Here is a 115,343-nt window from a genome sequence, read left to right on the forward strand (position 1 = left end):
AGGTGCGCCATAGGATCTTCAGCATGGCCATCAAATCCTGCCGATATAAAGATAAGCTCGGGATGAAAATTCTCTAGCGCATTAAACCAATGGGATACTTTTTCTCGAAATACTTCGCCGGTAGAACCCGCTTCTATAGGCACAGATAAAATATTGCTTGCTGACACAGGCGCACCGCTATGAGGATAAAACGGGTGCTGAAAACTAGAACACATCATGATGCGTTGATCCCCTGCGATAATATTTTCAGTGCCATTACCGTGATGAACATCGAAATCGATAATTGCCACACGAGAAAGCTGATAGTTTTGTAGAGCATAGCGTGCAGCTATGGCTACATTATTAAATAGGCAAAAGCCCATTGAGCCATCGTAGGTAGCATGATGCCCAGGCGGACGCGCTAAACAAAAGGCCTGCCTATCATCGCCCTGCATGGCCCAATCTACGGCATTACAACCTGCCCCTGCCGATTCTAATGCGGCGGGCAAAGTATATTCCATCATGCCGGTATCATCATCTAACCAAGTGACTGGGTTGTTGTCTTTATGATTTGCATCAGGGTGTGCTTTTGCTGATGCAGACAGATGCTGCGCCCGGGCAAATACACTTTGCACGTACTCTGGGCTATGCGCCAAGGTAAGGTAAGCCTCAGCGATAGGCTTTGCATCCGCGTGTTCACACACCATTTCTAAACCCGATGCTAATAGCTGGTCGTCTATTGCATATAACCTATCTGGCGACTCAGGGTGTTCTGGGCCTAAGTCATGTTTAACGCCATGTTTAGTGCGATAAATTCGAATGGTCATGGTAACTCACTCACGTTTAATACCAATTCAACGTCACTGGGGTCACCGGTAAAAAGCCGTTTAAACTGCATTTGTTCAAAGATTGTGATCATGGGGGTATTTTCTCCCCTGACATAGGCCACCATTTGATTTATTTCACGCGCTTTCGCTATACGAATGAGTTCGTTCAACAGCCGACTTGCCATGCCTTTACCCTGCTGTGTTTCTCGGGTAACAAACGCCACTTCACAGGAGTTATTGCTGGCGTTGTAATAAAACCGGCCCACGGCATGAATGGTAATTCGAGACCCTTCTTGGCGCACTATGCACAAGGCCACGTCAGAGGTTTGATCTACACTCACCAAGTTACACGACTTCTCTCTCGACATTTGTTTGGGGTCGTAGTTGTAGCGAAGTCGCAGGGTTTCTTTGGTGTGCGAATAAAAAAACTCTTGAAGGCGGCGTTCATCAGCGGGATTCAGCGGGCGCATATAAAATTTTTCGCCTTGAATATTTAGCCGTTTAAGCTGAATAGCGCCTAGCTCGGGAATATCTGTCGGGTACTTTTCTTGGTAATGCGGTACCCAATAATGCTGCCTGACTTCTTCCAATAGCTGAGATCTGAACTTAGGGTGCGCTACTCGAATAAGCTCTAGCGCTCGCTCACGAATACTTTTACCTTTAAGAGACGCAATACCGTACTCGGTAACAACATATTGCACGTTGCCCCGCGAGGTTACTACCCCAGCCCCTTCAGCAAGACGTGGCGTAATGCGAGATATGGTTTCATTTTTTGCCGTTGATGGCAGCGCAATAATGGCTTTCCCCCCTTTGCTAATAGATGCGCCTGTTACAAAATCGACCTGCCCCCCAATACCACTATAAAAATCATATCCTAGCGAGTCGGCAACCACCTGCCCCGTTAAATCGACTTCCAACGCACTATTAATCGCCACCATATTGTCGTTCTTGGCAACATTGGTGGGTTTATTCACATAACTGCTAGGGTAAAATTCAATATGCGGGTTGTTATCGATTAAATCGTAGAGCTTACGGGTACCAATAGCGAAACTGGTTACCACCTTGCCTGGGTGGAAGGTTTTTTTCTTATTAGTAACCGCACCTGATGCTAACAACTCAATAATACTGTCGGTAAGCATTTCGCTGTGAATACCTAAATCTTTGTGATGGCACAGGTATTTAAGGGTGGCACTTGGAATTTTACCAATACCAAATTGCAAGGTAGCGCCATCATCAACCAACATGGAAACGTACTGCCCAATACGTTCGGCCACGCTATCAATAGGTGGCGGCATAACTTCAACTAAGGGTTCGTTCGCTTCAATACATGCGGTAATTTCACTGACGTGAATATAGGAATGACCAGCCGTTCGGGGAACTTGCGGGTTAATTTGTGCAATCACATATTTACTTTGACGCACTGCCGACATGGCAATATCAACCGCCGCACCTAAGGAGCAATAGCCGAATTCATCAGGAGGACTTACATTTACCAGCGCGGCGTCTAAAGACAGCGTGCCATCACTAAACAAACTTGAAATTTCAGAGAGAAAAACTGGGGTGTAATCGGCTCTGCCTTCATCAACAGCTTGCCGCATCGCTTGACCACCAATAAAGAAGGTATTGGCTTTAAATAGATTTTTGTACTCATCATTGACCCAGCGCGTATCGCCAAGTGCAAGCATGTGTACTAGTTCAATATCGCTAAAGCCATCGCTATTATCAATTAGGTGCTGAATCAGTGCGTAAGGTACTGATGCATTACCACCCACAAATAATCGACAACCCGACTTTATCAGCGCTTTCCAATCTGGTTCAGACGGTAAACCTATTGCCATACCCTCGGCCTTATTCCCGCTAATCTGTACCGCTATAATGACACATTTTTCCTGTTGTGCGTTACCAAGCTGGTAAGACAACAGGAAAAACGTTACAGCAGCAAAGCTTCCGTTAGTTCAGTGTAAACGGATGCAACCAATTGCGAAAGAAAGGCGATATCGCAAACATGCTTTTCGACAGTCTGTGACCGTCTTCTAGCAGTAACAACTGAGAATTACGCAACTTCGCATAATCTATACTGTGGCTAACAGGAATGACATCATCATTCCAGCCGTGGATTACACTCGTTTTTCCGGTGTAGTTATATTCTTGCACTTCGTAGCTTGGCATATACAGCGCCGGCGCTAGTAAAAATAAACCCCGTGCAGACACACGCTCAGCGGCCACCAAAGACACGTAACCGCCCATACTAGATCCTACCAGTATAACTTCATTGCCTTGCGCTTCTACCGTATCAACCAATCGGGTGATGCGATCTTCTGGCGAAGGTAAATCCTGATAATCCACACTAATAACATCAAAGCCAACATCGCTAGCTACGTTAGACAATGTAGTGATCTTACTGCCCCAAGGGCCACTTTCTTTTCCATGAGAAAAAATGACAGTAGTCATCGTAAAACCTCAACGTCTAAGTTATTTATCTTGTTTATGAAACAGCTTTTCAACCATCACGTAGAACATAGGTACAAAGAAAATGGCTAAGAAGGTGGCAGCAAACATGCCCCCCATCACCGCAATACCTATCGCGTTTTGGCTTGCTGAACCTGCACCGCTAGCCATTGCCAGCGGTGTTACACCGAGTATAAAGGCCATAGATGTCATTAATATGGGGCGAAAACGCTGAGAAGCCGCATTTGATACCGCCGTCATTAAATCAATGCCTTCTTCGTATTGCTCTTTCGCGAACTCAACAATAAGAATGGCATTTTTCGCCGCCAGACCCACTGTGGTCAAAAACGCAACTTGTAGGTAAACATCGTTTGGTAAATTGAATAAGAACGCAGCCGTTACCGACCCTAATATACCCAAAGGTACCACTAGCATTACTGCAAAGGGCACAGACCAACTCTCATACAATGCCGCTAGACATAAAAATACAATGAGAATAGAAATAGCATACAGCATAGGCGCTTGCGAGCCTGCTTGTTGTTCTTCAAAAGATAGGCCGGACCATTCAATGGCATAACCATCAGGCAATTGAGCGACTAGCTTCTCCATCTCCTCCATGGCTTCACCAGATGAAATACCTTCAGCGGGGCTACCTTGAATGTTGACCGATGATATACCGTTAAAACGCTCTAATTTCGGCGAGCCATACACCCACTCAGTAGACGCGAAGGTACTGAAGGCCACCATGTCTCCGTCGGCGTTACGCACAAACCACTTGTCTAAATCGTCTGGCGACATGCGATATTTTGCATCCGCTTGCATATAAACGCGTTTTATACGGCCTTTATCAATAAAGTCGTTTACGTAACTTGAGCCCCACGCAATTTGCAGTGCACTGTTTATTTCACTTAGGTTTAACCCCAACGCAGATGCTTTTTCACTGTCTATATTCACCTTAAACTGAGGCACGTCGCTTAATCCATTGGGGCGAACACCAGCTAGTTTAGGGTTTTGCGCAGCCATGCCTAACAATTGATTGCGGGCATTCATCAAGGCCACATGACCATTACTTCCACGATCCACAAGCTGCATATCAAAGCCTGTGGCGTTACCTAATTCCATAATGGGCGGTGGCACAATAGGAAATGCAGAAGCATCTTCAATTTGACTAAATGCGCCAAAGGCGCGACCTACCAGCGCAAATGCTGAGTCACTTTCATCTCGTACACTCCAGTCATTCAAGTTTACAAAACCCATACCGGCATTTTGAGCTTGGCCAGCAAAACTAAAACCGACAACCGTAAATAATCCGTTAACCGCACTTTGCTCTTGGTCTAAGAAAAAGTCTTCTGCCTTTTTAACCGACTCTAAGGTACGCCCAGCAGTTGCACCAGGAGGCGTACTTATTAGCACCATTAGGCGGCCTTGATCTTCATCGGGTAAGAATGCACCAGGTAATTGGGCAAAGATATATGCCATTCCGGCGACTAAAATACCGTATACCGCAAAGTAACGCTTAGCACGTTTCGCCATGTGGGTAGTGGTACGCTGATAGCGGTCGCGGCCTTTGTTGAATGTGCGGTTAAACCAACCAAAGAAGCCTTTGTCTTTGTCATGTTCAGGATCGTGTTGTTTTAGCAGCGTGGCACACAATGAAGGCGACAATATAATTGCCACCAAAACCGAAAAGCCCATGGCAGACACGATAGTAATTGAGAACTGGCGATAAATAGCCCCAGCAGAACCACTGAAAAAGGCCATAGGAATAAATACCGTCGATAACACCGCGGCAATACCTACTAGCGCACCGGTAATTTGTGTCATGGATTTTTTAGTGGCTTCAGCGGGCGGTAAGCCCTCTTCTTCCATAATACGTTCAACGTTTTCAACCACGACAATAGCGTCATCCACTAGCAAACCAATGGCTAGCACCATGGCAAACATAGTTAATACGTTAATGCTGTAACCAAATGCCAGTAGTACTGCAAAGGTACCTAGCAATACCACCGGAACCGCGATAGTAGGAATAAGGGTAGCGCGCCAATTCTGCAAAAATAGCAGCATGACGAAGAATACCAAAACCACAGCTTCAATCAGCGTGTGTACCACTGACTCAATCGACAATTCGATAAAGGGTGAAGCATCTACCGGATAAACCACTTTTACGCTGTCTGGTAGGTTGACTCGTAGCTCTTCAACTCGTTGCTTTACCGCATTGATAGTATCTAGCGCGTTCGCACCTGACGCTAAGCTAATCGCCATACCTGAGGCAGGGTGACGGTCGTATCGAACGATTACATCGTAGCTTTCTGCACCTAGTTCAACCCGTGCAACATCGCGAACTCGAACTTGAGAACCATCGGTATTTACCCGCAGCACGATGCTTTCAAAATCATCGACGGTTTGTAAGCGTGACTGAGCTTGAATAGTCGCATTAATTTGCTGGCCTTGAATGGCAGGTAAGCCCCCGAGTTGCCCCGCAGATACATCGGTGTTTTGCACTTCTACAGCAGCTTGTACATCTACCGGCGTTAAGTTGTAGCTGTACAGTTTGTCTGGATCTAACCAGATTCGCATTGAACGCTGGGCACCAAATACCCGCACGCTTCCCACGCCGTTAACACGGGAGACTGAATCGCGAAATTGAGATACCAATAAATCACTTAAGTCGTACTGACTCATTTGCCCCGTTTCGTCATAAAAACCAATGGCTAACGAAAACGCTGAGTTTGACTTTGCAACCGTGACACCTTGTTGCTGCACCTGTGTCGGCAGCAATGGCAGTGCCGCTTGCACTTTATTTTGAGTTTGAACTTGCGCAATATCTGGGTCAGTTCCCGGCTCAAAAGTAAGGCTAATAGACATACTGCTATTTGAGCTACTGGCAGAGAAATAACGTAAGTTATCGATGCCTGATAAGTTTTGCTCAACCACCTGCGTGACCGAGTTCTCAACAGTTTCTGCTGAAGCCCCTGGGTAAGTTGCAGTAATCGTCACCGTGGGTGGCGCAACTTTAGGGTATTGCTCAATTGGCAGGGTATAAATGGCAAGTACACCTGCCATCATCGTAATAATTGCAAGTACCCACGCAAAGACGGGTCTGTCGATAAAAAAGCGAGCCATAGTAAACTAATCCTATCTTAACGTGAGCCGCGTGACGATGACTGCCACTCGCTGGTGTTTACTTTACTGCCAGGTTTCACTTTTTGGTAACCAGAAACAATAAGTCTATCGCCCTCTTTGATACCCGAGGTGGCAATATATTGGTCTTTGTAGATGTCGCTAGTTTTTAGTGCACGCGCTTCTACCACGTCATTACTGTTCACCACATAGACTGACAATGAACCGTCTTGTTGACGCATCGTAGCGCGCTGCGGTACTAGTAGAGCCTGTTCTGTACCGGTAATAACGTGGCCTTTCACGAATAAGCCTGGTAACAACAACCCGTCTGGATTTGGCATTTCGGCGCGAAGGGCGACTGAACCGGTACTTTCATCCACGGTAACTTCCGAAAACTTCACGCTACCTATGTGTTCGTATTTCTTACCCGTGGCCTCGTCCACAGTCAATTCCACAGGCATCGAGCCTTGTTCTTGCATGGCTTGGCGAAGGGTCAGTATGGCTCGACCCGACTCCTGCATATCGATGAAGATAGGGTTTAACTGCGTAATAGTGGCAAGTTGCTGCGTTTGGTTTGTGGTCGCGAGTGTACCTTCTGTCACAAACGAGCGACTGATACGGCCGCTAATTGGCGCATACACCTTGGTATAGCCTAAGTTAACTCGTGCTAAATCTACCGCCGCTTGAGCAACACTAATCGCTGCCTGTGCTTGTTCCTTTTGCGCAATAACATCGTCGTATTCTTGGCGACTGATGGCATTTTGTTTAATTAGGTCATCGTAGCGGCGAGCTTTCGCTTCTAAGGTTTTTAAATTCGCTTGTGCACTTTTAACGTCAGCAATGGTGCTGTTTAATTGAGCACGATAACGCGCATCATCAATTTGATAAAGTTGCTGGCCTTTTTCAACCTGCGCACCTTCTTCAAATAAACGCTCTGTAATCACTCCATCAACCTGAGGGCGAACCTGAGACTGACGAGATGGCGTAACCCTTCCTGGCAGAATCATTTCATGGGTTACCGCTTGGCGTGCAATAGTAAGCACCGATACAGACTGTGGCGGCATGGCTTGCTGCCCTGCGCCCGCCTGTTCAGACTCAGACGAACACCCAATCGCACCTACCAACAAAGCTAGGGTAGTGATGACATAAAAAACGCGTTTCATAATAATTTCTCGAATTTAAAAACTAACGATTACCGGCAAACGAGAACGTTTAACCGGTAAACTTAAATTTTGGGCCTGTATTAACGTAGGTAACTTCCATGCGCCGAGTTATAAATACATTGGCATTACTCAGCCCGATCACATCAACTGGACTAATGAGATCGTATGCTTCAAATGCGGCGCGACATCGCAGTAACGCACAACGTATCAATTTACTGTGACGAAAGGGTTACTCATCGGCCAGTATGAATAATGGGACACCCTATTCATGACATATCTGACACAAGCTTTACATTGTGCGCGCTTATACTAAAGATTAAAAGTAAAGGGAGTTAAAGGTGCTGATCTTATCGGTCAGTTGCAGTATTTTTATACTGTAGCGGTACCCTAAGGTTGTAAAACACGCTTTTCATTCAACTTTTAGTATTAGAGCCCGTAATACCGCAATAAGGTTTGGTACGCCGAAATAACATTTTGCGCTGCTTCGTGGCTACCTCCTTTGTCTGGGTGCACTGTTGCCAACTGCTTCTTGTAATGCCTCTTAAGCGTCGGTAACGTGATTGACACAGACTCCTCTAAGTTGAGTAAAGTGTGACATTGCACAATACTTTCTTTTGAATCGAAAGCGGGCTCAGCCCCCATCATTCGCTGCCAAAAGCCATTCAATAAAGCCTCTACATCAGCTTCACCAGTGCTGGCCAAGTTTTGCCAGTTCAGGTAGTACTCTGCAAGCGGATCGCTTTTATCTAATGTAGTGGCGTTTCTCACAGAGGCGCTTTGACTACTCGCTTTCAAGGGCAATAGAATGATGCGTGTAGTATGAATATCTAGCTCACCCACCGAGGCATCACGCCAGAGATTTCTAAGCAAATATAGGGTATGAAACAAGATGAAGTGGGTATTAAACAATGCTAGGGAATCGCGCAGCGCGTTGTCATTGAACAACTGATAGGGTGGCGACTTAAGTTGCGAAATTAGCGCATACTCTGTCATCCCTTCTTCAAACTCTGCTTTTTTTGTGGAAAGTATGTCTAACAGCACTTCCACTTTCTGTGCATTCGTCGCATTAAAAGAAGGGATCTCTTGGGCATTCCCCATAGTAAACCTCATGTTTGTATCAGCATATAGCATAGCAGAAGTTACTCTATTCCCCTTATGTAAACGCCACTAGTGCTTCTGACTCCTTCGTCCTTTCACTGCTTGCAAAGGTTTTTGCGACGGATCAAGCGCTTTACTCGCAAATTTAGTGGAAAATTTGAACCAAAAGCGCCCAATGACTGTTAAAGTTATGTTATACAAAGCAACAATAATAATTAGGAGCTCACTTGAAAGCACTCATTGCACTGACCAGCATTATTGGATTTTTAATGGTGGTATTACCAGGCCCGCTATATCAGTACGCAGGCGTTGATTTAGGCACCGCATTTACCTCTCTGCGCTATGGCGTATATGTGGGTGGCGCAGCCATTATACTTATCATTCTACAAGTACTAATAAAACGTAAAAGCGTCAGCTGGGGCAGTACGTTTGTTTTCGCTATATTAGCGTTAATTGCTGTCGCCATGCCTGTTAGCATGATGGGCAAAGCCAGTACCGTACCGCCTATTCACGATATCACTACCGATGTGACCAACCCTCCGGCGTTTGTGGCTATTGCGCCGCTACGTGAAAATGCACCTAACCCTATTACTTACGAGGGTGGTGAGGTAACACGTCAGCAAATCGATGCTTACCCTGAAATTAGAACCCAATTATTGGCGCAAAGCATTGATGAAGTCTTTGCAGCTAGTGAACAAACTATTGACGTATTAGGCTGGGAGCGTGTGTCCGATGGCGCATTGCCCTATACATTAGAAGCGACTGACACCACCCAGTGGTTTGGATTCAAAGATGATGTGGTTATTCGCCTAAAAGCAAAAGACGATAACACCCTTGTAGATATTCGCAGTAAATCTCGGGTTGGAAAAAGCGATTTAGGTAAAAACGCCGAACGCATCGACACCTTTTTAACTGCACTTCGCGCCCAGCTAAACCCTAACTAGACGCTAACTAATCGCTACTGTTAGCCGCACACAAAAAAGCTCAGGTATTCCCTGAGCTTTTTTAAACGCCACATTCTTTTAGTGGGGTTAGTGGGCTAATTTCAATACCACTACGCCCGCCACGATAAGTGCTGCGCCAAAGTAGCGCGCGACAGAAGTCGGATCGCCATAAAATACAACCCCAACTAGAAACGTACCCGCCGCACCTATGCCAGTCCACACCGCGTAAGCAGTACCTATCGGAATATTTTTTTGCGCCATCCATAAACAAAAACCACTGGCCGCCATAAAACCTACGGCTAACAGTATCCCCAGCACGCGGGTTTCAGCTTCTTGAGATAGCTTTAACCCCACCGGCCAACCTATTTCTAATAAGCCAGCCACAATCAAATAAATCCAGCTCATATGCCTCTCCTTCTTGCGATTGGCTGCTTACCGAAAAGCTTTCACTAATATTTTTATACTACAAGCTAGCCAATTGAATGCTTACCGCCCCTAGTACCGCTGCGTTTAAGCGGTTAAACCAACGCCAAAATGACGGGCGCTGCATATGGTGCGCAAATTTAGCGGTGAGGGTACTTAGCCCAACAAACCATACGATAGATGCCCAAACTGCACCGAGGACAAACCACCATTTATTTAGCTGCCACTGGCTGGCCAAGTTACCCATTAATAGCAGCGTATCTAAGTAAAAATGAGGATTCAACCACGTCACCGCCATAGCAATCAGAAACGCACGCTTAAATGACGTTTGCTTCTTCGACATTTCAAGTACCAACGCATCATCAGCCATAGAGGCTTTGAGTTTGTTAAACGCGAACCACAAAAGAAAGATAACGCCCGCCCACTTAGTGACTGATACCAACAAAGGATATTCTTGTAACAGCAACCCGAATCCCATTGCTCCTAAGCTGATAGAAATGGCATCGCTCACTATAAACAGCAGTACGAACAACCCGGTCCATTGACGCTTCAAAGACTGTTCGATTAAAAAACTATTTTGCGCACCGACGGCGATTATTAGGGTGCCGCCCATCACAAAACCACTCAACGCTGCCGCAAACATGAACTAAACCTCAAAAATTGAATGAATAAAAAATAGGCGTTGATTTTAGCTACCCTTTCAAACTAAATTAAATTAATAATTTTTCTTTGCTATTAAATTAATTAATAATACTGGGAATACCTATTTAAATAAGAGTGCTTGCTTTCATCATGCTTGATTATGCTGCCCTACACAGTTTTCGCGAAGTGCTACGCTACGGCAGTTTTGAGCGCGGCGCTCAAGCGCTCAACCTGACTCAGTCGGCAGTTTCACAAAAGATAAAGCGATTAGAGCAACAAGTGGGCGGGCCGGTTTTAGTGCGCATGAAACCGCTTAAAGCCACGCCACTTGGCGAACAACTCTTGTCTCACGTGCAAAAAGTGAGTGTGTTAGAAGAGCAGCTAACCACACGCAGCGGGGCGGCTGACCATGCTTCGCCACTGAGTGTTGCAGTAAACAACGATGTGCTGGCGACCTGGTTTACTGAGGTGATGGCAAGATTTAGTGAAATGCGTTCTAACCCCGTACATATTTATAATGCTGATCAAACCCAAACCCGCACCTTATTGCAGCAAGGTAAAGTCATGGCCTGCATTAGCCAAACTGGCACTCCCATTACCGGCGGGCAATCAGCAAGGCTTGGTACTATGAATTATCAACTCTATGCTTCGCCTGGATTTATACAGCGTTACCTTCAAAATGACATAAACCCTGAACGAGTAATGGGCACACCGGGGTTACTTTATGACGAATTTGATGTCACCCTACTCACCGACTATCAGCGAGAATGTTTAGACTTTCCGCCGTCGCTAACCACATGTCATTGGTATCCGTCATCTCATGGGTTTGCAAAAATGGCCGTAGAAGGCGTAGCGTGGGCGTTATTGCCAACCTTACAAGTTAAACAAGAAGTGGCATCGGGTCAGCTCATCTCGCTATTTCCTAGCAAACAATTAGGTGTGCCTTTGTTTTGGCATTGGACAGAACAGGCATCACATGCCCTTGGCGATTTTAGCCAAGTGGTTAAACACATTTCAAAAGAACAGCTAACACCATGAAGTACAATAAACACATCGCGTATTACCACCAGCACGCTTCAAAGCTTGCTTCACAATACACTAGTGTTGCATTTGAGGATGTACATGGCGATTGGTTGTCACATATACCGTCGCTAACCCATACCACTATCTTAGACATAGGTGCAGGAGCAGGCAGAGACGCGAAAGCGCTGGCCGATTTGGGAAATCACGTAACCGCTATTGAGCCTGCAACCGCGCTAATGCAATCAGGCATTGCCTTTACGGGAGAGTCAGTAACGTGGATTAAAGATACCCTGCCCTTACTCACATCACAGAAAAAGCAACACTACGGGTTAATTTTGATTAGCGCGGTATGGATGCACTTAACCCACGTTCAGCAACAACAAAGCTTGCAACGATGTAGCCAATTGCTTTTAACCGAAGGGCTCCTAGTCATTACTTTGCGACACGGGAAATTTGATGACGAACGGGTGGCTAATCCGGTTAATGCAAGGGACACCATCGAGTTCGCAAAATCCTGTGGCTTAACCTTAATTCATAACACAGACTCTAGCGACAAACTGCACCGCCAAGGTGTCAGTTGGCAAACTTTAGTCTTTACAAAATAAGCAAAAATGTCGCTTCACTCCGAACACTTTTCATACTAACCTAGTGCCAGATTGCAGGTTAATTAAGCAAGTTTGTAGCCATTCGGAGGGCTTTTTTTGGCTGTAGTACATAGACGCATCTGTTTTTTGATGCTTTTCGCCATTTGGGGGGTGCTGGTTAGCCTTTCTTTTCCTGTGTCTGCAACTCTTGATACCGCACCTACAGCAGTACCTGTTTCTGACACTATGCCAGGCACAATTAGTGAAAATGCATTACACGACTTTGAAAATGCTATTTTTCTATACCCTCAGCAAACCTACCGAAAATTAGTCACACTTGCGCAGTCAAATGACTTCAGTGATGACGGCAAAGTTTGGCTGTTGTTACGAAAAGCCCAAACCGAGAGTGTATTAACCTTATACAAAGAAATGGATGCCACCCTTGCCACTGTCGCAATATTCACCAATGTGATGACCAACGAACAAAATGCACTATGGCTTTATTTAAAAGGGAGCCGGATGCATCAAACAGGCAATATTTCTGGCGCTATCGACACGCTGAAGTATGCAGTTGAAGTCGCTAAAGAAGAGCCTAACAGTACTATTTACGTGCTTGCTATTAGAGAGTTAGGTTACGGATTTGCACTTTCCGGAGACTACTACCGGGCCACCCTAATACTGCAAGATGCTTATAAAAATCTCGTCATTTTAAACAACCCCTTTTTTAATGGATTGTTAGAAGAGAGCTTAGGCGACACCTATAACTATTTAGGTAATTACACAAAAGCCATTGAGTATTACGAAGGTGCGCTTACCTTCTTCGAGTCCATTGGCTACCAACCCCATGTTGCCAGTACCTTATTGGGCCTAGCTATGGTGAACCGAAAGCTGGAGAATTGGAATGATGCACTTTCTTACTTTGACCGTTACGAAATAGCGCTGAATTTTACCAACAATCACAGCGAAAATTTCTATTTGCATTATGGCCGCGCTATGACAATGGCAGAAAGAGGAGAGTGTAACCTTGCCATTGATGCTATCGATGATGCGCTGGGCTTATCGGGCCCCATTGATTACAACGCAGAACTTTACAAAAAACGCGCCCTATGCAATTTAACCCTTGATAACTTGGCTGAGGCTAAACAAGATTTATCGAAAGCACGCACTATTTTTAACGGCATAGAAGCATTGCACAATACGCAGTGGCACTTAGAGCTTGATTACATTGCAGGCTTAGTGGCATTTAAAGATAATCGCTTTGAGCAGGCTTTTGAATTTATTCATAGGTATTACAAAGACTTCCTTGAGTTGCAGCGTTTAAACAATTCAGAATATGTCACCCAAGTACAAGCCACAATGGAAGCCGAGCGTAAAGACAAAGAAATTGCCCTCCTAAAACAACAAACACAACTTCAAGCGGCTACGGCCAGGGAGCAATCGCTGAAAGTACGGCAGAAAAATATGATGCTGGTAGGCGTAGTAGTCATCTTTGCACTGTTACTTATTTTTGTGGTTTTCCAATATAAAAACTCAAGAAAGCTATTGGCCCTTTCTATTCGAGACGATCTTACTGGCTTACACAATCGGCGTTACTTCTTTGATTATTTCGAGCACAACCTAGTTAAGCTGAACCCCAGTCACGTAGGCTTGGCACTCATCTCTTTCGACATAGATAACTTCAAACACATTAATGACAACCTTGGTCATCACGTAGGCGACGAAGTCATTAAAACCGTGGCACACACAGCGGCAAATACACTACGTACTAATGACGTTATTGCACGTATTGGGGGAGACGAATTTATAATTGCCCTTCCCCGCACCACACTGCTACAAGCTAAAGAAATAGCCAAGCGAATCCTTGAAAATATCAGGAGTCACCGGTTTACCACTAAAGAAGGCGCAGATTTTAGTGTAACCGCGAGCTTGGGCGTGGCTTATCATCATCAAAACAAGCTTATTGCCTTAGATGTGAAATCGATGATGGAGTCTGCCGACACAGCGCTATACCAGTCTAAGCGGGCTGGCAAAAATCGCTTCACGGTTGCAGCTTAGGAAAAGCACGAGTAAGGCTTTATTTCTGACAAAACTTACCTATTATTTAGGTAAGCTTCAAGAAAGGGAATTTATGATTAAAGCAACATTTTTTTGCCTAGGCTTTTGTTTAATTTCATTTTTCAGCAGTGCAAACACGGGCTCTCGCCTAACTGCAACGGGCGGCGTTACTGGATTTGAAGGCACCGCTGGTGGCGGTATCACGCCTTGGGCCTTTATTAGCGGCTATGGCAGTAAAGAAGAAATTAACGGTACCGCGAATGTTCAATACCTTCATTTAAACGACTACACCTTAACCACCTTTGGTGCCAGCCTTGGCATTTACGATCGCGTTGAATTAAGCGTACAACGACAAACTCTAGATATTTCATCTGGCATTACCAGCAATGTTTTCAGCTTACTTACCGATGGGGCAATTAGCGCCGCACAATCTACCCGTATCGACATAGATATTGTGTCTGCAAAAGTGAAAATATTGGGTGATGGCGTTTTTAACCAACGCACTTGGGTACCCCAAGTGGCTATTGGCGCACAATATAAAAAACACCGAGATTTTGATACCACGCTTCTATTGCCCGATGGCACCGGCCCGCTTCCTAATCAAGGTGTAGCGCGCATACTTGGGGCTAAAGATGATAGCGGTACTGATGTTTTTGTTTCTGCAACCAAGCTTTATTTAGGCCATATTAACGGTTTCAACCTATTGACCAATCTGACCGCCCGCTATACCAAAGCAAACACCTTTGGGTTACTTGGTTTTGCTAGTGAAAATGACGATAGTTATAAACTGGAATGGGAAGGTTCTTTGGCGCTACTAACCAGCCCGTCAACCGTGGTCGGCGTTGAGTTTAGAACGCAAACCAATCGCCTAGGCGGGCTAGCAGAAGAAGATACGGTAACCGACGCCTTCATTGCTTACTTTCCCAATAAGTCATTTTCCCTCACCGCAGCTTATGTAGATTTAGGCAACTTGCTTATGCAGCCTAGCTCGACAGGCTTCTATCTAACTGTCACTGCTAATTTTTAAGTTGGTGATGATGAGTACCTATTTACACAAAACAAGCATAACGACAGCCGTAATCACGCTACTTTTTACTCTGTTAGGCGGCATCAACGGGTGTTCTAGCACGCACACTGCCAAGCAAAACGCTACCAGCCTGTACGATGAAATTGGTGGCAGTAAAACTCTTAACACTGTGTTTGGTGTTGCCATTAATCGCATCTATAAAGACCCTGTTATAGGGCATTACTTTAATGGTGTTCCAAAAAGCCATTTACGCAAACAACTGGTATCACAAACGTGCGAGCTTATTGGCGGCCCTTGTGTCTACGAAGGCAAGGCCATGCTAGAGACCCACAAAGACTTAAATATTAAAGAGCGAGAATTTTATATTTTAGTGGAGTATGTGCAAGGCGCGATGCGTGATGTTGGCTTAACCTATCAACAAGAGAATCAAATTCTGCAAAAACTAGCACCAATCAAATACGAAACGATTTACCTGTAGTTTGTGGGGGGCATCTAGTGGTATCGATGCAGTATGTTTAAAAAAGCTAGGCATAAGTGAAAATGTCCTCTTTTTACCTGAATATTGATTAACTTAGCGTTCATTTTTCGTTCATCTCACATCCCCTATTCTTCTTATTAGTTCCCCAACCTAATAAGGATATTCAATGTATAAACTTCTTATCGCTCCAACCTGTTTTTTAGCAGCAAGTGCTGTATTTGCGGCTGACAAACCCATTATTAATGCTCCTTCATACGACTTTGCACAGGTTTCATTGGTGCAAACGGAATTCGCCGATTTAGATATGTTTACTCCGAAAGGCTTTGAGTTTAAGGCAAGTAAAGTACTTGGAATGAACGTTTTTGGTGAAGCCACATACTTTATGGCTGATGACAAAACCCAAGGGGTAAACATGGATGTCGACCGCTGGAAAGTGGCAGTTGGCTATATTCACCATTTTTCAAATCGCACAGTACTGGACGGTAAAGTCGGCTATGGTGAAATTGATATTAAAATAAACGACAGTGACAATGCCGTTTCAGCCGGAACCGAGTACTTTACCGGTGAAGCCAATATTCGACATATGATAACAAGCAATGTGGAAGTCTATGGCGGATTAGAATGGCAAAAATGGGATGAAGGTTCTGATCAAAAAGCCTATAAGTTAGGCACACAATACCGTTGGGATTCGATAGCAGTTGGCGGTGAATATACTAAATTCTCCGATTCCGAGGTGTTTGCTGCCTTTGTTCGCTACACCTTTTAAAAACGTTTAATTATCTGATTAATCAAAATAAAGTAGTGAAATCCTTGTGTATTTCGCTGCTTTATTTTCACAGCTTCATACTATTGATGAATACCTTTAATGTGGTTTATGGCCTATAACATAGCGGCTTGAAGCACCCTTACGAATCATTAAAGAATAATCAATCGTTATGAGGAATTTGAGCATGGAAGAATTTATTGCATCACTTGATGTTGATCAGTATCTCCCTGGCGCACTAGCGTGGGCCACCAATATACTACTTGCGTTACTTATATTAATTATAGGCATGTGGGTAGCAGGTAAAGCATACAAAGGCATGGTTGCACTAGCCGGTCGATACCCCCAATTAGACGACACCCTATTTAAGTTTTTTGGTAGCGTAATACGCTACACCATCTTAGCTTTCGTGGGCATAGCAGTACTTAACCGTTTTGGTGTACAAACCGCATCTATCATTGCATTGCTGGGTGCCGCAGGGCTTGCCGTAGGCTTAGCACTGCAAGGCACACTGTCTAATTTAGCCGCTGGCGTTATGCTACTTATCTTCCGCCCTTACAAAGTAGATGACTTTGTAGAAGCAGCAGGCAAGTTTGGTAAAGTCACCGAAATAGATATGTTCACTACCATTTTGCAAACCTTCGATAACCAACACATTATCATTCCAAATAGCCAAATTTGGGGCGAGCAAATTACCAACCACTCACACCATGAAATTCGCGGTGTAGATATGACCTTTGGTGTTGCTTATGGTGAAAGTATTGATGCTGCACGCGCCGTTATCGACAAAGTGCTCGCTGAACACCCCCATGTACTTAAAGAGCCTGCGCCGTTTGTTGAAGTAGAAACCTTAAACAACAGCTCGGTAGACTTCATTGTACGTCCGTTCTGTGAAGGTCAGCACTACTTCGATATTCGTTACTCAGTGCCTGAGCAAATTAAGAAAGGGCTTGATGAAGCGAACATTGAAATTCCATTCCCACATCGTAAAGTTATTTTGGTTAATGAGACCAATTAGACATTGATTCTGATATGAGAAGGGCGAACTAAGAAGCCTACAAATACATTGGATTCATGGCTAAACAACAACTAAGGCCTGATTTCGATATTTTATCGAACTCAGGCCTTTTTAGCGTCAAACTAAAATACTGCCAATTTTTTATATAAAAAATTAAGAATCACTTGCTCTACAACTATCTGATAACGCTTCTTGTATTACGTTCGTCAGTTCGGTGTTTCGAGGTTGCTCCGAAACACTAACTTGATGTGGAACCTGATGGAAGCTCGGCACTATTCGACCGGAAGTTTGGGAAATAGCTTCTCTTGGTCTTATGTGGTTCACTGTTAGGTACTCAACTTTTTGCTCACCTTCCAACTCTCGAACTAGAACATAAGCCTTCTTCCCTTTTTCAGTTAAGCTATATTCTTTTGTTTTCCCATCAGTGGCACTTAGTCGTTCTGAAATAGTCCCCATTCTTTTGAGTTCTGTTGTAATTCTAGAAACTCTCTGTTTAGGTGTTATACCTAATTGGTTGGTTATATCTTGAACTGTGCAAGGCTCATTGTAAGCTAAACGAATAATACCTCTATGCTGGCTTCGCTTTGATAAAAAAACTATCTCATCTTTAAATAATTTTTGTTTTACGAGAACATTAAAAATATGCTTATATGTCCGCCAAGCAATATTTTTATCGTATGTCAGATCGGTATCTACTGCTCTCAAAATTAACTGTGATGCTGCGAATGTTGCATCTACATTAAGAATTTGTTGAGGAGTCAGTTGATCAGTAGATGCTGATTCAATAAGCCTATCAAAAAAGCTTTCAATAAATGGAATAAATGAATCTGTAATAAATTCTGGGATCGTCTTAACAAAACCTCTTAACTTTAAAATAGCATCAGGAAGTTCTTCGATACGATCAATACCAGTATTTTTAAACGAAGATAATAGTTCTACTGCTTCCAACTCTTCTTTCGAAGATGGAGCGTTTGGCGTAACCATGATGTCACCTATGTTAGAAAGTGAAATAACTATAGTTTGGTTAGTAAACAATTACAATGTTTACTACGTAACATCTTTACCAAAAGATTCATAGCCAAGACGAGAGATTGTACTTTTTTTTCCTATTTCCCCCCTCAAGAAGCCATGATAAATAGAACTAGCCCCATTGTCGGTAGGATCACCGAGTTCTTGGTTAACTAAAGCCACTACGGGCCCAGCCATTCTGTAGATTGCCTTAACGCGCGTTTCATGGAGTTTCATAGTGCTTTCACCTCCCATTGTGGGCACGAAGAAATAATCTACCCCAGATTGATGAGCAAAATCGTGCATTCTCATGTTGTCGTCACAGAAGTCTTTGCATATTAGGGTAACTCCTCTGCCAAATGGGAGTTCAATAATTGCCAAGGAACGCCCTGTAGAAGTTTTTTCTACCCCATACTTTTCGTCACCTGTAAATCGAGTCATCTTGTCATGAGTAAAAGCGATTGAGCCGGTATGATCCAATGCAGTACACGTATTAAAATACGCATCTTTCTTACGGTTATATTTGTGGAAGCTTCCTGCGATCACTAGGCTTATCCCATGACCTTTTGAATTTTCTCTATTTCTATTGGTATTTAACCAGCAGGCTATCTCGTCAACTATATTATTGGGAATAGTTAGCTCAGGAAATATAACAATGTCACAATCATTTTCGACGGCGTAGTGCAAGACTTTCTCAGCTTCAGCAAAGCGATCTACACTTGGATGAATATCTTTAGCTAAAAAGCTTACGTCAGTCTCACCTCTGTCAATTTCAAACTCAACACCTGCACTTTCAAAACTACATACGCATATCTTGGGTGTTTCTCGATTTTTACTATGAAAATTTGTCCATGCTGACTCTGGTAACGCTTTAAAATCAAATGCAAAGCTAAAAGAGTTTGTCAGAATATGATTCCAATGCATTACCCTAATTGGGTTGTCTCGTTGTTTTCTTGTCGTTATAAAGTCGTTATGAGATATATCGCTTTGCAATAGGTGAACAGTATGACGAATATCGTCGTAAATAATGTCAATGGTCTCATGAGACTTTCTGGAGTTTTCATGCAAAAATTCATCCATCAACACGAAAACTGATAGTAGGTTCGCTGTTTCAAAGTACTTGTTTATTTCCTTGAACCCGCCTTCTTCAATTTTCCGAAAAGAGGACATAAGACCTGATTCGTTTAAAAAGTCTGAACGCTCTGTGGGGGTAAAGACTGAGTAATCTCCATATTCATCACTAGATAGCTCATTGGCATACTGACTAAAGTACCCCCCTATCTCTAAATGCAAGTACAATAAACAATAGGCGTCAGATACATGTTCATGAAATTTTTTTGCTAATAACCTTCTGAACTGCATGTCTTTCATCGCTCTTGACCGTCCCTGTTGTCTTGAGGTTAGATAATGTATCGACAGAGGAATAGTAAAATATTTTCGATATCAAAACCCTCTTCCTGAAAAACTATTGCTTTGACTCAAGCGCATAGCTAACCATTTAATCTACTTGCTCTGACTAATCATTGTCAACTACACCACCTGCCCGGCTGCCCAGCCGCTGCTCCAAGCCCACTGGAAATTAAAGCCCCCTAACCAACCGGTTACATCTACCACTTCGCCTATAAAATAAAGGCCTTCTACGTTTTTAGCCATCATGGTTTTAGACGATAGCTCATTGGTGTTTACACCACCAATAGTAACTTCGGCGGTTCTGTAACCCTCGGTGCCGTTTGGTTTTATTTGCCAGTTTTCTAGCGTGTTAGCAATAGCCTCGCATTCGCTGTGGCTCAGCTGCTTCACCGGTACATTGCGCCATTGATGATATTCAATAAAGCTTTGTACCATGCGTTTGGGGAACACTTTGTTTAAACAGGTTGCCAGTAGGGCATCTGGCGTGTCGGTGCGCGCCGTATTAATAAGCGCCTGCGCATCTTCAGTTGGGAGCGTATTAATACTTAACGCATCGCCAGCTTCCCAATAGCTTGAGATTTGTAGCATGGCTGGGCCACTTAGGCCGCGATGTGTAAACAGCATAGCTTCACGGAATGAGGTGTCGTTGCATTGTGCATTTACGTCTATGGCAATGCCGCTGAGTTCGGCTAATACGTCTTTGTCTTTATCTTGCAGGGTGAAAGGTACTAGAGCTGCGCGAGTGGGTAGCACATTTAAGCCGAACTGCTCTGCCACTTTGTAACCAAATGGTGTTGCGCCTAGCTTCGGCATGCTTAAGCCGCCGGTGGCAATAACGAGTGACTCACATTGGTATTCACCCAAAGAAGTGTTAAGCGTGTAACCTGATTCGGTTTTTTCAACGCTTACAATGTCGCAGCGTGTGGTAATAGTTACCCCCGCTTTATCACACTCTTTTAGCAGGAGCTCTACAATATCTTTCGCGCTGTCGTCGCAAAATAGCTGGCCGAGTGTTTTTTCGTGATAGGCAATACCGTGCTCTGCTACCAATCCAATAAAATCCCATTGGGTGTAGCGGCTTAATGCCGACTTACAAAAGTGTGGGTTTTGCGATAGAAAGTTTTCAGGGCCAGCGTACATATTGGTGAAGTTACAGCGTCCGCCTCCAGACATAAGGATTTTACGACCTACTTTTTTGGCGTGATCGAGCACTTCTACACTGCGCCCACGGGCACCGGCTTGCGCTGCACAAAACAGCCCTGCTGCACCAGCACCAATCACAATTACATCACGCTGTTTCACACTACTCACCTTTAATTGCTGTACCTGACTTGGAATATCGTTCTAATTACCCTAACTGTCTAATAATAAGGCATAGGGCAAAAACGAGCTGAATTATACGTAAATGCTGGGGGGCTACAATGTGTGCCAGCAGTTTAATTTTAAACCACTGGTGTAGTGTATTGGTAGATAGGGGTTTTTAGTCTTCGAGTGCGAAAGTTTATGCTCGCGAAAACACCGCTAAAGGATGCGTAGTGATGAGTGCCATGTGTGCTCGCGCACCCGGTTTCATGGCGTTTTCGTGGCTTACACGTACCTTTAACTGGCTGCCGCTGTCTAGGGTTACGGCATAAAGGCGGCTTTCCCCCTCGTAACGTACCCAATCTACAGTGCCATTGGGGCATTCATGGTCTGCACGTAAACTTAAATCGTCAGGGCGCACTAACAAGTCTACCTTGCCGTTAGCACCATCTACTGATGTGCCAGGCACAGTGCCAATGTCAGTGGTAACGATGCCGTTATCGAAGGTACCTGGAATAAAGCTAGCTTCACCCATAAATCGAGCCACAAAACGGCTGGCGGGCTCTGAGTAACATGCTTCTGGGGTTGCAAGTTGCTCTAGTACGCCTTTATTTAATATCCCTACCCTGTCACCTACGCTTAAGGCTTCTTCTTGGTCGTGAGTTACCCAAATAGCAGGCACGCCTGCAGCTTTAAGGGCATCGCGAATTTCCCAACGAAGGCTGTCTTTTAAGGCAGCGTCTAGGTTTGATAGGGGTTCATCTAATAAAACAAATGCCGGCCCGTGTGCCAAGGTACGGGCTAGTGCAACACGTTGCTTTTGACCACCCGATAAACGAGCAGGCTTAGCATCACGAAAATCTTCAAGGCCAAGAAGCTTTAGCCAATGATCGGCAAGCTTAGTATCTTTTAAACGGAAGCAAACATTTTGCTGAACGGTCAAATGAGGGAACAGTGCGAAATCTTGAAACACCATGCCTACATTGCGTTTTTCAGGAGGCACCGTTTTCTTCGGCGTGGCGGTCCAGTTGCCAAGGGTCATTTGCCCTTCTGAAATAGGGATAAGGCCTGCTAATGCCTGTAAGATAGTGGTTTTACCGCAGCCTGTTGGGCCCACCAGCATGAGAATTTCGTCTGAACCTAATTCTAGGTTGAGCTTATTCACTACACGGGTAGCACCATAATTAACTGACAACTCACTCACTTTAAGCATTAACTACGATCATCCTCGGAAACGGTAAACTGGGCCCGGCGTTCGCCAGAAAGCATTAATATTAATCCAAAGCCCGATAACAATACCAGCAATAACCCCGGTACAGCAGCACGGCCGAAGTAACCTGCTTCGTACACACGCCACATGTAGGTGGCTAAGGTTTCAAACCCCGTTGGCCCCAACATTAGGGTGGCAGGTAATTCTCGCATGGCTTCTAAAAACACCAAAGCGGCACCGGCTATCATGCCCCTTAAGGTAAGTGGCAACGTAATGCGCATAAATGCTTCGCGAGGGCTAGCCCCTAACACTCGTGCTGCTTTCACTAATCCGGTATCTAAATTCTCTGCGGTACTACGCACACTGCCTACGGCAAGGGGTATAAAGCGTAGAACATACGCCATCACCAATAAACCCAAGGTTTGATACAAATAAGGTAATTGAAGGCCAACGTAAACCAATGCAGTACCCATCACGATGCCAGGTACGCCAAAACCAAAATAAGTAATGCGTTCCATTAAACGTCCAGCTTTGCCTGCAATAGCCGCGTGGGCAACGGGTATAGCCAAAATAACAGCCACAATAGCAGCTAGGAAAGACGCATAAGCCGAATTCCACGCATAACTAAATTCAAACCCACCGGTACCTTCCCGTATTAGCCACAGAGTGAATACCGCAAGAGGCAATACAATAGCCAGCAACAATATAGGCATTGCCGCTAATAACATAAGGTTACGTTGCCAACGGGCTGGCCATAAACTTAAATGCCTGCCGGGGCGTTCTTTGGCGCCGCCAATACGACTTTCAATGAATAAGATCAACCCTACAATCACCATTAACTGCAAGCTCAGCATGGCAGCTTGGCTTAAGCCAAAGGCATTGTATTCGACAAAAATAACGCGGGTGAAGGTGTCTAATCCCATGATGGCAGGCGTACCAAAGTCAGACAGTGCATAAAGTGCGGCTAATAAAGCACCGGCTGCAATACTGGTGGCTACACGAGGTAATACCACGCGCCACAAACTTTTATACAAAGATACACCAAGGGTGCGGGCCGCATTGATTAGGCTGGCATCAAGGCTAAGTAACGACGCCCGTGTGGTCATCATCACAAAGGGGTAGGTGTACAACGACATCACCAAGGCCGAGCCCCACAAACCATCAATACTGGGGGTGGTAATTCCTAATACGTTTTCTATTTCGCCGCCACGGCCAAAAGAAAAGTACATGGCGAACGCACCGATATAGCTGGGTAAGGCTAAGGGCGCAGCTAAAAGAATTAGCCAAAATCGTTTGAACGGCATTTGCACGTAAGCAGTAAAGAGCGCTAGAGGCACACCTATAAGTACCGAGCCAATAATAGTCAGCACCATAAGTGATACGGTGTTGCCGAGTACGCGCAAGTTGTGGGTGTCGAAAATTTCTGCGCTATCTGATGCTAACGAAAATAAAACGCCTACTGGCAACAATGCCATTAACGCGATAATTAGAGCCAGCGGGTACGACTTTGGCCAGTTGCTCACAGCACCCCGACTTTTCGCATAAGGTTAAGCGTGGGGCGTAAATCTGCTAGTTTTCTGAGATCCATATCGGGTGGCGATATTTCAGATAATGCAGGTAAGCCTTGCGGCGGTGTAACACCTTGTACCAACGGAATTTCGTACGCTTCGCTTGCCAAATACCCTTGTACTTCGCGGCTCAGTAAATAGCGGATAAAGTTAACAGGTAAATCACCTTCGCTTAATGCCACAATACCCGAAGCATTGACTAAACAGCCTGCATCGTTTTGCGTATAGGCAAGGGCAACATTAGCGTTTGGCTTACCGGCTTTTAAGCGCAACGTGTAGTAATGGTTAGCAAAGCCCATATCCACTTCGCCCCGTTCAACGCCCATGACTACGCCAAGTTCGCCTGCGTATTTTTTCGCTTTGCTATTAACGCCTTTAAGCCAATCGGCCGTGGCCTTTTCACCTTCTAAAATGCGCATAGCGGTAACGAATGACTGGAATGAGGCATAAGCCGGAGCCCAACCCAACGCTAAATCACTATCAGCTAAGGCCATTACGCTATCTGGGATTTGATCGGGGGTTACCCGCTCTGTGTTATACGGCAATGTACGAATACGGCCGGTAACGGGTGTCCAGCTAGGATATTGGAAACCGTCTTTCAATTGCGTGGTTAAGTCGGTAGGTAACGGCTTCGCTAAACCTGAATCGGTTACCATGCCAATACTGCCGGTATCTACCGCCCAAAATAAATCGGCGCGCTTCACCCCTGCTTTTGCTTCTGCAGCAAGGGTATTGGCTAACGCGGCTGAAGCGCCGCGTCTAATTTTTAGGTTAAGCTGTGGATTACGTTTTTTAATGGCATCGAGCACATTTTCATACAAACCACCTTCGCCACGCCCTAAATAAAGGGTGAGATCACCTTCCAACTTAGGAAGGGATTCTACCGACACACTTGCAATGGTGTTGGCAAAGCTCAAACTGCTGATAGGTAAACTACCTAACGCACCTGCGGCGGCTAAACCTTGTAAAAATGTTCTACGTTGCATTTGAAAAAACTATTCCTTAGAAAACGTCTTTACGACTTTTTTCTGCTTCTACTAACAAGGAACGAGCGCGATCTAATTTCGTTTGCATAGTTTCCACTACACCACGAACCGCCTCTACGCCTTTACCGCCAGTAATTGCTTGTGGAAGGGTTACGTTAAAGTCTTTTTCTAAGTCTTCAACTAGGTCGGCGTCTAATTCAATTAGCGCCCCTTCTACCCCTTCAAAGCGTTGTAAGTAAGTATCGTGAACCAAGGTGGTGGCAACTTCAGTCAGTTGCTCTGCCGATTTAGCCACTACGCGATCTAAACGCTTTTTAATATCGTCAATAACTTCAGGCGCGGTGGTTGGTTCAACTTCAGTGGTTTGTACTTTGGCAACCAAACCCTGCTTTTGATATTGTGACGCAAGTTTAACTGCGCCTAACGCTTGCCACAAGGCTTGATTAAGTTTGGTTTGCTCTGCGCGAACGTCTTCTACAGATTTGCCGTTTTCGATACCCATTTTAATGCCATAGATACCCTGCCATATAGACGCATAAACAGGTACGTACTGAGTTTCAATCGCAGAATGAAAATCGACTTCTTCCCAATATTCAATTAACACGTCTGTGTCCACGTTTTTGCTGTCTTTTTCGTACGCATCAACAACACTGCCGAATTTTTCTTCTAACCAGTGCACTTCTTCTGTGTACTCACCAATATGAGCTTGAAGATTGTTTACATGTTCGCTGATTACACCATTTGCAAAGGCGCTGCTTGTGCCCAATGATAAGGTCACTGCTAATACTAATACCGAGGCACTTAGCTTCTTGATTGTTGTTGTCATCACTTTTCCTAGTACGCTTTTAATTATGCAAATGATACTTATTATCATTAATTAAGTAAAGGTAACTCGACGTATGATTATGACATACTTTCGCATTACCAAATTGACATTGAAGTCAGTAACTACGGTGTTTGCACCGAAAGTTGCGTTTAGCAATTCATCGTATAACCGCTATTCACTGGCTGTTTGCGACATAGTTATATTACATTTTAACGACACTATGCGATCAACTTTATTCAGGCTAGGCAATCGTAAAAATCTATCTATAATTTTATGACGTTTACAAACTTAGGCTTGCTAACTGGGTTTGGGTGGTAATTTTTACGATCAAAAAAAAGCCTGAGCATTACGTCACAGTATGCTCAGGCCTTTCAATAGGTTTAGTGCTTAGTATTGAATTTGCTGTTACAAGCTTTTTAGCATGCTCTCGGCATCACTGACTTCAAAGCGACCAGGATCTTCTACACTGATTTTTTTCACTACGCAGTCTTCAACTAACATGGCGTAACGCATTGAGCGCAAGCCACCAAAGTCGCTGGTATTCATGTCTAAACCAATTTGCTTAGTGAAATGACCGTTGCCGTCTGCCAGCATCATAATCTCTTCAGCGTTATTCGCTTTTCCCCATGCGTCCATCACGAACGCATCGTTAACCGATAAGCAAATAACCGTATCTACGCCTTTAGCTTTAATTTTATCTGCCAATGCTACATAGCCCGGTAGATGTGCTTGAGAACAGGTTGGCGTAAACGCGCCAGGCACTGCAAACACTACTACACGCTTGTCGTTAAAAAGCTCGGCAGTGCCGGGGTTTGTCATCTCACCGTTTACTAAAAGGCTGAAATCCACCTCGGGCAAGGTGCTACCAACTTCTATCATGCTGCTCTCCTAGGATTTTTGACGTAAATACACATCGAATCTATGTTTTTTACTTTCTATTGCCATTGATGGATTATTTCCCGCTAACACTTCTGCACTATTAGGGCGTTTTACCACTACTCTAGACGACGCTAATGCCAACGCAGGCGCGAGTAACGCGTCGGCGTCGGGGTCGTGTCCAAGCAATTGTTGAAACAATCGCATTTCCTTCTTCACCAAGGCTGATTTCTTTTTGTGCGGAAACATAGGGTCTAAGTAAATCGCATCTACGTTTTCACCATTCCAGTATTGCATTACATCGCCACTATTTCCATGTTGTAGTGCTAATCGATCTGCAAGCTCTGGGTAGGCAGTTTTTAAACGTCGAATACCATCTTCAAGCAACGCCGCTACAATTGGCGAACGCTCAATCATAGTGACCTTGCAGCCTACGCTTATCAACACAAAAGCATCTCTTCCTAAACCCGGCGTAGCGTCTACTACATGCCATGGCCCTGTACTTTTAAGATCAGTATTTTTAAAATCAGCACTTTTGAGCGTATTGCCTTTAAACCCGATGGCTTTCACGATAGGTTCTTTTCTGCCACCGCCATGGGCTTTGCGATATAAACTGGCAGGAGAAGCAAAATCTACCACAACAGGCAGGGTTTTCTTTTCATTTGCATCTGCAAGCCCAAGTACATTGTCGTTAACCTGCAAGTAAAAACCCTCAACAGGTTTTTCATCAATAGGAAAACCCCAGTTTCCACTGATAGTTAGGGCGAGGGCTTTGTCGCTTTCAAAATTCGCATCAATTTCGGTGCTAGCAATCACTAGAGGCAGAGTACTAAGCATGGCCATATTGCTCCTTATGCCCTATCCAGCGGTTGATAATCGCTTGTGCGTGGGAAGGATATTGTTCCCATAAGGTATACGCAATTTCTTGTACTTTGGGAATAAGCGCGGCGTCTCGCACTAAATCAGCAATTTTAAGCTCTGTCATGCCGGTTTGACGAGTACCCATAAACTCCCCTGGGCCACGAATTTCCAAGTCTCGCTGCGCAATATAAAACCCATCATTAGACTCACGCAGTACGCTTAATCGCTGAGTTGCCGTTTTAGATAAGGGGCTTTGGTACATGAGTACACATTGGCTTTCTACTGCGCCACGCCCTACTCGACCTCGAAGCTGATGCAATTGGGCTAACCCTAACCGTTCAGGGTTCTCAATAATCATAATACTAGCGTTAGGAACATCTACCCCTACTTCAATTACCGTGGTGGCGACTAACAAATCGAGCTCACCAGCTTTAAAATCGGCCATGACTTGTAGTTTTTCAGCAGGCTTCAAGCGTCCATGCACTAAACCTACGTTAAGTTCAGGTAATGCGGTGCGAAGAATAACCGCAGCATCTTCAGCCGCTTGGCATTCCAATACTTCCGACTCATCAATAAGGGTACAAACCCAGTAGGCTTGCCTGCCATTTGCTTTGCACGCCGTGCGAACTCGCTCAATCACATCGGCTCGACGTGAGTCAGGTAACACCACCGTGGTTACTGGAGTTCGCCCTGGGGGTAGTTCATCAATAATCGATGTGTCTAGGTCGGCATAGGCGGTCATTGCCAGCGTTCTAGGTATAGGGGTTGCTGTCATAATTAACTGGTGAGGGTATCGCCCTTGTTGTTCACCTTTATCGCGAAGCGCAAGGCGTTGATGTACACCAAATCGGTGTTGTTCATCCACAATCACCAAGGCGAGTTGTTGGTATGTCACGCTTTCTTGAAAAATCGCGTGGGTACCCACCAACATTTGCACATCGCCACTTTCAAGCCGCGCTAACACTTCGGTGCGGGCTTTGCCTTTAAGCTTACCGGCTAGCCACCCAATCTCTATCCCCAGCGGTGCAAACCATTCTCGAAAGTTGTTCGCATGCTGTTCGGCAAGTAATTCGGTGGGAGCCATAAGCGCAACCTGATGCCCAGCCCCAATAGCAGATAGCGCCGCAAGAGCGGCCACTAAGGTTTTCCCTGAGCCTACGTCGCCTTGCACTAAGCGCATCATGGGCCTGGGGTGTTGCATATCTTGCTGAATATCGGCCACTACCCGCTGCTGTGCCCCTGTGGGAGAAAACGGTAATTGGGCCAACATTTTTTCAATAAGAGGCTTGTCGACCTTAATGCTAATACCAGGCTGCGCATCTGAAAGCTTACGAACTTTTAATACACTTAAATGGTGTGACAAAAGCTCTTCTAAAATTAATCGATACTGAGCAGGATGGAGTCCTTCTTCCATTTCATGCACATCGGTATCGGGGGCTGGCCGATGTACCGCATGCAATGCTTCGTTTAGGCTTATCTGGTCGCTGTACATACCTTCAGGCAGTAAGTCGGCCAGTGCGCCTTTATCTAACATTTTAAGCGCTTGGTCGGTTAAATTTCGCAGGGTGAGTTGCTTTACCCCTTCGGTGGTGGGGTAAACCGGCGTTAAAGATTCTGCTTCTAGCGGTGCGTCTTCATCGATTAATTTGAATTCGGGGTGCATCATTTCAATGCCCCACTTACCGGTGCGAACTTCACCAAAACATCGTATTAGGTTGCCCGGTGTCATCATCGTGCGCTGCACTGCGCCAAAGTGAAAAAAGCGTAAAGTAATAGTGCCTGTACCATCGCTTAGCTTCACCACTAACATGCGTTTTTTGCCGTATTGGATGTCGGCGCTTTTCACTTCGCCCTGCACACTAACATGAGTAAACGGACGGCACTCTGCCACACTGTAAACCCGTGTTCTGTCTTCATAACGCAGCGGCAAGTGAAACAGCACGTCTTGTAAGGTAAATAAGCCAATTTTAGCCAGCTTTTCGGCCACTTTAGCGCCTACCCCTTTTAGGGCGGTGATGGGCGTGGTGGCAAGAGTTTGCATTTGACCGACATTCCTTAAAACAAGCGTATGATTTCATTAGGGTAATGAAAGCAATCATTTATTAGAAACGAAGTGTAATAGATTGCGAGAAGCTTGGCGAGTACGGTTTAAGGCCAGTATGACAGGTCTACGAGTCTGGCTGGGCTAGGCGCGCGTAGTCACTGCCTCGTCATTGTCAGATAGGGCGTGTAACGCTTCAGGCGTTAGCTGCATTTGCTTCCACCAACTTGCTGGTGCATCAATGCGGCCAATGTCGTCAATCGCAGGATATGGAACCCCTTTCGTCTTACTTAGAGCGCACAGTCTGGGGTAACCTCTTTCGAACAAGAGTTTTTGGCATTCTTCTTCGGGTAAGTGTTCAACATCGTACATGCCGGCTAGTTCCCGCTGACGCTGTGCTTCATAAAGCACTAACGCTGCCGCAACCGACACATTCAACGACTGCACCATGCCCGCCATAGGAATGATGATATCTTGATCGGCCATAGCAATGGCTTCATCGGTAGCGCCGTAGCGTTCTTGACCAAAAATAATCGCGGTAGGTTTGGTGTAATCCACCTCACGAAAGCCCACGGCAGTATCAGACAAATGAGTGACTAACACTTGCATACCCTGCTGCTTCAGTGCGCCTATAGCGTTTCCTAAACTGTCGTGATTAGTTTGGCGAACCCATTGCTGGCTGCCCATGGCGGTGTCGCCACGAAACTGATATTTCTCTTCCCACACGGTATGCACGCGGTGAATGCCAATGGCATCACAAGTACGGACTACCGCCGATACATTGTGGGGTTTGTGTACATTTTCAAGGCAAACCGTAAGGTCAGTTTGCCTTTTTGCCAACGCACTTCGAATGCGAAGGTAGCGCTCTGGCGACATGGCTTACTCCGGCAATTCCATCACGCCGTCGATTTCAATTTGTGCGCCTTTAGGCAATGCAGACACTTGCACTGCAGCACGGGCTGGATATGGTTTGGTAAAGTAACGGCTCATAATTTCATTTACCGTCGCAAAGTGACTTAAATCGATAAGAAAGATGTTCACTTTTACCAAGTCGTTGGTGGTGCCACCCGCGGCATCACACACCGCTTTTAAGTTTTCAAAAACCTGTACCGCTTGTTCAGCAAAGTCTTCTGAAACCATTTCCATGGTCTCTGCCACTAAAGGAATTTGGCCTGAAAGATATACTGTTGTGCCAGCCTTAACGGCTTGACTGTAAGTACCAATAGCGGCAGGTGCCTTATCGGTCTGAATAATAGACTTAGACATAATGGATCCTAAAAATTTTTAAAAAGTTAGTGTCTGGACTGACTATGACGTGACACTTTCTGAACCTCTGGCATGGTGCGGATTTTTTTCATCACTCTTGCCAAATGTACGCGATTTTGCGTGGTAATTTCGATGTCGATAAAGTAGATATTACTCTCTTTTTCTTCTGTTTGCAGTCCAATAATATTGGAATCGCAACCAGAAATTGTGTTCGTTAGGGTAGCAAGGGTTCCCTGATGATTAAACAGTTCAATTCGCAGCGAGGCTTTAAATTCACCTTGAGGTTCATCGTCCCAACGCATTGGTAATACGCGCTGAGGCTCTTCTTTTGAAAGCTTGCGAATGTTGTTGCAACCAATTTGGTGAATCGTCATACCACGGCCAGGGCTTAATACCGCCACAATTTCATCGTCAGGGATAGGGTGACAACAACGGGCATAATGCACCAATAATCCTTCGGTACCGCGGATAGCCACGTTACCTTTTTTCTCTGGTAAATCTGTGTTCTCACCTAACAATCGGCGGGCAACAATAGCGCTTAGCTCGTTACCTAAGCCTATATCTATAAGTAAAGAATCAAAGTCGTCATGCTTAGTTTCAGCCACTACCCGTTCAATATCGGCCTCTGGAATATCGTCCAGCTTCACTTCACCTAATGCATGGCGCAGTAAGCGATTACCCATGTTCACTGCTTCTTGCGAATGCTGTTTACGCAAATATTGGCGAATGCGGGTGCGTGCGCGAGCACTTACTACGAAGTTCAGCCAATTAGCATTGGGCTTAGCTTTAGGTGAGGTAATAATCTCTACGGTTTGGCCATTTTGTAGTGGCTTACTTAAGCTGTAGTTTCTACGCTCTACTCGAACCCCAACGCAGGTGTTACCAATATCTGAATGCACCGCGTAGGCGAAGTCTACAGCCGTAGCGCCCATGGGCAGCTCAATAATGCGGCCATCTGGGGTAAACACGTATATTTCTTCTGGGAATAAATCGGTTTTAACCGATTCAATAAATTCGAAGGATGAACTGGCTGATTGTTGAAGCTCAAGTAACGACTGCATCCACTTACGCGCTCTGAGTTGCGCAGTAGTGCCGTTGTCGCCAGGCTCTTTATAAAGCCAATGCGCGGCAACCCCTTTATCTGCCATTTGATCCATTTCTTGGGTACGAATTTGTATTTCTACCGGAATACCATGGGGGCCAATAAGCGAGGTGTGCAACGACTGATAGCCATTGGTACGGGGAATGGCAATGTAATCTTTAAAGCGATTTTCAATTGGCTTATACAAGCTATGCATAGCCCCTAACGAGCGATAACAATTATCGACTGAATCGACCACAATACGAAACGCGTAAATGTCCATCACTTCGTTGAACATGAGTTCTTTGTTACGCATTTTGCGGTAAATAGAGTACAGATGCTTTTCGCGGCCCAGCACGTCCGACTCAATTTTATAAGCCGTTAAGCGAGTGCTAAGTTCTTCACGAATATTTTCAATAATTTCTTTACGGTTACCGCGTGCTTGGCGAACCGCTGATTTCAGTGCGCGATGGCGCATAGGGTACATGGCAAGAAAACCTAAGTCTTCTAGCTCATTTTTAATATCGTGAATACCTAAGCGATGGGCAATAGGTGCATAAATTTCAAGGGTTTCAAGAGCAATACGACGGCGTTTGTCAGGGCGAAGCGAACCGAGTGTACGCATATTGTGGGTACGGTCAGCTAGCTTAATCAGAATAACCCGGATGTCTTGCACCATGGCCATCATCATTTTACGGAAGTTTTCAGCCTGTGCTTCTTGCTTACTGCTAAAAGCAATTTTATCTAGCTTACTTACCCCTTCCACCAGCTCAGCAACGGTTTCACCGAAAGCTTCAGCAAGATCTTCCTGGCTGTAATGGGTATCTTCAATCACGTCGTGTAGCAAAGCTGCCATGAGAGTTTCATGGTCTAAATGCATGTCGGCAAGAATACTGGCAACAGCAACAGGGTGCGTAATATAAGGGTCGCCACTTGAGCGCATTTGTCCATCGTGGGCTTCTTGAGCCAACACAAACGCCTCTTGTACCAGCTGAACTCGGTCAGCAGGCAAGTACTTTATTACTTTCTGTTTTAAGCCTTCAAACAAATACACGGACTAGTGCGACTCCTGATTAACGTTACAACCTTTAGAATACGTAGAATTGAGCCTTTAGCCAATACCCAAAAAGCAAAGCGCCAGTGCTTTTTTCAAAGCACTGGCGCTTAAACATACAATAGTTACCCTGCTGGTGTAACTATTGATCAGAAAGAATGTTTGCTACTGACGAAAATTCAGCGTGTTCTTGTTGTTCTTGATCACGCAAATCGTCTTGTTCTAATGTGCTAGCAGTTACCAAACCTTCTTCGATTTCACGAAGTGCAGTTACGGTAGGCTTATCGTTTTGCACATCAACCATTGGAGTTTTACCTTCGGTGGCAATTTGGCGTGCACGACGAGCCGCTACCAAAACCAAATCAAAGCGGTTACCAATTTTATCTACGGCATCTTCAACTGTTACGCGGGCCATGTATTTCTCCGAAAATTAGGTTGATCAAGTAATTCAAAAAACGGCCGCGTAGTATACACCTTTGTAGAGTGCGATCCTAGCGGTTTGTTTGAAATTAAAACAATATAAATATTAAGCAGATCCGAGCAATTCGTCCAATAAAGGCTGATAACGCATTTGTTGTTTCATTGTTCGTAAACGCTGTGAAATCACAATCGCTTCTAAATCGTTAAGCGCGGTCGCAAAATCATCGTTAACAATAACGTGGCTGAACTCACTAAAATGGGACATTTCTGCCACGGCTTCTTTCATTCTACCGGCAATCACTTCATCGCTATCTTGACCACGATTGGTTAAACGTTGCTCTAGCACCTCGATTGAAGGAGGCAAAATGAAAATACCGCAGGTATCTGGCATGAGCTTTTGCACCTGACGTGCGCCTTGCCAATCAATATCTAGAAATACATCTATACCACGGTGCAAGGTTTGTTCAATGGTTACCCGTGAAGTGCCGTAGTAATTACCGAACACTTCAGCCCATTCAAAGAAAACGCCTTGTTCAATTAACGCTTCAAATTGTTCACGGCTGACGAAATGATAATGCTGCCCATCCACTTCCCCCGGACGAGGTTTACGGGTAGTGTGGGACACTGACACTTCCATTGCATTATCGCTATTAGACGCGTACTTTTCCATTAGCGCCTTTATAAGGCTGGATTTTCCTGCGCCTGATGGCGCTGCAAGTATAAATAAGTTTCCGAGTAATGATGCCATGAAAGTATTAAATATATCTTAAAATATGGTGATTTCGTGGAGCAATGATAGCATATTGAACCGTTAAGCCGTAGTAGCAATCGTTTCGAACACATACTCACATTGCCTACGCGTGTACCTTTAACAAAGCAATGCATTTACCGTTAGCTTAAATTCGGCGCTGTTTTAGGGAAAGACAAAAAGTACGACACATAAACATGGAGCAACAACTTTGCCTTACGTTGAACACAACCCCAGCTCTACGCCAAACGCCTGTGTGATTTGGCTTCATGGTTTAGGCGACTCGGGTCATGGCTTTGCGCCTATCGTGCCTGAGTTAAAGCTACCCGATAGTATGTCGGTAAAATTTATTTTTCCTCATGCTCCAGAGCGCCCAGTTACCATTAATGGTGGTATGCGGATGCGTGCTTGGTATGACATAAAGTCACTCGATTTTAATAGCCGTGCAGACTTAAGTGGTGTGCTTGAGTCTGCCGCTCATGTAGAAACACTTATCCAAGAGCAAGTCGACAAAGGCATTCCTACCGATAGGATTGTATTAGCAGGCTTCTCACAAGGGGGGGTTATTGCACTTCACCTTGCGCCTCGCTTTAAGCATAAGTTGGCTGGTGTTATGGCACTTTCCACTTATATGTGTGAACCAAGTTTGTTGGCACAAGAAGCTACCGACGTAAATCGAGACATACCCATCATGATGGCTCATGGCGAACAAGATGAAGTCGTGCCTATTTTTATGGGTAATGCGGCTTATAAAACGTTAACCGATAACGGCTTTAACGCCACTTGGCAAACCTATACCATGCAGCACAACGTCTGTATGCAAGAAATCAGTGATATTTCAGCGTGGCTTCAAAAGGTACTTGCTTAGGCTTTTTGGGTTAGGTTCTTTTACTAAGCGCCTTAGGCTACATCGTCTCGCTAGTACAGCGCTACTAAATAGCAGGTTTATTCGCTCAGTGAGTTAGCACTACATAACACGGTTTCTGCCAGCACCTTTCGCTTCGTAAAGGTGCTCGTCGGCCAGTTTAATCGCATCATTGATGTTGATGTCAGTGAGTGCTGTCGCCACCCCAAAACTGGCTGTGATCGGATGGTGAATATTGCCTTCTATGAAAGGTGACTTTTCAATCTCCACACGAATTTTTTCAGCCAACTTCACTGCCACACTCAAGCTTGTTTTGGGGTAAAGAATTAGAAATTCCTCTCCCCCGGTTCGTGACACAACATCGGTGGATCTAATCGCTTTTTTCATTAGTGTAGCAAGCTTAATTAGTACTCTGTCTCCTACATCATGACCGTAGTTATCGTTTATTTTTTTAAAATAATCGATATCCACCACCACAACACTTAAAGGAAAGTAATCCGCTGGGTTTTTAATTGCGCGTTCAAAATAAACCGATTCCAGAAAACGCCGGTTTGGTACTTTCGTTAACGGGTCAGAGTTAGCTTGGCGAAGCTTCTCTAAATTATCGGTCATCATCTCTTTTCTGCTTTTGTGCCAAAAGTATTCAGAAATAAACGCAACCACAATGAAACAGCCAAGCGCTATTAAGAAGCGAGAGACATCCTCACCACGATAGTTCGCGGGAATGGATTCTTGGTTGTAAACGATAAAGGCTAATACGACTACTGTACCCGTGACGTAAAAAATAGCAGCTCTAAAACGCACAATAATAATTTGAATCAAAATGATCGGGTACACGAAGTGCAGCCCAGTGTTATTGTAGCCGCCGGTAATGGTGAGCACAGCCACCATTACCGCAACGACAAACCCCGCTATATAGTAAAAAATATTACTGTTTTTAAAAATATGCGACAACGCGGCATTAACAAAAACTGAAAACGAAAAAAAACCTAACCAAAACGCAAGATAGTGATCACCCCGCGCTAAATTTTGAACCGCAAGCGCGGCCATAATAAAACCGCCAATATACGAAATAAAATACAGCGTTAATCGGCGTCGTTTCGCTTCGGCATTATTTAAGTGTGTATTTTCGAGAAATTCACGTAATGAAGCACTGTCCATATAACAGAGGGCTTATCGTTATATTATGATTGCATTAGTCATAGTCACTCTACGTACAATTTCGCAACTGTAAACCTGTGCGCAAGTTAAAGATTTAAGTACAATGTATTTATAGTCGAACAAAAGCCTCAAGCAAAAGCCGTCAGGTTGCTTTAGGTTCTATGCCTTAATCAAGGCCCTAGACAGGATATTAATGATGCAAGCAGCCCCCAAGAGAACAATTCGTATCGCCACTCGCAAAAGCGCGCTGGCGCTGTGGCAAGCAGAATACGTGAAAGCGAAACTGTTAGAGCATCACGATGGGATAGCGGTTGAGTTGGTGCCTATGAGCACTCAGGGCGATAGAATACTTGATACGCCGCTGGCGAAAATTGGTGGTAAAGGCTTGTTTATAAAAGAGCTTGAAGTCGCCATGTTAGAAGGCAGAGCCGATATTGCCGTGCATTCAATGAAAGATGTACCGGTTGAATTCCCAGAAGGCTTTGGCCTTCACGCTATTTGCGAACGCGAAAACCCATTTGATGCCTTTGTTTCAAATCACTTCGATAATTTAGACGCGTTACCAGAAGGTGCTGTGGTGGGTACCTCGAGCCTTCGCCGCCAATGCCAAATTCGTAAGCATCGCCCAGATCTGAAAATTAAAGACTTACGCGGCAATGTGAATACCCGCCTCGCCAAACTAGATGCGGGCGAATACGATGCCATCATTCTTGCCTCGGCGGGCCTCATACGTTTGGGCATGGAAGAGCGCATTAAAACGGGCTTACCGGCTTCGGTATCACTTCCTGCCGTTGGGCAAGGTGCTGTAGGTATTGAGTGTCGCAATGACGATGCCGAGCTTATTGCGTTACTTCAAGCGCTGAACCATGGTGAAACTCAAACCCGAGTGAGCGCAGAGCGTGCTATGAATGAACGCTTAGAAGGCGGTTGCCAAGTACCTATTGGTAGTTTTGCTACCCTTGACGGAGACAGCATAACCTTAACCGGCATGGTGGGACAGCCAGATGGCTCAACCTTATTGTTCGCTTCTGCAACAGGCCCTACAAAAAATGCGAAGAGTATTGGCGTAGAAGTCGCCGAGGCATTGCTTGAACAAGGTGCAGGGGAAATTCTTAGCGCATTGTATGACTAATGTATGTTAACGCTAACATATGCGGTTGCTGACTTATGCTATTAATTACCCGCCCGCTTCCTAAGTTACAGGCAAGTGCAGATGCTTTCGAACAGGCGGGTATTGATACAATAGGCGTTGCTACATCAGATATTCAAAGCATCCCTAGTAAGGCAGGCAAGCTACAACAGTTTTTGTTGGGCTCGCCCAGCATTAATATTATTATTGTTACTAGCATTTATGCCGTGCCAGCAGCACTTCACGCACTTAATCAAGCCTCTTTTTTATCTGCGCCCCCTACGTTAATAGCGGTTGGCGATGCCACGGCTAACGCATTACACAGCGCTAATTTACCTTTAAAAATCGTCACCCCTTCGCTACATACGTCCGAAGGTATACTGGTCATGCAGCAACTTAATGAGGCAAACTGTACACAAGTCGTTATTATAAAGGGCGAAGGTGGTAGAGATACGCTTTCTCACGTTTTGGGCGAGAGAGGCATATCGGTTACCGAGTTTTGTGTTTATAAAAGAGAACCACTTACAAACCCAATTTACACAAAGCGCTGGAAAATTGGCGATGTTAGCGGCATTATCGCTACAAGCGAGAATTTAGCAAAGCAACTTATTTCTACTCATAGTAGACAAATATTAGCGTTGCCCTGGTTAACGGTAAGTGAACGAGTTGCAACGAGTTTACGTAATCTTGGGATAGCACGCGTTTCGGTGTGCAACCGCGCCACCGATCAGGCATTAATTGCCTGGGTAAAGGAAAATTGGGAGTATTAAATGTCTGACAAGAATGAGAAGGACCCTCAAAACGGGGAATTGGTAAGCGTGGAATCATCATCAAGTACGACATCAGAAGCGACGTCAGCGAACACGGCTTCCGCTAGCGATACCGTATCACCTAAAGCTTCATCTAAAAGCACACCACAAAAAACGAAAAAATCGTCGGGAACCAAGCTTCTATGGTTTGTGGTTATTATTATTTTCCTTTTAGTTCTAGGCATTATTGGTGCTGGTTACTGGTACTACACCCAACAACAAGGCAGCAGCGATTCCCTTGCCAAAGCCCAACAGGCAAATACAGCGCAAGTCAACGACATGCTTGCCGATCGTAAGCAGACAGCAGACGCATTGCGTACGCTAAATAGGCAAAACGATGAATTGAAAGAGACGCTTAATGCACTGCAACAACAAAACAGTGCGTTAGTGCAACAAGCAGAAGCAACCCAGCAACAACTCAATAGCATGGAAGGTCAGCGCCCTGCCGATTGGCTTATTGCCGAGGCTGATTATTTGGTTCGCATGGCAGGTAGAAAATTGTGGTTGGAAAACGATGTTCGTACAGCAACCTTGTTATTAGTGAACGCAGATAAGCGATTGAAATCACTAGCCGACCCTTCGGTGTTGCCGGTTCGCGCTAAACTTGCTGAAGACATTCAAACCCTTCAGCAAATGAACCCAGTATCACAAAGTTCAGTGGCGCTTGCCCTCACCGGCATGTTGGCGCAAATCGATAAGTTACCGTTAGATACCTTTGAAAAACCAGTAGACGCAAATGCTGATAGCAACGAACTGTCTGAATCGGCGGACGACTGGAAAGAGAACCTTGCGAAAGTATGGCACTCCATTGTCGATGGTTTCTTAACCGTGAAAAGCTTAGAGGGTCCGGTTGAACCTGTGATGTCGCTGCAAGCTCAATTTTTAGTGAAAGAGCAGCTTCGCTTACAATTAATGCACGCTCAGTCTGCTGCACTTAAAGCGGACTCAGGTCTGTATGAGCAATCTTTGCTTTACGCTAAAACCATGCTTGAAGAGCATTACGATGTAGAAAAGAGCCAAGTTACTGGTTTTATCTCAGCACTTGATAACCTTGTTGATACCGACATTTCACAACCAATCCCTAGTCAGTTGGCATCACAAAAGCCGCTTGAGCAATTATTAGAATCTCGTGTAAAACAAGCATTCAGTCAGGGAGCTAGCGCATTATGAAATGGTTAGTCATTGCCCTTGCGGTGCTGGCCGCATTTATTGTTGCGCTTATTGTTGGCCCCATGATTTTGGGCGACAAAGGCTACGTGCTGATTTCATTAGGTAATACCGCGATAGAAACCAGCCTAATTGGTTTTTGCATTATCATTATTTGCGCCATTATCAGCTGGTATATTATCTCTAAGTTGGTGTTATGGACATTAAGCTTGGTAACGGGATCTCACCGTTGGTTTGGTGCATTAGGTGAGCGTAAACGCAAGCGTGCCTTTTACCATGGTTTACAGTCATTAGCAGCTGGCGACCTAAAAAGTGCTCACAAGGCACTTAGCCAAACCACAAATGGTGATTTTGAAGGGGTAAACTACTTGGCTGCCGCACAAGTAGCACAAAGCCAAAACGACCCACAAAAAGCCCGTTACTTCTTACTGCAAGCAGCAGAGTATGACAGTGCCAAAGTAGCTGCCACTATCGTGATGGCGCGCATTGATGTTTCTGAAGGTAAGTATACCGACGCACTTGAAAAGCTAGACAGCTTAGATGAAGAAGAAGCCAACAACCCACAAGTGATACAACTTAAAGCGTCGATAATGGCAGAGCAAGGCCAATGGCAAACCTTGCAAGAAAAGCTAAGCGGTTGGCGCAAGGCGTTACCGAAAGAAGATTACACCTTATGGTCGCAGCGAATTGCCAAGGGCAAGCTAGCTGAAATTGCCAGTAAAAACGGCGCTGCTGAGCTTAAAACCCACTGGGAAGGGTTACCGCGTAAAATTAAGCAAGACGACGCATATCGCGCGGCCTATATTCAACAATTGCTTGAACAAGGCATGCATGCCGAAGCACAAACGCTGCTAGTAGAGTGGCAAAAACGTGGCCCGCACCCTGCTCTATTTCCCTATTTCACCCAGTTGAACATTCCGAATGCTGCCCCTTCACTGCGGTTGCTGGAAAGCTGGATTAAACAAGACAGCGAAAATGTTGAGTTATATTCAACGTTGGGAAGAGTCGCGTTTAACGCTGGTGACGACATTCTAGCGGAGAAAGTGTTATTAAAAGCCGTGAAGATGGAATCGAACAAAGATGACCTGTTATTGCTGTCAGCCATTAGTGAACGTAGACACGATAGCACCACGGCGTTGCAATATTATAAGGAAGGTCAACAGCTGGTGTAGCTTTACGCTGTAAGCTTTTAATTTAAAAGAAGATAAAAGAAAGGCCAGTCATTTCAAATCGACTGGCCTTTTTCTTTTTTATTGTACGCTATACGCTGAGTTTTACGCTGATGTGCGGTCTACCGCTTTAGGTTCGGCTAAGGCTTTACGCCGTTGCAGCGATTGATAAAACGGTGCGTAAGTGGGGCGCATCACGTATTTACCATCGCCCGCCTTTGCTAATAACTCGCCATTTTGCCACGCGATATTACCGTTACAAATGGTCATAACGGGCACACCTGTAATTTCCATACCTTCGAAAATATTGGTTTCAATATTCGACATATGGGTGTCGGCAGAAATCACTTTTGTGCCTTTCGGATCCCATATCACTAAATCAGCATCCGAGCCTTCCCGTACCGCGCCTTTGGCAGGATACATATTGAAGATTTTGGCAGCATTGGTAGACGTCACTGCCACAAACTCGTTAGGGGTAATTTTGCCGCCGTTAACGCCTTTTTCCCATAATACCGCCAAGCGTTCTTCTACCCCGGCAGTGCCGTTTGGAATTTGAGTGAAGTTGTCTTTACCCATGGCTTTTTGTTCATTACAAAAAGCGCAGTGGTCGGTAGCGGTGGTTTGCAACGTGCCCGATTGTAGGGCTTTCCATAGTACGTCTTGATGCTTTTTAGGCCTAAACGGTGGGCTCATAACGTGGGCCGCTGCGCGCTCCCAACTGACATCTTGATACACGCTATCATCTACCGTTAAATGCCCAGCCAGCACTTCACCATAAACGTGGTGCCCGCGCTGCTGTGCATAACGAATAGCATCAACCGACTCTTCCACCGAGCAATGCACTAAATACAAAGGTGCACCTAGGGTTTCAGCAATACTAATGGCACGGTAAGCCGCTTCACCTTCAACCATAGGCGGGCGAGATAATGGATGCGCTTCAGGCCCTGTTATGCCTTTTTCCATTAATTGCTGTTGTAAGTGATACACCAATTCACCGTTTTCAGCATGCACGGTTGCAATAGCGCCCAATTCCATACAACGGGTAAAGCTAGACACCAGAATATCATCGGTGGCCATGATGGCATTTTTATAAGCCATGAAGTGCTTAAAGCTATTAATGCCGTATTCGGTAGCCAGGGTTTCCATGTCTTTATGAACGCTGTCATCCCACCAGGTTATCGCCACGTGGAAGGTATAGTTAGACATGGATTTTTCAGACCAGTCTCGCCACTGCTGATAAGCCTCCATCAAAGGCTGTCCTGGGCTGGGGATAACAAAGTCAATAATGGTCGTGGTGCCACCTGCTAGGGCGGCAGCGGTGCCAGAGGCAAAGTCATCGGCGGCTACCGTACCCATAAATGGCAGTTGCATATGTGTGTGCGGGTCGATGCCACCCGGCATGATTAGCTTTTCAGAGACATCGACTATCTCTACATCTGATTCATTTACAGCAAGATCTTCGCCTATTTTAGTAATTTTTCCGTCTTCGCAAAGTACATCGGCTTTGTAAGTCATTTCGTGGGTAACTACGGTACCACCGCGTAATAATATGGCCATTTTTGTGTCCTGTTTCGCGTAAAATTAAGAGGCTTTTGCTAGCTCACCAACGTTTGTGTTCACGGTGTTAACTAGCTTGCCCGCCGCAAAGTAATAAATGATGGCGCCAGAAATAGAACCGGTAAACCATCCATAGTTATAAAACCATGTGAATACATCTGCAGTAATGGCTAACAATGTGATGCCAACTGGAATTAAGAAAGCAACAAAACCAGCCCAATTCACTTTCGGGTAAGCGGCACTGCTGGTGTACAGTGCGGCTACATCTAGCTCTTGTTTTCTAATCAGGAAGTAATCAACAATCATTATGCCCGCAATAGGGCCCAGTAAGCTTGAATAACCCAGCAACCAATTTGAGTACAGGCTTTCTACACTAACGTCAGACTCTATAATGCCGGCCTTCTTTAATAGCTCCCAACTCATCAATAACACACCTACTAAGCCAGTTAATAAAACGCCGCGGGTATGGTTAATATATTTTGGTGCTATGTTTTGAAAATCGTTGGTGGGAGATACTACGTTAGCGGCGGTGTTAGTAGATAAGGTAGCCACAATAATAAGTAGCATGGCGATTGCCACAAAAAACGGGCTATCAATATGACCAATAAGCGTTACCGGATCGGATACGGTTTCACCAACTAAGGTCACTGACGCAGAGGTCAGTAATACCCCTAAGGCAGCAAACATAAACATGGTGAGGGGTAAGCCTATGATTTGCCCAGTTACTTGGGCTTTTTGGCTTTTAGCATAACGACTGAAATCAGGAATATTTAACGACAGTGTTGCCCAAAAACCTACCATGGCAGTGAGTCCGGCGAAGAAATAGCTGAAAAAGCCTGCATCTTCAGGGCGACTTGCGGGTGTGGCTAAAACCTCAGTAACCGATACTTTATCACTCGCCCACCAAATAAGCCCTGCACCTACAATAAGGAGCAACGGGGCAGCTAGGGTTTCTAACCATTTAATCGACTCTGACCCTTTAATTACGATAAAGACATTTAACGCACCAAAAGCAAAAAAGCCAATGACTTCCCCCATACCGCCAAGCTGGGCCCAGCCGTCTGATACCGACGATAAAAACAAATGGATGGCAAGGCCACCAAACATGGTTTGAATACCAAACCAGCCGCAGGCTACAAAACCCCGAATTAAGCAGGGAATATTCGAGCCCACCACACCAAACGATGAACGAAGTACCACCGGAAAGGGAATACCAAACTTAGTGCCAGGAAAGGCGTTTAACGTAAGAGGAATAAGTACCACTATGTTTGCTAACAAAATAGTGAATAAGGCTTCCATCACCGATAAACCGAAGTAGCTGGTAAGCACGCCGCCAAGGGTGTAAGTAGGTACGCACACCGCCATACCTACCCATAGCGCCGCTATGTTTCCCGTACCCCACGTACGCTCAGAAAGCTTAGTAGGTGCAAGGTCTTCGTTAAAATAGTCGCTCTCGGTCACCGATTTACTAAGTGTGACCTCACTGATTTCTGAACTCATACGCTTGCTCCCTCGTCTTCAGTAACAGGGGCACCAGCGGCTTCAGCAATACGCTTGCTGGCGGTTAACATGGTATGAAGCAACACATTTGCGCCATCTTCACATTGCTCAGGGCTAGAGTATTCAATTTCGTTGTGGCTAATACCATTTTCACAAGGCGTGAAAATCATGCCCGCAGGAACTAGGTCGGCCATATAACAGGCATCGTGACCTGCGCCCGCGTAGATATCCATGTGTGAATACCCTAAGTTTTCAGTGGCGGCTTTCACATCATCCGAGGCATTAAATTCGACCGGCGCAAAGTACCAGAAGTTATCCACGGTAATCTCTAAATTACGCTCTTTGGCTACCGCGTCGCAGTAGGCCACGAACTCTTCATGCATGGTAGCCAACACGTCGGGGTTAGGATTACGTAAATCGGCGCTGAATTTCACGTTTCCAGGAATAGTATTACGTGAATTTGGATAAACCTGCATAAAACCTACGGTGCCCAAGCCGTTGTCATAACGGTTAGCTAGCGATTCGATTTCCGCTACAATTTTGCCTGTGGCAACCATGGCATCTTTGCGTAAGTGCATTGGCGTGGTGCCAGAATGAGACTCTTGGCCTTGTATTTCTACGTTGTACCAACGAATACCTTGGCCTAAACGTACTACACCAATGCGCTTTTCTTCATCTTCTAATATTGGGCCTTGCTCAATATGGGCTTCAAAAAAGGCGCCTATATTACGGCTACCTAACTCTTCTTCACCCAAGTAGCCTATGCGAGCTAATTCGTCGCCTAAACGTAAACCGTTCACGTCGGTTTTATCTAGTTCTTGTTGTAAATCAAAACGGCCTACATATACGCCAGAACCTTGCATGGCAGGCTGAAAGCGTGAGCCTTCTTCGTTGGTCCACACACTAACTTCAATGGGGGTTGGGGTAGTAATATTATTTTCATGTAGGGTGCGAAGTACTTCAACACCTGACAATACACCGAATACGCCGTCGAACTTACCACCAGTAGGTTGAGTATCTAAGTGGCTGCCGGTGGCAACAGAAGGGAGTTCGTTATTAATACCTGGGCGTTTGGCGAATATATTCCCGAATTTATCTACTTTAATCTCACATCCAGTGGCTTCACACCATGCGCAAAACAAGTCTCTAGCTTGCTTGTCTAGATCTGTGCCGGCCAAGCGGTTACATCCGCCTTTTTCAGTGCCGCCAATCTCGCCCATTTCCATCAGGCTGTCCCATAATCTTTGACCGTTAATTCTAAGCTTATCCATTGTTTTGTCCTCGCAGGTGGAAGGTTATTCCTATTAACACTTTGCCCCAAGTTAGCTCAGCGAACGTACTATAAGAGTGCAACCTTGATAAATTTATTTACCAAACGGTAAATGTAATTTCTCTTTGATTTTGTACTGATTGTTCACTCATTATTATGTATCGCTACTATTGCTGAGACGCCTAAAGCAAAGGGCGTGATTATTCTTTTGTCTAATGCGCTGTTCTATTTTTAGGCGCTTAATTAATGCCGATAACATTGTAAAAATTGACCGAATGGTAAATTCTTATATTTTGGACTTTCAACATCTATGCCAGCGGCCGTTGCACCGGTTTTTAATGGCCAACGAAGTTCGCTGATTTGCGAACTTCATCGGTTTAAACGCTAGCTTTATGACTAATTGCTTGGGAAAGAAAATTGACTGCCTTCACGCAAATTCGTTGAAGGCCAGCGTTGCGTAATGGCTTTTCTACGTGTGTAGAAACGTACGGAGTCCGGCCCGTAAGCATGTAAATCGCCAAACAATGAGCGCTTCCAACCACCAAAGCTGTGGTAAGACACTGGCACGGGTAACGGTACGTTCACACCCACCATGCCCACTTGAACCTGATCGATAAAGAAGCGCGCGGCTTCACCATCGCGGGTGAATATACAGGTACCATTTCCGTATTCATGCTCGTTAATTAGCTCAAGTGCGGTCTGCATATCAGGTACACGTAGCATCACAAGTACAGGGCCAAAAATCTCTTTTTGGTAAATTTCCATGTGAGGTTTTACCTTGTCGAACAAGGTAGCTCCTAAGAAATAGCCTTCTTCAAAACCTTCTACACTAAGCTTTCTACCATCGTTAACTAAATCGGCTTCTTGGCTAACACCTGAGTCGATGAACCCACTCACGGTATCGAAATGTTGAGCACTGATTAACGGCCCCATGTCATTACTGTTGTCGTTACCCGCACCCACTTTTAAGGTTTCGATTTGTGCAGACAAACGGTCACGCAGGGTATCACCCATTTCATCACCCACCGCTAGTACAACCGATAACGCCATACAGCGTTCGCCGCATGAGCCAAACGCAGCGCCCATGAGTGCATTAACAACGTTATCAACATCGGCATCTGGCATAACAATGGCGTGGTTTTTCGCGCCACCTAAGGCTTGGCAGCGCTTACCGTTAGCACTGGCTTTTTGATAAATAGCTTCGGCAACAGGCGTTGAACCTACAAAACTTACCGCTTGAATCGTTGGGTCTTCTAATAAGTGGTCAACGGCAGCTTTGTCGCCGTTTACTACATTTAGCACGCCCGGCGGCAAGCCTGCTTCAGCCGCAAGAGCCGCAATGTATAAAGCGCTGGAAGGATCTTTTTCAGATGGCTTTAATACGAAGGTGTTGCCACACATGATAGCGCTTGGCCACATCCATAAAGGTACCATGGCCGGAAAGTTAAACGGCGTAATACCTGTCACTACGCCTAGGGGCTGGAATTCACTCCACGCGTCAATGCCCGGGCCCACGTCTTTGCTGTGCTCACCTTTTAGCAATTGAGGCATGCCACAGGCGAACTCAACGTTTTCAATACCGCGCTGCAACTCACCTTTCGCATCGTGTAGCACTTTGCCGTGCTCTTCACTAATCAGTTCACAAATTTTGTCACTGTGTTGCTCTAGCAATACTTTTAAGCGAAACATAACCTGTGCACGCTTTGCTGGTGGCGTGGCACGCCATGCTGGATAAGCCGCTTTTGCTGAATCTATCGCCTTTTGTACTAATGCCGACGACGCCATTTCTACTTGTCCGCACACCGCGCCAGTAGAAGGGTTGTGGATATCAATCAAATTTCCATCTTGCGGCGCTACGTGTTCGCCATGAATGAAGTGTCCTACCAATGAAGTCATATCTGTATCTCTTTTTGCGTAAGTGGATATAAGACGGTAAAGGGCTACTTGCCCATTAAGGTGTCTTGCATCGCGTTAATTAAGGTGTCGATTTCCGCTTTTTCGGTGGTAAACGGAAGGCCTAACTGAATAGTGTCGCCGCCGTAGCGTACGTAAAACCCTTTCTTCCACATGGCGTCAGCGATTTCATACGGGCGCCTTGCCGGTTCGCCTGGGTAGCTTTCAATGCTAAACCCTGCAGCAAATCCGAAGTTTCGAATATCACTCACGAATGGCATGCCTTTTAAGCTATGCACGGCCTCTTCAAAATACGGACTAAGTTCGGCAACCCGGCTAACAAGCTTTTCTTGTTCTAGAATATCAAGAGCAGCCATGGCTGCAGCGCAAGCAACAGGGTGGCCGGAGTAGGTGTAACCGTGTGGCAATTCAATGTTGTAGTCGGCACCGCCTGCGTTAATCACAGTGTCGTAGATAAATTCGCGAGCCAATACCGCGCCCATAGGAACAGCGCCATTGGTGATCTGCTTGGCCACGTTAATCATATCGGGTACTACATCAAACGCATCGGCGCCAAATAAGCTACCTGTGCGGCCAAAGCCCGTAATCACTTCATCGAAAATAAGTAAAATATCGTGCTGGTTACACAGTTCACGTAAGCGGCGTAAATAGGCTTTTGGTGGAACGATAACCCCAGCAGAACCACTCATTGGCTCAACTATTACTGCCGCAATATTCGACGCATCATGTAATGCCACCATTTCGATAAGCTCATCAGCAAGCTCTTCACCATAGTTCGGTGCGCCTTTGCAGAATTGATTGTTCGGCAACAAGGTATGTGAAAGGTGATCAGACTCCATGGCTGGCCCCCACATTTTTCGGTTTGCGCCAATGCCGCCAAAGCTAATGCCGCCCCAGCTTGCACCGTGATAGCCTTTCGCGCGACCAATAATACGGGTTTTAGTAGGCTGACCTTGCTGGCGCCAATAGGCACGAGCAATCTTGGTCGATGTATCAGCGGCTTCAGAACCTGAGTTAGTGAAAAACACTTTATTGATGTCGGCCGGCGCCATGTTAGCTAGCCTGTCGGCTAGTTCAAACGCCAAATTGTGGCCATACTGAAAGGCGGGCGCGTAATCTAGCGTTGTTAACTGTTTCGCGACTGCTTCGGCAATTTCAGGGCGGTTATGCCCTGCGCCGCATGTCCATAACCCAGATAATCCATCAAAGATTTTGCGACCATTGTCATCAATGAGGTAATTGCCTTGTGCACCGGTAATCATTTTAGGCGATGCTTTAAACTGGCGATTTGCAGTGTAAGGCATCCACAACGCATCCATTTGCGATTGTGATAGCTTGGAAGCCCACTGGGTCATAATTGTTTTCCTATGATATTTGTTCACTTGGTCTACTTTACCCAGCCTCATAAGTTCGATAAATTATAAATATTCAAATCTTACTTTCATAAACATGAAACTATGCGCGCAATTCTTGGAAATCTATCAGATACAGACATTCGCTTATTAAGAGTATTTATAGTGGTGGCGCAGGCTGGCGGCCTTTCTGCTGCCGAGCTAGAACTCAATATTGGGCGTTCTACCATTAGCCGACATTTAAAAGATTTAGAAACTCGATTGGGTATGGTGCTTTGTCATCGAGGCCGTGGGGGCTTTTCGCTTACCGAAGAAGGAAAGCGAATTTATGAATCGACTCAACGCTTACTGCTGTCTCTACAAGACTTTAGAAATGAAGTTAACGACATGCACCGGCATTTGCAGGGCAATGTGGTGGTAGCCATGTTCGATAAAACCGTGTCGAACGATGCGTGCAAGGTGAATGAAGCCATTTACACCTATCAGCAACAGGCGCCTAATGTGAATGTAGAAATTCATGTGGTGCCGGTTAATACCATTGAGCAAGGCATATTGGATGGGCGCTATCATATTGGCATTATTCCTACCCATCGTTCGTCTTCAAGCCTAAATTACTTACCCTTGTTTGGTGAGCAAATGCATCTGTACTGCGGAAGAAAACACCCCTTTTACATTGAACTTGGCGACATTCCTCGAGAAGAAATATGCGAAGCTAAGTATGCGGGGCTAAGCTTTCACAGCCCAAATATGGATAAAAGTATGTCCTTAGGGCTCAACAAAATGGCGGTAGCGAACGATCAGGAAGGTATTGCCACACTGATTTCTTCGGGCTGTTATTTAGGCTTCTTGCCTGATCATTATGCGGAATCTTTCGTAAAAAAAGGCCAGATGCGCGCTATCGAACCTAATAATTTCGCCTATCATTGTGAATTCGCGGCCATCTATCGTAAGTCACCTAAGCCCACCCGTTTGGTTGAGTTATTTTTAGAAGCCCTTGCCAAGGAACATGGGAAGGAAGAAACAATGGCTATTTAGCGTAGCGATTACACTGACTTTATGACATTCAAGGTTGTGCTTTCAATGCTTAGGTAAGCAGTAAAGAGAACGAACAATAAGAACAAGTGGCAAATTTATACAAGGCCACATGGAAGCGGTAACAGGAAATAAAAATGACAAAACCTACAAAGACGCAGGCCAATCGTGCAAAAACAGAGGCCGGAATTCTACGCGCCGCAGAAGAGGTATTTGCACAAAAAGGGTTTGCTGGCTCTTCAATGGATGCAGTTGCGCAACAAGCCGGCATCTCTAAACAGCTCATTTTGTATTACTTTCCAGGCAAAGATAAGTTGTACCAAGCCGTACTAGAAAACATGATTGATTTATGGCTTGAGAAAATGCAGTTCAACGACGACCCAGAGGCTTCACCAGCCAGCACCATTCGTCAGTACATTCAGCAGAAAATCGAGTTATCTCGTGATTATCCCAATGGGTCAAAAGTATTCGCCCATGAAATTATTAACGGTGCACCTGTACTGAAAACCTATTTGATAGAAAATTTGAAGCCTGCGTTTGAACGAGACGTAAAAATTATTGAGCGCTGGATAGCCGCTGGCCATATTCGCCCTGTCGATCCTAAGCATCTGTTTTTTACCATATGGGCTGCCACGCAAACCTATGCCGACTTCTCAACGCAAATTCAATTACTGTTAGGTAAGCCGTCTTTAGAACAAGATGACTTTAACGAGGCCACTGAATTTTTATGCAATTTCGTTTTAAGTGCCCTAGATGCACAACACTAGTGCATAAAAATTAATTTATCCTTCTTTTTCTGGCGCGCCTCATCGAAAAGGCGCGCCTTTTACTTTCTACTCCCCCTACTTTAGCATCAGCAATAAACCAAATTAAGCCATTGTTATATATAAGATTTAGCAAAATTAAGCCAAGCATTAAAACCTACCCAACTCCCTACTAGCGCACCCCACTTGCTCTATTTTGAGACACACTTCGCACCAAAAAAACCTGCAAATATTTTCTTTACCATTTGGTAAAAACCATGATAAAGATTAAAAAAGCAACAGCCTATATTGAATATTTAGTGCATTAACCTTACTTGCAGGAGACGCCCATTATGCTATCGCGCCAACACGCCATTGCCCTTGAACATGCTACAGGTGCACAGCTAGATGCACTTTGCGAACAAGCTGCAGGCGTTCGCGATACGCACTGGCCTAATACCCTCACGTACTCACGAAAGATATTTATTCCACTTACAAACATGTGTAGGGATACCTGTGGTTATTGCACGTTTGTAAAACATCCAGATTCGGGGCAAGCCAATATCTTAAACCCAAGTCAGGTGTTAGCTTCCGTGCTAAAAGGTCAGGCGCAAGGGTGTAAAGAAGCCTTGTTTAGCTTGGGTGAAAAACCGGAGAAGCGTTATCGCTACGCGAAAGATTGGTTGGCAACATTGGGCCATACCAGCATGGTGGATTACCTTACCGAAGTATGTGAAATGGTGCTGGATAAAAGCTTGATGATCCCCCATGTGAATGCGGGAACGTTAACCTTTAACGAACTGAAACAGCTGAAAAACGTAAGCGGCAGCATGGGTATGATGCTCGAGTGCACCAGCGACCGTTTGATGAAAAAGGGCCAACCCCATTATGCCTGTCCAGACAAAGTGCCAGGTATTCGCTTAAAAACTTTGGAAGACGCAGGAAAGCTAGATATTCCCTTCACCACCGGCATTCTTATTGGCATTGGTGAAACGTGGGAAGAACGTGTTGATAGCTTAATGGCGATTAACACCCTGTACCAAGAATACGGCCATATTCAAGAAGTCATTGTTCAGAATTTTCGCGCAAAAGCCGGTACAGCCATGGCAAATGCACCAGAGCCTACCCTAGATGATATGCGCCGCACATTGGCCATGGCACGGTTAATATTAGACCCGGCTATTTCACTGCAGGCGCCGCCTAACCTAGCCCAAGAATACCCTCACTACATAGCCGCAGGCATTAACGATTGGGGCGGTATTTCACCGTTAACGAAAGATTTTATTAACCCTGAACGTAGCTGGCCGCAAATTACAGAATTAGCCACTGCATGCGAGCAACAAGGCTATGCATTGCAAGAGCGTTTAACGGTATATCCAAAGTACCTACAAGCTGGCGAACGTTACGTTACCAAAGCGTTGCATCAAGCTATGCCAGCTTGGCGCAACGACGGCCTTGCCGTAGAGCAATGTATAGATAACACCACTTTTCAAGGAGTTGCTCATGGGTAACATACTGCAAAATATCACCTCGGTTTCACCTTGCGACCTAACCCCAGCGGGCGACTTCACCTTACCGTACAGCGATACGCCTATTCAAAGTAAGCTAAGCCAACTTCGCCCTGCTATTGCACATATTTTACAGCGGGCTTTAGAAGGTAAAATGCTTAACCACGAAGAAGCAGAAGCCTTGTTTTACTGCCAAGGGCCAGAAACAGATGCCTTGTTGCATACCGCAGACATTGTGCGTGAACTGCGCACCGGCAATGATGCATCCTTTGTGATCACTCGTAATATTAACTTTACCAACGTATGCCATATGGGCTGTCAGTTTTGTAATTTTGGGGTGAATAAAAACGCTGGCGATGCAGAGTTTTTAGCCCCTCATCAAGTGGCCGCTAGAGCCAAAGAAGCCCACGCTCGCGGCGCAACAGAAATTTGTGTTCAAGGTGGTTTGCATCCTGACTTACCTGCCGGTTTTTACGGTGATTTACTTGATACGGTGTCATCTACCGTACCCGATATTCATATTCATGCCTATTCGCCCTTTGAAATTTGGTATGGCGCAATGAAAGGCCGCAAAACCTATACAGAATTATTAACCGACTTAAAACAACGTGGCTTGGCTTCTATGCCAGGTACGGCTGCTGAAATTCTTGATACCGAAGTAAGGCGCAAGCTAACTAAAAATAAACTCAGCACCGAAAACTGGCTTAAAATCATCGAAACTGCGCATAACGTTGGCTTACCAACCACATCCACCATTATGTATGGACATATAGATGGGCCATCGCACTGGGCCTCTCATCTTATTTTATTGCGTGACATGCAAGCGCGGACTGGCGGCTTTACCGAATTTGTTCCGTTAGGCTTTATACATAATGACAGCCCCCTTTACAAAAATAACCCTAGCGAAGTAAGAACCGGCCCAACTGCCGATGAGCATTTCAAAATGCACGCCATTGCGCGATTAGTGTTACAAGGCTATATCGATAATATTCAAGCCTCATGGGTAAAAATGGGCCCAGATATGGCGTCAAAAGTGCTACGCGCAGGCGCTAACGACTTAGGCGGTACGCTAATGAACGAGAGTATTTCTCGTGCAGCAGGGGCTAGCCATGGTCAGGAAATTGTCCCTAGGGATATGGTGAACTTTATTCAGCGTGCGGGGCTAAACGCCCATCAGCGCAATACCTTGTACCACGTAGTTACCCCCTACGGCCGAGACAAAAAGCCAGCTCACCAAGAGGCGCTTGTGGGTTCAGAAGTTGCCAAGCCAGTATCTAAAACTCCCAAGCCAGCCATTAGTCCATTTAACGCAGCATCTCACATTCCCGTGAAGGTAAGCGCATGAAGAACATAGTGTTATTCGCAGGCGGCGTAGGCGGTGCAAAAGCCGCAAAGGGCCTGTATCAATCAGACTACAAAGATAACCTAACCATTATTGGCAATGTGGGTGATGACGACGAGTTTCATAATTTATGGGTGTCGCCTGACCTAGACACGCTCACCTACACGTTGGCGAACGAAGTAAATCCAGTCACTGGCTGGGGTCTTAAAAACGACAGCTGCCGCATATTGTCGCGACTTGCTCAGTTTGGATCTAGTACGTGGATGCACTTGGGCGACATGGATATTGCCACCCATATTTTCAGAAGTGCTAAGCGAGCAGAAGGTACTAGCATGACGGCCATCACGCGCCAAATTACTACCCGATTAGGTATTACCGTACCTTTGCTGCCAGCTACCGACGATACCGTGCAAACCCGACTCAAGACCGAAAACGGCTGGGTAGACTTTCAAACTTACTTTGTACATCAACGCTGCGAAGCTGATGTAACTGATATAGCGTACAAAGGTGCAGAGTTCGCCTCTGCCACACCGGAAGTATTAGCCGCCATAGAAGCTGCAGACATCATTGTTTTTGCCCCTAGCAACCCGTTGCTCAGTATTGCACCTATGCTTGCTATACCACAAATTCGCGATGCACTAGCAGCAAGTGAATCCACGAAAATTGCGGTATCGCCACTTATAGGAGGAAAAGCAATAAAAGGCCCTGCTGAAAAGCTACTACAGCAAATGAGCTATACGCCGGGCAACAAAGGCATTGCTGAATTCTACCAAGGCCTGTGCGATGTATTAGTAATTGATAATCAAGATGATGGCGACATAGACACCATCGAAAGCTTTGGCTTACATGCGCATTGCACGTCAACCCTAATGAAATCAGACCAAGACAAAGTCACCCTTATGGAAGAGGTTATTTCGGCGGCCACCGCTTATCAACTGGAGGTGCCTTGTGCATAAACTATGCGTTGTTATTCCAATGAAAGACCCGGCGTTTAGTAAGCAGCGCTTGTCACCGCATTTACCTGCCAGTGTGCGTAAAGCCTTAGCAATCAAACTGTTTAAGAAAACCGTTATGTCGTTAAACGGTGCGTTTCCTCAATGGCAGAAACTGGTAGTAACGCCGTCACTTTATATCGCCGATTTAGCCACCAGCTTGGGTTGCAAGGTCATATTCGAGCAAAAAGGCAGTAATTTAAATACCGCGCTTGCCCAAGCTACTGAGTGGAGTATGTCTCACGGCTTTACCCACCAGCTTATTTTGCCTGCCGATATCGCTCGGTTGGATGCAACCGAACTAACGTCAATTACCTCACTAGCCTCAGGAGACACCTCTGTAGTTATTGGCAGTGCCTATGATGGCGGCACAAACGCGCTTTGCACAACACCACCAAATGCCATCGACTTTGCATTTGGTAAAGCGTCTTCTTATGAACATCATCATGCTGCTATAGAAAAAGGCTTAAAGTGCGTAACGATACAGCCCAAATACCTAAGTCAAGACATCGACCATCCAGACGATCTTCGGCACGTGAATGACGTTATCGACTCTTTGATTGCTTAAGGTAGAAAGTATGCGAGCACTTACCATCAACACAATTGAAGGCCTACCGGATATCCGCGAAGGCGACAATCTTGTGGGCTTGATAATTGAGAAGCTTACCGCACAGCGACAGGTTTTATGTGAAGGCGATGTATTGGTTATTGCCCAGAAAATCATATCGAAGGCTGAAGGCGTGGTTTGCCATGTTGACGATATTACCCCAACGCAAGAGGCCATAGACGTGGCTGAAAAGGTGAATAAAGACCCTCGCAAAGTTACGGTTATTTTATCGGAATCTACCCGCTTGGTAAAAGTGCATAAACACCCTGGCGCTAACGAAGGCGTTATTCTTACCGAACATCGTTTAGGTCATATTAGTGCTAACGCAGCGGTTGATGAGTCGAACACCGATAACCCAGGCGAGTTAATTTTACTCCCCAAAGATCCCGACGCTAGTGCGCGAGAAATTGCTGAAAGTCTATGCAAATATTATGGCGCACCAGCCCACAGTATTGGCGTGGTGATAAGTGATACCTTTGGCCGCCCTTGGCGATTAGGCCAAACCAATGTGGCCATTGGCGTAGCGAATGTGCCCGCCTTAAACCCACTTTTTGGTGAATGTGATGCTTGGGGTCGCCCCCTAAAAGTTACAGCGCCTGCCCTTGCCGATGAACTTGCTGCAGCTTCTGGCTTGCTGATGAGTAAACAAGGTAAGTGTCCCGTTATTTTATTCAAAGGGCTTGAATGGGAAAGTAACCCAGACAGTAAAGCCTCAGACCTGTTAAGACCAACCCAAGAGGATTTATTTGCATGAAGATTGCTATTTTAGGCGGCACTGGCCCGCAAGGTTCGGGGCTAGCGAAACGCTTCGCCCTAGCGGGAATAGACGTCGTTATTGGTTCACGAGATGGTGAGCGGGCAGCAGAAAAAGCCCAAGCATTACAAGAATCTATTGCAGCGGCAAGTACCGCCACAACGGGCACCATCAGTGGCACAGATACGATTGCAGCCACATCGGCAGCGGATGAGTTCGTTATTATTTCAGTACCTTGGGCTGCGCATCACGCGACCTTAGATGCAATCCGTCCATTGCTTCGCGACAAAATCGTTATCGATATTGTTGTACCGCTGGCAGAGAACAACCCCAAAGCGGTTGCCATGCCGCCAGAAGGCTCAGCCACAGAATCTGCCCAAGCATTGTTAGGCGATGACTATGCCGTGGTAGGTGCGCTACATAATGTATCTGCTGTCACCCTTAACAACCTTGAGCAAAGCATTAACTGCGACATTTTGGTCTGCGGTAATCAGCTTGAAGCCAAAAATAAAGTCATAGCATTGCTAGATAACTTAGGTGTTCAAAGTTACAACGCTGGCCTAGCAGAAAGTGCCCGCTGTATTGAAGCCATCACCCCCATTTTGATTCGCTTAAACATATCCAAAGCAGTGCCATTTAGCCATGCAGGTATTCGTATCTGCCCACCCGATCATTAAAACGGCGACGTGAAAAACAAGGTAAGCAGCTAGTGATTAGCTACTAGGTATTAGCTGCCAAATAAATTAAGCAAAGAAAATTAAGTAAAGACACGCATTAAACAAAATAGAAAAAGCAGAGGAAGAACTCATGGAATTTGGTATTACATTTAAAGGCTTTGTTAGCCCAGATCGTGCCCGTAAATTAGTAAAAATGGCCGAAGAAGCCGGTTTCGATTATTGCTGGTTTTACGATTCACACATTCTTTGGCGCGAGTCTTTCGTGGCAATGGCTATGTGTATGGAGCACACCACCAAAATGCGCTTTGGCCCCTGTGTGACTAACCCTAACGTACGTGACTGGTCGGTAGCGGCAAGCTTGTACGCCAGCTTGGCGTTGCAAAGTAATGGCCGTTTCGACATTGGTTTAGGCCGTGGCGATTCTTCCATGCGCGTAATGGGTAAAAAGCCTGCTAACCTAGCCCGCTTAACCGAATTCACTCACAAAGTGAAAGCCATGGTGCGCGGAGAAGAAGTGATGTACGGCGAATGCGAAAAGCCGGTTAAATTCCCTTGGGCTACAGGCTATGAACTGCCAGTTTGGGTGGGCGCTTATGGCCCGAAAGCCCTAGCAGTAGCTGGCGAGCATGGCGATGGTGTTATTCTTCAAATCGGCGACCCAGATTTAGTGCAATGGTTTGGCCAACAGTGCCAAGACGCAGGCAACAAGGTTGAGCGCGACATGAGCGACTTCAAAGTTCAAGCGGCTGCACCTGCATACTTTGGTGACATGGAAACCTGTATTGAAAAAACCAAATGGTTCCCTGCCATGGTAGGTAATCACGTGGCTGATATTGTAGAAAAATACGGTACAGATTCAGGCTTAGTACCAAAAAGCTTAACCGATTATATAGAACAACGTCGTGGCTACGATTATTCAAAACATGGTCAAAGCGATAACCCTTACCTAGACTTTATTACCGACGACATCGTAAAAAGCTTCTGTGTATTAGGTGAAGCTGAAGATCACATTACTAAAATTCAGGCACTTAAAAATGCCGGAACCACGCAATTTAATATCTATTTAGACAACGGTGATGAAGAAAATATTATCACCCGTTACGGCAAAGAAGTTATCCCTGCCTTCCGATAAATTTGGTGACTAGCCAAGGGTGAGTTTCACGTAAATTATTGTCATTTAATTTGCTTGAAACTTCGCCCTACGCTATCGCTTTTCCTTATAGCCATATCAATAAACCCTTTACCCTAAATCAGTTCCAACACCATAAAAAACAAACTTTACCTATATATATTAGCTATTTAAGCACCAACCACCTAATTTCGCTTAAATCACCACATTGTTAATATATTGTAAACTTAGGAAAGTAAATGCCACTTAGTTTCATAAATATGAAACATGACTTCGACACATGAATATTTACCCCTTGGTAAAACCCCTTTAGTTTCGTTAGAACAAAAGTTAATCAAATAAAAAACAAAAAAATACTTCTATGTAGTTTGTAGATGTAACAACAACAAGAAGGGAACACATGATGAAATCGAAACAGACGCTATGCGCTTTAGCAATCGGATTAGCACTTCAATCTTCATACACTGCAGCAGCAGATTCGGTGGTACTTGAAAAAATTACGGTTACTTCGCAAAAGCGTGAGCAATACATAAACGACGTAAGTATTGCGGTAACGGCATTTAGTGGCGAGCAAATGGAGTCACTAGGTTTTGAAAGCAGCACTGATCTTATTGCGTTTACGCCAGGTGTATCCCTAGCCGGTGATATTGGTGGTCAACGTGCCATCTTTAACATTCGCGGTGTTGTACAAAACGATTACGCCGACATTGCTGAAGCTCCTGTTGCGGTATACGTAGATGGCGGGTACTTAGCCAGTACACAAGCGCAAACATTCGGTTTATTCGATATAGCCCGTGTTGAAATATTAAAAGGCCCACAGGGCACCCTTTTTGGCCGTAACGCCACTGGCGGTATGGTAAATACCATTACAGCGAAACCTACTGAAGAAGTGGAAGGTTACGCTGAACTCACTTTCGCTAGCTTCGAACAAAAACGCTTTGAAGGTGCGGTATCTGGCGCATTAAGCGATAAAGTATCGGGCCGTATCTCTGTGATGGCGAACCATATGGGTAACATCCTTGAGAACGTGTACGAAGATGAAGCGGCCCCCGACACCCGTGCCGGAAGTATTGGTGGCGGCGAAGACGGTTACAACGACGATACCAAAGCATTTCGTGCACAGTTAAACTTTGACTTAAGCGCTAATTCTAACCTTTTGGTTAGTGCAAACTGGGCCGATACCACAAAAAGTGAAGGCCCTTATCAGGTAGTTAATACCACAGAAGTTAAAGACGCTGCTGGTAATGTTATTGATGTTATTTACGCCGCTGACGATCCTCTAGGCTGCGACACCATTCAAGCTGGCGCTTGTGTAGACGGTAACTTTAACGGTGATCCGTTGCGCCCAGTTCAAGGCGGTGACTTTAACGGTAATATCGACCCTGATGGTAGCGGCGAAAAAGTAAATAAAGATTTCGCCTTTGACGATCAAAACAAAATTAAGTCACGCGGCCTAGCGGCAACTTATGAATATGACTTTGACGACTTCACCTTTACCTCGGTGACCGACTGGAAAAACTTTACCCGTGTTATCGGCCTAGATTCAGATCAAACCGCCTCACCAGAATTGATTTTCCAATCAGACGGCGACATTACCCAGTTCAGTGAAGAGTTGCGCGTAAGCGGCAACACTATGAACAGCAAATGGGTGGCAGGTTTTTATTACTTAAGCATTGAAACCGACTACCTGCAAGGCTTAGCTGCAAGCCCAACGGGCGGTTATCTAGCCGGTGAAGAGCAAAACACGTTAGCCACCATTGATACCGACTCCTACTCTGTATTCGGGCAAATTGACTACGATTTAACCGACGAACTCGTGCTGGTATCGGGTTTACGTTTAGTACGTGAAAATAAGTCGATGGATGGCCAATTGCGTCAAAACGCCAACTTGGTAGACCGTGATATTGAAGTAGATTACGGCATTGATCCATTGGTAGATGTAGCCATGGATAATGATGAAACCATGTGGTCTGCAAAGCTACAGTTAGATTATAAACCAAACTCAGATACGCTTTTATATGCTGGTATTAACCGAGGCGTAAAAGCAGGTAACTTCAACGCGCCTTTAGGCGGTAGTTTTAGCACCTACGACGCCGAAGTACTTCTTGCCTATGAAGCGGGCGCAAAGCTAACCCTTATGGACGGTAAAGCACAGTTAAACAGTAGTATTTTCTACTATGATTACTCTGATTATCAGTCGTTTTCGTGGGTGAATAATGCTGGCGTAGTGTTCAACGAAGACGCGCAATTTACCGGTGCTGAAGTTGAGCTACTATTAAACCCTATTGATGCACTAGACATCATGTTCGGCGTGTCTTACACCGATGCTGTGGTAGAAGATTTAGAAGTAGCTTCAGGCGTATTTGTAGACACCACGCCCCCTTACACACCTGAGTGGCAATCATCAGGTTTAGTACGCTACACATGGGATATAGACAGCGGCAGTGTTGCAGCCCTAGTAAGCGGTTCATACCAGTCAGAAGCTTTCCACAACGCAAGAAACTTTACTGCGCATACCATCGAAAGCCACTTCAAAGCCGATGCACGCATTACCTGGACTGACAAAGAAGATTTATGGAGCGTAGCCGCTTATGTAGATAACCTTACCGATTCAGACCACGAATTAATTGGTTTCGACGTATCAGGCTTCTACGGAAACTCACAAATCTCTTACGCAAAACCACGCACTTACGGCGTTACGGTAAGACGTAATTTCTAAGAAAGACGGGGCTCATTGAAGTGACCCCTAATAGTTGGACTATCCAATTACTGGGGGTCACTTCAGAGTGCGAGGCTTTGGATTTATAATTAAGTTTTGTTTAAATTGCCTAAGACGTTTGATGTTCCTCTTTATAAGTTCTCCGGCTTTAAAATTGCTTTGCATAGGGGGCAACTGTCTGGATTTAATACAACTCCGCCCTGAGCAACTATTGTAAATGGCACAGTATCGCATTTCGGGCAAGTATAAACTTGTTAATGTGAATACAACCCAAGCTATTAAACTTAATGTGAATACAGTAATTCCTATGCTCAGCCGTTGTCCCTCAAAACTGTCCAAGGTAAATAGAAGAGGGAGAAAAACACAACTGCAAACAATGGATATTAAAATCCATTTTTTTCTTCTTCTTTGAAATTCACTAGCAATTCCATAAGGCGTCACTTTTACCTGCCTATAATATTTTTCCTCACCATTCGGATCAGTGTATTTAAAAAGGTTATTTGCGACATAAAAGTACCTGTTAAACGTATCTACCTCACCAGTATACCCAACAAGATCATTCGAATAAAACCGCCCGATAACAGGTTCATAGTATCGTGCCTGCATATAAATTAGTACAATTTATAAACCACCAAAAACTTAAGAATGTGTTTTCCCGGGCGAATATATAGCAACATGTCACACCAGTCAATCCTGACATCATTAACCTTGAAAACACCATAAATAGTAGGATACAATGGGTTCACCATAGAATAAATTTGTCAGCATTTAAATAGATATGTCCGTGTCCGCATTGGTTAATAATAGGTTATCTCGTATGCAACGAGGAACACCATTTACAATAGAGAAATTTTATTCTCTAGGCTCTGTTACGGCTGTCCAAAAGGCAATGAGTAGGCTTACAAAAGAGGGGGAAATTGTTCGAGTAGCAAAAGGGATCTACTCTCGACCGAAACCACTAGCGGCCCTCCCATCTATTAAAATTACAGCTAAAGCTGAAGATGTTGCTATAACTTGGGCTAAGGCTAATCACTACAAGATGGTTCCTCAGGGGCTAGAGTCTGCCTACCGATTAGGGCTACAAACTCAAGCTCCATTAAAAACAGTGTTTTGGAGTTCCGGCCCTTCACGTGTATTTAAAGTAGGGAACGAAGAGGTTCAGATCAAACATACTGCTAATTTCAAACTTAGATGGCAGCATCGGCCTGAAGGAGAGTTGTTACGCGGTTTAATGTTCGTATCTCCTGAACATACTTCGATGCAACAATTGAGTACAGCTCTCAAACGTCTCAATATTTCACATGAAGAAAAATTGGTAGTGATAAACAAACTGCTCAACAACAGCAGCTTAAGGACTTGGAAAAACAAGTTATCTAGCATAAAGCAGACCTTGACATCATGAACTTATTTGAACTTTATACCGATAATAAAAACTATAAAGATTTAACTGATATATTCACAATTGGCGCACAACAGCACCCAGTCGGCTTACCTGCAAACTTTTTAGAGAAAGACATTTGGGTAACGGAGATACTAAGATTACTCTATGATGAGTCATTACTAGGTAATCTATCAGTTGCATTTAAAGGTGGAACCGCTTTAAGTAAATGCTGGAGTGCAATTTCGCGTTTCTCTGAAGACATCGATCTTTCAATTCACTGGGCTGACTTATCTGGTCTCTCTGAAGAAGATGAATTAAAAGCATGGCAACAAAGCACCACATCAAAAAGCCAAGCAAAAAAATTCAGAGATAAACAACAAAGTCTATTGGAAGACTGGAGTAATGAATTTTTAGTGGGTCTAAACCAAGAATTGGATAAGTACCAGATTGAAGGTTTATACGCTGAAATTGAGCCAGGTAGCAGAGGTGAAAAAATAGATATTCACTTCCCACGAACCACTCGTGGCTCGAATGATTACCAGCTCGATCATGTTTTGTTAGAATTTGGCGGTCGTAACAGAGGAAAACCTACGGAAACTTTGAATGTCGAGACTTATTTATATCAATGTCCAGATTTGAGTAACTTGGAATTACCCAGAGCCAATGTTAAAGCTTTCCAACAGGATTACATATTATGGGAAAAACTAACGGCTCTTCATCAATTTTCTACACAAACAAAAGAGCCAAACCCTGTCAGGTTGGCTCGTCATTGGTATGATGTTGATTGTTTACTACAAAACAAATTTGCAGACCCGCTTGCAACAACTGAGGCTATGCAGGCTGTTATCGAAATGAAAAAGCACAGGTGGTCCACTCCAGGCGTCGATTTTGAAGCTATTTTAAGCGGTGGATTGCGACTAATTCCTGATGGTGAAAGATTACACGCAGTCAATCAAGATCATGTAGAAGCTATCTCTGGAAAAATGTTTTTTACAGTTCCTGATGAGTTTGAGCATATCGTTTCTCGTTTGACCAATGCACAAAACTTGTTCAACCAGCATACTAGACAATCAGAAACGACTTCAAAATAATCCACTAGCGCCCTCAGCAGAAGGGTGTGTTGCTTGATAAACTTCAAACAGCTTTTTACGGCTAACACGCTTCCCCTACCACGCTAAAACAAGGCTTGAAATTTTATTTTCTTTCGCTTTATACTGATTACAGTTACTTGTCGGAGTGCTCAACTGAATTAATCCAGTGAGCTGAGACCGCGAAAGCGGGATCCGTTGAACCTGATCAGGCTAATACCTGCGAAGGGAACAAGAAAGTACAAAGTGGTAAGTCGTAAATAGTAAAAGTTAAACTATGTGGTATGGCATGAATTTGTCCTTCAGGATTTTGCATGCAATACTGGTCATGCTTTTGCGCCCTTTGTATTCTCTCCTCCACTCCTGACAAGCATTTTATAACCTAAACTAACAGGCGAAAATGCTATGTCGACTCGACGCGAACAGCGCCAACAGGCGCAAGACTTTATTAATCAATTGGCCGGTGAGGCCTACCCTAATTCTACTCGTCACTACGAAAAAGGCAGCCGCGACGATATTAACGTTGCCATGCGACTGATTCACCAGCACGACAGCTTAATTGGCGGCACCGAAGAAAAGCCTATATTTGAAAGTAACCCACCCATTGGGGTTTACGATACTTCCGGCCCTTACGGCGACCCAGACGTTACCATTAACGTGCAAAAAGGGTTGGCGCCGCTACGAGAAAACTGGATTAAAGCCCGCGAAAACACGTACCAGCTTGAAGGGGTATCGTCGCACTTCGCGAAGCAACGTGAGCAAGATATTGTCACTGAAGATTTTCGTTTCACGCGCACGCTGAAACCACGCAAAGCCCTAGAAGGTAAAAACGTGACACAGCTGCATTACGCTCGCCAAGGCATTATCACGCCCGAGATGGAATACATTGCCATTCGCGAAAACATGGGCCGCGACGCACTAAAAGACAGCCCGCTAAGCAATCAACACAAAGGCGAGCACTTCGGGGCTAACCTGCCTTCAAACATTACCCCTGAATTTGTTCGCCAAGAAGTGGCAGCTGGTCGCGCGATTATTCCCGCGAACATAAATCACCCTGAACTAGAACCTATGATCATTGGCCGCAATTTTTTAGTCAAAATTAACGCCAATATTGGTAATTCAGCGGTCACCTCGTCTATTGAAGAGGAAGTAGAAAAGCTAGTGTGGTCTACCCGCTGGGGCGCCGATACGCTTATGGATTTATCCACCGGCCGCAACATTCACGAAACACGCGAATGGCTGCTTCGTAACAGCCCAATCCCTTTAGGTACTGTGCCCATCTACCAAGCCCTCGAGAAAGTAAATGGCGTGGCTGAAGATCTTACCTGGGAGTTGTTTAAAGACACCCTTATCGAGCAAGCCGAACAAGGGGTAGATTACTTCACCATTCACGCAGGCGTATTACTTGAATACGTGCCACTTACCGCAAATCGAGTAACGGGCATTGTGTCGCGCGGCGGCTCTATTATGGCCAAGTGGTGTTTAAGTCATCACAAACAGAGCTTTTTGTACGAACGATTCCGCGATATTTGTGAAATTTGTGCCGCTTATGATGTATCGCTTTCTTTAGGTGACGGATTACGCCCAGGCAGCGTAGCAGATGCAAACGATGAGGCACAATTTTCTGAACTTCGCACCTTGGGTGAGCTCACTAAAATAGCCTGGGAATACGATGTTCAGGTTATGATTGAAGGCCCAGGGCATGTGCCAATGCACATGATCAAAGCCAATATGGAAGAGCAGTTAACCCATTGCCATGAAGCGCCTTTTTACACATTAGGCCCCCTAACTACTGATATCGCGCCAGGTTATGACCACTTCACGTCTGGAATTGGTGCCGCTATGATAGGTTGGTACGGCTGCGCCATGCTTTGTTATGTTACCCCTAAAGAGCATTTGGGTTTGCCCAACAAAGAAGATGTTAAGCAGGGGCTAATTACCTACAAAATTGCGGCACATGCTGCCGACTTAGCGAAAGGCCACCCCGGTGCGCAAATTCGCGATAACGCCATGTCGAAAGCCCGTTTTGAGTTTCGTTGGGAAGACCAGTTCAACCTCGCATTAGACCCCCATACCGCCCGCGCTTATCACGATGAAACCCTGCCCAAGGCCTCGGGTAAAGTGGCACATTTTTGTTCTATGTGCGGCCCCAAGTTTTGCTCTATGAAAATTTCTCAAGAAGTGCGAGATGTAGCCAAAGCTAATCAGGAAGCTGCGCAACAAGACAGTGCTCTTCAAGAAAAAGCACTGCAAGAAAAAGGCATGCAAGACATGGCTACCGCCTTTAATAACTCTGGAGCTGCGCTATATCACGGTGCCGATACCAAGGTGCAGCTGCCGTGATAGAAACAACAAGAGGCTTATTTAAAGCAACACAAGCCATGAGCGAGGAACCCGTTGTATGGGCTATTGGTGGCATAGATACAAGTGGAGGCGCGGGTATTACCCGCGACGCCATCACACTTGCTGATATAAGTGTGCATGCATGCGTATTAACCACACAAGTCGCTAACCAGTCTCATTCAATAATGCGAAGTGCATCGGCATTGAGTATCGAAACGCTCAATGCACAATGGCAAGCGCTAGAAATCGAACTTCCCCCTAAGGCAATAAAAATTGGCGCAATTGCAAACACAGCACAAGCCCTATTTTTGTGTGAGCATGTAGTAAAAATAAAACAGTATAAAACCGCTAACTGTTTTGTTGTTTGGGATCCGGTGTTGGTGAGTTCTTCAGGAGGTGTATTAAGTGAACTTAGCCAACAAAGTGTTGATGCGCTTATTGCGGCTGTGGATATTGTAACCCCTAACGTGAAAGAGTTAGCACAGTTAACCGGCTGGCCTGTGCACTGTGAAAAGTCTCTATTAGCCGCGGCACAAGCGCTTATAGCCCGTGGGGCTCAAGCTGTTTACGTTAAAGGCGGCCACGCCCACTGGCAAAGTACAGCAATTGATACTTTCGTGTCAGCGCAGGCGATTCGAATTTTCCAACAACCCCGAGATAACATGGGTAACCTTAGAGGCACAGGTTGCATGTTTTCCAGTGCATTAGCCGGTTTTGTGGCAAGCGACTATGATATTCAAGATGCGCTAACGCTCGCTAATGCTTACCTGCATAAAGTGCGCAACGCATCCTTGCTTTCTACCAATTCCGTCTGTTCTGCCGATCATATACATTGCGCAGAATTGGTTGGTTTTCCATTAACACCGGTACACTACCCTTCCGTTCGCTTTGGTGAAAACGACCCAATCCGGCGTCAAACCCCAATGCATTTCCCTAGATTAACCGACACTTCGTTAGGGGTTTACCCAGTACTGAACGATATATCGCAATTGGAAGCGCTAGTAGAAGCAGGCGCCGTGATTATTCAATTACGAATAAAGTTTGGCACTCAAGATGATAAGTCTTTACAAATTGCTAAGGCTGTTGAGATGGTAAAAAACACGCCCTGTCAGTTATTTATTAATGATGACTGGGAGCTAGCCATCAAGCATGGTGCTTACGGCGTGCACTTAGGCCAAGAAGATCTCGAAACGGCGAATTTACAGGCCATTTCCCGTGCAGGGCTTAGGTTGGGTGTTTCTACCCACGGTTACTGTGAGCTTCAACGCATTAAAAGGCTAAGGCCCTCTTACATTGCACTCGGTCATATCTTTCCCACCACCACAAAAGACATGCCGTCCAAACCACAAGGGCTCGATCGCCTTTCACGTTACGTTCGGCTTTGTGCAGATATCCCTACGGTGGCCATTGGCGGTATTAATTTGTCACGAATTAACACGGTAGCCAGTACTGGCGTGTCGGGTATTGCCGTTGTGCGTGCCGTTACACAAGCAGCGGACCCCGCTGCGGCATTTCACGACTTGTTAAGGCGGATGAATGATGCCGAAGATAATGGCGAAGACAGGGGAGACAGAATTGCCGAGCCTGGCGCATCAGTTCAACACGGCCTTAGCTATGAATAGTGTGCACTTATCTGCCGATGACATCAGCCGTTACAGTCGCCAGTTGCTGCTTGATGACATTGTCGAAGAAGGGCAAGCTCGCCTGAAACAAGCATACGCTGTTGTTATCGGGCTTGGAGGGCTAGGTACATTAGTTGCGCGTTACTTGGTGGGTGCAGGTATAGGCAAAGTGTTGCTGGTAGATAACGACACTGTGGATAAGAGTAACATCCATCGGCAAGTGCTGTTTAACCAAGAACATATTGGCCAATACAAAACAAAAGCCAGCTATGCCCAGTTGCGCCCAGTAAACCCCCACACCCAGATTGAATTAGCCGAGGTTCAGGCAAATAGCAGTAACTTAGTCTCATTGATATCCGGTGCCCATTGCGTGCTTGATTGCAGCGACAACATCACTACCCGAAAAGCCATTAATGCTGCTTGCGTTAACCAGCGCACAGCACTTTTTATTGCCGCCGCCAGCCAGTACAGCTGGCAAGCGTTAAACCTGCAGTTGAATGAAAACAACCATGGTTGCTATGCATGCTTGCTTGCCCAAACCAAAGTACAAGAAGACTGTATCAGCCAAGGGATTTTAGGCCCGGTGGTAGGTATGGCCGCGTGCTATCAAGCTACCCAAGCTCTGCTGTATATGGCCAACCCCAAGGTAAACATTACGTGGGGGCAATACACCATCATGAATGTGGCCTCCGCACAGTTTCAATCTTTCTCACTTCCGCCTTACAAACACTGCGAGGTATGCCAATGTCACACATAAATATTTCATTAAATGGTGAACAGGCTAACTGTGCACCAAATACGTCGGTGTTAGCATTTCTAACAGCCCAAGGCGTAATCCAAGACATAAGCCAAGACGGCACTGCTGTGGCTAAAAACGGCAGTATTTTAGCCAAGCCTCTTTGGGGTGACAGCCACTTACAACATAACGACAAGCTTGACGTTTTCACGCTTGTAGCAGGAGGGTAAATGCTTACCTTAGCTAACCAGACATTTTCATCACGCCTATTAATGGGCACAGGTAAATTTAGCTCGCCTAGCATAATGAAACGCAGCGTAAAAAGTGCCAAAAGCACTATAGTAACCTTAGCCATGAAGCGGCTTTCTGCGCATATTGAGCATGATAATTCCTTAGCACTTTTAAGAGAATTAGACGTTACGCTATTACCGAACACCTCTGGCGCCAAAAACGCACAAGAAGCCATTTTTGCTGCTGAGTTAGCCTATGAAGTGCTCGGTTCGCCATGGATAAAGTTAGAAATACACCCTGACCAACAGCACCTTTTACCTGACCCTATCGAAACCTTACAGGCTGCCGAAGCATTGGTGAAAAAGGGGTTCAATGTACTACCGTATTGCCATGCTGACCCTGTGCTTTGTAAGCGGTTAGAAGAAGTGGGCTGCGCTGCAGTTATGCCATTAGGCGCGCCTATTGGCACCAATCAAGGGTTACAAACGGCGTCTTTTTTGCGCATTATTATTGAGCAAGCGAATGTGCCCGTTATTGTTGATGCGGGCATTGGTAAGCCTAGCGAAGCCATGGCTGCCATGGAAATGGGTGCAGATGCTGTATTGGTGAATACGGCTATTGCTACTGCAAGCAATCCTGTTGCCATGGCGAGCGCTTTTTCTAAAGCCGTTGAAATAGGCCGTAAAGCTTATGAAGCCGGCATGCCTATTACTCATCAAGAAGCCCAGCCTTCTAGCCCCTTAACGCAGTTTTTGGTGCAGGAGTAATTAGTCATGCGTATAGCAAGCACACTCATGTCGCAAGACTTATCAGATATAGCCCTTTCTATTCAAAGCAAAACCAGCAAGCACGTAGAGCAAGCGCTGAGTAAAACCAGCCGTAATTTAGATGATTTCATGGCGTTGATATCACCTGCTGCCACACCTTATGTAGAAGAGATGGCCGCGCAATCTCAAATGCTAACCCGGGCTCGATTTGGCAATACCATGGGGTTATTTGTGCCACTATACCTTGCCAACTTGTGTGCGAACGAATGCACATATTGCGGCTTCACCATGAGTAACAAAATAAAGCGCACAGTGCTGAACATAAACCAAATAGAAAGAGAAATAGCCGCCATTACCGATATGGGGTTCTCACAAGTATTGCTGGTAACAGGCGAGCACGAGCAAAAGGTAGGCATGCCTTATTTTAGTGAAGTGCTACCGGCAATAAGGGCTAAAGCGAGCAACGTCATGATGGAAGTGCAGCCGTTGCCACAAAAAGACTATGAAACCTTAAAGACCCTAGGGGTGGATGCGGTATTAGTTTACCAAGAAACCTATAACCCTCAAGCGTACGCAAAATACCATACTCGGGGCAAAAAGCAGGATTTCTTATGGCGTTTGCAGGCCAGCGATCGTATTGGCGCAGCAGGTATTGATAAAATAGGTATTGGCGCATTATTAGGGTTAGGTGACTGGCGTACCGATAGTGTGATGACTGCCCTGCACGGCCAGCTTATTCAGCAGCATTACTGGCGAAGTCGGGTGGCTATTTCTTTCCCGCGCTTACGACAGTGCGAAGGCAATACCAACGATTCAGTTAATTTATTAACCCAGCAGTTTCCTAACGAAACGCAACTGTTGCAATTGATATGCGCTCACCGTTTGTTTAACCCACAAGCCGAACTGTCCCTATCTACTCGTGAATCGGCGCGATTTCGCGATGGTGTGTTACCACTAGGTATTACCTCTATGTCAGCAGGGTCGCAAACTCAACCTGGCGGTTATAGTGCGCCTTCAGAAGCGCTTAACCAGTTTGATATAGATGACACCCGCGCTGTAAATTTGGTAGCCGCCGCCATTGAAGCAAAAGGGTTGGAGCCGGTATGGAAAGATTGGATGGCTTTTAGTTAGCCATTCAATAAATACCTTATTTTCTGTCACACCCTTTTGTTTGTTTTTGGCCGTTATATATGGCTAAGACATGGCCTCGTCGTGCTATGTAAGCGATGAGTAATACTTATTGTTTCTGAGTGTTAATCCAAAAAGCCCTCTGTAAGCTACTATTACTAAGCAGCTTTGTTTTAACCGTGTGGAAAAGGATAGCAATGAAGAATAACAAACTACGAAGACTAGCGTTGGTTATGGGTGTGTTTACCCTAAGCTCACTTGCCGCGTGCGGCGATCATTCCAACCCAGACTCCCACGAGCACCCAAAAAAAGAATCAACAAAACAAAGTACAAACGCTTCACTCCCAACCACTACCGAATACTTTACTGATGACGTGATTGTTAGTGATGGCCTTGTAGACTGTACATTGAGCGATGGCAGTGAATCTTCGTGTTATATCGTTACTATGCCGGTAAATAGCGGTATAGACGTTGGGCACGACAAAGGGCCGTGGTGCCCGCGTAATATTAACGATACCGCTGAAGACGCGGGAATTTGGTTGAGTGATAACCAAGTATACGATGCGGATGGCAACTTTATAGAAAACCTAGCCACCTTCTATAGTGATGACAATTGGCAGCTGTTTAACCCTGAAACGGGTGAAGTTAAAGTGACCGATAGCAAAGATGCCTGCCTTGCTGCTGCGCGCCCCGATGTTGCCCCCGAATATCAGAACTACTGCGTTGAATGCCAACCTGAATACGCGGAAGATGTTGAACCACAAAAATACCTTATTCCCGCCTACCCTAAAAAAGCATCACGCATTACCCAATTCGACCCTCATGGTGGAGTAGGCCTTGCTTTCAACGGTATTAAGATGGATGCGCCTGCGCCAGTTGATGCCATTTTAGGGGCTTACACTCTTGCCCCCTTTGATGACTGTGGCGGACACGTTAACCCTCATGTTGGGTACCATTACCATGCCATTACCGAATGCTCATCTATTGATACTGCGCTTTCTACCCACGGCAAAATGTTAGGCGTAGCACTAGACGGTTTTACTATTTTTGAACGTAAACTCCCTGATGGACAAGTACCTGATGATCTTGATGACTGCGGCGGGCATGCTCTAGATGGAAGTAGCGTTGATAAAGAGAAAGAGGGTGACATCGGTTACCACTACCATGCTGGCGATGCCGGAAGTAACCAAATTTTAGCCTGTTTCAGTGCACCTCAAGGTTGCGCTATACAGGGTGACAGTATGCAGTGCGATACCAAGCGAGGTGGCCCTGGTGGTCTTGTTGATCATCCTCCTGGTGGCCCTCCTGGAGGTCTTCGTGATGATGGCCCTCCTGGGGATCTTCCACAAAATAAGCGCCTTCCTAGTGACGCATCTTAGTAGAAAAAAGCATTAGTTTTTCTAACGTGAAAATTTAATAAATGTTTTTTGCGTTATGCTTATTTTGCCTCTACAATCCGCGCAAATTTTAGCCAAGCCTTTTTATACTCAAAAATTCAGGCTTGGCTTATTTCGCTACCGCACTTAGCGGTGAATGCACTTTTATTTTTATTAAAAAATAACCCCCAAGTAGGACAAGTCGTTGGACACTGTAGAATTTATTCAAATTCGGAGATTTATTGTAAAGCTTGGCAAAATGCTGCACAAATACGGCACGCCTGCTTTTCGACTAGAAGCTTACTTACTAGAAGTTGCCACCTACTTAGGCGTGCACGCTTCATTTATTTCCACACCGACTTCATTAACTTTTGTTATTTGGAGTGACAGACACGAAGATGAATACAATCATGCTTCTCGCCTACTTCCCGGCGACCTAGACATGAACGCGCTATCACTTACCGATGAGCTTGCAGGCTCACTACTAAACGGTGAGCTTACTCTAGCAGCAGCCGATAAACGCCTTGATGAAATTGATGCTATGGGTAGCCCCTATGGGAAATGGCTTACGGGTGGCGCCTTCGGTATGGCTACCAGCGCCTTTGCCATGCTAATGGGTGCAAGCTGGGCTGAAATTGGTTGGTCAGGTTTACTAGGCTTACTTGCCTATGTATGGACATTGTGGTCCGAGCGTTCTAAGCGGGTTAATTTAATGCTAGAACCGGCTACCGCTTTCATTGCTGCCCTACTCGCGTGTGCTATTGGTACTTACATCGACCCAGGTATTAACATTCCTCTTATTGTACTTTCCTCGGTAATAGTATTTGTTCCTGGGCTTGCCCTTACCATGGGGCTTGCCGAGCTTTCGTCCCGCAATATGGTATCGGGCACTGCTCGCACCATGGATGCAGTAATGCAGTTGTTTAAGCTTTATTTCGGTGCTTTTTTAGGCGTATCGGCAGGCTTTAGTTTATTTGGCGAGAACGTATACCAACCGGCTGAGTCTTTGCCTTATTGGGCAACGTGGTTATCGGTATTTCTATTATGTTTAGCGCTAGTGGCTATTTTTCGCACCCGGGTTAAACATATTCCATGGGCCATGGCGGCGGCCTTTATTGCATACAGTGCCACGGCGTGGAGCTCTGATTACATGAGCCCCGGATTAGGCGCATTCGTGGGAGCCTTCGCCCTAGGGCTTTTTGCCAATGCTTTCACCCGCATTGCAAATCAGCCTGCTACCATTGTGGCTATGCATGGGCTAATTGTATTGGTGCCGGGGTCTAAAACTTATATTGGGTTGAACTCGTTTATTTCGGGGCAAGACTTTGTACAAGCTGATCATTTAGGTCAAGAAGTGTTCTTGATTTTTATGTCGCTAGTAGCAGGGCTTATATTTGCTAACGTTGTAATGCCAACTAAAAAAGCCCTGTAGTGCGGGGGTAGTTTAGCAAGATACATCGACTTTTCGTCACGTATTCATGCTTGTAAAAGGTATCATTTGGAAAATAACAGCGTTATGAATAACGCTGTTATTCGCCCTATTTTAATAGCTTCATTAACGCCTTTCCTAAACGCACATTAAGCGCCCCTGCGGCGACGGCTTCAGCGGAATTCTCCATAAATTTTGCACTTAACGAACCGCCAATTTGATTGGCTACTTCATCGGTAGCCAAGTCGAATACCCCCTGTGCGGCAATATTTTGGGCAAGTACGCCGAGTAGTTTCCAATTGCCTATGGTGCCAGGTCGAAGGCCATAAATTTTGGCCATGCGCCTTATGGTACGAAAGCTTATCCACATGACTGCAAAAGTTTGAATTAAGTTATTTGGGCTAATAAATGCCAAGCTTCCTGCGGTAATCGATTCTTTGTTAAGTACTTTTTGCGCTTTTTGCTGCACCGCGTTTAATACCGTATCGTGATACAGCCCCAGCCGCTCTTTAGCAGACATATCATTGTGAAGCTGCTTTTGGTAAATAGCGAAACAGTGCGCAGCATAAGACGATGAGGTAAAACGGCTACCATGGCGTTTGAGTACTTTGTCGACGGTCTCAATGCTATCTTCACCGGTTAACGAAGCGATAGTTTGCCCATCATCAATGGCCTTATTGATTTGCTTATAACCTCGCCATTCTCGAAAGCTCAAATAACTGAAACAGGCCACAAAACCACTAAGTAGTGCGGCCAAAGCAGTGCTAGCAATGGGATGCTCGGCTACGCTTGCCGTAAGCGTGGTGTAGGCATCGAAAACAAAGAAGCCAATAATGGAAAGTACACCTAGCCCCAAGGTTAACCCACCAGTAGAAATACGCGCTTTTGCGCTGTCCATTTGCCATTCGTTGGTTTCAGTTTTTGCGGGCATTGCAGTATCGGGGGGCCTAATATCAAGGCGCTGCTGTACCACTTTGGGGCGATAGGCCGGCGGAGCTGCACTTGTCGGTTTCTCGGTACTTTTATCTATCGAGCTTTGTTCATCTATCGAGCTTTGTTCGCTCATCGAGTCTTGTTTATTCATTGGAAACTCCTTCGGCCAACAAGAACTGGAGTAGTCTGTCCAACCCTCTGCCGGATAGTATTCGCGCCATATAGTCTTGCGGCACTTGGGTGTTCAATACTGGAAAATGTGCATCTGCTTCCATGGCTTTAAGTGAAGCCGGTATCGGTTCAAATGCCGCTTCTACATAACCATTCTCGGCATCTTGATAACGCAGTGCATTTGGCGAGCTGCCTTCATCCGTGACTTGTATTGCCGATACTAAAAAATGCTCAAATTTAATAGGCTTATCAACAAACCGAGCTCTTGCACCTTCAGTAACCTGCTTGAGTAACGATAACAAGTTTTCGCGCTCAGACACCGGGATTAAATCAGCTTTTGTGGCTACAAAAGCCACTCGGCCAATGGCTTCTTTGCGCATAACATTGCGGGCAAACCACCCTGTTTGGCCATACACAAAGGTGTCGGCCAAATGACTAAGCGTTTCTTTTAATTGATACAAATGCTGACGGCTGTGATTTAACCCTTCGAATAAATCCACCAAAATAATTTGTTTGTCGGTTTCCCGAAATACAGACTGCTTTAACGGCGTTAACCAGTCTTTTTGAAACCTCGTAAAATGCGCATCAAATACCTTGTACCAAGGATGAGATACATCGCTGGTAATACTTGATGGTAACGGCGCAAAGCCTAACTGCTGCCAATCAAAATCACTCGAATCTAATAAGAAGCTGCCGGGTTGTAGCAAGGATATTCCATTTTTTTTCGCCACCACTAAATAATGTCGATAGGCACTCACGAGCGCGTTAATGTTCTCTTGTGTGGGCAGTTGTTCGAAGTCAAAGGCGTTAACCACCGTTTTCCACTCATTCGCAAAATGCTGCTGAGGCCCGCTACTTAATTGCGCCCATGCAGAATCAGACCACTGAGCGTAGGTTTTACCTAGCATAGGAATATCGGTTATCCACTCCCCTGGATAGTCGATAAATTCAAAAACAATATCGGTGTGGGGCAAAAGGTGGCGCTTAATACTCATGGTTTGTGTTAACCGCACAACAAGCTTAAACCCATAAGCTTCTTCGGTAGCCTCAGGCCACCGACCTGATGCCAGCGCATCCATGTTCTCTTTGAGAGGGAAAGGCTTGTACCCGTCTATGGGTTCAATCCGCATGAATTCTACCTGTGAAGGCGGAAGATATCGCAACAAAGGCATACAAGCATAACCTTCTTCGCTGCGACTTTTCAGCATGGTCATTAAGCTGGTGAACAACATAGATTTTCCGCTTCGGCTTAAGCCGGTAATGGTAAATCTATGGGTTTCTTTACTGAAAATATCAGACAGGGTTTCCCCTGATGCTGACGCGGCTAAGCGCACCTTATCAAGTAAAGAAGACAAACTGTTTTGCATGAGCCACCCGTTCCCTTTTAGTTGCACTTAACCATACGTGCCTCTACATAATGTGGTCATTAATTGATGTAAGACAAGCATATTGCACGTTTTGTTACAACTTCCGCAATTTCACCTTAATCTAAGTTGACGACTATATGATGCACTGATACATAAGCTTATATGCATATAAGAATTTTTTTACTTTGTGCTTAGTCTTTACCGTTAATAGTAAAAAGGATCATCAAATGAGCAAGTCGTACCCTGATATAACTAAACGCATTTCAGATAACATGAAGTCTCTTCGCGCTGGCATACCCGACACCATGCAAGGTTTTTCAGCTATGGCGAAAGCAGCAACTCAAGACGGCGCCCTAGATAAAAAAACCAAAGAGCTAATTGCATTAGCCATTGGTATTTCAACGCGGTGTGACGGCTGCATTGGCTTTCATGTAAAAGCATTGGTCGATTTAGACGTAACCAAAGAAGAGTTAGAAGAAACACTAGGGATGGCAATTTATATGGGCGGTGGCCCGTCACTGATGTACGCTGCTGATGCCATGTTAGCCTACGAGCAATTTACTCAGGGGTAATATGCATTAACCGAATTTAGTATGCTGGCTTTGGCTAAAGCGCCTTTAGATAAAGCCGCCTTCGCACTTTTGCAATATGCACTTTTACTGAACCCACTAGTGCTGAGCGGTTTTGCCAAACAGCTTTCGATTTATACGGTTTTTAGCTGAGTGCCAGTGATTCTTTGGCAAGGTAGGCGCGTTCTCGATAACGTGATCAAAAGGAATATCAGCCAACTGTACCGGTGCAACATGGGCGCAAAAAATAGTTTCTATAGACGACTGCGCAATACGTTGTAGCGACTTTCGATATTGATTTGGGTGGCATAAGGGATAAGGTGGTACTAACTCACCTTTTACTTTTACCAATAAATCGGCCACGTACGCTTGCCGCGTAGGTTCGTGCATAATGGTAAGATCGTGGTCAGTGTGCCCCGGAGAATAAAGTACCTTCCACTCGTTAAAAAAGGGCAGATTTTGCTCGTCTTCCAGCAAGATATCAGCCCGCAATACAGGGTTATACCAAATAGACTCACGCTGCTTACCTATGCGGTTTGCTACCCACCACGTCAGGCCCAAATCAATGGCGTGGGCTGCTCTGCCCATTAAGCCAGCATACCAGCTTTTTGCTTTTGGGTGCGCGGCAATAGACGCCCCGGTTAACGCCTTAATTCTTGCAGCGCCACCAGCATGATCAGGGTGCATGTGCGTTACCACAATCAATTTTAGGTCGCTTAAAGGCCGATGTAAGGTCTCAGTAATAAACTGGCTCACCGTTTCTACATCGGCGCGACTACACCCATCTAATAGCAGTAAGCCATGCTCGTGCTCTGCTAGATAGATGTGTTGAATGTAGCCCGAAAGGGTATGGATCTTCATTTAGATTCTCATGGCGTTGAGTTGAACGCTGTCGTTAATACTACGTGGATTGTGGGTGTGACTTATTTTTGTAGCAAAACACGCCAACAATTCGTACTGAAATACTAACAAACATTACACATAACAACCAGATCAAGCAAACAACTGTAATACCAGAGCCTTAAGCCACATTAACCCTGGCTCGCCTTCTTGATGCTGATGCCAGTACAGATGTGTTTCCAATGCGGGTAAGTTGAAGGGCAGTGCCGCGATACTTAAGTTTTCGTCAGCAAGGGCGCTGGCAATAGAGCCTGGTAAGGTTAACAGCGCGTTGGTGTTCGCGGTAACCTCTGCCGCAGCCCGATAATTTTGACAACGCCATAGCGAAGGGCGGCTGACTCCAAGTTGCTGTAGGGCAATCTCCTCTACCGAGGCCCCTTTTATTCGATTCGACACCGTAATATGCCGTGCATTTAAATAAGCCGCTGCACTTAGGCTATCACGCAAAGCATGCTGTGTATTCATTAGTACGGCGTAGTTATCACGGGTTAGCAAACAATGTTCAACTGGCGGTGAAATGGGCCGGCCAATGTCTACCACTAAATGTAAATTGCGATTACTTAGGTCGGCTACCATGGTGTCGCGATTTAATCGCGCACTCACAATTTCGACATTAGGGGCGTGAACTTCAAGCTTGGCTAGTAGTGCCGGTAAAACACTAAGCTCTAGCGACTCTTGCATAGCAATAACGAAGCGCTGATGGCTGTGAGCAGGATTAAATTCGGTAAATTCACTTAGTGCGCGGCGAATATTAGCTAACGCTTCTAGAATTTGAGGTGCTAACCGTTCGCAGGCGGCCGTAGGCAGCATATGGTTTTTTTCACGAGCAAATAGTGGGTCGCCAAGAATTTCGCGAAACCGTCGCATGGCGTGGCTAACCGCTGATGGCGTGATATGCAGCGACTCTGCGGCATGGGTCATGTTACGCTGCTGCCACAAAGCTTCAAACACTTTCAGTAAGTTTAAGTCGAGCTTTTCAAATTGCCGTTTATCTTGCATTAAGGCTTTCCCTTTAATACCTAAACCGCCCCACAACAAACTACGCTGAAAAACAGTGCTAAAGCCACCTATTGAAACCGGCTCTCAACATCACAGCGCAGTGAATAGCATTCACAATACTATCGGACTAGATTTCATTTCATTCATTCTAGTAACTAAACTACGCTATAGCTATCAAATTTATTACCCACTGCTTTTAAGCTACTAGCCATTTGTTAAGCACCCGAGGATAGTCATGGATTTTTCGCATAACGATAAAACAAACGCCCTACTCGAAAAACTTGATGCATTTATTGCTGAACATATCGAGCCCATTGAAAATGAAGTTTATGATTTTCATCATAAAGAGAACCACCACGGTGATTGGAAAAAGTGGAAGCTACACCCTAGCACCGAGGCACTAAAACAAAAAGCCCGCGAGGCAGGATTGGCTAATTTATTTTTGCCCGATGCTGAGCTTGGTAAAGGACTAACCACGCTAGAATATGCGCCTATGGCTGAGCGTATGGGCAGATTTCTTTTCGCCCCTGAGATATTCAACTGTAACGCGCCAGATACAGGCAACATGGAAGTGCTTTATCACTTTGGTAACGATGCGCAAAAAGCCAAGTGGCTTACCCCGTTGCTAGCAGGTGAAATACGTTCTGTGTTTGGTATGACAGAGCCTGACGTAGCATCGTCTGACGCCACCAATATGGCAGCAACCATTATTGAAGATGGCGATGATGTAGTGATCAACGGCAAAAAGTGGTGGTCTACCGGTTTGGGGCATCCCAACGCTGCTTTCACTATATTCATGGGCTTATCTAACCCAGAAAATGACAAACACAGCCGCCATAGCATGGTGATTGTGCCACTAGATACACCAGGAATTACCATAACCCGTATGCTAGATGCGTATGGCGATTACGATGCCCCTTATGGTCATGGTGAAATGCATTTTGATAATGTACGGGTAAGTAAAGAAAACCTAGTGATGGGTTTAGGTAAAGGCTTTGCAATTGCTCAAGGCCGTTTAGGCCCTGGCCGAATTCACCACTGTATGCGCGCCATCGGCATGGCTGAAAAATCACTAGAGCTTGCCCTTAAACGTGGCCACGAACGGGTCGCGTTTGGTAAGCCCATTATTCGCTTAGGCGGTAATTTAGAGCGTGTTGCTGAAGCACGTATGGCCATAGAGCAAGCCAGACTATTAACCCTTCATGCCGCATGGAAGATAGACAACCTTGGCGTGAAGCACGCCATGACAGAAATATCTGCCATTAAAGTGGTGGTGCCTAACATGCTGCAATCGGTAGTAGACATGGCCCTGCAAATTCATGGTGGTGCTGGCATGTGTAGCGACTTCCCATTAGCACGCTTTGCTGCAGGTGCTCGCGCACTACGATTAGCTGATGGCCCTGATGAAGTGCATAAAGGCATGGTGTCGCGCATAGAGCTTAGAAAGTATCAATAAAACAGCCTTGAGCGGATAAACAGCCCTGAGCGGATGAACAGCCCTGAGCGGATAGACAGCCCTGAGCGGATAGACAGCCTTGAGCAGATAGACAGCCCTGAGCGAATAGACAGCCTTGAGCAGGTAAACAGCCCTGAGCGGATAACCAGCCTTGAGCGTTTATAAATAACCTTGAGCATTAAACAAAAAAAGAGGCCTACTTTTCTAAGTAGGCCTCTTTTTCTTATTCACTCTTCAGTATTAGGTGCTCAAACGAATGGTGTTCACGCTACTCACTGTCTTCGTTCAAACGACTATGAATGAGCTCAAGTTTGGCAAAACTTTTGTTTAACTCTGGGTTCGTCATGACTAACGCCAACACGTGTTCATAGCTTTCTTCGCGAGTTTGTTTGGTTAAAAATTTAATCATTTGGTCGCTAGGTAATCGACTCAAATCAATCCCTGTGCCAGTAGACATGGCTTGGATATACATTTCTCGCGCAGTTTTAACATACCGAGGCTCACAGGTTTTTTTGGCAATTTTGCTGCCTATAGGCCGATGATAAGAACAGAGCACGTCAAACTTCGCCACTTCATTTAATTCATGATACATATCCAAGAAATCAAATTTGGCTTTATTGAATTCACGCTGTAATTGCGGTTTTGTTTTTTGTCCAAGTATTTCAAATTTCTCATACTGTCGAGTTTTATCATGCTGCGCAAATACTGCACTACTAAACAGAATAGAAGCTGCTGTGAATAGGCCTGCTAAGTGCTTTATGGTAGCGCCAGATATAGCGGAAGTGGTGTGTGCCTTCATCATTTGTTCCCTTTTTGATGCGTTAAATTCAACCTAGCACATGTACGATTTATAGGCAAAAAAATAGCTATTGTGCCTTCTGCTACCGCTTGGGGCTTGGGCTCGCGCCTTTCTTGGCAAAACCTTCTTTTTAAGCCATGCTACCCACGGTGCTTTTAAATCGACGTAGGGCAATATAATAAAATACCCCACCAATAAATGTTAGCGCAATAAGTTGAGGGTACACCACACTTAGCCCAGCCCCTCTGTACAGCACACCTTGTGATGCCATAACAAAATGAGTATTAGGCGCAATAAGCATAATGTTTTGAATTAAGTCAGGCATACTTTCTCTTGGTGTTACACCACCAGACAGCAACTGAAGCGGTAATAATACTAGAATCAATAAAAGCCCAAACTGTGGCATAGAGCGCGCGATGGTTGCCATGAATATACCTAAACTGCTCACCGCAAATAGGTGAATAGCCACCGCCAGCATAAATAACCACACATCGCCATTAATGGGGACACCCAACACGTATTGAATGACCAAATACACCGACATGAGTGTAGCAAGCCACACCATCAATAAGGTAGCGGCAATTTTCGATAACATTATTTCACTGCTTGATACAGGCATTGCCAATAAATGCTCTATTGTACCCCGCTCTTTTTCTCGAATAAGCGCAGCGCCCGATAAAATAATCGCAATCATCGTCACCGCATTAATGAGCTCCATCACTGAACCAAACCAGAAACTTTCTAAGGCAGGGTTAAACCGCGCGCGCATGATTAAATCTACGGTATAACTGGTTTCTGACTTGTACCCCGCCACGTAAGCGGCCACCTCTTCGCCGATAATTTCAGTAATATAGCCGTTACCGGTAAACGCCTGGCTAATGCGGGTAGCATCTACGTTAACTTGCACATCAGGTACTGAACCCTTCATTACGTCTTTTTCAAATTCAGGAGGTATCGTCACGACAAAGGTGTACTTTCCCGTATCTAAGCTGGGGGTAACGTCTTGTTCAGAAATAATGACGGGGGTTAAAAAATAGGGAGGCACAAAGCCGTCTATCACCCGATGAGAAAGCTGCGAACGGTCATGATCCACAAACGCAATCGGCGCGTTATGCAAAGACTCAGGTACTGCTGTGGCCGCCGTGTAAATGTTTAAGGTGAACACATAGAAAATGAGCACCAACATCACAGGGTCGCGCCATAAGCTCCATAATTCTTTTACACTAAGATGCAATACATTGTTAAGTTTCATTACTTAGCGTTCCTGTTTCTTAAGTAGCGCCACTGACAACCACAGGGTAATAGGAATGCTGATAGCGATGGCATACACCGCAAAATCTAATGAACCAAAGCCCAACCCTTTACTGAAAATGCCTCGACTGGCTAATAAAAAGTAACTAATGGGATGCATCTCACCAATAATTTTTCCTGCGCCCTCTAGTGCTGAAACCGGCGTGATCATGCCCGCAAATTGTACCGCAGGTACCATGGTTCCTATGGTAGTAAGTAGAATAGCGGCAATTTGGCTGTTGGTAAAAACAGACGCCAACAAGCCAAAACTGGTAGAAAAGGTCACAAACAATAACGCGATTATGGCAAACGCGAAGACATCGCCTTTAAGCGGTACTTTAAAAAAGTACACCGCCATCAGAACCAATAAAATGAAGCTTACAAACGAAGTAAGGATATAGGGCACTTGTTTGCCCAGCAGAAATTCGAGTTTCGATACTGGCGTCACATACAAGTTAATAATTGAGCCTAGCTCTTTTTCTCGCACCACGGCTAACGAGGTAAGCAACGCCGGTATCATCAATAACAGCATTGGAATAACCGCAGGTACAATGGCAACTAAGCTTTTAATATCGGGGTTATACAAGTAGCGCGATTGCACATCAATCAGCGAGGTAGAAGTGGTCGTGCTCATTTGAGAAGCTTGTTCTAACAACCAGGTTAAGTGAATGCCTTCAACATAGCCTTCAATAGTTTCGGCTCTAGAAGGCATAGAACCATCTATCCATGCGCCAATTTGTACGTTCTCACCTTTATGGAGCTTTTGGCCGAAGTCCGGCGGTATCTCAATGGCCAGTGACAACTCGCCACTTTTCATTCGCCGGTCCATGTCTTCGTAACTGGTAATATCAGGCTGGGTGACGAAATATCGTGAACCTGCAAGGCTATTGGTGTATTGCTCACTGATGGCAGACTTGTCGCGGTCGAACACCGCATATTGTAAATCTTCTACATCCATGGTTATGCCGTAGCCAATGACCAGCATCAATACGATAGAGCCTAAAAATGCCATGGTTAAGCGGATAGGGTCGCGCATTAACTCCAGCGTTTCACGGGTGGCATAACTCATTAAACGTTGTAGCGACTGTCTATAGCGGCTCTTTTGTTTTGTAGCCGCAGGCACTGCACGGGTATCTTCTTTTTCTGGGCTGGCTTCTTGTCCCGCTGAAGAAACACCTTTCTTCAAGCTAGCCTCTTCGCTTTGCACATCATCTTTACTTGGCTGCGCGGCTTCTAAGTAGTCGATAAACGCTTCTTCTAAGCTCGCAGCTTGCTTGTGGGCCACAATGGCCTTAGGTGAATCAGTTACCAGCACTTTGCCAGCGTGCATAAGCGAAATGCGATCGCATCTTGCCGCTTCGTTCATAAAGTGTGTGGAAATAAAGATAGTCACACCATCTTCTCTGGCTAAACTAATAAGTAGACGCCAGAAATTATCCCTCGCGATGGGGTCTACCCCCGATGTGGGTTCATCTAGAATCAGTACTTCAGGTTTGTGTACCATGGCCACCGCCAACGACAACCGTTGACGCAACCCTAACGGTAACGATGCGGGCAACGCATCTTTGTGATGACTTAGTGAAAAGCGCTCAAGCATCTCTTGTACGCGAGCCTCACGCTGCTTGTTATCTTGAGTATTAGCCTGTGTAAATAGCCGCGCGTGTAGTACCAAATTTTGTTCAACGGTAAGCTCGGTATACAAGGAAAAGCTTTGCGACATATAGCCCACGCGGTATCGCGTGGCAATGTCGTTCGGATCTAATACGCTGCCTAACATCCATGCTTCGCCAGAAGTTTGTGGCAGAAGGCCAGTCAGCATTTTCATGGTGGTAGATTTACCGCAACCATTCGAACCCAAAAAGCCAAATATCTCGCCTTTTCGAATAGAGAAACTGACGTTATCAACCGCAGTAAAATCACCAAACTTCATGGTGAGACTTTTCGCCTCTATGGCAATAGGCGCGTGAGCGCTTTCATCAATAGGGGTTATAACCACGGGCAAGTGGTTACGTTTTATCGATTCGGGCAATAGGGCAATAAATGCCGACTCTAGATTATCCGTTTGGGTTTTCGCCAGCAGTTCTTTCGGCGTACCTGTGGCTAACACCTTGCCATCGTTCATGGCAATAAGATGTTCAAATTGCTGCGCTTCATCCATATACGCGGTGGCAACCAGCACCGTTAGATCAACCTGCCCTTTTCGAATATCCGCAATTAAGCGCCAAAATTGACTGCGCGCTAACGGATCTACGCCGGTAGTAGGCTCATCTAAAATCAGTAATTTAGGATCGTGAATAAGGGCACAGCATAAGCCTAACTTTTGCTTCATTCCACCAGACAGCTTGCCCGCAGGGCGAGATAAAAAAGGAAACAGCCCAGTACGCTTAGTTAAATTATCGATACGTTTGCGGCGTTCGGCGCGTCCGTGCCCAAATAGCTTGGCGAAAAACTGTAAGTTTTCTTCAACCGATAAGGTGGGATATAGATTCTTGCCCAATCCCTGTGGCATGTAGGCAATATCCGCACAAATGGCTTCTCGGTGAGCCCGCTCACGCATGTCGCCATCAAGGACATTAAGCGTACCTTGCTGCAACGCCCGTTCACCAGCAATAAGCGATAAAAGCGTAGATTTCCCCACGCCATCAGGCCCAATGAAACCAACTGTTGCACCACGGGGAATTCGAAGTGATATATCTGCGATAGCGGTAGTTGATTTGTAATGAACCGTCAGACCTTCACAGGTAATGACGTCTGTCATAGCGCAACCAACTCAGGCACATCACTTGGCCACGTTGCGTTATCATCAAGCTTAACCCATACCACGCCAGGCAAGCCTGTTTTTACCTTTTCGATATGTTTTTGTAGTAAGTCTTTAGGAATTTGCGCTTTTACTCGGAACATTAACTTTTCTCGCTCACTTTCGGTTTCCACTGAACGGGGCGTAAACTGCGCGACATCAGCCACGTAAGAAATACTGGCAGGAATAGAAATATCAGATGCGGCATCTAAAACAATACGTGCTTCAGAGCCAATAGAAAGTCGCCCTACTTGAGTAGCAGGCAAGTAAAATGTCATATAAACATTGGTTAAATCTACAAGGCTTAGCACACGTCCACCCGCGGCCACTACTTCACCAGGTTGCACAACACGGTATTGAATACGCCCGTTGCGCGGCGCTTTTAATAACATATCGTCTATTTCAGATTCAATTTGCGCGATGGTAGCATCGCTTGCCGTTACCGCCGCTTGGGCTGATAAATGCTGAGATTTAGAGGCTTCAATGGTGGCGTCTGCCGCTGCAAGCCTGGCCGCCGCGGCATTTACTGCCGCCTTTGCACTTTCTACCGTAGTTTGGTTATCTTCCGCCAATTGTTTCGACACAGCACCAGTTTTTGAAAGCTCATCGGTGCGTTTAGCGTGGGCTTCTGCCGCTTTTAACTCGGCTTCGGTTTGAAGCAACGCTGCCTGTAAGGCAACCTTTTCACTCTCACGCTGCGCAATGGCCATGTGCGCTGCGGCTACTGCACTTTGCGCCTGCACGCGCTGTGCATTGGCTTGACGAAGTTGGCCTTGAATAGTCGTGGTATCAAGCTTGGCGACTAGCATTCCTGCTTCTACTTGCTCACCTTCATCCACATAAATGGCTTCCACTCTTCCCGCTACCTTAGCAGCAATACCAATTTCAATCGCTTCAATTCGACCATTACTCGACACCACATCTTCTTGCTCTGCACCACCGAAGAAGGCGTTATAACCAAGCACCAATAATACAATCAACAAAAAAACTAAAACGAAGGGGGTCTTCTTCACTGTCTTCACGGCAACGCTTCCTGTGTAATGAATCTCGCTGCCTGAGAAGCGCGAGTAGTTTCACGGTGTGGGGAACGCATAAGCTGCCCCCGTGATTTAATCAATTATTTGGCTTACTAGATGAACTACCCATTTTACCTATTGGGAAAGAAGCATCTTTGTTCTAAATCAACAAAACGTAGTGTTGAGCTATTAGTAAGCTGAAGTTTATTAAACAGATGTTGCTTAGAAGCGTAAGCGAGGATATTTGTATGGAAAGTAAAAGAATATCGAACCTGATAAAGGTGCAAAAAATGAAAGTCGCCTCTACCTTTCTTGCACCTTTTTTACACCTTGAATAATCAAGTTTTAAGCAAAGCTTTTTAGCTAAAATCCTAAAGATAGAAGCGTTGAGCTAAAGGGTTTTGATAATAGAAGAAAAATCTAGCCCACCGTTTTCTTGTGCTTGTTCACAATACGCCCGATATAACTCGGCAGCTCTTTCTCCCATCGGCACTTTTGCTCCCACAGACTCAGCGCCCTGCATGGCTAAGGTCAAATCTTTCACCATAAGCGCTGCGGCAAAACCACCGGCAAAGTCATTATCCGCGGGGCTCGCTGGGCCTACCCCCTTTACTGGGCAGTAGCTGGTCATCGACCATGTTTGCCCCGACGCATTCGACGCAATATCGAAAAATACTTGTGGATCTAAATCTAGCTTTTCAGCTAGTTGAAACGCTTCACAGGTAGCAATCATGCTGGCACCTAGCAGCATATTATTGCAAATTTTAGCGGATTGCCCTGCCCCACATTCTCCCGCATGAATAATTTTCTTACCCATGGCTGAAAGTACTTTTTCTGCCTGTTCGAAGGCAGTGTTTTCGCCCCCCACCATAAAAGTAAGGGTACCGTCGCCTGCAGCCTTGGTGCCGCCAGATACTGGCGCGTCTACCATAAGCAAGCCCTGCGTTTTTGCCATGCCGCCGACTTCCTTTGCAGTGGCCACATCTATGGTTGAACAATCTAACAGCAAGGTACCTGATTTTGCATTGGGCAATACGGTTTCTTCGTATATGCCCTTAACGTGTTTGCCAGCCGGTAACATGGTTACCACTGCATCGCAGCACTCTACGGCTTGCTTGGCAGATTCAGCTAATTCGCAGCCATTCTCTTTTGCCATGACCATAGCTTCATTGCTTAAATCAAACGCCAATACGCTGAACCCATTTTTCACTAGGTTTTTAGCCATGCCCGAGCCCATATTGCCTAGGCCAATAAACGCAATATTTTTAGTCATTATTCACTCCGATTTATGTCGATGGACACAGCTTATTCCATGGTAGGAATAACAAACGCATTGTCGTTAGTATCAGAACCATCAGGCCATCGCTGGGTAACGGTTTTCACTTTGGTCCAAAATTTAACCCCTTCCATACCGTGCTGATTGGTATCACCGAAGGCCGAACGCTTCCAACCACCGAAGGTGTGATAGGCAACAGGGACGGGAATTGGCACATTAATACCTACCATGCCCACGTTCACCCGTTGTGCAAACTCTCTGGCGGCATGGCCGTTTCGGGTGTAAATGGCCACGCCATTACCGTATTGATGATCGCTCGCCAACGATACCGCATGGTTAAAGTCTGTGGCGCGCACAATTTGTAGTACTGGCCCGAAGATTTCTTCCTGATAAGAGCGCATATCTGCCGTTACATTGTCGAACAATGTGGGCCCAATGAAATAGCCATTGGTGTGCTCTGGTATTTGCGACGTGCGGCCGTCGTAAATAAGATTCGCACCTTCCGATATGGCAAGTTCAATATATTCTTCAATACGTGACTTATGGGCAGCGGTTACCACAGGGCCGTAGTGCGCCGACTTATCTTCTGAATGGCTTACTTTAATAGCTTTAATGGCTGGAATAAGTTTGTCGATAAGCTTTTCTGCGGTGCCTTCACCTACTGGCACCACCACAGGCAATGCCATGCATCGCTCGCCCGCAGACCCATACGCTGCGCCCACCAAGTCAGCCACCACCTGATCTAAATCAGCATCTGGCATCACAATGCCGTGGTTTTTGGCGCCGCCCATGGCTTGAATACGTTTGCCGGCTCGTGCACCACGCTCATAAACATAATTGGCAATGTCAGATGAACCCACAAAGCTGGCTGCCTTTACGTCTTGATGATCAAGCAAGGCATCTACCGCCACTTTGTCACCATGTACTACGTTCAATACACCTTTAGGTAACCCTGCTTGCAACATGAGTTTGGCTAGCTCAACAGGCACCGATGGATCGCGCTCTGAAGGTTTTAAAATAAAGGCATTGCCACAGGCAATGGCTACGCCAAACATCCACATGGGTATCATTGCTGGGAAGTTAAACGGCGTAATACCCGCCACTACACCTAAGGGCTGGCGCATGGAATACACATCAATACCCGGCCCTGCGCTATCGGTGTACTCCCCTTTTTGCGCATGAGGAATGCCGCAAGCAAATTCAATAACCTCTAGCCCCCGTTGAATGTCACCTTGGGCGTCAGATAGCACTTTACCGTGTTCGCTCGATAGCAACTGGGCAAGCCTGTCTTTGTCTTGTTCAACAAGGCGTTTAAATTCAAACATAACCCGTGCACGGCGCTGAGGGTTTGTGGCTGCCCATTCCCGCTGGGCTTTTTGGGCTACTTCAACAGCATGATTTACCGTTTCCACGGTAGCCAGTGTAACGTGGGCTTGAACCTTTCCTGTGTTAGGGGCGAACACATCGGCGTGACGCTCGCCTTCAGCAGTATAACCTTTGCCTTCAATAAAATGCGTTATGGTTCTCATGGCCTACCTCAACAACTTAAAAATAAAAACAGATTATTTACAATTTTGAAACCTTGCGTTAAAAACTGCAAGTCAATATAGTTACAGCACAGTGCTGCATTTTTGCAGCAAGTTAAAAAGGTAATCACGTGAACTGGGATGACTTAAGACTGTTTCTTGGCCTTGCTAGAAATGGAAAAATTAGCATTGCTGCCAGAAACTTACACCTTGATGCCACCACGCTCATTAGGCGTGTAAAAAGGCTGGAGACTGCCCTTAATTGCAATTTGTTCGAGCTAAGTAACAAAGGCTATTTACTTACCGATCACGGTAAGCGCTTAGTGCACTATATTGAACATGCAGAAAGACACATTTTAGAAGCGAAAAATGATTTAACCGACGAGCGTCAGGAGCTTTCCGGCACAGTAAGGGTCAGTGCATCGGAAGGGTTTGGTTCTTGGGTATTGGCCCCAGCGTTGGCTGAATTTAAGCAGCGCTACCCCGCTATTTGTGTGGAGTTAGTGGCAAACAGTGGCTTTTTGAATATCAATAAACGGGAAGCCGATATTGCCATTTTGCTAGAAAAACCCACGAAAGGCCTGTTGTACACTAAAAGACTTACCGACTACCGCTTAAATTTGTACATGCACGAAGATCTAGTAGCAGAGCATGGCGCCCCTAGCTCTATCGAACAACTAAGCCCCTTCAACTTGGTCAGTTATGTGCCCGATTTAATTTATGCACCCCAACTTAACTTCATTGAAGAATCGCTACTTTCGCCGCTTCACGCCCTTAAAAGCACCAGTATTAATGCGCAATTTCAAATGCTACGAAACAAAGCAGGTGTAGGTATTCTGCCTCATTTTATTGCCAAAAATGCCCATGAACTACAACCGGTACTGCAAGATAAAATAAACATTACCCGTACCTTTTGGCTGGCAACTCACCGCGATGTAAGGCACTTAGCCAGGGTGAATGTATTTTTAGATTGGTTGAACGATACCGTGCAACAACACGCTGACATCTTTTGAACTAGCCACAGGTTTGCCATGTTACTGTTTTCGCTAAGTTACACCTACATAAAAAAAGCGCCCGAAGGCGCTTTTTAGTGTTCTTTCTATTACATTTTAGAATGCGTAAGTTAGGCTCACAGAACCATTCACTGGTGCACCATAAAAGCCTATAGTATGTAGGCTAGTAATGTATTTTTCGTCAAAAATATTGTTGATGTTTGCACGCAAGGTAAGGTCGTTGGTTACCGCGTAGGTTGCATAGGCATTTGCTAAGAAGTAGCTGCCCTGCTCTACGTTGTAATCGGTGTTGCTGATTTCAGATTGCCATCTGCCGCCTAAGCCAACGGTAAGTGCTGGTACAGCTGGTAGTTCATAACCCAATTGGAAAGTCACTACATCACGTCGAGCCCATAGGTTCGCATCATTGCCCGCTTCATCTTCCACATCAATTGCGGTATACGATACTTGAACACGCAATGCATCAGTAATTTGACCGACCACTTCCACCTCAAACCCTTCAGACTCTACCGTAACACCTTCGTAGTAGTACTGCTGGTTTTCTGGGTTAATACCCGCAAAAGCAGCAAGATTTTCTTGGTCTGCTGTGAAGTATGCGAAGGTCGTTAATAGTTCGTCGTCTAACCACTGCGCTTTCACACCTGCTTCGAAGTTTTTGCCCTTAGTGGGTGCTAAAAATTGCCCCGACAAGTCGTATTGCTCTTGAGGCTGATACACATCTGAATAGCTTACATAAGTATTGATGTTTTCAGTTACCGCATAGGTCGCCCCAACATACGGGCTAGCTTCACTTTCTTCATTGTCGATAGTGGTGCCCGCATTGTTACCACTGCGCTCAAAATCAATTGCGTTGAAGCCCGCAATAACAAACAATTCATTGGTGACGCTTATTTTGGTAGAGCCAAAATAGCGGGTAAGATCTTGTTCAATATCAGAATACAGCACCGCGTCAAACCAGTCTGGTTCGGCAATGGCATCAAATGCATATGGGAACGCTGGCGTTGCGCCATAGGCAGGCGTATTAGCATAGTCGAAACCGTATTGATACATGGTGTCGGAACTAGAGGCATGACTTACACCAACGTTCACTTCATGTTGACGGCCGAAGAGCTCGAAAGTACCAAAGGTACGCGCTTCTACTAAGTTTGAATCTATGTCTGAATCATAACGACCGGGCCAGCCTACTAAACCTAAGCCCGTGTCTTTATCGATAGTACCGTAAGCATAAAACAACTTATCTTGTTCTTCGTAGCCGCGATAGTTGTAGCTTACTTTCACTTGCCAGTCGTTATCGAAAATATAGTCGAATTCAACGAAGGCATTGGTGTTTTCTGTGTCCCACATTGCCCATTCTTGCGCTGTGGTATCACTCACATCCCACTCAGCTTGTGTACCGTCTGTGTAATTAAATACTAACCCGCCCCAATTGTTTCCATCGGTGTTGGCATCTTGGTAAGAGTAGCCCAACGTAATGGTGGCGTTATCGGTAAGTTGCCCATCTACTACGCCATATAAAAAGGTGCGATCGTTCTCTAAGCCATCTAAGTAAGATTCTTTATCTTCTATAGCACCTACAAAACGTGCAGCCCAACGGCCATCTTCGGTTAGCAAAGTAGAGTAATCCGCCTGCAAGCGTTTAAAATCAAACGACCCTGCACTCACTGTCACTTCACCGCCTTCTTCATTGGTGGGGCGTTTACGTACATAGTTTAATGTACCCGATGAATTACCTACACCGGTTAGCAGGCCATTGGCACCACGAATAACTTCAATTTTTTCATAACCGTAGGCTTCAAGCGCACCGGTGACAATTCCCCAGTCGTTAGGTAATCCTACGCCATCAATTTGCGTGTTTTTAATTTCAAAACCACGGGCTGTGTAGTTTGTACGGTTGGTTTCCCACTCTTCTACGTTAATACCCGGTGCAAGTTTAAGTGCATCGTTAACATTGTAGGCACCAAACGACTGCATTAGCGCTTCAGAGATAAGGCTAATTGACTGAGGTGTTTCGCTTAGCTCCATTGTTAAGCCAGTCGCACCGCGACTTACGCGGTTTTGACGTACACCAACAATGTGAATTTTCTCAACCTGCGACTCTTCTACAATTGCAGTATCTGTTTGAGTTTCTTGAGCGTTAATTGAGAAAGCGAGCGCTACAGGGGTAAGCGCAAAGAGTGTGGTCAGTTTCATTGTGTTCTCTACAGTGATTTTGGTTTAGTTTTTAGTCGCAGAGGATTATACGGAAGTAGAGAAGGATCACAAATGATAATTATTAGCATTTACAATAATGCTAATATTTACCTGTTAATAAAAATTGATCAGATTTTTGCTTTCTTCAGAATATAAATAGGGCAAGTTGGTTGGCCAAAGAATTTAGCGCCTTCAGCCATCACTGAAAAAAAATACTAACTATCGGGAAGTCTCGATTTTACTTGGGTAATAAGATCCTGTTTCACCACAGGTTTAACAATATGACCTTGCATACCTGCATCGATACAACGCTTTCTGTCGGCTTCCATGGCGTTAGCTGTCATGGCTAAAATAGGGATATTATCCCAGGTAGCATTTGCGCGAATGTGCTCAGCTGCTTCTACACCACCCATAATAGGCATTTGCATATCCATTAATATTAAGTGAGGTTTGAACCCACTCAGAAGAAGATCTAAACACTCTTGTCCATTTTCGGCAAATTTTACGACAGCCCCTGCACTTTTAAGCATAGCGCCCGCAACTTGTTGATTAATTGGGTTGTCTTCCACTACCAAGATTAAGGTTTTAGCCAAGAGTTTTTCGTTATCTTCAACCTCGGGCTTTTCAGCTAATTCATCGATAGATTGGCTGCACGAAATAACCGTATCGTACAATGTAGATGGTGTGAATGGCTTATATAAAAGGTCGTCGTATAGCACCAAGCTATTTTTATCAAGACTCTCTCTGTTGTGCGAGACCACAACCAAATGGGTAATTTCTTTTTGTTCTTGTTGCCAACTTTCCAGTGCTTCTTTACTGATAACAGTTAAGATTGCTTCATCAATGATAATGACCCTAGGTAGGCTATTCGACGCTTTATGAGTAGTTAAGTCTTCAACACTTTTTGCCACATAGGACGGCCACCCAAGTACAGAACATTGGCGCTGAATGCCGGTTTCTACATTTACATTTTGCGTAAGCACTATGGCCTGATAAGACATAACATCTTGCTCACTTAAGCTGTCTTCTTGCGCTACCGATGCTTTTTTAAGCAACACATTAAAATGGAATTTACTGCCTTTACCCTGCTGGCTTACTACACCAATCTTACCGTGCATCATTTCCACTAACTGCTTGGCAATGCTTAGCCCTAGGCCTGTACCACCGAACTTAGAGTTGGTGTCGCGGCTAGCCTGAGTAAACGCCCCAAATACTTGGTTGGCTTGCTTTTCAGTCATGCCAATACCCGTATCTTGAACCTCAAACCCTAGCTGAACGGTATCTTCGTTTTCGTTTAGTAATTCTACGCTTAAATTCACTTCCCCACGAGAGGTAAATTTGATGGCATTACTAATTAAGTTACTGATAACTTGATTAAGCCTAACGGCATCACCCACAACATGTTGTGGGCATTTAGGATCAACATCAATCCACAGCTCAATATGTTTACCGTAAGCCGCACGCCCCATCATCTTGCCCACTTGATTCAGCAAACTATCTAAACGGAATGGGGCTTCAACCATATCGAGCTTACCGGCTTCAATTTTAGAAAAATCGAGCACGTCATCAATAATTCGGCTTAATAAAGAAAAGCTTGTGATAGCTTGCTCTATATTATCGTTGATTTTTTTATAGTTACGCTCACCCAGTGTGATTTGCAGGAGCCCATACACACCGTTCATAGGCGTTCTGATTTCATGTGACATTCTGGCGAGAAAATCGGCTTTAGATTTTTCGGCACTGTTGGCTTTATTCTTTGCTTTTATGGCAAGCTCTTTTTCCAAGTTCAATTGATTAAGCAGACGTATTAATAGATACGCTAATCCTATTAAAAACAAAGCCGCCACCGCAAAGCCCAAAGCAATAAAATGTTTGGTTCGCTCCAAATACGCTATAACCTCTGTTGGCTTTTCCATGACTAACCAGTAGTAAGCATCTTCAATGTCAGTGTCGTCAGTATTCCTTTTACCAATAGGAATAATGCCGTGTTTAAATCGACTGGTAAATTTCCTATCTGGCACGTCATCTTCGCCACCATAAAAGCGTTTTTCAAAGCCAGGAAATTGCATACTTACTTGGTTCTTGGGCCTATCGAGCAGCCAACCCCACGCTGCGTTATTCGGTGAAGCTAAAAAGAATCCATCTGGATTAATTAACCAATGCGCACTCTCGGTTTGCAGCTCTTTTAAGCGAGAGAATACTTCACGTAAATCAAAGTTCAGTACGATTAAACCCAAAACTTCGCCATCAACGCGATATTTAGCAACACTTCTAATAGTAGGCCGATAAGGCAGTTCTATTACTCCCCGCTCTTTATTTAAATCTAAGGGCGATATGTAATAGTCTTTTGATGATTCAACAGCTTCAATAAAATAATACCGATCTGCTTTGTTTTGAAGGTCTTGGGTGTCTCGCCAGATAAGGCTTCCGGACGATTTTTCGGCCCGTAGTTGTTCATTACCATCAAGGGCAATATAACGGATTTGCTGCAAACTTGGGTACGCATCGAACAGTGCTGACCAATGTGCAGTAAGGTACCGCTTAGCATCGCCTTCAACGAGTGAATCAACAATAAGGGTACTTTTACTTTCTTGAATAGCGATTGAACGCGCATCCAATATGACGTGGTTTATTTCGCTCTGAAAATTTTGATGCAGGACATCGAATTGTTGGCTGATAGCGTCATGACTAAACCGCTTAGTTTCTATCCACAAGATATTGGCTAATACCGCCAAGATACCTATAAATAATACGCAGAAAATAGAAATAAAGAGTGCTGATTTGGAGACTTTATTGACCACAATGCATCCTTTCGGGTTACTGCAACGGCTATCGCATTATACGAAAGTATAACACCTAAGTCGTACCGTACCGCAAATAAGCTAGCTTTGGCTATTAATGGCTACGTCAATGCTGACACCAAAGTACTTAATGGCCCTAAATCTGATTCAAAATGCTTCCATTACTGCATCTTTAAAATTTTACCTGGTAGCACTGTGTTCCAGTGCGCCATAAGCTCAACATAATTATTGTAGTACTTTCCAATACCTTCAAGGTTGTAACAAAATTCCAGCCGTTCCGCAAACAACTGCTTGAAGATGCTGAACCCGCATGACATGGGATCTCGTCGCGCATCAATGATTGTAGCACTTGGGCCTATCAATGCCCCCGCCCGTTTAACCTGTGCGCCACTCCGGCAACGTAGAGCCTGCTTGAGGTAAAGTTGCGCTGTAACTCATATGCGCTAATAATTTGACTAGTTAACAAGCAACTAGCAGAGTATAGAGATGCTTACATTAAGCGAAGCCTTATCACTATGATGAATTTAGCGTTCTCTTACCTACCTCTTATTTTGCTAATTACCTTAATGGTAAAAAAGAACCCTATGCCATCTAGCAAAGCCCTACCTTTAAGCGCTTTGGTAGCTTATATTGTGGTGCTGTTGATATTCAAACAAGACGCGAGGTTAGTGAATGCCAATGTAATAAGTGGCGCATTACTGGCACTTACCCCGCTTTCTATTATCGCCGGCGCGATATTCCTTTTTAAATGCATGGAAATTACCGGCGCTTTAGCTATTTTACGTAAATCGCTAGACGGCGTAAGCGAAAACCCCGTAGCCCAGCTAATGATTGTAGGCTGGGCGTTTATGTTTCTAATTGAAGGCGCCAGTGGTTTTGGAACACCGGCCGCTATTGCCGCCCCCATACTTTACAGCCTTGGTTTTCCCGCCTTACGAGTGGCACTGTTCTGTTTAGTGCTAAATACCATTCCCGTTACTTTTGGAGCCATGGGCACACCTGTATGGTTTGGGTTATCGCTGTTGCAGCTTCCCCAAGAAAGCGTGCGGGAAATAGCACAGCAAGCAGCCCTTATTAACACCATAGCCGCACCTGTTATTGTGATATTGGCATTGCGATTAGTAGTAAGCGATGCCGCCGACATTAAAAAGAACCTGCTTTTTATTCTACTTTCCACCTGCGCATGCACCCTGCCCTATTTGGGGCTAAGCTATTTTGGTGTGGAATTCCCTTCGTTGCTGGGCGGGCTAATTGGCTTAATCATTACCCTGTTGCTAGCGAAATATAAAATAGGAATAGAGGCAGTAAATCGACCAACAGATAATCGACCAGCAGCCACCGAACAAACCACCGAACAAGCCCCAGCGAAAACAGTACCACTAAAAACACTAATAAAAGCCGCGTTCCCGCTATGGGGCACCGTGTTGCTTTTAGTCTTAACTCGCCTGCCGGAACTAGGGTTAAAAGCGCTTTTACAAGCCACCGAACCCGCCTTACACATTAGCCTAGGTTTATTAGGCACTTTCCACATAAGCACAAGCTTAGTGGCCAGCTTAACCGACATCTTAAATACCGCGGTAACCTGGAAACATAGCGTTTTGTATATTCCATCTATCATTCCTTTTGCGGTAACCGGCAGCGTAACCTTGTGGCTATTTCGCCAACAAGCAGAACCAAATACGTTAAAAATAGCAGGCCAACAAACTCTTGCCCGCATGCGCACGCCTTTTTTCGCCATGCTAGGTGCACTTATCTTTGTGAACATGATGATGCTAGGCGACAGTTCTGGTCAAAACAGCGCGGCAGTAGCACAAATCGGTCATCACTTGGCACAAATTACCGGCGAAAACTGGACCTTCTTCGCGCCGCTATTAGGTGCATTAGGTTCATTCTTTTCAGGGTCGGCCACTATCTCTAATTTAACCTTCGCTGGTATTCAAACCACCATTGCAGAGCAACTGTCATTACCCTTAACCACCATACTGGCACTACAAAGTGTAGGCGCCGCCATGGGCAACATGGTGTGCATCAATAACATAGTGGCAGTAACCGCTATTCTTGGTTTGCAAAACCGCGACGGCGACATTTTAAAAAGTACTTCGCTAATACTGGCAGTGTTCGCAGTGGTGGCTGGGGGTATGGGTGTGTTGTTGATTCGGGTTGGGCTTGGTGGGTGAGATTGGTAGTTAATTTCCAAGCTTGAGCTGTGTACTAATCCTCAATTACTGAAACTGTACTACTGGTCGGGTACGAACTAATACGATATTGTATATGCAGAATAAATAAGGATTTTTAGTCTTGAAAGCATTTACTCCGCATTATGGTGGCAACGCAGATCGTTACGATTTGTTGGCTAACTTGGAAGTTAACCAAACTGTGCCCGAAGTTAAAAAATGACAGTACAAAACTATTTAATTACTGGCAGGCAAGAAAAGCACCTTCTGCATGAAATTCGAGACGCACTTAAAACTGCGACGAATATTGAAATTGCCGTTTCCTTCATTCGCAACTCTGGCTTAAACCTTATCGTCGACGATATTGAAGCTGCGATGAGCTCTTCAACAAGAAATGTAGAGCTCACGGTTTTAACGTCTGACTATATGAATATTACAGAGCCCCAAGCTCTGAAACGCCTTATGTTGCTGAAAGAGCGTGGCGCTAATATACAAGTATTCGAAAGCCGACAAGCTACTAGCTTTCATTTGAAATCGTACATTTTTGTGACCGACAGCGAACAAGGCGTTGTATCCGCTTCAGCATTCATCGGTTCTAGTAACATCAGTAAAACGGCTTTAACCGACGGTATAGAATGGAATTACCGTATTGATTACCCGAACAACAAAGGCAGTGAAGCAGAAGCTCGAATTGATAATATTCGAGAGGAATATAACCACCTACTCACGCTTCCACAGGTAAAGTCACTCAGCTATAACTGGATTCAAGACTACGAAGTTCGTTACAACACGGCTAGAAAAGTAACGCCGTTGTATTCTTCTTCTGCGCTTCCCTCTGAAACCGAACACGAAATACCCACTCCAAAAGACCACCAAGTAGAGGCGCTTGAAGCTTTAGAAAATGCTCGTGACTCTGGTTTTAAAAAAGGCCTCGTAGTGTTAGCTACGGGTATGGGGAAAACCTACTTAGCAGCGTTCGATGCAGCGCAGTTTAATGCTAAGAAGGTCTTGTTTATAGCGCATAGAGAAGAAATTCTTTTGCAGGCTGAAGCTAGCTTTTTAAAAATTCTCCCCAGTAAAAAAGTAGGCAGATACAGCGGTAAACAAAAAGACAAAGAGTTCGATATGCTGTTTGCTTCGGTGCAGACAATTGGACGAGAAAGCCATTTAAATAAATTCGATAAAAACGACTTCGATTATATCGTAGTAGATGAATTTCACCATGCTGCTGCCAACGGCTATCAAAGACTATTAGCGCATTTTAATCCCTCTTTCATGTTGGGCCTAACCGCCACACCAAATAGAACAGATGGTAGCGACATTCTTAAGTTGTGTGATAACAAGCTAATTTACCAAAAAGACTTGTTCGATGGTGTAAACGGTGAAGTATTAAGCCCGTTTAGCTATTTTGGTATTTACGATAAAGAAGTCGATTATGAGCACTTGCCTTGGAGAAACGGACGCTTCGATCCAGAAAAGCTTTCAAATAAATTAGCCACAAAAGGCAGGGCTAAACATGCATTAAGTGAATGGAAGGAAAAAGCTCAAAGGGTATCGCTGGCATTCTGTGTGTCTCGACAACACGCTGATTACATGGCCAAGTACTTTAATGAAAACGGCGTAAGTGCGGCAAGCGTTCACTCCGATTCAGAACTCACACGTACAGAAGCATTAGAGGGATTAAGTGATGGCAAAATAAAAGTACTCTTTTCTGTAGATCTGTTTAATGAAGGCGTAGATCTACCGCAAATAGATACTGTATTGCTACTTAGACCTACAGAATCAAAAATACTATTTTTACAACAGATGGGAAGAGGCCTGCGACGCAGCGAAGGTAAAGAAAGATTAGTTATTCTGGATTTTGTTGGTAACCATCATAGCTTTTTAAACCGCCCAGAAATGCTGTTCGCTGGCATTAAAGATAAGCCTTTAAATAGACATGAAATAGTAAGTATTGCCAAGAACCCTAACCCCTTACTACCCGACGGGTGTTACGTTAACTTTGACCTAGCATTTATTGATTTTCTTGAAAGCCTCTCAGAAGATCAACTTGATACGCAATATGAAAAACTAAAGTCATCGTTAGGCCGACGGCCTTCCTACACCGAGTTTTATACCGCCGGTGCAAATATGGATAAACTTCGCAAAAACCGTGGCTCATGGTGGGAGTTTGTTGATAACAAAGGCGACCTTACACCTGCCGAACTTGAAGTTCTTGAAGAACACCTTCAATGGTTTAAAGACCTTGCCGTTACCCGCGTATCTAAGTCATACAAACTAGTATTGCTAGACACACTAGTTGCTCATCAATCTCTTCATACACAAATTGCATTTGAAGATTTGGCGGCATGGGCAAGCCAATGGTATTTCGATAACCCTGTTTGGCTTACAGATTTACCAGAGAGTAAACGAGATATTCAAAGCCTTAGTAAATCAGAATGGTTACGCCATTGGCGTGACTTCCCAATAAAGTATTGGTGTACGGAAGAACCAGAATCAAAAATAGTGTGGTTCAATAACTCTCAAAATAAGTTTAGTTTTAATCAAAGCATTTCTGCCAGTCAGCTTGAAACATTCCGCTTGATGACAAAAGAAGTAAATGAGCAACGGTTGGCAGCCTACAAGCACAAGCGGCTGTCTGTCGACATTCCTTCAACCAATAATATAGTGCGGTTTCCTGAGAAGGAGCAGTTACCATTCTTCCCTGATATTAAAATAGCCTGCGGTCATTTTAAAACTGGTGACGCGGAAGCCTCTGAAATGGTTAATATGCCGAGCGGTTTTGGTCGCCTGGATACCACCAAGCATTTCATCGCTCGCGCATCAGGCAACTCAATGAATGGTGGTAAAACACCAATTTATGACGGCGATTATTTGTTACTAGAACAAATTACCTCTAACAACGCAGGCGGCATAAGCAACACCACCGTTGCTATTGAGCGCCAAGATACCGCAGGTGATAACCAGTACCTATTGAGAAAAGTACTGAAAAATAATGACGGCAGTTACACCTTACGCGCAGCGAATCCAGACTATGAAGATATAACAGCAAGCGAAGATATGGTGACGTTTGCTAGGCTAAAGGGGAAAGTTGACCCACTCGAGCTATTTGTAGGTGAAGAGTTTATGCGGGAGGAAATACCGCCTCTTTTCAATGAAGAATTTAACCCCGGTAATTGGCAGTCGGGCCACGTTGTCTTAAAAGAGAAGAACGCCCAAATTCTTCTAGTTACACTAAATAAGCAAGGAAAGGCAGAAGATCACCAATATCACGACTACTTTATGGACGAGAAACACTTTCACTGGCAGTCGCAGAATAGTACCTCGCCTAGTAACAAACGTGGACGTGAAATCATTGAGCATCAAAAAATAGATAGTAGCGTTTACTTATTTATTCGTGAGAATAAATTAAGAGGAAAAAGAGCTTCGCCCTTCACCTTTTACGGGGAAATTAAATACGTCAAACACGAAAGCGAAAAGCCAATGAATGTGACCTGGGAGCTATTAAATCAATGAATAGGTTTGATACGTATATTTTAATTTAAATACTTTATATTGAGTTAGCTAAATTTATTCTGCATTAATTTAGAACAAGGATGTCTATATATGCCTAGAAAAAGCAACTCTATCACAGATTTATTGCTACAAGCTCCTTGGTGGGTATCTGTTGTAACAGCAGCAGCTGTTTACATTGTCATGGGCGTTATCATTCCTGCCATAGAAACCAATAATCAATTCCTAAATATGATTTTAAATGCGGTCGCCGTCCCCGCGCCTATTTTCAGTTTTTTCTTTTTACTCTTAGCTCCTTTCGCTTTTTTTAATACCCGCAGGAAAGTTAAGATGCTAGACCAGCAAACCAACTTAAATTCAATTCGACAACTTCACTGGAAAAATTTTGAAGAGCTTGTTGCGGAAGCTTATAGAAGGTTGGGATATCAAGTTACAGAAGGTGGATTTGGTCCAGACGGAGGTATCGACATAGAGCTTAGAAAGGATGGAAAGCTTCTATTCATTCAGTGCAAGCAATGGAAAGCACGAAAGGTCGGTGTAAATATCATTCGTGAAATGTATGGAGTACTAACTGCCAGTAATGCTAATGAAATAATTATTATTTGTTCAGGCAAGTTTACTCAGGATGCATATAGCTTCGCTTTAGATAAGCCGGTGACGCTTATGGACGGCTATGAGCTTTCTGCTTTGATTCAAGATGTCCAATCAAATCCAATTTTAAGCAATGAAAAACAAGCTCTCTGCCCACGATGTAGAAGCGCTTTGGTACAAAGAGTAGCAAAGCGAGGTCCCAATTCAGGAAACGGATTTTTAGGGTGTTCAAGCTTTCCTAAATGTCGTTATACAGAATAAAACTTGATTCTATGGCCTTTGGAGCATGAGCAAGCAAGCTATAGTATTCCACTAACTATAGCTTCCCCCAACCAACCCATGAAAAACCCCAATAGCCCTATCAAAGCTTTCATCATTCTCAAAGTAAAGCTGGCTTAGTCGGCTTTTCTTTATTTGGTAGGTGTCGCTGGCAAAGGCTAGCGCTTCTCTAAAGCTCTCGAATTCTTCATCGAACACCTTAAACACCTCGCGCTGAGGTTTTGCTACCCGCGTTGTGCTGCCGTTTATTTCATAGTCGAACCCAGCAAATTGAATCCGTGAAAGGGCTTCTTTACCTAAATACATACCGCCTTTAAGGCTTATTTGAAATGCGATATCCATTTCTTCTATTTCATCCATGCTCCAGTGGTTAAATACCCTAATGGCTTTTTTATACTTTGCTGCCAATAGCTTTTTTAACACTGCTATTCTGGGTTCTAGCGTGCCGTTGTTTTCATTTTTAAGCAGGTCGAAACATTCATTGCATGAGGGTATACAAACAAAATCAGCGCTTGAGTTTACGTCTCGCCAGTCGTGAATAAATTTTATGGGCGGGATAAAGTCGGGGCGCGCCGCTTCGCAGCCGCAGTAAATACAGCGGTTAAAGTCAGCCGAATGTACTGCGTTTAATGGTTCGTAGAATTTTTGATAATTCGATACTGACATAGTGCTACTTGCTTGGAAATTTCGGGGCTTTTAATGCCAATAACGGTAACACAGCTAGCTTATAGGAAAAGTTAATTGCGCTGTTTTAAAAGCAAAAAACGCCGCCAATCGGCAGCGCTTTGTTTACCGTATTCGCACTTATAAACTACAGGCGCGACGGCTTGCTGTGTGGGTCGCCTTCAATATGTTTTTTGGGTTTACGAGGTCTGGGTTTTGCCGCAATTGGCACATCCTCTTCGCTTTTATCGCCCACTTCGCTTTCTTCAATATCCCACGTACCTTCTTCGCTCCATGGGTCGTCGTCGGGGAATTCGCCTATATTGATTTCTTTTATGGAATAATCGAGCTGGTAGCGCATGTCGTAGTTTGCCGCCCGCACTATGGAAATGCATAACATTAAGGCCACAGCTAATAGCGGTACGCCCCCTATTATCGATGCCGTTTGTAGCGTTTCTAGCCCGCCTACAAACATAAGTACAATGGGCATGAACGATAACGCAAACGCCCAGAACAAACGGTTCCAGCGTAACGGTTCTTCATCTACTTCTTTTTGTACTACGGCCGCTAGAATGTAAGAAATAGAGTCGAAGGTAGTTGCTGTAAAGATTAGCGCCAATAAGGTAAATACGAAGATAACCAGGTAGTCCAATGGCAGTGTATGTAGCATGGCAAATATGGCCGCGGTTGGGCTTTGCTGGTTGAGTATGGTTACTACGTCTAGTTCGCCCGATAGCTGCAAATACAAGCCGTAATTTCCCATTACCATGAAGAATAAAAAGCAACCCATGGTACCAAAGAACATAGAACCCGCCACCATTGTACGAATAGTGCGGCCCCTAGAAATACGCGCGATAAAAAGCCCTACGCTAGGCGCAAATACCAGCCACCAAGCCCAGTAGAATATGGTCCAGTCTTGGGGGAAGTGGGTGTTCTGAAAGCCGTTAAATTCGGCAAATGGCTCTAACCATGTGGCCATTTTTACAATGTTGCTAAGTACGCGGCCAAGGGCATCTAGGCCGGTGTTCGCCATAAACAGGGTTGGCCCTACAATAAATATAAACAGCAGCAACCCAATGGCCAGCCAAAAGTTAATGTCTGACAGCAGCTTAATGCCCTTTTTTAACCCTACATACGCGCTGTAACCAAATATAGCGGTACAGGTTATCAGCACAATAATTTGGGTGGTCAGTGACTTGGGCACTCCGAATAATTCATGTACCCCTTCGTTAATCATGGGCGCAGCCAAACCAAGCGTGGTGGCCCCACCGCCTAACATGCCGAAGATAAAGCTGATATCGATAATTTTACCTAACCAGCCGTGGGCTAGCTTTTCGCCAATAACCGGCATTAACGCTTCAGATATTTTTAATACGCTGTGGTTACGCACATAATAGAAGTATGCAATAGGCACGGCGGGAATAAGGTAAATAGCCCACGCTAGCGGCCCCCAGTGGAATATGCCGTAGGCAGCTGCCCACTTGGCGGCTTCTGGGGTTTCGCCTTGTATATGAAACGGAGGTGCCTGGTAGTAATACACCCACTCAATCATAGACCAGTACAAAATAGACGCCCCAATGCCTGCACAAAACAGCATGGCAGCCCATGATACTGGTGAGAACTCGGGTTTTTCTTCAGGCTCGCCCAGTTTTATTTGGCCGATGTCGCTAAACATGATGTAAACCATGAATCCACCCGCGCCAACGCCAAGCAATAAGTACAAAACGCCTAGTTTACTGGTAACGAAGTCTTTTGCGGCCGCCACCCATTGTGCGCCTTGATCTGGCCAAATAATTAAAGGAATGGTTACCGATAGAAGAAGAATAAGAGAGCCAAAAAACGTTGGCTTGTCGATAACGCTAAAAGCGCTTTCCTGTTCGGTACTGGCCTTTTTTGAAGAAGCATTTTGGGCGTTACTACTCATACACGTTCCTTTTTTTGTTTTTATAGATGCCATTATGCAATGAAGCGTTAAACGGGCAATCTTACGAAACAGTGTACCAGATTAACGCTGTAGGTATGTCGGTGTAACTGACTGCAAGTTTACGCTTAATGTTCACCTGACCTCGATAGCTTTATTACTAAGCTTTTTGAATATGCACCGCTAATTGCGTTTATAATGGCGGTTAAACCGTTTTCGAATTTTTATCGACCAACCTGAGTAGAACATGGCCCATAAAGTACGTTATAAATTTAATGGTGTGGCAAAAGAAATAAACTTTTCTTACAGCCGCTATCAAAATATGCATGAAGCCGTGGCCGATGCTGAAGGAATAGACCTTACTCAGTTTTTGCAAACTGAACAGCAACTTGCCTCAATCAGTAAAGACAAAAAAACCGTAAGAAACTTTAGAGATGCCGAATTTATAAAAATGGGGTTTTCTGATTTGTACTTCTTAAAAAATGGCCAAGAATGATGGTTTCCCCCTACAACGCACACTAATACTTAAATAACCTGTGGGCATTAGAACGAACTAAGTTAAACGTTAAGAGCGCGTTGGAAAACCAGACAACAACCCCGTTTGAACCACTAGCCGGTTTAGCTGGCGGGCTGCTTATTGGTATGTCAGTGGTGTTGTGCTCTTTTTTCTTTCAATAAACCTACGCCCAATGCAGCCATGGTTATCGCAACAACACCATTTAGATAGTTAAAAAATGCATAGGGCGCGTAGTCGAGAACCTCAACCCCTAGGGTTGCAGAGTAAAATGCCCCCGCCGTTGTCCAAGGAATAAGGCCCGTGGTCATGGTAGCGCCTTCTTCCACCGACCGAGAAAGCATGGAAGGATCAAGCTTCTGTTGCTGATATTTTGATTTAAACAATTGGCAATTTAAAATAATAGAGATATACGCTTCGCCCATTGCCACGTTCCCTAAAAAGCCTGAAGCGATGGTGACGGCAATTAACGTTTCGGTGCGCTTTACCCGTTTAATAATGCCCGACAATAACGCCGCTAAAAAGCCTGCTCCGTGCAATATACCGCCCAATGCTATTGCCATTAACGCGAGCAATAGCGTCCAGCTCATACTGCTGATGCCGCCCCGTCCTAGTAATGCATCTAAATTTGCGATACCTGTATTTTGTGGGGTGTTTTCCCAAAGTGCATTGAGTACGCTAATTGTGTTGGTGTCTTGGTAGAAAATAGCAATGATGACGGCAAGAAGAATACTGCATGACATGGCAACTTCAGCTGGGACTTTTTTAATGCTCATTACCGTTAGCAACACCAGCGGTAACAAGGTAATGTAAGGCGCAAGGTTATAGTGGCTGGCAAGCACTGCTTTAATTTTGTATATCTCCTCAACATTTAAACTTTGGCTTGCGTAGGTAAAGCCTATAACTAAGAAAATTACGAATGTTAGAAGAAAGCTAGGCAGTGTAGTTAGCAGCATGGCATACATATGCCGATAAATAGTGGTGCCCGCACTCATCGACGCGAGATTGGTGGTATCAGAAATCGGAGACATTTTATCGCCAAACGTAGCACCAGCCACCACCATGCCGGCGATGACAGGCAACGGTATATTCATGGCTTCGCCAATGCCCATTAGCACTACCCCCATAGTCCCTACCGTGCCCCACGATGTACCTGTGGCTACCGACATTACCGCACACAGAATTAATCCCACCGCCAAGAATATACTGGGGTTTAGCCAACTAAGGCCGTAATAAATTAGGGTTGAGATAGTGCCGCTTTGCATAAAGCTGGCGATAACCATTCCAATGAGGATAAAAATATATATTGCCGGCATTGCCCGCGTTAATGCACTGGTCATTAATTCACGGATTTGCAGGTACTTGTACCCCAAACTAAAGGCATTAATACCAGCCCAAAGCAAACACAAGAAAATTAATGCATGCAGGCTAATGCCTAAGCCAAATAAACCACCCGCTATCAACGCGACAATAACGCTGAAACATAGCAATGACTGGGCAAAGCTGGGGCTACGCATAGAGTGAGGCGAAGTTAAAGGCAAGTTGGCGCACTTAAAAATGAAGTCGTGAGAAGGAGTATAACTACTTTGAAAAGTCTTGTGACTAAGAAAAATCAATACATTAGAAAGAAATGGCGCACCCGACAGGATTCGAACCTGTGACCTTCGCCTCGGAAGGAGGCCTCGTCGAAAAGGGCTTAATCGGTCTACCCCGGCGGAAAGCGTCTACACAGCGTGTATAAAGGGATTGAGAGTTTCATGAGCACTAGCCGATTTACATCGATTAACACCATTGGTCACGGTTACGTCACGGGAAATGCTTTAAAATAAATAACACCCTGCAAGGTATAATTTGACACTTATACCGTAAAGGGTATATTGAACTTAATATACCTTTTAGGGGTTACGTTTAAAGTTATACCTTAAAGGGATTAATAGTGGAGAGGCATAATGAAGCTTAATAACTCAAAAGAACTGGCTGATTATATAAAGCTACATCGAAATACGCTAAACCGTACGCAAACCGATGTGGCACAGCATGTTGGTTTAAAGCAAAAAACCATCTCGGCTATTGAAAATTCTGCCGGTACCTCCCGTATTGATACCCTCTTTAAAATTGCGCATGAACTCGGTCTCTCTATTGAACTCAAGCCAAAGCAAGAAAATGAAAGCGGCCAAAAGACTGATAGTGGCTGGGATCAGGAGTGGTAATATGGAGCTGATGGTAAGCCTTAACGGGGTCAAAGTAGGTACACTGTTAAAAGATAAGAGCGGTGGGCTCCATTTTTCTTATACTGAACGTTGGATGAAGCGCGCAGGCGCACGCCCTATTTCTTTGTCGCTGCCTATTACAAAGCAAAAATACGCTGGCGACGTAGATAGAGTTCGTGAGCCGAATTTGTAACGTTAATAGGTGGTGTATTCTGTAAGCGCGATGAGTCCCCCATACACCCGCTCTATAAAGGGAAAGCGGACACAAAAACCGGAGAACTTAAACAAGCCTAATTTTATGAGATTATCTAGATTTCGTTGCGAAGCGTAAAGCTAGGGAAAAACTGATTAGTCGAATTCATTAGTTGTGTATTAAAAAACCGTGGAACTAGAGCCGCATCGCGGCTCAGATGCTTTTACTTGGAGTTCTGTAAATAAATGTACTAGATGCTACTTAGTGGCATTAGAACTGATCACCCATCGTATTTTCACGTATTAGTAATAGTTATTTTATTGACAATATACCCAATGTAAACGAATCTAGATAAAGAGAAATCGTATGTAGTTGACGGAAATGCTGCATATGTGTACAATTCTGCGCCCCTCGTATGGGAATCCAAGGAGAATAAAATGGCTACCTTATTATATGCCTTAGCTTTGGCTATTTGTGCATACTTAGTGTACTCAGTGGCTATAATTCGTCTTCAGAGTAAAATGAAACGAAGAGAAGATGAATTAAGAAAAGTTGGTGTGACGCCATCAGGCTCAGGTTTATGTCATGGGATGAAGTTAAACCATAATAAATCCGGCGTAATCAAAGACCAAAAAAAATCATCGGCATGGTATAGTCGTCTGGCCTAACAGAAAATTATTTTTTAAGAAGTCCTGCCTATGGCAGGATTTTTTTGTTTATATGGAAGTAAAAAGTGAAGGAAAATAAAGATTATCGTTACGTCGGTTGGATACCATGCGTAAATGGTCATCTAGACTTTGGTTTAACAAAAGTCGGAATTAAAGGAGGTTTTACAACTCCTGAACACAAAGACCTTTCTGTCATTGACGAAAATTTATCAGCCAATGGCTCTCACGCTGACTCACATGTTCGAAGAATAATACTTCAATCTTGGGTGGATTGGCGAGATACAAAGCTAGATAACGAAAACAATACAATTGGACAATTTAGGCTTTTTACTTGTGGCGAAGTAAATGAATCTCCGGATATGGATGAACGCGCTTTACACGCTACAATACTCATTTATCCGTTAGATGCAGAGCCTGACGACTTAAACGAAAAACGGGAGATGCCTCTCCATAATTTAACTCACAACATCTGCAAAGATAACATTGATGAGCAATATACTAAGCTCAAAGCTCTTCTAAAAGAGGGAGAGCATATCAGTGGCCTGAAAGAGGACTGTTTGAAGGCAGTACTTGATATAAAAATAGAACCTAACGGACTAATTTTCCTTGATTATGAGAACTCAAGCTCTGCACTTGATGCAGATAGTAAGTATGTAATAGCTCGTCAAGTCTATTACTACATCAAGTATTCTACCCACAGTCATAAACATCACATTGATGAACAAGACTCTTTAACGACTATTACTACATCAAGTATTCTACCCACAGTCATAAACATCACATTGATGAACAAGACTCTTTAACGACTATTACTACAAATGATTCAGAAGCACCATTAAGATTACTAACCCAACTCAAACGCGAGCTCACAACATTAAGCCGAATCGCAAAGTTTGACAATTCCACACATCCAACAAATAACTCACTTGGGATTATTGCTTATAGCAAATCATTAGTAATAGCCTGTCGAACATTAGGTATGTTGTCAGAAGAAAAGGCGCAAGTTGAGCTAGAGCGTCTAGACAATGTAAAAGAATCTTTTTCTGCACTTGATGGAAGTATTAAATATATTGATTCAGCATATGAGCTTATAGCCTCAAAAGCTAAAGTATGGCTAGGCTTTTCTCTAATATTTCTCTGGGGCATATCAAATTTCCTATTTGAAAGTGCCCCAACAAAGTATGAGATTAAGCAAGCCTACGTTGTACCACTTGCCATTGCTATCCTCGCAGGAGTTGTATATCACTTATTCACTAAATATTACAAAATAAGAAACAATGCTATACGGGTTAAGGAAATTTACTATCTAAACAAACTAGGTTCATCCCTGAAAATTATCCTAGCTCTCTGTGGACTTATTTGCCTAATTTGGCTAGCTAATGAAGATGAACCTGCTACACATTTCCTACATATTTTTAAAACGGTATTCCCACAAGAAGATATTTAGCTTAAACCCTTTAAAAATGGCGCACCCGACAGGATTCGAACCTGTGACCTTCGCCTCCGGAGGGCGACGCTCTATCCAGCTGAGCTACGGGTGCATTGAAAATAGCTTAATGTGATAAAAATTTAACCTGTTCTAAAGGAATAAGAACGTGGTGTGGTTAAACTTCCTGCTTAAGCGCGGCGTAATGATACTTAGGCCATGGGCTCGCATCAACTGGTTTGTGTAATTCTCTTACTTTAATGGGTTTTTAAGGTACTTTATCCTTACTTTTTATAGGTAATTGGTAGCAAATAGTTGTTCGGGCTTGAATTACCGTTATAATCTGGCCAGTTATACTTTAATTAAAGTTCATGATTGCCTGGAGACAGATGTGAAATTGAAAACCTGGTTTATTGTTGCAGCTACAGCACTTACGGTGTTTGCGGCGCAAGCACAAGAAATGAGTAACGACGATATTGCTAACCGTATTAAGCCGGTTGGTCAGATACACGTAGCTGGCGCTGAAGCTGCTGGCCCTGCTGCTGCAGGTGGTGGTGCTAAGTCGGGTGAAGATGTTTATAACTCTGCCTGTGTAGCGTGTCATAGTTCTGGCGTACTTGGTGCACCTAAAGTTCACGTAGCCGCTGATTGGCAGCCGCGCTTAGACGAAAAAGGCCTAGACGGCGTATGGCAAAATGCCCTTAACGGTATTAACGCTATGCCTCCTCGTGGTACGTGTGCTTCGTGCTCTGATGATGAAATTAAAGCCGCAATTGAGTACATGATAGAAGGTATCTAACCTTCTATCTTTACGTACAATGTGTTGGAAAAAGTAGCGTTTTTGATGTAGATCGGGTAATTTAACCGCATCTAAGAATAAGCTATTTTTACTTGCCGGCGAACGGAATGTCATCAGATTCAACGCAGTATGAGTTGACAGAAGAAGAACTGCGGGAAATTATCCCGCAGCTTCAACAACTCACTAATAAATATAAGCGTGCTGAACGAGTTCAGAAAGCGCTATTCGACATTTCCGAGCTAGCAAGTTCTGTTAGTCACCTAAACCGCCTTTACACCGCTATTCATGAAATCATTGCCGACTTCATGAACGCAGATAACTTCTTTGTTGCCTTCTACGAACAAGACAGCCAAATTGTCGACTTCGCCTATTTCGTTGATGAATTTGACGAACAAACCGTTAAACAGTTACCCGCCGATTCGTTAATGGACGGCATGACGGGCTTTATATTGCGCACCGGTCAGCACTTATTTTATAAACGTGCTCAAGAAGAAATATTTGCAGAAGATCACGGCATCAAATTAGTTGGTTCGCAGCCTTTTGAGTTACTTGGGGTTCCACTTAAACGTGGCAGCCAAGTAATTGGTGCTATGGTGGTTCAAACCTACGATGAGGGTGTGCATTACACCCAAGAAGACTTAGAAGTACTGCTGTTTGTTTCTCAGCACATTGTTACCACGGTTGACCGGGTTAAAAACCGCGAACTAACCGAACGTACCATTCGTGAACGTACTCGCCAGCTAAGAAAAATTAATGATGACCTTCAAGAAGAAATTCTTGAGCGCCAAAAAGTAGAGTCGTTACAACAAGCCTTATTTGAAATTTCAGAATTAGCAGCCAACCTAGAAGGCGATATGTCGGTCTTCTATTCTAGTCTGCACGAAATTCTAGCCCGCCTTATTAGTGCACCAAACTGCTTTATCTCTATCATTGATGAATCGAAGCAAATGCTGGAGTTCCCGTATTTTAGTGATATGGAAAGCGAAGACGTTGAAGCTCGCCCAATGGGGTTGGGTTTGACAGAGTTTGTATTACGTACAGGTCAAGCTGAGCTAATTAACCCGCCTAGAGTGTTGGAACTGGCAGAAGCGGGTGAAATTGACGTTACTATTGCCCAAACTATGCTAAACAGTGCCAACTCTTGGCTAGGATCGCCTCTGGTGGTAGATGGTGAGGTGTTTGGGGTAATTGCGGTACAAACCTATGGTAAGCATGCCAAATACAACGCCAGAGACCTAGAGTTACTGCGCTTTGTTTCACACCATATTGCGGTAACCATGGAGCGTAAGCGCAGTACTGAAGAAATTCAGCGCCACAACAGTGAGCTCGAGCTTAGAGTTGCTGCACGCACTGCCGAGCTTGATAGAGCCAACAAATACTTAAAACAGCAAATTGAAGAGCGTAAAGAGATTGAGCTTAAGCTTATTCACGATGCCCATCACGATTCACTGACCGACCTTCCGAACCGCTCGATGTTTACCAGCAGGCTTGAACTCGCCGTTGCCAGTAAGCAGCGCTACACCGAAAACTACTTTGCGGTGTTGTTCATCGACTTAGACCGATTCAAAGTTATCAACGATACCTTGGGCCACCACGCAGGTGATGAGTTCTTGGTTGAAGTGGCTAGACGTATTGCATTATGCATTCGAGGGCACGACTTATTGGCACGTTTAGGTGGCGATGAGTTTGTTGTTTTACTCGATAACTTTGAAGATTTAACCGATGTGCAAGAAGTGGCGTCTCGTATTATCAACTCTATTTCAGAACCGTTTTTGTTAGATGGCCGCGAAATGTATTCGGGTGCCAGTATCGGTATAGCTAATTTAGAGTCGTATTATCGTAGTGCCGATGAAGTGCTGCGTGATGCCGATGCTGCCATGTACCAAGCGAAAACTTTAGGCCGTGGCCGATTTGTTATGTTCGATAAGAGCATGCGCGACCGCCTAATTGAAGAGCTAGAACTAGAAAACGAATTTCGCCGTGCCTTGCGTGATGAAGAGTTTGAATACTTCTTGCAGCCCGTGATTGATTTAAGAGACAACACAACGCTTTACAACGAGATGTATGTGCGTTGGTGCCACCCTACTTTCGGCAAAATAGCCCGAGAGCAGTTTCGCCAAGTGGCCGAACAAAGTGGCTTAACCTTAGATTTAGATTTGTTTCAGCTACGCAAAGCTTGCGAGTTGCTGGCTCACGCGAAAGCAACAGGCGAAGACAAAGGCCGTATTGCGGTGAACGTTTCTATTATTCATTTGCTGCAAGCCTCTATGGTGAATAAGATGATTTCACTGATAGACGAATACAAAATATCGCCCCACGACTTGGTATTTGAGTTTGATGAAAACGATTTAAATCGACGTTCGCAGTTTATTTTGCCTGCCATTAAGAAGTTGAAACGTGCTGGAGTTACCTTAGTACTAGATAACTTTGGTAGCGGGTTAGCGTCGCTTAGTTACTTATTTGCCTACCCGTTCGAGTTCATCAAAATAGACCACAGATTCGTGCGTTCGCTGCCGCGTTCACAGCGAAACCTTAAGCTTATTCAATCGGTAATGCTTATTTCTGAGCACCTTAAATTTAAAGTTATTGCCGAAGGGGTAGATGCCCCCGCACAGCTAAACGCGCTTACCGACATTGAGTGTAATTACGCCCAAGGTAAAGTACTTACTCGCGCTACTGTGCTTGATATGAAACAGCTCGCTGGCTAGCTGTTTCATTAAGCCTAGCGGTTAGTTGCTATCTTCACCTGCTATGTATCACTAACACCTTTTCATTCCGACTATTAGCACTGTTTGTTTCTGTGACTTGTGTCACGGTTTTTTTGAGTGACTTGCGTCACCTTTTATTCGTAACCGCGTGCGCTATTTCTTACCCAGCATGTCTCTTAAATTAGCAATACTGCTTTGGCCTTTTTGCTGGCGCACTTCGGCACTTTCTTTCGGCTTTTGATTTTCCCATTGAAGATCGTCTATGGGTAGCTCGTATAAGAAACGGCTTGGCTCGGGGTTAATGACTTCCCCAAATTGACGGCGTTCTTTCGCGAGGCTAAAAATAAGCTCTCGCTGCGCACGGGTAATGCCTACATACGCTAAGCGGCGCTCTTCTTCTACGTTGTCTTCATCAACACTGCTTTGATGGGGTAACAAGCCTTCTTCCATGCCCACTAAGAACACAATAGGAAATTCTAGCCCTTTAGAAGCGTGCAGGGTCATTAACTGTACTTGATCGCCATCACCGTCGTCTTCGCCCCGCTCCATCATGTCACGTAAAATAAGGCGGTTGACTACTTCGGTAAGATTCATGGGGCTATCAAGCTCGTTGCCTTCTAGCATGTCGGTTACCCAACCAAATAGCGTACTCACGTTCGCCATGCCCATTTCAGCCGCTTTAGGGCTAGCGCTTTGCTCGTATAACCATTCTTCGTAGCTCATCGACTTGATCATGCCACGAAGGGCATCTTTGGTATCGCCTCGGGTAGCATTGTCGGCCACTTCTACTATCCAGCGAGCAAACCCCGATACGGCATCGAAGGCTCTATCCGACAACACGCTGTTTAAATTAGGGTGACAAGCTGCTTCGAACATGGGCACGCCTAAGCTGTTCGCAAAGTTACCCAGCTTTTCCAGCGTTACCCGCCCTATGCCGCGGCTTGGCGTATTAATTACCCGTAGCAAAGCGTTGTCATCGTCCTGATTTACCAACAAACGCAAGTAAGCCATGATGTCTTTCACTTCGGTGCGCCCGAAAAACGACATACCACCACTAATTTTATACGGAATACGGTTACTCATAAGCAGCTTTTCAAACAAGCGACTTTGATGATTTCCTCGGTACAAAATAGCGTAGTCTTTAAACTTAGTACGGTTCATAAACTTGTGCGCTAGCAGCTCTGCTACCACTCGTTCAGCTTCGTGCTCTTCGTTTTTCGCTTCTATGACTCTAAGCGGTTCGCCGTATTGCAGTTCAGAGAACAGAGTTTTGTCGAACAAGTGGGGGTTGTTCTGAATAAGAATGTTCGCGCAATGCAGTATTCGCCCAGAAGAGCGATAGTTCTGTTGTAGCTTAATAACGTTCAAGCGCGGAAAATCTTGCTGCAGCAAGTTTAAGTTTTGTGGCTTAGCACCGCGCCATGAATAAATAGATTGGTCGTCGTCGCCTACTACGGTAAAGCGCGAGCGCTCACCCACCAATAGTTTTACCAGTTCATACTGACTGGTGTTGGTATCTTGATACTCATCCACCAGCAGATAACGAATTTTGTTTTGCCACTTGGCCCGTACGGTTTCACTGGTTTTTAACAGCAGTGTGGGCAACAAAATAAGATCATCAAAATCAAGGGCGTTATAGGCGCGTAAGTTATCTTGGTAGCGCTTATAAGCTTCAGCAAATTCCCGCTCACCGGTACTGGTAGCTTGCTTTAGTAACGCCTCGGGCAGCAGTAAGTCGTTCTTCCAATTTGAAATACAGCTTTGTAATAGCGAAAGCTGATCTTTGTCGCCGTCTAGCGTGTCTTCGGTTAAATCGGTTAGCAGTGCCAACGAGTCTTTGTCGTCGAACAACGAAAAACCAGGCTTTAAGCCTAGCTCTTTAATATGGGCTTTTATAATGGTTAGCCCCATGGTGTGAAAGGTACATACTTTCAAACCACGCGCTTCTGGCTTACCTAAGGTTTCGGCTACCCGCTCTTTCATTTCGCGAGCGGCTTTGTTGGTAAAGGTTACCGCTGCAATATACCGAGCTGGCATATCGCAATTTCTAACTAGGTGCGCAATTTTGTTGGTAATAACCCGAGTTTTACCACTGCCGGCGCCAGCTAATACTAAGCAGGGGCCCGACACAAAGGTGACAGCTGATTGTTGCGCATCGTTTAATTTCATCGCGTTCCTAAATTACGTTCCTAAAAGCTAACAGGTGTAATGTGTGCCATGCTTTTCTTTAATGTGCTTTTTCATTGCAAGAAGTGGCGATACCGATAGAATAGAAGCCTATTCTAACGAAGCGCATTATAAGGGAAATCCATGTTGGATCCGAAAAAACTCGAAGATTTAGCGAAACAGATTGCTGACGCCGTACCACCGGGTGTGCGTAACATGGCTGAAGGCGCAGAAGGTAAAATTAAACAGATTTTACAGTCGCAGCTTTCAAAGCTTGATTTAGTCACTCGTGAAGAGTTCGATATTCAAAGCCAGGTGCTTATTCGCACTCGCGAAAAGTTAGATGCGATGGAAGCTCGCATTGTTCAATTAGAAGCGAAAGCAGCTGAAACAACGAAGCCTGAATAGCTTTTTACTCATTAATGCTAAGCGGTTCATTGTGTTAACTAATAACTGAACCGCTTAACCTATCCAAAAATTTGCCACTAAGCCTAACGTAAAAACCAAGCCAACATAGTGATTTTCGATAAAGGCGGTAAAACACCCTTCTCGCTGTCGGTTCTTAATATATTGATACTGGCGGTAAAACAGCCCTGCCCCAATAATTAGCGATAGATAATACGGCCAATGTGCTTCGATAGCCCCGCCAATAAAATACAAAATAACTAGCATGGTGGCTTGAAGCCCAATAATAATGGGCACGTCGTACTTACCGAACAAAATGGCTGTAGATTTCACCCCTATTTCCAGGTCGTCATCCCTGTCTACCATGGCATACATGGTGTCGTAGGCTACCGTCCATAATAGATTAGCCACAAACAGCCACCAGCCATACGCAGGCACAGTTTCAGACACCGCCATAAAAGCCATGGGAATTGCCCACCCAAAGGCCGCGCCCAATACCACTTGCGGTAAGTGAGTGTAGCGTTTCATAAAGGGATAGCTAGCGGCAAGCAACAGCGCAATGACAGATAGAGCAACGGTTTGCCAATTCAGCATCAGCACTAACAAGAAGGCCAGTATAATTAGCCCCGCAAACAAGGTTAGCGCTTGTTTAGGAGTAACTTCTCCCGTGGCCAGAGGCCGCGTGGCGGTGCGCTTTACACTGCCATCTACTTTTCTATCGGCGTAGTCGTTGATAACACAGCCCGCTGAGCGCATTACTACCACACCAGCGGTAAAAATAAGCGCAATGACTATACTGGGTAGGCCTTCAGATGCCATAAGCAATGCCCAAAAGGTAGGCCAAAGCAGCAAGTAAATCCCCACGGGCTTGTCTAGCCGCATCAGGCGACTATACGCAGACGGATGCTGTTTTATATGATTGATGTTTTGGGCTAAATTAAGATTCAGTGCCATTGTCGTACCTTGAATAATAAACGGGGGCATCAGGTAAAAAAACTTCGGCCACTATCATGCTGTCTTCACCTAACGTAAATAATGAACGTCGGCCCCATAATTGTTGAGTGCGTTCAAAGCCTAATGCTGTTGCTGGCAACTGACACAATTGAAACTCAGAGCGTATAAACCTAGCATCGTTAAACAGTCGCTTACCTAAGGGTTCACTGCCTAAATTGGCTAATTCAGCTTCAACCAAACGCTTAGGAATAACGGAACGGGCAAATACCCACGGCAATGCATTACCACACAACAGTACTTCTCGTACCTGAAATGCCTGTGAAGGCAGATGTGATTTTTGGTTCGATAGTAGGCTTTGCTCATTAGCATGAAGTGCGGTTTCAGCTTGCCCTAGCACGTTTAACGAAAATTGATGGCAAAGCGACTGCACCCGCTTGGTTAAGGAGCCTGTATCTAACAACCAATTCTTTAAATACGGGTTGTTACTAGGGGCGCTGTCGGCTTGCATCCACTCTACATTTAAGCCAACGGGAAAGCTGCTAGGAAAACTCACTACCAAATCTCTGTCATAATTTTACATGATAAAAAAAGTATCATATCACTTGTTGGTGACATGGTGGTTTATCTGATTGCTAATAGCTAGCATATTGATTTTACGTGTACCTTAGTACTTTTGCAGTAGTGTCATTAACCTATGATTTGCTACACTACAGCCTGTCATCTAAATTAATTGGTATTTTTGGCTCTCATCATGACAAAGTCACTTGCTTCACGTTTTATAGCTACCGCTCTATTAGTTAGTAGTGCTTTCGCCCCTGCATTTGCACAAGAAAAGGCAAATTTTGCTTATCTTGGGCTAGAGCCAGACATCGTTACCAATTACATTGGCGAGTCTTCAAAAAAACTTGGGTATGTTCGCGTTACCGTTGAATTAATGATTTATGACGTAGATCAGCTAGAAATAGCAGAACACCATATGCCGTTATTACGTGCAACTGCCATCGATATCTTCGGCAGACAGCCTGAAGAAAAAGTAAAATCGCTAACGGGCAGAGAAGATATTCGCCGCGCCATTCTAAAAGCACTTCAAGATCATATGAAAAAAGAAACCGGTGGCGAGGTTATCAAAAACGTTATCTTTACCAAATATTTATACCAGGGCTAGGCGCTACTACAGCAGCACCTGTTCAAGACCGCAGGTGTTATTGCCCCTGCTTTCGTTTATCGGCTCCAAGGCTTAGCAACCCTGCTAGTAAACAGCCAGTAATTAACCCTGCGGTGTGCGCCGCATTGGCCATGTTCACCCACAG

The 115,343-nt window shown here is 44.9% G+C and carries 99 protein-coding genes, 1 tRNA gene, 1 pseudogene and 1 riboswitch (2 of these 102 cut by a window edge); of the genes and pseudogenes, 50 read left to right on the top strand and 51 right to left on the bottom strand.

Annotated features, from left to right (window positions below; genetic code table 11):
* The 6 genes from C7Y69_RS10405 to C7Y69_RS10430 form a co-directional block, all read right to left on the bottom strand.
* On the bottom strand, nucleotides 1–806 hold the 5' portion of the coding sequence (locus C7Y69_RS10405) for a histone deacetylase family protein (RefSeq protein ID WP_126872658.1). Its footprint begins 163 nt before the window's first position; only the first 806 of its 969 coding nucleotides appear in the window; the start codon lies at nucleotides 804–806; its stop codon lies beyond the left edge, outside the window.
* The gene (locus C7Y69_RS10410; protein ID WP_013786040.1) at nucleotides 803–2,644 is read right to left on the bottom strand and encodes a bifunctional acetyl-CoA hydrolase/transferase family protein/GNAT family N-acetyltransferase; all 1,842 of its coding nucleotides are present in this window, start codon (nucleotides 2,642–2,644) and stop codon (nucleotides 803–805) included. Before C7Y69_RS10410 ends, C7Y69_RS10405 begins: the two co-directional genes overlap by 4 nt.
* A 112-nt stretch (nucleotides 2,645–2,756) precedes the next feature.
* Entirely contained in the window at nucleotides 2,757–3,257 is a 501-nt protein-coding gene (locus tag C7Y69_RS10415) for an alpha/beta fold hydrolase (RefSeq protein WP_013786041.1), read from the bottom strand.
* A 21-nt stretch (nucleotides 3,258–3,278) separates the two neighbouring features.
* Nucleotides 3,279–6,377, bottom strand: a complete 3,099-nt coding sequence (locus C7Y69_RS10420) for an efflux RND transporter permease subunit (RefSeq protein WP_126872659.1) — start codon at nucleotides 6,375–6,377, stop codon at nucleotides 3,279–3,281.
* Nucleotides 6,378–6,394: 17 nt separating this feature from the next.
* Nucleotides 6,395–7,537, bottom strand: a complete 1,143-nt coding sequence (locus C7Y69_RS10425; protein ID WP_013786043.1) for an efflux RND transporter periplasmic adaptor subunit — start codon at nucleotides 7,535–7,537, stop codon at nucleotides 6,395–6,397.
* Nucleotides 7,538–7,963: 426 nt separating this feature from the next.
* Nucleotides 7,964–8,635 (bottom strand): DNA-J related domain-containing protein, encoded by a 672-nt coding sequence (locus C7Y69_RS10430; RefSeq protein ID WP_041453106.1) that lies wholly within the window; start codon nucleotides 8,633–8,635, stop codon nucleotides 7,964–7,966.
* A gap of 227 nt (nucleotides 8,636–8,862) precedes the next feature.
* Between C7Y69_RS10430 and C7Y69_RS10435 the strand changes: the two genes are divergently transcribed.
* Nucleotides 8,863–9,579, top strand: a complete 717-nt coding sequence (locus tag C7Y69_RS10435) for a DUF1499 domain-containing protein (protein ID WP_126872660.1) — start codon at nucleotides 8,863–8,865, stop codon at nucleotides 9,577–9,579.
* An 87-nt stretch (nucleotides 9,580–9,666) separates the two neighbouring features.
* Here the strand turns inward: C7Y69_RS10435 and C7Y69_RS10440 are convergent, their stop codons facing one another.
* Both C7Y69_RS10440 and C7Y69_RS10445 read right to left on the bottom strand, forming a co-directional pair.
* Nucleotides 9,667–9,984: a DMT family transporter gene (locus C7Y69_RS10440; RefSeq protein WP_126872661.1), complete on the bottom strand. Its 318-nt coding sequence runs from the start codon at nucleotides 9,982–9,984 to the stop codon at nucleotides 9,667–9,669.
* Between the two features lie 58 nt (nucleotides 9,985–10,042).
* Nucleotides 10,043–10,645 (bottom strand): LysE/ArgO family amino acid transporter, encoded by a 603-nt coding sequence (locus C7Y69_RS10445; protein ID WP_126872662.1) that lies wholly within the window; start codon nucleotides 10,643–10,645, stop codon nucleotides 10,043–10,045.
* Between the two features lie 149 nt (nucleotides 10,646–10,794).
* On the opposite strand from C7Y69_RS10445, the gene C7Y69_RS10450 reads away from it, so the two are divergent.
* From C7Y69_RS10450 to C7Y69_RS10480, 7 genes are all read left to right on the top strand, one after another.
* Entirely contained in the window at nucleotides 10,795–11,682 is an 888-nt protein-coding gene (locus C7Y69_RS10450; RefSeq protein WP_126872663.1) for an ArgP/LysG family DNA-binding transcriptional regulator, read from the top strand.
* Nucleotides 11,679–12,272, top strand: coding sequence for a class I SAM-dependent methyltransferase (locus C7Y69_RS10455; protein WP_013786049.1), 594 nt, complete (start codon nucleotides 11,679–11,681; stop codon nucleotides 12,270–12,272). Before C7Y69_RS10450 ends, C7Y69_RS10455 begins: the two co-directional genes overlap by 4 nt.
* Before the next feature lie 96 nt (nucleotides 12,273–12,368).
* Nucleotides 12,369–14,306: a diguanylate cyclase gene (locus C7Y69_RS10460; protein ID WP_126872664.1), complete on the top strand. Its 1,938-nt coding sequence runs from the start codon at nucleotides 12,369–12,371 to the stop codon at nucleotides 14,304–14,306.
* Nucleotides 14,307–14,379: 73 nt separating this feature from the next.
* Complete coding sequence (locus tag C7Y69_RS10465) at nucleotides 14,380–15,333, top strand: DUF3034 family protein (protein WP_126872665.1); 954 nt, start codon at nucleotides 14,380–14,382, stop codon at nucleotides 15,331–15,333.
* Between the two features lie 10 nt (nucleotides 15,334–15,343).
* Entirely contained in the window at nucleotides 15,344–15,811 is a 468-nt protein-coding gene (locus tag C7Y69_RS10470) for a group I truncated hemoglobin (RefSeq protein ID WP_126872666.1), read from the top strand.
* A 166-nt stretch (nucleotides 15,812–15,977) separates the two neighbouring features.
* The gene (locus tag C7Y69_RS10475) at nucleotides 15,978–16,577 is read left to right on the top strand and encodes a hypothetical protein (RefSeq protein WP_126872667.1); all 600 of its coding nucleotides are present in this window, start codon (nucleotides 15,978–15,980) and stop codon (nucleotides 16,575–16,577) included.
* Between the two features lie 184 nt (nucleotides 16,578–16,761).
* A complete protein-coding gene (locus C7Y69_RS10480) occupies nucleotides 16,762–17,592 on the top strand; it encodes a mechanosensitive ion channel family protein (protein ID WP_013786054.1) in 831 nt (276 codons plus the stop codon).
* A 153-nt stretch (nucleotides 17,593–17,745) separates the two neighbouring features.
* Here the strand turns inward: C7Y69_RS10480 and C7Y69_RS10485 are convergent, their stop codons facing one another.
* From C7Y69_RS10485 to gmk, 15 genes are all read right to left on the bottom strand, one after another.
* A complete protein-coding gene (locus C7Y69_RS10485; RefSeq protein ID WP_013786055.1) occupies nucleotides 17,746–18,576 on the bottom strand; it encodes a MarR family transcriptional regulator in 831 nt (276 codons plus the stop codon).
* A gap of 63 nt (nucleotides 18,577–18,639) precedes the next feature.
* Nucleotides 18,640–19,971 carry a nitrilase-related carbon-nitrogen hydrolase gene (locus C7Y69_RS10490; RefSeq protein WP_013786056.1) on the bottom strand — a complete coding sequence of 444 codons (1,332 nt, stop codon included), beginning with the start codon at nucleotides 19,969–19,971 and terminating at the stop codon, nucleotides 18,640–18,642.
* A 159-nt stretch (nucleotides 19,972–20,130) separates the two neighbouring features.
* Entirely contained in the window at nucleotides 20,131–21,312 is a 1,182-nt protein-coding gene (locus tag C7Y69_RS10495) for an NAD(P)/FAD-dependent oxidoreductase (RefSeq protein ID WP_013786057.1), read from the bottom strand.
* Between the two features lie 199 nt (nucleotides 21,313–21,511).
* Complete coding sequence (locus C7Y69_RS10500) at nucleotides 21,512–22,525, bottom strand: ABC transporter ATP-binding protein (RefSeq protein ID WP_013786058.1); 1,014 nt, start codon at nucleotides 22,523–22,525, stop codon at nucleotides 21,512–21,514.
* A complete protein-coding gene (locus C7Y69_RS10505; RefSeq protein ID WP_013786059.1) occupies nucleotides 22,525–24,045 on the bottom strand; it encodes an ABC transporter permease in 1,521 nt (506 codons plus the stop codon). The genes C7Y69_RS10500 and C7Y69_RS10505 overlap by 1 nt, the downstream gene beginning before the upstream one ends.
* Nucleotides 24,042–25,076: an extracellular solute-binding protein gene (locus tag C7Y69_RS10510; protein WP_126872668.1), complete on the bottom strand. Its 1,035-nt coding sequence runs from the start codon at nucleotides 25,074–25,076 to the stop codon at nucleotides 24,042–24,044. The genes C7Y69_RS10505 and C7Y69_RS10510 overlap by 4 nt, the downstream gene beginning before the upstream one ends.
* A gap of 16 nt (nucleotides 25,077–25,092) precedes the next feature.
* Nucleotides 25,093–25,902 carry a hypothetical protein gene (locus tag C7Y69_RS10515; protein WP_013786061.1) on the bottom strand — a complete coding sequence of 270 codons (810 nt, stop codon included), beginning with the start codon at nucleotides 25,900–25,902 and terminating at the stop codon, nucleotides 25,093–25,095.
* 405 nt (nucleotides 25,903–26,307) lie between these two features.
* Nucleotides 26,308–26,781, bottom strand: coding sequence for a peroxiredoxin (locus tag C7Y69_RS10520; RefSeq protein WP_013786062.1), 474 nt, complete (start codon nucleotides 26,779–26,781; stop codon nucleotides 26,308–26,310).
* A gap of 9 nt (nucleotides 26,782–26,790) precedes the next feature.
* Nucleotides 26,791–27,615, bottom strand: coding sequence for a class I SAM-dependent methyltransferase (locus C7Y69_RS10525; RefSeq protein WP_126872725.1), 825 nt, complete (start codon nucleotides 27,613–27,615; stop codon nucleotides 26,791–26,793).
* Nucleotides 27,608–29,680, bottom strand: coding sequence for an ATP-dependent DNA helicase RecG (gene recG / locus C7Y69_RS10530; RefSeq protein WP_126872669.1), 2,073 nt, complete (start codon nucleotides 29,678–29,680; stop codon nucleotides 27,608–27,610). The genes C7Y69_RS10525 and recG overlap by 8 nt, the downstream gene beginning before the upstream one ends.
* 144 nt (nucleotides 29,681–29,824) lie before the next feature.
* The gene (trmH, locus tag C7Y69_RS10535; RefSeq protein WP_126872670.1) at nucleotides 29,825–30,556 is read right to left on the bottom strand and encodes a tRNA (guanosine(18)-2'-O)-methyltransferase TrmH; all 732 of its coding nucleotides are present in this window, start codon (nucleotides 30,554–30,556) and stop codon (nucleotides 29,825–29,827) included.
* A gap of 3 nt (nucleotides 30,557–30,559) precedes the next feature.
* Entirely contained in the window at nucleotides 30,560–30,946 is a 387-nt protein-coding gene (locus C7Y69_RS10540) for a RidA family protein (protein WP_013786066.1), read from the bottom strand.
* Between the two features lie 26 nt (nucleotides 30,947–30,972).
* Nucleotides 30,973–33,081, bottom strand: a complete 2,109-nt coding sequence (gene spoT / locus C7Y69_RS10545) for a bifunctional GTP diphosphokinase/guanosine-3',5'-bis pyrophosphate 3'-pyrophosphohydrolase (RefSeq protein ID WP_126872671.1) — start codon at nucleotides 33,079–33,081, stop codon at nucleotides 30,973–30,975.
* 142 nt (nucleotides 33,082–33,223) lie between these two features.
* Nucleotides 33,224–33,496, bottom strand: coding sequence for a DNA-directed RNA polymerase subunit omega (gene rpoZ / locus C7Y69_RS10550; RefSeq protein WP_057794791.1), 273 nt, complete (start codon nucleotides 33,494–33,496; stop codon nucleotides 33,224–33,226).
* A 111-nt stretch (nucleotides 33,497–33,607) separates the two neighbouring features.
* Complete coding sequence (gene gmk / locus C7Y69_RS10555) at nucleotides 33,608–34,249, bottom strand: guanylate kinase (RefSeq protein WP_013786069.1); 642 nt, start codon at nucleotides 34,247–34,249, stop codon at nucleotides 33,608–33,610.
* Nucleotides 34,250–34,460: 211 nt separating this feature from the next.
* Between gmk and C7Y69_RS10560 the strand changes: the two genes are divergently transcribed.
* Complete coding sequence (locus C7Y69_RS10560; protein WP_126872672.1) at nucleotides 34,461–35,117, top strand: alpha/beta hydrolase; 657 nt, start codon at nucleotides 34,461–34,463, stop codon at nucleotides 35,115–35,117.
* 99 nt (nucleotides 35,118–35,216) lie between these two features.
* Here C7Y69_RS10560 and C7Y69_RS10565 read toward each other — a convergent pair whose 3' ends face one another.
* Nucleotides 35,217–36,275 carry a sensor domain-containing diguanylate cyclase gene (locus C7Y69_RS10565; protein ID WP_126872673.1) on the bottom strand — a complete coding sequence of 353 codons (1,059 nt, stop codon included), beginning with the start codon at nucleotides 36,273–36,275 and terminating at the stop codon, nucleotides 35,217–35,219.
* Nucleotides 36,276–36,471: 196 nt separating this feature from the next.
* Here C7Y69_RS10565 and hemC point away from each other — a divergent pair, with 196 nt between their 5' ends.
* From hemC to C7Y69_RS10585, 4 genes are read left to right on the top strand one after another with little or no spacing between them, the layout of a single operon-like run.
* Nucleotides 36,472–37,407, top strand: coding sequence for a hydroxymethylbilane synthase (gene hemC, locus C7Y69_RS10570; protein ID WP_126872726.1), 936 nt, complete (start codon nucleotides 36,472–36,474; stop codon nucleotides 37,405–37,407).
* Between the two features lie 35 nt (nucleotides 37,408–37,442).
* On the top strand, nucleotides 37,443–38,174 hold the full coding sequence (locus C7Y69_RS10575) for a uroporphyrinogen-III synthase (protein WP_126872674.1): 732 nt from the start codon (nucleotides 37,443–37,445) through the stop codon (nucleotides 38,172–38,174).
* A complete protein-coding gene (locus C7Y69_RS10580) occupies nucleotides 38,175–39,383 on the top strand; it encodes a uroporphyrinogen-III C-methyltransferase (RefSeq protein WP_013786074.1) in 1,209 nt (402 codons plus the stop codon). It abuts the gene before it with no gap.
* Complete coding sequence (locus tag C7Y69_RS10585; RefSeq protein WP_126872675.1) at nucleotides 39,380–40,552, top strand: heme biosynthesis HemY N-terminal domain-containing protein; 1,173 nt, start codon at nucleotides 39,380–39,382, stop codon at nucleotides 40,550–40,552. The genes C7Y69_RS10580 and C7Y69_RS10585 overlap by 4 nt, the downstream gene beginning before the upstream one ends.
* A 102-nt stretch (nucleotides 40,553–40,654) precedes the next feature.
* Here the strand turns inward: C7Y69_RS10585 and hydA are convergent, their stop codons facing one another.
* The 5 genes from hydA to C7Y69_RS10610 all read right to left on the bottom strand — a co-directional run bounded on the left by hydA (nucleotide 40,655) and on the right by C7Y69_RS10610 (nucleotide 48,145).
* The gene (gene hydA, locus C7Y69_RS10590; protein WP_126872676.1) at nucleotides 40,655–42,106 is read right to left on the bottom strand and encodes a dihydropyrimidinase; all 1,452 of its coding nucleotides are present in this window, start codon (nucleotides 42,104–42,106) and stop codon (nucleotides 40,655–40,657) included.
* A gap of 24 nt (nucleotides 42,107–42,130) precedes the next feature.
* A complete protein-coding gene (locus tag C7Y69_RS10595) occupies nucleotides 42,131–43,606 on the bottom strand; it encodes an NCS1 family nucleobase:cation symporter-1 (RefSeq protein ID WP_013786077.1) in 1,476 nt (491 codons plus the stop codon).
* Nucleotides 43,603–44,877 (bottom strand): Zn-dependent hydrolase, encoded by a 1,275-nt coding sequence (locus C7Y69_RS10600; protein ID WP_013786078.1) that lies wholly within the window; start codon nucleotides 44,875–44,877, stop codon nucleotides 43,603–43,605. The genes C7Y69_RS10595 and C7Y69_RS10600 overlap by 4 nt, the downstream gene beginning before the upstream one ends.
* 395 nt (nucleotides 44,878–45,272) lie before the next feature.
* On the bottom strand, nucleotides 45,273–46,772 hold the full coding sequence (locus tag C7Y69_RS10605) for a CoA-acylating methylmalonate-semialdehyde dehydrogenase (protein ID WP_013786079.1): 1,500 nt from the start codon (nucleotides 46,770–46,772) through the stop codon (nucleotides 45,273–45,275).
* 44 nt (nucleotides 46,773–46,816) lie between these two features.
* A complete protein-coding gene (locus C7Y69_RS10610; RefSeq protein ID WP_013786080.1) occupies nucleotides 46,817–48,145 on the bottom strand; it encodes an aspartate aminotransferase family protein in 1,329 nt (442 codons plus the stop codon).
* 102 nt (nucleotides 48,146–48,247) lie between these two features.
* On the opposite strand from C7Y69_RS10610, the gene C7Y69_RS10615 reads away from it, so the two are divergent.
* From C7Y69_RS10615 to C7Y69_RS10660, 10 genes are all read left to right on the top strand, one after another.
* A complete protein-coding gene (locus C7Y69_RS10615) occupies nucleotides 48,248–49,177 on the top strand; it encodes a LysR family transcriptional regulator (RefSeq protein WP_126872677.1) in 930 nt (309 codons plus the stop codon).
* A gap of 134 nt (nucleotides 49,178–49,311) precedes the next feature.
* Nucleotides 49,312–49,941 carry a TetR family transcriptional regulator C-terminal domain-containing protein gene (locus C7Y69_RS10620; RefSeq protein WP_126872678.1) on the top strand — a complete coding sequence of 210 codons (630 nt, stop codon included), beginning with the start codon at nucleotides 49,312–49,314 and terminating at the stop codon, nucleotides 49,939–49,941.
* Between the two features lie 329 nt (nucleotides 49,942–50,270).
* Nucleotides 50,271–51,428, top strand: coding sequence for a 7,8-didemethyl-8-hydroxy-5-deazariboflavin synthase CofG (gene cofG, locus C7Y69_RS10625; RefSeq protein WP_013786083.1), 1,158 nt, complete (start codon nucleotides 50,271–50,273; stop codon nucleotides 51,426–51,428).
* A complete protein-coding gene (gene cofH, locus C7Y69_RS10630; protein ID WP_126872679.1) occupies nucleotides 51,421–52,770 on the top strand; it encodes a 5-amino-6-(D-ribitylamino)uracil--L-tyrosine 4-hydroxyphenyl transferase CofH in 1,350 nt (449 codons plus the stop codon). Before cofG ends, cofH begins: the two co-directional genes overlap by 8 nt.
* Nucleotides 52,767–53,723, top strand: a complete 957-nt coding sequence (cofD, locus tag C7Y69_RS10635; protein WP_126872680.1) for a 2-phospho-L-lactate transferase — start codon at nucleotides 52,767–52,769, stop codon at nucleotides 53,721–53,723. The genes cofH and cofD overlap by 4 nt, the downstream gene beginning before the upstream one ends.
* Nucleotides 53,716–54,327, top strand: a complete 612-nt coding sequence (gene cofC / locus C7Y69_RS10640) for a 2-phospho-L-lactate guanylyltransferase (RefSeq protein WP_126872681.1) — start codon at nucleotides 53,716–53,718, stop codon at nucleotides 54,325–54,327. Before cofD ends, cofC begins: the two co-directional genes overlap by 8 nt.
* Before the next feature lie 10 nt (nucleotides 54,328–54,337).
* Nucleotides 54,338–55,120: a coenzyme F420-0:L-glutamate ligase gene (gene cofE, locus C7Y69_RS10645; RefSeq protein ID WP_126872682.1), complete on the top strand. Its 783-nt coding sequence runs from the start codon at nucleotides 54,338–54,340 to the stop codon at nucleotides 55,118–55,120.
* Nucleotides 55,117–55,797 (top strand): NADPH-dependent F420 reductase, encoded by a 681-nt coding sequence (npdG, locus tag C7Y69_RS10650; RefSeq protein ID WP_126872683.1) that lies wholly within the window; start codon nucleotides 55,117–55,119, stop codon nucleotides 55,795–55,797. Before cofE ends, npdG begins: the two co-directional genes overlap by 4 nt.
* Nucleotides 55,798–55,927: 130 nt before the next feature.
* Complete coding sequence (locus tag C7Y69_RS10655; protein WP_013786089.1) at nucleotides 55,928–56,929, top strand: TIGR03842 family LLM class F420-dependent oxidoreductase; 1,002 nt, start codon at nucleotides 55,928–55,930, stop codon at nucleotides 56,927–56,929.
* A 397-nt stretch (nucleotides 56,930–57,326) separates the two neighbouring features.
* Nucleotides 57,327–59,645, top strand: a complete 2,319-nt coding sequence (locus C7Y69_RS10660; protein ID WP_260563498.1) for a TonB-dependent receptor — start codon at nucleotides 57,327–57,329, stop codon at nucleotides 59,643–59,645.
* Nucleotides 59,646–59,702: 57 nt separating this feature from the next.
* Here the strand turns inward: C7Y69_RS10660 and C7Y69_RS10665 are convergent, their stop codons facing one another.
* The gene (locus C7Y69_RS10665; RefSeq protein WP_013786091.1) at nucleotides 59,703–60,251 is read right to left on the bottom strand and encodes an RHS repeat-associated core domain-containing protein; all 549 of its coding nucleotides are present in this window, start codon (nucleotides 60,249–60,251) and stop codon (nucleotides 59,703–59,705) included.
* Between the two features lie 172 nt (nucleotides 60,252–60,423).
* Between C7Y69_RS10665 and C7Y69_RS10670 the strand changes: the two genes are divergently transcribed.
* The 10 genes from C7Y69_RS10670 (at nucleotide 60,424) to C7Y69_RS10720 (ending at nucleotide 71,749) form a co-directional block, all read left to right on the top strand.
* Nucleotides 60,424–61,047 carry a DUF6088 family protein gene (locus tag C7Y69_RS10670; protein ID WP_041452613.1) on the top strand — a complete coding sequence of 208 codons (624 nt, stop codon included), beginning with the start codon at nucleotides 60,424–60,426 and terminating at the stop codon, nucleotides 61,045–61,047.
* Nucleotides 61,044–62,117, top strand: a complete 1,074-nt coding sequence (locus tag C7Y69_RS10675) for a nucleotidyl transferase AbiEii/AbiGii toxin family protein (protein ID WP_126872684.1) — start codon at nucleotides 61,044–61,046, stop codon at nucleotides 62,115–62,117. Before C7Y69_RS10670 ends, C7Y69_RS10675 begins: the two co-directional genes overlap by 4 nt.
* 131 nt (nucleotides 62,118–62,248) lie before the next feature.
* Nucleotides 62,249–62,362, top strand: a riboswitch (TPP riboswitch).
* Between the two features lie 157 nt (nucleotides 62,363–62,519).
* A complete protein-coding gene (gene thiC / locus C7Y69_RS10685; protein ID WP_013786094.1) occupies nucleotides 62,520–64,457 on the top strand; it encodes a phosphomethylpyrimidine synthase ThiC in 1,938 nt (645 codons plus the stop codon).
* On the top strand, nucleotides 64,454–66,079 hold the full coding sequence (gene thiE / locus C7Y69_RS10690; protein WP_126872685.1) for a thiamine phosphate synthase: 1,626 nt from the start codon (nucleotides 64,454–64,456) through the stop codon (nucleotides 66,077–66,079). The genes thiC and thiE overlap by 4 nt, the downstream gene beginning before the upstream one ends.
* Entirely contained in the window at nucleotides 66,072–66,836 is a 765-nt protein-coding gene (locus C7Y69_RS10695) for a HesA/MoeB/ThiF family protein (protein WP_126872686.1), read from the top strand. The genes thiE and C7Y69_RS10695 overlap by 8 nt, the downstream gene beginning before the upstream one ends.
* Complete coding sequence (thiS, locus tag C7Y69_RS10700; RefSeq protein WP_185864163.1) at nucleotides 66,824–67,045, top strand: sulfur carrier protein ThiS; 222 nt, start codon at nucleotides 66,824–66,826, stop codon at nucleotides 67,043–67,045. The genes C7Y69_RS10695 and thiS overlap by 13 nt, the downstream gene beginning before the upstream one ends.
* Nucleotides 67,046–67,813: a thiazole synthase gene (locus C7Y69_RS10705; protein ID WP_126872688.1), complete on the top strand. Its 768-nt coding sequence runs from the start codon at nucleotides 67,046–67,048 to the stop codon at nucleotides 67,811–67,813. It begins immediately after the preceding gene.
* A gap of 6 nt (nucleotides 67,814–67,819) precedes the next feature.
* On the top strand, nucleotides 67,820–68,944 hold the full coding sequence (gene thiH / locus C7Y69_RS10710) for a 2-iminoacetate synthase ThiH (protein ID WP_126872689.1): 1,125 nt from the start codon (nucleotides 67,820–67,822) through the stop codon (nucleotides 68,942–68,944).
* Nucleotides 68,945–69,138: 194 nt separating this feature from the next.
* Entirely contained in the window at nucleotides 69,139–70,320 is a 1,182-nt protein-coding gene (locus tag C7Y69_RS10715; protein WP_126872690.1) for a YHYH protein, read from the top strand.
* 202 nt (nucleotides 70,321–70,522) lie between these two features.
* Nucleotides 70,523–71,749 (top strand): threonine/serine exporter ThrE family protein, encoded by a 1,227-nt coding sequence (locus C7Y69_RS10720; protein ID WP_013786101.1) that lies wholly within the window; start codon nucleotides 70,523–70,525, stop codon nucleotides 71,747–71,749.
* A gap of 106 nt (nucleotides 71,750–71,855) precedes the next feature.
* On the opposite strand, the gene C7Y69_RS10725 is transcribed toward C7Y69_RS10720, so the two are convergent.
* Both C7Y69_RS10725 and C7Y69_RS10730 read right to left on the bottom strand, forming a co-directional pair.
* Nucleotides 71,856–72,830: a DUF697 domain-containing protein gene (locus C7Y69_RS10725; protein ID WP_126872691.1), complete on the bottom strand. Its 975-nt coding sequence runs from the start codon at nucleotides 72,828–72,830 to the stop codon at nucleotides 71,856–71,858.
* Nucleotides 72,823–74,217: a YcjX family protein gene (locus C7Y69_RS10730; protein ID WP_057794852.1), complete on the bottom strand. Its 1,395-nt coding sequence runs from the start codon at nucleotides 74,215–74,217 to the stop codon at nucleotides 72,823–72,825. Before C7Y69_RS10730 ends, C7Y69_RS10725 begins: the two co-directional genes overlap by 8 nt.
* A 227-nt stretch (nucleotides 74,218–74,444) precedes the next feature.
* On the opposite strand from C7Y69_RS10730, the gene C7Y69_RS10735 reads away from it, so the two are divergent.
* Nucleotides 74,445–74,789, top strand: a complete 345-nt coding sequence (locus tag C7Y69_RS10735) for a carboxymuconolactone decarboxylase family protein (protein ID WP_013786104.1) — start codon at nucleotides 74,445–74,447, stop codon at nucleotides 74,787–74,789.
* 96 nt (nucleotides 74,790–74,885) lie between these two features.
* Here the strand turns inward: C7Y69_RS10735 and C7Y69_RS10740 are convergent, their stop codons facing one another.
* Together C7Y69_RS10740 and C7Y69_RS10745 are read right to left on the bottom strand one after the other, a co-directional pair.
* Nucleotides 74,886–75,647: an MBL fold metallo-hydrolase gene (locus C7Y69_RS10740; RefSeq protein ID WP_126872692.1), complete on the bottom strand. Its 762-nt coding sequence runs from the start codon at nucleotides 75,645–75,647 to the stop codon at nucleotides 74,886–74,888.
* A 132-nt stretch (nucleotides 75,648–75,779) separates the two neighbouring features.
* A complete protein-coding gene (locus C7Y69_RS10745; protein WP_126872693.1) occupies nucleotides 75,780–76,685 on the bottom strand; it encodes a LysR family transcriptional regulator in 906 nt (301 codons plus the stop codon).
* A 235-nt stretch (nucleotides 76,686–76,920) separates the two neighbouring features.
* On the opposite strand from C7Y69_RS10745, the gene C7Y69_RS10750 reads away from it, so the two are divergent.
* Both C7Y69_RS10750 and C7Y69_RS21855 read left to right on the top strand, forming a co-directional pair.
* Nucleotides 76,921–78,141 (top strand): acyl-CoA dehydrogenase family protein, encoded by a 1,221-nt coding sequence (locus tag C7Y69_RS10750; protein ID WP_126872694.1) that lies wholly within the window; start codon nucleotides 76,921–76,923, stop codon nucleotides 78,139–78,141.
* A 33-nt stretch (nucleotides 78,142–78,174) separates the two neighbouring features.
* The gene (locus tag C7Y69_RS21855) at nucleotides 78,175–78,306 is read left to right on the top strand and encodes a hypothetical protein (protein WP_260563499.1); all 132 of its coding nucleotides are present in this window, start codon (nucleotides 78,175–78,177) and stop codon (nucleotides 78,304–78,306) included.
* A 103-nt stretch (nucleotides 78,307–78,409) separates the two neighbouring features.
* On the opposite strand, the gene C7Y69_RS10755 is transcribed toward C7Y69_RS21855, so the two are convergent.
* The 6 genes from C7Y69_RS10755 to C7Y69_RS10780 all read right to left on the bottom strand — a co-directional run bounded on the left by C7Y69_RS10755 (nucleotide 78,410) and on the right by C7Y69_RS10780 (nucleotide 86,848).
* Nucleotides 78,410–78,943 carry a hypothetical protein gene (locus tag C7Y69_RS10755; RefSeq protein WP_260563500.1) on the bottom strand — a complete coding sequence of 178 codons (534 nt, stop codon included), beginning with the start codon at nucleotides 78,941–78,943 and terminating at the stop codon, nucleotides 78,410–78,412.
* A gap of 127 nt (nucleotides 78,944–79,070) precedes the next feature.
* Nucleotides 79,071–80,192: an ABC transporter permease gene (locus tag C7Y69_RS10760; RefSeq protein WP_126872695.1), complete on the bottom strand. Its 1,122-nt coding sequence runs from the start codon at nucleotides 80,190–80,192 to the stop codon at nucleotides 79,071–79,073.
* A gap of 3 nt (nucleotides 80,193–80,195) precedes the next feature.
* Nucleotides 80,196–82,988, bottom strand: a complete 2,793-nt coding sequence (gene rbbA, locus C7Y69_RS10765) for a ribosome-associated ATPase/putative transporter RbbA (RefSeq protein WP_126872696.1) — start codon at nucleotides 82,986–82,988, stop codon at nucleotides 80,196–80,198.
* Entirely contained in the window at nucleotides 82,985–84,049 is a 1,065-nt protein-coding gene (locus C7Y69_RS10770; protein WP_231885014.1) for an HlyD family secretion protein, read from the bottom strand. Before C7Y69_RS10770 ends, rbbA begins: the two co-directional genes overlap by 4 nt.
* 385 nt (nucleotides 84,050–84,434) lie before the next feature.
* A complete protein-coding gene (gene mmsB, locus C7Y69_RS10775) occupies nucleotides 84,435–85,316 on the bottom strand; it encodes a 3-hydroxyisobutyrate dehydrogenase (RefSeq protein WP_126872697.1) in 882 nt (293 codons plus the stop codon).
* A 32-nt stretch (nucleotides 85,317–85,348) separates the two neighbouring features.
* Nucleotides 85,349–86,848 (bottom strand): CoA-acylating methylmalonate-semialdehyde dehydrogenase, encoded by a 1,500-nt coding sequence (locus C7Y69_RS10780; protein WP_126872698.1) that lies wholly within the window; start codon nucleotides 86,846–86,848, stop codon nucleotides 85,349–85,351.
* Between the two features lie 128 nt (nucleotides 86,849–86,976).
* Between C7Y69_RS10780 and C7Y69_RS10785 the strand changes: the two genes are divergently transcribed.
* Nucleotides 86,977–87,858: a LysR family transcriptional regulator gene (locus C7Y69_RS10785; protein ID WP_126872699.1), complete on the top strand. Its 882-nt coding sequence runs from the start codon at nucleotides 86,977–86,979 to the stop codon at nucleotides 87,856–87,858.
* 96 nt (nucleotides 87,859–87,954) lie between these two features.
* On the opposite strand, the gene C7Y69_RS10790 is transcribed toward C7Y69_RS10785, so the two are convergent.
* The 3 genes and pseudogenes from C7Y69_RS10790 to C7Y69_RS21860 form a co-directional block, all read right to left on the bottom strand.
* Nucleotides 87,955–90,048: a TonB-dependent siderophore receptor gene (locus tag C7Y69_RS10790; protein ID WP_126872700.1), complete on the bottom strand. Its 2,094-nt coding sequence runs from the start codon at nucleotides 90,046–90,048 to the stop codon at nucleotides 87,955–87,957.
* 215 nt (nucleotides 90,049–90,263) lie between these two features.
* Complete coding sequence (locus C7Y69_RS10795) at nucleotides 90,264–92,849, bottom strand: hybrid sensor histidine kinase/response regulator (protein ID WP_126872701.1); 2,586 nt, start codon at nucleotides 92,847–92,849, stop codon at nucleotides 90,264–90,266.
* Nucleotides 92,850–93,013: 164 nt separating this feature from the next.
* Nucleotides 93,014–93,211 (bottom strand): annotated as a pseudogene (locus C7Y69_RS21860) (sulfotransferase); the annotation flags it as partial.
* Between the two features lie 153 nt (nucleotides 93,212–93,364).
* Between C7Y69_RS21860 and C7Y69_RS10800 the strand changes: the two are divergent.
* The 3 genes from C7Y69_RS10800 (at nucleotide 93,365) to C7Y69_RS10810 (ending at nucleotide 99,388) form a co-directional block, all read left to right on the top strand.
* Nucleotides 93,365–95,026, top strand: coding sequence for an L-lactate permease (locus C7Y69_RS10800; protein WP_126872702.1), 1,662 nt, complete (start codon nucleotides 93,365–93,367; stop codon nucleotides 95,024–95,026).
* A 216-nt stretch (nucleotides 95,027–95,242) separates the two neighbouring features.
* Nucleotides 95,243–98,539 (top strand): DUF3427 domain-containing protein, encoded by a 3,297-nt coding sequence (locus tag C7Y69_RS10805; protein WP_126872703.1) that lies wholly within the window; start codon nucleotides 95,243–95,245, stop codon nucleotides 98,537–98,539.
* A 90-nt stretch (nucleotides 98,540–98,629) separates the two neighbouring features.
* Nucleotides 98,630–99,388: a restriction endonuclease gene (locus C7Y69_RS10810; protein WP_013786120.1), complete on the top strand. Its 759-nt coding sequence runs from the start codon at nucleotides 98,630–98,632 to the stop codon at nucleotides 99,386–99,388.
* A 51-nt stretch (nucleotides 99,389–99,439) separates the two neighbouring features.
* On the opposite strand, the gene C7Y69_RS10815 is transcribed toward C7Y69_RS10810, so the two are convergent.
* Nucleotides 99,440–100,072 (bottom strand): hypothetical protein, encoded by a 633-nt coding sequence (locus C7Y69_RS10815; protein ID WP_126872704.1) that lies wholly within the window; start codon nucleotides 100,070–100,072, stop codon nucleotides 99,440–99,442.
* A gap of 145 nt (nucleotides 100,073–100,217) precedes the next feature.
* Nucleotides 100,218–101,993: a BCCT family transporter gene (locus C7Y69_RS10820; RefSeq protein WP_126872705.1), complete on the bottom strand. Its 1,776-nt coding sequence runs from the start codon at nucleotides 101,991–101,993 to the stop codon at nucleotides 100,218–100,220.
* Between the two features lie 244 nt (nucleotides 101,994–102,237).
* On the opposite strand from C7Y69_RS10820, the gene C7Y69_RS10825 reads away from it, so the two are divergent.
* The gene (locus C7Y69_RS10825; protein ID WP_013786123.1) at nucleotides 102,238–102,486 is read left to right on the top strand and encodes a DUF2960 family protein; all 249 of its coding nucleotides are present in this window, start codon (nucleotides 102,238–102,240) and stop codon (nucleotides 102,484–102,486) included.
* Between the two features lie 149 nt (nucleotides 102,487–102,635).
* On the opposite strand, the gene nhaC is transcribed toward C7Y69_RS10825, so the two are convergent.
* Nucleotides 102,636–104,021 carry a Na+/H+ antiporter NhaC gene (gene nhaC / locus C7Y69_RS10835; protein WP_126872730.1) on the bottom strand — a complete coding sequence of 462 codons (1,386 nt, stop codon included), beginning with the start codon at nucleotides 104,019–104,021 and terminating at the stop codon, nucleotides 102,636–102,638.
* 432 nt (nucleotides 104,022–104,453) lie between these two features.
* On the opposite strand from nhaC, the gene C7Y69_RS10840 reads away from it, so the two are divergent.
* The 5 genes from C7Y69_RS10840 to C7Y69_RS10860 all read left to right on the top strand — a co-directional run bounded on the left by C7Y69_RS10840 (nucleotide 104,454) and on the right by C7Y69_RS10860 (nucleotide 107,022).
* The gene (locus C7Y69_RS10840) at nucleotides 104,454–104,714 is read left to right on the top strand and encodes a helix-turn-helix domain-containing protein (protein WP_013786125.1); all 261 of its coding nucleotides are present in this window, start codon (nucleotides 104,454–104,456) and stop codon (nucleotides 104,712–104,714) included.
* Nucleotide 104,715: 1 nt separating this feature from the next.
* Nucleotides 104,716–104,907 carry a HipA N-terminal domain-containing protein gene (locus C7Y69_RS10845; RefSeq protein WP_013786126.1) on the top strand — a complete coding sequence of 64 codons (192 nt, stop codon included), beginning with the start codon at nucleotides 104,716–104,718 and terminating at the stop codon, nucleotides 104,905–104,907.
* Nucleotides 104,908–105,344: 437 nt separating this feature from the next.
* Nucleotides 105,345–105,575, top strand: a complete 231-nt coding sequence (locus C7Y69_RS10850) for a hypothetical protein (protein WP_013786127.1) — start codon at nucleotides 105,345–105,347, stop codon at nucleotides 105,573–105,575.
* Between the two features lie 65 nt (nucleotides 105,576–105,640).
* A complete protein-coding gene (locus C7Y69_RS10855) occupies nucleotides 105,641–106,378 on the top strand; it encodes a hypothetical protein (RefSeq protein ID WP_126872706.1) in 738 nt (245 codons plus the stop codon).
* A 176-nt stretch (nucleotides 106,379–106,554) separates the two neighbouring features.
* Nucleotides 106,555–107,022, top strand: a complete 468-nt coding sequence (locus tag C7Y69_RS10860) for a hypothetical protein (protein ID WP_126872707.1) — start codon at nucleotides 106,555–106,557, stop codon at nucleotides 107,020–107,022.
* A 17-nt stretch (nucleotides 107,023–107,039) separates the two neighbouring features.
* On the opposite strand, the gene C7Y69_RS10865 is transcribed toward C7Y69_RS10860, so the two are convergent.
* Nucleotides 107,040–107,116, bottom strand: a tRNA-Arg gene (locus C7Y69_RS10865).
* A 276-nt stretch (nucleotides 107,117–107,392) separates the two neighbouring features.
* Here C7Y69_RS10865 and C7Y69_RS10870 point away from each other — a divergent pair.
* Entirely contained in the window at nucleotides 107,393–107,800 is a 408-nt protein-coding gene (locus tag C7Y69_RS10870; protein ID WP_013786129.1) for a c-type cytochrome, read from the top strand.
* Nucleotides 107,801–107,907: 107 nt separating this feature from the next.
* Nucleotides 107,908–110,508 (top strand): EAL domain-containing protein, encoded by a 2,601-nt coding sequence (locus C7Y69_RS10875; RefSeq protein WP_126872708.1) that lies wholly within the window; start codon nucleotides 107,908–107,910, stop codon nucleotides 110,506–110,508.
* 153 nt (nucleotides 110,509–110,661) lie between these two features.
* On the opposite strand, the gene rep is transcribed toward C7Y69_RS10875, so the two are convergent.
* Nucleotides 110,662–112,677, bottom strand: a complete 2,016-nt coding sequence (rep, locus tag C7Y69_RS10880; RefSeq protein WP_126872709.1) for a DNA helicase Rep — start codon at nucleotides 112,675–112,677, stop codon at nucleotides 110,662–110,664.
* Between the two features lie 141 nt (nucleotides 112,678–112,818).
* Between rep and ubiK the strand changes: the two genes are divergently transcribed.
* Nucleotides 112,819–113,082, top strand: a complete 264-nt coding sequence (gene ubiK / locus C7Y69_RS10885; RefSeq protein WP_013786132.1) for a ubiquinone biosynthesis accessory factor UbiK — start codon at nucleotides 112,819–112,821, stop codon at nucleotides 113,080–113,082.
* Nucleotides 113,083–113,136: 54 nt separating this feature from the next.
* Here the strand turns inward: ubiK and ubiA are convergent, their stop codons facing one another.
* Both ubiA and C7Y69_RS10895 read right to left on the bottom strand, forming a co-directional pair.
* On the bottom strand, nucleotides 113,137–114,033 hold the full coding sequence (gene ubiA / locus C7Y69_RS10890) for a 4-hydroxybenzoate octaprenyltransferase (RefSeq protein WP_013786133.1): 897 nt from the start codon (nucleotides 114,031–114,033) through the stop codon (nucleotides 113,137–113,139).
* Nucleotides 114,017–114,586: a chorismate--pyruvate lyase family protein gene (locus tag C7Y69_RS10895; RefSeq protein WP_126872710.1), complete on the bottom strand. Its 570-nt coding sequence runs from the start codon at nucleotides 114,584–114,586 to the stop codon at nucleotides 114,017–114,019. Before C7Y69_RS10895 ends, ubiA begins: the two co-directional genes overlap by 17 nt.
* Nucleotides 114,587–114,784: 198 nt before the next feature.
* On the opposite strand from C7Y69_RS10895, the gene C7Y69_RS10900 reads away from it, so the two are divergent.
* Complete coding sequence (locus tag C7Y69_RS10900) at nucleotides 114,785–115,198, top strand: flagellar basal body-associated protein FliL (protein ID WP_126872711.1); 414 nt, start codon at nucleotides 114,785–114,787, stop codon at nucleotides 115,196–115,198.
* A gap of 37 nt (nucleotides 115,199–115,235) precedes the next feature.
* Here C7Y69_RS10900 and glpG read toward each other — a convergent pair whose 3' ends face one another.
* Nucleotides 115,236–115,343, bottom strand: the 3' end of a protein-coding gene (glpG, locus tag C7Y69_RS10905) for a rhomboid family intramembrane serine protease GlpG (RefSeq protein WP_013786136.1). 771 nt of this gene lie beyond the right edge of the window; the window shows 108 of its 879 coding nt (coding positions 772–879); the start codon falls outside the window, past its right edge — the gene reads right to left on this strand; it ends in the stop codon at nucleotides 115,236–115,238.

This window comes from Alteromonas sp. KS69 (assembly GCF_003989595.1).
Lineage (GTDB): Bacteria > Pseudomonadota > Gammaproteobacteria > Enterobacterales > Alteromonadaceae > Alteromonas > Alteromonas naphthalenivorans.

Bases quoted from the DNA above. Each gene is read 5' to 3' on its own strand.
- C7Y69_RS10470 (WP_126872666.1), top strand. From the start codon at position 15,344: ATGAGTACCTATTTACACAAAACAAGCATAACGACAGCCGTAATCACG.
- C7Y69_RS10540 (WP_013786066.1), bottom strand. From the start codon at position 30,946: ATGTCTAAGTCTATTATTCAGACCGATAAGGCACCTGCCGCTATTGGT.
- hemC (WP_126872726.1), top strand. From the start codon at position 36,472: ATGCAAGCAGCCCCCAAGAGAACAATTCGTATCGCCACTCGCAAAAGC.
- C7Y69_RS10585 (WP_126872675.1), top strand. From the start codon at position 39,380: ATGAAATGGTTAGTCATTGCCCTTGCGGTGCTGGCCGCATTTATTGTT.
- C7Y69_RS10755 (WP_260563500.1), bottom strand. From the start codon at position 78,943: ATGATGAAGGCACACACCACTTCCGCTATATCTGGCGCTACCATAAAG.
- C7Y69_RS10740 (WP_126872692.1), bottom strand. From the start codon at position 75,647: ATGAAGATCCATACCCTTTCGGGCTACATTCAACACATCTATCTAGCA.
- cofH (WP_126872679.1), top strand. From the start codon at position 51,421: ATGGGTAACATACTGCAAAATATCACCTCGGTTTCACCTTGCGACCTA.
- C7Y69_RS10760 (WP_126872695.1), bottom strand. From the start codon at position 80,192: ATGAAACTTAACAATGTATTGCATCTTAGTGTAAAAGAATTATGGAGC.
- C7Y69_RS10615 (WP_126872677.1), top strand. From the start codon at position 48,248: ATGCGCGCAATTCTTGGAAATCTATCAGATACAGACATTCGCTTATTA.
- C7Y69_RS10415 (WP_013786041.1), bottom strand. From the start codon at position 3,257: ATGACTACTGTCATTTTTTCTCATGGAAAAGAAAGTGGCCCTTGGGGC.
- recG (WP_126872669.1), bottom strand. From the start codon at position 29,680: ATGCAAACTCTTGCCACCACGCCCATCACCGCCCTAAAAGGGGTAGGC.
- C7Y69_RS10610 (WP_013786080.1), bottom strand. From the start codon at position 48,145: ATGACCCAGTGGGCTTCCAAGCTATCACAATCGCAAATGGATGCGTTG.
- ubiA (WP_013786133.1), bottom strand. From the start codon at position 114,033: ATGGCACTGAATCTTAATTTAGCCCAAAACATCAATCATATAAAACAG.
- mmsB (WP_126872697.1), bottom strand. From the start codon at position 85,316: ATGACTAAAAATATTGCGTTTATTGGCCTAGGCAATATGGGCTCGGGC.
- C7Y69_RS10705 (WP_126872688.1), top strand. From the start codon at position 67,046: ATGCTTACCTTAGCTAACCAGACATTTTCATCACGCCTATTAATGGGC.
- C7Y69_RS10820 (WP_126872705.1), bottom strand. From the start codon at position 101,993: ATGAGTAGTAACGCCCAAAATGCTTCTTCAAAAAAGGCCAGTACCGAA.
- C7Y69_RS10715 (WP_126872690.1), top strand. From the start codon at position 69,139: ATGAAGAATAACAAACTACGAAGACTAGCGTTGGTTATGGGTGTGTTT.
- C7Y69_RS10445 (WP_126872662.1), bottom strand. From the start codon at position 10,645: ATGTTTGCGGCAGCGTTGAGTGGTTTTGTGATGGGCGGCACCCTAATA.
- thiS (WP_185864163.1), top strand. From the start codon at position 66,824: ATGTCACACATAAATATTTCATTAAATGGTGAACAGGCTAACTGTGCA.
- C7Y69_RS10450 (WP_126872663.1), top strand. From the start codon at position 10,795: ATGCTTGATTATGCTGCCCTACACAGTTTTCGCGAAGTGCTACGCTAC.
- C7Y69_RS10500 (WP_013786058.1), bottom strand. From the start codon at position 22,525: ATGCTTAAAGTGAGTGAGTTGTCAGTTAATTATGGTGCTACCCGTGTA.
- C7Y69_RS10730 (WP_057794852.1), bottom strand. From the start codon at position 74,217: ATGCAAAACAGTTTGTCTTCTTTACTTGATAAGGTGCGCTTAGCCGCG.
- rpoZ (WP_057794791.1), bottom strand. From the start codon at position 33,496: ATGGCCCGCGTAACAGTTGAAGATGCCGTAGATAAAATTGGTAACCGC.
- C7Y69_RS10735 (WP_013786104.1), top strand. From the start codon at position 74,445: ATGAGCAAGTCGTACCCTGATATAACTAAACGCATTTCAGATAACATG.
- ubiK (WP_013786132.1), top strand. From the start codon at position 112,819: ATGTTGGATCCGAAAAAACTCGAAGATTTAGCGAAACAGATTGCTGAC.
- C7Y69_RS10800 (WP_126872702.1), top strand. From the start codon at position 93,365: ATGATGAATTTAGCGTTCTCTTACCTACCTCTTATTTTGCTAATTACC.
- C7Y69_RS10425 (WP_013786043.1), bottom strand. From the start codon at position 7,537: ATGAAACGCGTTTTTTATGTCATCACTACCCTAGCTTTGTTGGTAGGT.
- trmH (WP_126872670.1), bottom strand. From the start codon at position 30,556: ATGTCGCCAGAGCGCTACCTTCGCATTCGAAGTGCGTTGGCAAAAAGG.
- C7Y69_RS10490 (WP_013786056.1), bottom strand. From the start codon at position 19,971: ATGAAAGACATGCAGTTCAGAAGGTTATTAGCAAAAAAATTTCATGAA.
- cofE (WP_126872682.1), top strand. From the start codon at position 54,338: ATGCGAGCACTTACCATCAACACAATTGAAGGCCTACCGGATATCCGC.
- C7Y69_RS10805 (WP_126872703.1), top strand. From the start codon at position 95,243: ATGACAGTACAAAACTATTTAATTACTGGCAGGCAAGAAAAGCACCTT.
- C7Y69_RS10605 (WP_013786079.1), bottom strand. From the start codon at position 46,772: ATGACTTCATTGGTAGGACACTTCATTCATGGCGAACACGTAGCGCCG.
- C7Y69_RS10825 (WP_013786123.1), top strand. From the start codon at position 102,238: ATGGCCCATAAAGTACGTTATAAATTTAATGGTGTGGCAAAAGAAATA.
- C7Y69_RS10875 (WP_126872708.1), top strand. From the start codon at position 107,908: ATGTCATCAGATTCAACGCAGTATGAGTTGACAGAAGAAGAACTGCGG.
- C7Y69_RS10750 (WP_126872694.1), top strand. From the start codon at position 76,921: ATGGATTTTTCGCATAACGATAAAACAAACGCCCTACTCGAAAAACTT.
- C7Y69_RS10575 (WP_126872674.1), top strand. From the start codon at position 37,443: ATGCTATTAATTACCCGCCCGCTTCCTAAGTTACAGGCAAGTGCAGAT.
- C7Y69_RS10670 (WP_041452613.1), top strand. From the start codon at position 60,424: ATGTCCGTGTCCGCATTGGTTAATAATAGGTTATCTCGTATGCAACGA.
- C7Y69_RS10580 (WP_013786074.1), top strand. From the start codon at position 38,175: ATGTCTGACAAGAATGAGAAGGACCCTCAAAACGGGGAATTGGTAAGC.
- C7Y69_RS10780 (WP_126872698.1), bottom strand. From the start codon at position 86,848: ATGAGAACCATAACGCATTTTATTGAAGGCAAAGGTTATACTGCTGAA.
- npdG (WP_126872683.1), top strand. From the start codon at position 55,117: ATGAAGATTGCTATTTTAGGCGGCACTGGCCCGCAAGGTTCGGGGCTA.
- C7Y69_RS10520 (WP_013786062.1), bottom strand. From the start codon at position 26,781: ATGATAGAAGTTGGTAGCACCTTGCCCGAGGTGGATTTCAGCCTTTTA.
- C7Y69_RS10810 (WP_013786120.1), top strand. From the start codon at position 98,630: ATGCCTAGAAAAAGCAACTCTATCACAGATTTATTGCTACAAGCTCCT.
- C7Y69_RS10790 (WP_126872700.1), bottom strand. From the start codon at position 90,048: ATGAAACTGACCACACTCTTTGCGCTTACCCCTGTAGCGCTCGCTTTC.
- thiH (WP_126872689.1), top strand. From the start codon at position 67,820: ATGCGTATAGCAAGCACACTCATGTCGCAAGACTTATCAGATATAGCC.
- rbbA (WP_126872696.1), bottom strand. From the start codon at position 82,988: ATGACAGACGTCATTACCTGTGAAGGTCTGACGGTTCATTACAAATCA.
- C7Y69_RS10515 (WP_013786061.1), bottom strand. From the start codon at position 25,902: ATGACAACAACAATCAAGAAGCTAAGTGCCTCGGTATTAGTATTAGCA.
- rep (WP_126872709.1), bottom strand. From the start codon at position 112,677: ATGAAATTAAACGATGCGCAACAATCAGCTGTCACCTTTGTGTCGGGC.
- C7Y69_RS10745 (WP_126872693.1), bottom strand. From the start codon at position 76,685: ATGCAAGATAAACGGCAATTTGAAAAGCTCGACTTAAACTTACTGAAA.
- C7Y69_RS10595 (WP_013786077.1), bottom strand. From the start codon at position 43,606: ATGAGTTCAGAAATCAGTGAGGTCACACTTAGTAAATCGGTGACCGAG.
- C7Y69_RS10430 (WP_041453106.1), bottom strand. From the start codon at position 8,635: ATGGGGAATGCCCAAGAGATCCCTTCTTTTAATGCGACGAATGCACAG.
- C7Y69_RS10840 (WP_013786125.1), top strand. From the start codon at position 104,454: ATGAAGCTTAATAACTCAAAAGAACTGGCTGATTATATAAAGCTACAT.
- thiC (WP_013786094.1), top strand. From the start codon at position 62,520: ATGTCGACTCGACGCGAACAGCGCCAACAGGCGCAAGACTTTATTAAT.
- C7Y69_RS10655 (WP_013786089.1), top strand. From the start codon at position 55,928: ATGGAATTTGGTATTACATTTAAAGGCTTTGTTAGCCCAGATCGTGCC.
- C7Y69_RS10440 (WP_126872661.1), bottom strand. From the start codon at position 9,984: ATGAGCTGGATTTATTTGATTGTGGCTGGCTTATTAGAAATAGGTTGG.
- C7Y69_RS10475 (WP_126872667.1), top strand. From the start codon at position 15,978: ATGTATAAACTTCTTATCGCTCCAACCTGTTTTTTAGCAGCAAGTGCT.
- hydA (WP_126872676.1), bottom strand. From the start codon at position 42,106: ATGGCCATATTATTACGCGGTGGTACCGTAGTTACCCACGAAATGACT.
- C7Y69_RS10465 (WP_126872665.1), top strand. From the start codon at position 14,380: ATGATTAAAGCAACATTTTTTTGCCTAGGCTTTTGTTTAATTTCATTT.
- C7Y69_RS10480 (WP_013786054.1), top strand. From the start codon at position 16,762: ATGGAAGAATTTATTGCATCACTTGATGTTGATCAGTATCTCCCTGGC.
- C7Y69_RS10410 (WP_013786040.1), bottom strand. From the start codon at position 2,644: ATGGCAATAGGTTTACCGTCTGAACCAGATTGGAAAGCGCTGATAAAG.
- C7Y69_RS10815 (WP_126872704.1), bottom strand. From the start codon at position 100,072: ATGTCAGTATCGAATTATCAAAAATTCTACGAACCATTAAACGCAGTA.
- C7Y69_RS10860 (WP_126872707.1), top strand. From the start codon at position 106,555: ATGTTGTCAGAAGAAAAGGCGCAAGTTGAGCTAGAGCGTCTAGACAAT.
- C7Y69_RS10660 (WP_260563498.1), top strand. From the start codon at position 57,327: ATGATGAAATCGAAACAGACGCTATGCGCTTTAGCAATCGGATTAGCA.
- cofD (WP_126872680.1), top strand. From the start codon at position 52,767: ATGAAGAACATAGTGTTATTCGCAGGCGGCGTAGGCGGTGCAAAAGCC.
- C7Y69_RS10525 (WP_126872725.1), bottom strand. From the start codon at position 27,615: ATGCTTAGTACTCTGCCTCTAGTGATTGCTAGCACCGAAATTGATGCG.
- C7Y69_RS10455 (WP_013786049.1), top strand. From the start codon at position 11,679: ATGAAGTACAATAAACACATCGCGTATTACCACCAGCACGCTTCAAAG.
- C7Y69_RS10420 (WP_126872659.1), bottom strand. From the start codon at position 6,377: ATGGCTCGCTTTTTTATCGACAGACCCGTCTTTGCGTGGGTACTTGCA.
- C7Y69_RS10725 (WP_126872691.1), bottom strand. From the start codon at position 72,830: ATGAATAAACAAGACTCGATGAGCGAACAAAGCTCGATAGATGAACAA.
- C7Y69_RS10565 (WP_126872673.1), bottom strand. From the start codon at position 36,275: ATGGACAGTGCTTCATTACGTGAATTTCTCGAAAATACACACTTAAAT.
- C7Y69_RS10900 (WP_126872711.1), top strand. From the start codon at position 114,785: ATGACAAAGTCACTTGCTTCACGTTTTATAGCTACCGCTCTATTAGTT.
- nhaC (WP_126872730.1), bottom strand. From the start codon at position 104,021: ATGCGTAGCCCCAGCTTTGCCCAGTCATTGCTATGTTTCAGCGTTATT.
- C7Y69_RS10600 (WP_013786078.1), bottom strand. From the start codon at position 44,877: ATGGATAAGCTTAGAATTAACGGTCAAAGATTATGGGACAGCCTGATG.
- C7Y69_RS10695 (WP_126872686.1), top strand. From the start codon at position 66,072: ATGAATAGTGTGCACTTATCTGCCGATGACATCAGCCGTTACAGTCGC.
- C7Y69_RS10675 (WP_126872684.1), top strand. From the start codon at position 61,044: ATGAACTTATTTGAACTTTATACCGATAATAAAAACTATAAAGATTTA.
- C7Y69_RS10665 (WP_013786091.1), bottom strand. From the start codon at position 60,251: ATGCAGGCACGATACTATGAACCTGTTATCGGGCGGTTTTATTCGAAT.
- C7Y69_RS10850 (WP_013786127.1), top strand. From the start codon at position 105,345: ATGGCTACCTTATTATATGCCTTAGCTTTGGCTATTTGTGCATACTTA.
- C7Y69_RS21855 (WP_260563499.1), top strand. From the start codon at position 78,175: ATGAACAGCCCTGAGCGGATAGACAGCCCTGAGCGGATAGACAGCCTT.
- C7Y69_RS10845 (WP_013786126.1), top strand. From the start codon at position 104,716: ATGGAGCTGATGGTAAGCCTTAACGGGGTCAAAGTAGGTACACTGTTA.
- gmk (WP_013786069.1), bottom strand. From the start codon at position 34,249: ATGGCATCATTACTCGGAAACTTATTTATACTTGCAGCGCCATCAGGC.
- C7Y69_RS10620 (WP_126872678.1), top strand. From the start codon at position 49,312: ATGACAAAACCTACAAAGACGCAGGCCAATCGTGCAAAAACAGAGGCC.
- C7Y69_RS10485 (WP_013786055.1), bottom strand. From the start codon at position 18,576: ATGGTTACGCCAAACGCTCCATCTTCGAAAGAAGAGTTGGAAGCAGTA.
- C7Y69_RS10510 (WP_126872668.1), bottom strand. From the start codon at position 25,076: ATGCAACGTAGAACATTTTTACAAGGTTTAGCCGCCGCAGGTGCGTTA.
- cofG (WP_013786083.1), top strand. From the start codon at position 50,271: ATGCTATCGCGCCAACACGCCATTGCCCTTGAACATGCTACAGGTGCA.